Origin of the sequence: Streptomyces sp. GMY02 (assembly GCF_019056675.1) — a bacterium.
Classification (GTDB): domain Bacteria; phylum Actinomycetota; class Actinomycetes; order Streptomycetales; family Streptomycetaceae; genus Streptomyces; species Streptomyces odonnellii.
Window position 1 is genome coordinate 3,053,658 of sequence record NZ_CP077658.1, and the last position, 112,975, is coordinate 3,166,632.

At 71.7% G+C, this 112,975-nt stretch carries 107 protein-coding genes and 1 pseudogene (2 of these 108 only partly in view); 56 read left to right on the forward strand and 52 right to left on the reverse strand.

All coding sequences use genetic code 11. From position 1 onward, the window contains the following. The 3 genes from KQY30_RS12695 to ilvA all read right to left on the reverse strand — a co-directional run. Positions 1–68, reverse strand: partial view of an ABC transporter permease gene (locus KQY30_RS12695; RefSeq protein ID WP_217306917.1) — the start only. It extends 784 nt beyond the left edge of the window; the window shows 68 of its 852 coding nt (coding positions 1–68); its start codon is at positions 66–68; its stop codon lies beyond the left edge, outside the window. Continuing rightward, entirely contained in the window at positions 65–1,123 is a 1,059-nt protein-coding gene (locus KQY30_RS12700; protein ID WP_217306918.1) for an ATP-binding cassette domain-containing protein, read from the reverse strand. The genes KQY30_RS12695 and KQY30_RS12700 overlap by 4 nt, the downstream gene beginning before the upstream one ends. Positions 1,124–1,498: 375 nt before the next feature. After that, positions 1,499–2,728: a threonine ammonia-lyase gene (ilvA, locus tag KQY30_RS12705; RefSeq protein ID WP_217306919.1), complete on the reverse strand. Its 1,230-nt coding sequence runs from the start codon at positions 2,726–2,728 to the stop codon at positions 1,499–1,501. A 156-nt stretch (positions 2,729–2,884) separates the two neighbouring features. Between ilvA and KQY30_RS12710 the strand changes: the two genes are divergently transcribed. From KQY30_RS12710 to KQY30_RS12720, 3 genes are all read left to right on the forward strand, one after another. Then, entirely contained in the window at positions 2,885–3,463 is a 579-nt protein-coding gene (locus KQY30_RS12710) for a MarR family winged helix-turn-helix transcriptional regulator (RefSeq protein WP_217306920.1), read from the forward strand. 116 nt (positions 3,464–3,579) lie between these two features. Continuing rightward, positions 3,580–4,104 (forward strand): sigma factor-like helix-turn-helix DNA-binding protein, encoded by a 525-nt coding sequence (locus KQY30_RS12715; protein WP_217311014.1) that lies wholly within the window; start codon positions 3,580–3,582, stop codon positions 4,102–4,104. Further along, on the forward strand, positions 4,101–4,373 hold the full coding sequence (locus tag KQY30_RS12720) for a hypothetical protein (RefSeq protein ID WP_217306921.1): 273 nt from the start codon (positions 4,101–4,103) through the stop codon (positions 4,371–4,373). Before KQY30_RS12715 ends, KQY30_RS12720 begins: the two co-directional genes overlap by 4 nt. Positions 4,374–4,536: 163 nt before the next feature. On the opposite strand, the gene KQY30_RS12725 is transcribed toward KQY30_RS12720, so the two are convergent. Further along, positions 4,537–5,727 carry a cystathionine gamma-synthase gene (locus tag KQY30_RS12725; protein ID WP_217306922.1) on the reverse strand — a complete coding sequence of 397 codons (1,191 nt, stop codon included), beginning with the start codon at positions 5,725–5,727 and terminating at the stop codon, positions 4,537–4,539. Positions 5,728–5,987: 260 nt separating this feature from the next. Here KQY30_RS12725 and KQY30_RS12730 point away from each other — a divergent pair, with 260 nt between their 5' ends. From KQY30_RS12730 to KQY30_RS12750, 5 genes are all read left to right on the forward strand, one after another. Further along, a complete protein-coding gene (locus KQY30_RS12730; RefSeq protein ID WP_217306923.1) occupies positions 5,988–7,091 on the forward strand; it encodes a hypothetical protein in 1,104 nt (367 codons plus the stop codon). Positions 7,092–7,267: 176 nt separating this feature from the next. After that, positions 7,268–7,933, forward strand: coding sequence for a peptide-methionine (S)-S-oxide reductase MsrA (msrA, locus tag KQY30_RS12735; protein WP_217306924.1), 666 nt, complete (start codon positions 7,268–7,270; stop codon positions 7,931–7,933). 104 nt (positions 7,934–8,037) lie between these two features. Next, on the forward strand, positions 8,038–8,412 hold the full coding sequence (locus KQY30_RS12740) for a type II toxin-antitoxin system RelE/ParE family toxin (protein ID WP_217306925.1): 375 nt from the start codon (positions 8,038–8,040) through the stop codon (positions 8,410–8,412). Continuing rightward, entirely contained in the window at positions 8,409–8,729 is a 321-nt protein-coding gene (locus tag KQY30_RS12745; RefSeq protein ID WP_217306926.1) for a helix-turn-helix domain-containing protein, read from the forward strand. The genes KQY30_RS12740 and KQY30_RS12745 overlap by 4 nt, the downstream gene beginning before the upstream one ends. Before the next feature lie 215 nt (positions 8,730–8,944). Next, entirely contained in the window at positions 8,945–9,685 is a 741-nt protein-coding gene (locus KQY30_RS12750; protein ID WP_217306927.1) for an SDR family NAD(P)-dependent oxidoreductase, read from the forward strand. A 69-nt stretch (positions 9,686–9,754) separates the two neighbouring features. On the opposite strand, the gene KQY30_RS12755 is transcribed toward KQY30_RS12750, so the two are convergent. After that, the gene (locus KQY30_RS12755) at positions 9,755–10,087 is read right to left on the reverse strand and encodes a hypothetical protein (protein WP_217306928.1); all 333 of its coding nucleotides are present in this window, start codon (positions 10,085–10,087) and stop codon (positions 9,755–9,757) included. A gap of 6 nt (positions 10,088–10,093) precedes the next feature. Further along, positions 10,094–10,519, reverse strand: a complete 426-nt coding sequence (locus tag KQY30_RS12760; RefSeq protein ID WP_254407101.1) for a helix-turn-helix domain-containing protein — start codon at positions 10,517–10,519, stop codon at positions 10,094–10,096. A gap of 201 nt (positions 10,520–10,720) precedes the next feature. Between KQY30_RS12760 and KQY30_RS12765 the strand changes: the two genes are divergently transcribed. The 6 genes from KQY30_RS12765 to KQY30_RS12790 all read left to right on the forward strand — a co-directional run bounded on the left by KQY30_RS12765 (position 10,721) and on the right by KQY30_RS12790 (position 16,840). After that, the gene (locus KQY30_RS12765; protein ID WP_217306929.1) at positions 10,721–11,596 is read left to right on the forward strand and encodes an NAD(P)-dependent oxidoreductase; all 876 of its coding nucleotides are present in this window, start codon (positions 10,721–10,723) and stop codon (positions 11,594–11,596) included. 552 nt (positions 11,597–12,148) lie between these two features. Further along, positions 12,149–13,627, forward strand: coding sequence for a glycerophosphodiester phosphodiesterase family protein (locus KQY30_RS12770; RefSeq protein ID WP_217306930.1), 1,479 nt, complete (start codon positions 12,149–12,151; stop codon positions 13,625–13,627). A 108-nt stretch (positions 13,628–13,735) separates the two neighbouring features. After that, positions 13,736–14,068 (forward strand): helix-turn-helix domain-containing protein, encoded by a 333-nt coding sequence (locus KQY30_RS12775; RefSeq protein ID WP_217306931.1) that lies wholly within the window; start codon positions 13,736–13,738, stop codon positions 14,066–14,068. Positions 14,069–14,392: 324 nt separating this feature from the next. Beyond that, positions 14,393–15,214 carry an SDR family NAD(P)-dependent oxidoreductase gene (locus KQY30_RS12780; RefSeq protein WP_217306932.1) on the forward strand — a complete coding sequence of 274 codons (822 nt, stop codon included), beginning with the start codon at positions 14,393–14,395 and terminating at the stop codon, positions 15,212–15,214. Next, positions 15,211–16,098, forward strand: a complete 888-nt coding sequence (locus tag KQY30_RS12785) for an SDR family oxidoreductase (RefSeq protein WP_217306933.1) — start codon at positions 15,211–15,213, stop codon at positions 16,096–16,098. The genes KQY30_RS12780 and KQY30_RS12785 overlap by 4 nt, the downstream gene beginning before the upstream one ends. A gap of 211 nt (positions 16,099–16,309) precedes the next feature. Further along, positions 16,310–16,840 (forward strand): choice-of-anchor K domain-containing protein, encoded by a 531-nt coding sequence (locus KQY30_RS12790; protein WP_217306934.1) that lies wholly within the window; start codon positions 16,310–16,312, stop codon positions 16,838–16,840. Between the two features lie 94 nt (positions 16,841–16,934). Here KQY30_RS12790 and KQY30_RS12795 read toward each other — a convergent pair whose 3' ends face one another. From KQY30_RS12795 to tgmA, 6 genes are all read right to left on the reverse strand, one after another. Continuing rightward, the gene (locus KQY30_RS12795) at positions 16,935–17,666 is read right to left on the reverse strand and encodes a Clp protease N-terminal domain-containing protein (protein ID WP_217306935.1); all 732 of its coding nucleotides are present in this window, start codon (positions 17,664–17,666) and stop codon (positions 16,935–16,937) included. 134 nt (positions 17,667–17,800) lie between these two features. Next, positions 17,801–18,106, reverse strand: a complete 306-nt coding sequence (locus KQY30_RS12800; protein WP_217306936.1) for a DUF397 domain-containing protein — start codon at positions 18,104–18,106, stop codon at positions 17,801–17,803. Further along, complete coding sequence (locus tag KQY30_RS12805; RefSeq protein ID WP_217306937.1) at positions 18,096–18,935, reverse strand: helix-turn-helix transcriptional regulator; 840 nt, start codon at positions 18,933–18,935, stop codon at positions 18,096–18,098. The genes KQY30_RS12800 and KQY30_RS12805 overlap by 11 nt, the downstream gene beginning before the upstream one ends. 192 nt (positions 18,936–19,127) lie before the next feature. Next, entirely contained in the window at positions 19,128–20,255 is a 1,128-nt protein-coding gene (gene tgmC / locus KQY30_RS12810; RefSeq protein WP_217306938.1) for an ATP-grasp peptide maturase system methyltransferase, read from the reverse strand. Beyond that, positions 20,252–21,202: an ATP-grasp ribosomal peptide maturase gene (gene tgmB / locus KQY30_RS12815; protein ID WP_217306939.1), complete on the reverse strand. Its 951-nt coding sequence runs from the start codon at positions 21,200–21,202 to the stop codon at positions 20,252–20,254. Before tgmB ends, tgmC begins: the two co-directional genes overlap by 4 nt. After that, on the reverse strand, positions 21,199–21,510 hold the full coding sequence (gene tgmA / locus KQY30_RS12820; RefSeq protein WP_217311015.1) for a putative ATP-grasp-modified RiPP: 312 nt from the start codon (positions 21,508–21,510) through the stop codon (positions 21,199–21,201). The genes tgmB and tgmA overlap by 4 nt, the downstream gene beginning before the upstream one ends. A 278-nt stretch (positions 21,511–21,788) precedes the next feature. Here tgmA and KQY30_RS12825 point away from each other — a divergent pair, with 278 nt between their 5' ends. Continuing rightward, complete coding sequence (locus KQY30_RS12825) at positions 21,789–22,505, forward strand: N-acyl homoserine lactonase family protein (RefSeq protein ID WP_217306940.1); 717 nt, start codon at positions 21,789–21,791, stop codon at positions 22,503–22,505. Positions 22,506–22,630: 125 nt separating this feature from the next. On the opposite strand, the gene KQY30_RS12830 is transcribed toward KQY30_RS12825, so the two are convergent. Beyond that, positions 22,631–22,969: a YciI family protein gene (locus KQY30_RS12830; protein ID WP_217306941.1), complete on the reverse strand. Its 339-nt coding sequence runs from the start codon at positions 22,967–22,969 to the stop codon at positions 22,631–22,633. 155 nt (positions 22,970–23,124) lie between these two features. Next, positions 23,125–23,589 carry a pyridoxamine 5'-phosphate oxidase family protein gene (locus tag KQY30_RS12835; RefSeq protein WP_217306942.1) on the reverse strand — a complete coding sequence of 155 codons (465 nt, stop codon included), beginning with the start codon at positions 23,587–23,589 and terminating at the stop codon, positions 23,125–23,127. A gap of 525 nt (positions 23,590–24,114) precedes the next feature. Here KQY30_RS12835 and KQY30_RS12840 point away from each other — a divergent pair. The 10 genes from KQY30_RS12840 (at position 24,115) to KQY30_RS12885 (ending at position 35,846) form a co-directional block, all read left to right on the forward strand. Beyond that, positions 24,115–24,321 (forward strand): hypothetical protein, encoded by a 207-nt coding sequence (locus KQY30_RS12840; RefSeq protein ID WP_217311537.1) that lies wholly within the window; start codon positions 24,115–24,117, stop codon positions 24,319–24,321. Then, positions 24,311–25,249, forward strand: a complete 939-nt coding sequence (locus KQY30_RS12845) for a tetratricopeptide repeat protein (RefSeq protein WP_217306943.1) — start codon at positions 24,311–24,313, stop codon at positions 25,247–25,249. The genes KQY30_RS12840 and KQY30_RS12845 overlap by 11 nt, the downstream gene beginning before the upstream one ends. A 77-nt stretch (positions 25,250–25,326) precedes the next feature. Further along, positions 25,327–25,878, forward strand: a complete 552-nt coding sequence (locus KQY30_RS12850) for an RNA polymerase sigma factor (RefSeq protein WP_254407102.1) — start codon at positions 25,327–25,329, stop codon at positions 25,876–25,878. Between the two features lie 13 nt (positions 25,879–25,891). Then, positions 25,892–26,746, forward strand: coding sequence for a zf-HC2 domain-containing protein (locus KQY30_RS12855; protein ID WP_217306944.1), 855 nt, complete (start codon positions 25,892–25,894; stop codon positions 26,744–26,746). 231 nt (positions 26,747–26,977) lie between these two features. Further along, entirely contained in the window at positions 26,978–27,790 is an 813-nt protein-coding gene (locus KQY30_RS12860; RefSeq protein WP_217306945.1) for an ABC transporter ATP-binding protein, read from the forward strand. Then, positions 27,787–29,253, forward strand: a complete 1,467-nt coding sequence (locus KQY30_RS12865; RefSeq protein WP_217306946.1) for a hypothetical protein — start codon at positions 27,787–27,789, stop codon at positions 29,251–29,253. The genes KQY30_RS12860 and KQY30_RS12865 overlap by 4 nt, the downstream gene beginning before the upstream one ends. Before the next feature lie 410 nt (positions 29,254–29,663). Beyond that, on the forward strand, positions 29,664–31,082 hold the full coding sequence (locus KQY30_RS12870; RefSeq protein ID WP_217306947.1) for a ParB/Srx family N-terminal domain-containing protein: 1,419 nt from the start codon (positions 29,664–29,666) through the stop codon (positions 31,080–31,082). A 279-nt stretch (positions 31,083–31,361) separates the two neighbouring features. After that, the gene (abc-f, locus tag KQY30_RS12875) at positions 31,362–33,035 is read left to right on the forward strand and encodes a ribosomal protection-like ABC-F family protein (RefSeq protein ID WP_217306948.1); all 1,674 of its coding nucleotides are present in this window, start codon (positions 31,362–31,364) and stop codon (positions 33,033–33,035) included. 103 nt (positions 33,036–33,138) lie between these two features. Beyond that, positions 33,139–34,746, forward strand: coding sequence for a hypothetical protein (locus KQY30_RS12880; protein WP_217311017.1), 1,608 nt, complete (start codon positions 33,139–33,141; stop codon positions 34,744–34,746). Between the two features lie 275 nt (positions 34,747–35,021). After that, positions 35,022–35,846: a universal stress protein gene (locus tag KQY30_RS12885; protein WP_217306949.1), complete on the forward strand. Its 825-nt coding sequence runs from the start codon at positions 35,022–35,024 to the stop codon at positions 35,844–35,846. Between the two features lie 48 nt (positions 35,847–35,894). On the opposite strand, the gene KQY30_RS12890 is transcribed toward KQY30_RS12885, so the two are convergent. Both KQY30_RS12890 and KQY30_RS12895 read right to left on the reverse strand, forming a co-directional pair. Further along, a complete protein-coding gene (locus KQY30_RS12890) occupies positions 35,895–36,611 on the reverse strand; it encodes a response regulator transcription factor (protein WP_217306950.1) in 717 nt (238 codons plus the stop codon). A gap of 254 nt (positions 36,612–36,865) precedes the next feature. Continuing rightward, entirely contained in the window at positions 36,866–37,486 is a 621-nt protein-coding gene (locus tag KQY30_RS12895; protein ID WP_217306951.1) for a DoxX family membrane protein, read from the reverse strand. Between the two features lie 381 nt (positions 37,487–37,867). Here KQY30_RS12895 and KQY30_RS12900 point away from each other — a divergent pair, with 381 nt between their 5' ends. The 3 genes from KQY30_RS12900 to KQY30_RS37415 all read left to right on the forward strand — a co-directional run bounded on the left by KQY30_RS12900 (position 37,868) and on the right by KQY30_RS37415 (position 39,721). Further along, positions 37,868–38,599 carry a CBS domain-containing protein gene (locus KQY30_RS12900; protein ID WP_217306952.1) on the forward strand — a complete coding sequence of 244 codons (732 nt, stop codon included), beginning with the start codon at positions 37,868–37,870 and terminating at the stop codon, positions 38,597–38,599. A gap of 481 nt (positions 38,600–39,080) precedes the next feature. Beyond that, positions 39,081–39,599: a response regulator transcription factor gene (locus KQY30_RS12905; protein WP_367997417.1), complete on the forward strand. Its 519-nt coding sequence runs from the start codon at positions 39,081–39,083 to the stop codon at positions 39,597–39,599. After that, positions 39,593–39,721, forward strand: coding sequence for a LuxR C-terminal-related transcriptional regulator (locus KQY30_RS37415; RefSeq protein WP_367997418.1), 129 nt, complete (start codon positions 39,593–39,595; stop codon positions 39,719–39,721). Before KQY30_RS12905 ends, KQY30_RS37415 begins: the two co-directional genes overlap by 7 nt. 78 nt (positions 39,722–39,799) lie before the next feature. Here KQY30_RS37415 and KQY30_RS12910 read toward each other — a convergent pair whose 3' ends face one another. The 6 genes from KQY30_RS12910 to KQY30_RS12935 form a co-directional block, all read right to left on the reverse strand. After that, positions 39,800–41,701, reverse strand: a complete 1,902-nt coding sequence (locus tag KQY30_RS12910) for a GAF domain-containing sensor histidine kinase (RefSeq protein ID WP_217306953.1) — start codon at positions 41,699–41,701, stop codon at positions 39,800–39,802. A gap of 145 nt (positions 41,702–41,846) precedes the next feature. Continuing rightward, the gene (locus tag KQY30_RS12915) at positions 41,847–42,848 is read right to left on the reverse strand and encodes a GNAT family N-acetyltransferase (protein WP_217306954.1); all 1,002 of its coding nucleotides are present in this window, start codon (positions 42,846–42,848) and stop codon (positions 41,847–41,849) included. Positions 42,849–42,986: 138 nt separating this feature from the next. Next, on the reverse strand, positions 42,987–43,670 hold the full coding sequence (locus tag KQY30_RS12920) for an ABC transporter ATP-binding protein (protein ID WP_046500707.1): 684 nt from the start codon (positions 43,668–43,670) through the stop codon (positions 42,987–42,989). A 116-nt stretch (positions 43,671–43,786) separates the two neighbouring features. Further along, entirely contained in the window at positions 43,787–45,250 is a 1,464-nt protein-coding gene (locus tag KQY30_RS12925; RefSeq protein ID WP_217306955.1) for an ABC transporter permease, read from the reverse strand. 169 nt (positions 45,251–45,419) lie between these two features. Next, entirely contained in the window at positions 45,420–46,688 is a 1,269-nt protein-coding gene (locus KQY30_RS12930) for an Ig-like domain-containing protein (protein WP_217311018.1), read from the reverse strand. Between the two features lie 199 nt (positions 46,689–46,887). Continuing rightward, positions 46,888–47,298: a hypothetical protein gene (locus KQY30_RS12935; RefSeq protein WP_217306956.1), complete on the reverse strand. Its 411-nt coding sequence runs from the start codon at positions 47,296–47,298 to the stop codon at positions 46,888–46,890. 109 nt (positions 47,299–47,407) lie between these two features. Here KQY30_RS12935 and KQY30_RS12940 point away from each other — a divergent pair, with 109 nt between their 5' ends. Then, entirely contained in the window at positions 47,408–47,722 is a 315-nt protein-coding gene (locus KQY30_RS12940) for a hypothetical protein (RefSeq protein ID WP_217306957.1), read from the forward strand. A 76-nt stretch (positions 47,723–47,798) separates the two neighbouring features. Here the strand turns inward: KQY30_RS12940 and hutH are convergent, their stop codons facing one another. Both hutH and KQY30_RS12950 read right to left on the reverse strand, forming a co-directional pair. Then, on the reverse strand, positions 47,799–49,346 hold the full coding sequence (gene hutH, locus KQY30_RS12945; RefSeq protein WP_217306958.1) for a histidine ammonia-lyase: 1,548 nt from the start codon (positions 49,344–49,346) through the stop codon (positions 47,799–47,801). A 93-nt stretch (positions 49,347–49,439) separates the two neighbouring features. Beyond that, positions 49,440–50,270, reverse strand: a complete 831-nt coding sequence (locus KQY30_RS12950) for a helix-turn-helix domain-containing protein (RefSeq protein ID WP_217306959.1) — start codon at positions 50,268–50,270, stop codon at positions 49,440–49,442. 103 nt (positions 50,271–50,373) lie between these two features. Between KQY30_RS12950 and KQY30_RS12955 the strand changes: the two genes are divergently transcribed. Further along, positions 50,374–51,081, forward strand: a complete 708-nt coding sequence (locus tag KQY30_RS12955) for an alpha/beta fold hydrolase (RefSeq protein ID WP_217306960.1) — start codon at positions 50,374–50,376, stop codon at positions 51,079–51,081. A 669-nt stretch (positions 51,082–51,750) separates the two neighbouring features. Here KQY30_RS12955 and KQY30_RS12960 read toward each other — a convergent pair. The 4 genes from KQY30_RS12960 to KQY30_RS12975 form a co-directional block, all read right to left on the reverse strand. Then, on the reverse strand, positions 51,751–52,905 hold the full coding sequence (locus KQY30_RS12960; RefSeq protein ID WP_217306961.1) for a diguanylate cyclase: 1,155 nt from the start codon (positions 52,903–52,905) through the stop codon (positions 51,751–51,753). Between the two features lie 94 nt (positions 52,906–52,999). Continuing rightward, positions 53,000–53,854, reverse strand: coding sequence for an enoyl-CoA hydratase/isomerase family protein (locus KQY30_RS12965; protein WP_217306962.1), 855 nt, complete (start codon positions 53,852–53,854; stop codon positions 53,000–53,002). A 113-nt stretch (positions 53,855–53,967) separates the two neighbouring features. After that, a complete protein-coding gene (locus tag KQY30_RS12970) occupies positions 53,968–55,119 on the reverse strand; it encodes an adenylate/guanylate cyclase domain-containing protein (protein WP_217306963.1) in 1,152 nt (383 codons plus the stop codon). A gap of 260 nt (positions 55,120–55,379) precedes the next feature. Next, complete coding sequence (locus tag KQY30_RS12975; RefSeq protein WP_217306964.1) at positions 55,380–56,243, reverse strand: biotin--[acetyl-CoA-carboxylase] ligase; 864 nt, start codon at positions 56,241–56,243, stop codon at positions 55,380–55,382. Positions 56,244–56,463: 220 nt separating this feature from the next. Between KQY30_RS12975 and KQY30_RS12980 the strand changes: the two genes are divergently transcribed. Next, the gene (locus KQY30_RS12980; RefSeq protein WP_217311019.1) at positions 56,464–58,053 is read left to right on the forward strand and encodes an acyl-CoA carboxylase subunit beta; all 1,590 of its coding nucleotides are present in this window, start codon (positions 56,464–56,466) and stop codon (positions 58,051–58,053) included. 15 nt (positions 58,054–58,068) lie between these two features. Beyond that, entirely contained in the window at positions 58,069–58,278 is a 210-nt protein-coding gene (locus KQY30_RS12985; protein WP_217306965.1) for an acyl-CoA carboxylase epsilon subunit, read from the forward strand. Between the two features lie 49 nt (positions 58,279–58,327). Here the strand turns inward: KQY30_RS12985 and KQY30_RS12990 are convergent, their stop codons facing one another. Next, the gene (locus KQY30_RS12990) at positions 58,328–59,737 is read right to left on the reverse strand and encodes an MFS transporter (protein WP_217306966.1); all 1,410 of its coding nucleotides are present in this window, start codon (positions 59,735–59,737) and stop codon (positions 58,328–58,330) included. Between the two features lie 99 nt (positions 59,738–59,836). Here KQY30_RS12990 and KQY30_RS12995 point away from each other — a divergent pair, with 99 nt between their 5' ends. From KQY30_RS12995 to KQY30_RS13000, 3 genes are all read left to right on the forward strand, one after another. After that, on the forward strand, positions 59,837–60,469 hold the full coding sequence (locus KQY30_RS12995; protein ID WP_254407104.1) for a TetR/AcrR family transcriptional regulator: 633 nt from the start codon (positions 59,837–59,839) through the stop codon (positions 60,467–60,469). A gap of 83 nt (positions 60,470–60,552) precedes the next feature. Continuing rightward, the gene (gene mmpB, locus KQY30_RS37120; protein WP_302185314.1) at positions 60,553–60,681 is read left to right on the forward strand and encodes a morphogenic membrane protein MmpB; all 129 of its coding nucleotides are present in this window, start codon (positions 60,553–60,555) and stop codon (positions 60,679–60,681) included. Positions 60,682–60,838: 157 nt separating this feature from the next. Beyond that, a complete protein-coding gene (locus tag KQY30_RS13000) occupies positions 60,839–61,444 on the forward strand; it encodes a nucleoside triphosphate pyrophosphatase (RefSeq protein ID WP_217306968.1) in 606 nt (201 codons plus the stop codon). A gap of 62 nt (positions 61,445–61,506) precedes the next feature. Here KQY30_RS13000 and KQY30_RS13005 read toward each other — a convergent pair whose 3' ends face one another. Then, complete coding sequence (locus KQY30_RS13005; RefSeq protein ID WP_217306969.1) at positions 61,507–61,929, reverse strand: hypothetical protein; 423 nt, start codon at positions 61,927–61,929, stop codon at positions 61,507–61,509. Between the two features lie 341 nt (positions 61,930–62,270). On the opposite strand from KQY30_RS13005, the gene KQY30_RS13010 reads away from it, so the two are divergent. Next, positions 62,271–64,025, forward strand: coding sequence for a biotin carboxylase N-terminal domain-containing protein (locus KQY30_RS13010; protein ID WP_217306970.1), 1,755 nt, complete (start codon positions 62,271–62,273; stop codon positions 64,023–64,025). Positions 64,026–64,160: 135 nt separating this feature from the next. Continuing rightward, on the forward strand, positions 64,161–64,757 hold the full coding sequence (locus KQY30_RS13015) for a TetR/AcrR family transcriptional regulator (RefSeq protein WP_217306971.1): 597 nt from the start codon (positions 64,161–64,163) through the stop codon (positions 64,755–64,757). Between the two features lie 126 nt (positions 64,758–64,883). Here KQY30_RS13015 and KQY30_RS13020 read toward each other — a convergent pair whose 3' ends face one another. Both KQY30_RS13020 and KQY30_RS13025 read right to left on the reverse strand, forming a co-directional pair. Further along, positions 64,884–65,912, reverse strand: a complete 1,029-nt coding sequence (locus KQY30_RS13020) for a DeoR/GlpR family DNA-binding transcription regulator (RefSeq protein WP_217306972.1) — start codon at positions 65,910–65,912, stop codon at positions 64,884–64,886. Positions 65,913–66,100: 188 nt separating this feature from the next. Further along, the gene (locus KQY30_RS13025; RefSeq protein WP_217306973.1) at positions 66,101–67,540 is read right to left on the reverse strand and encodes an NAD(P)H-quinone dehydrogenase; all 1,440 of its coding nucleotides are present in this window, start codon (positions 67,538–67,540) and stop codon (positions 66,101–66,103) included. Positions 67,541–67,756: 216 nt separating this feature from the next. On the opposite strand from KQY30_RS13025, the gene KQY30_RS13030 reads away from it, so the two are divergent. From KQY30_RS13030 to KQY30_RS13040, 3 genes and pseudogenes are all read left to right on the forward strand, one after another. Then, positions 67,757–68,194, forward strand: a complete 438-nt coding sequence (locus KQY30_RS13030) for a gamma-glutamylcyclotransferase (protein WP_046503703.1) — start codon at positions 67,757–67,759, stop codon at positions 68,192–68,194. 200 nt (positions 68,195–68,394) lie between these two features. Beyond that, a pseudogene (locus KQY30_RS13035) lies at positions 68,395–69,206 on the forward strand (purine-nucleoside phosphorylase). 163 nt (positions 69,207–69,369) lie between these two features. Next, a complete protein-coding gene (locus KQY30_RS13040; protein ID WP_217311020.1) occupies positions 69,370–71,025 on the forward strand; it encodes a phospho-sugar mutase in 1,656 nt (551 codons plus the stop codon). A gap of 694 nt (positions 71,026–71,719) precedes the next feature. On the opposite strand, the gene KQY30_RS13045 is transcribed toward KQY30_RS13040, so the two are convergent. After that, positions 71,720–72,412 (reverse strand): PH domain-containing protein, encoded by a 693-nt coding sequence (locus KQY30_RS13045; RefSeq protein ID WP_217306974.1) that lies wholly within the window; start codon positions 72,410–72,412, stop codon positions 71,720–71,722. 126 nt (positions 72,413–72,538) lie between these two features. On the opposite strand from KQY30_RS13045, the gene deoC reads away from it, so the two are divergent. From deoC to KQY30_RS13060, 3 genes are read left to right on the forward strand one after another with little or no spacing between them, the layout of a single operon-like run. After that, positions 72,539–73,486 carry a deoxyribose-phosphate aldolase gene (gene deoC / locus KQY30_RS13050; RefSeq protein ID WP_217311021.1) on the forward strand — a complete coding sequence of 316 codons (948 nt, stop codon included), beginning with the start codon at positions 72,539–72,541 and terminating at the stop codon, positions 73,484–73,486. Between the two features lie 5 nt (positions 73,487–73,491). After that, positions 73,492–74,949, forward strand: coding sequence for an aldehyde dehydrogenase family protein (locus KQY30_RS13055; protein ID WP_217306975.1), 1,458 nt, complete (start codon positions 73,492–73,494; stop codon positions 74,947–74,949). Further along, positions 74,942–75,835 carry an aldehyde dehydrogenase family protein gene (locus KQY30_RS13060; RefSeq protein ID WP_217306976.1) on the forward strand — a complete coding sequence of 298 codons (894 nt, stop codon included), beginning with the start codon at positions 74,942–74,944 and terminating at the stop codon, positions 75,833–75,835. The genes KQY30_RS13055 and KQY30_RS13060 overlap by 8 nt, the downstream gene beginning before the upstream one ends. Positions 75,836–75,939: 104 nt before the next feature. Here the strand turns inward: KQY30_RS13060 and KQY30_RS13065 are convergent, their stop codons facing one another. Beyond that, complete coding sequence (locus KQY30_RS13065; RefSeq protein ID WP_217306977.1) at positions 75,940–76,353, reverse strand: hypothetical protein; 414 nt, start codon at positions 76,351–76,353, stop codon at positions 75,940–75,942. A 142-nt stretch (positions 76,354–76,495) separates the two neighbouring features. On the opposite strand from KQY30_RS13065, the gene KQY30_RS13070 reads away from it, so the two are divergent. After that, complete coding sequence (locus KQY30_RS13070; protein WP_254407105.1) at positions 76,496–77,140, forward strand: uridine kinase; 645 nt, start codon at positions 76,496–76,498, stop codon at positions 77,138–77,140. Positions 77,141–77,351: 211 nt separating this feature from the next. Here the strand turns inward: KQY30_RS13070 and KQY30_RS13075 are convergent, their stop codons facing one another. Beyond that, positions 77,352–78,125 carry a SigE family RNA polymerase sigma factor gene (locus KQY30_RS13075; RefSeq protein ID WP_217306979.1) on the reverse strand — a complete coding sequence of 258 codons (774 nt, stop codon included), beginning with the start codon at positions 78,123–78,125 and terminating at the stop codon, positions 77,352–77,354. A gap of 242 nt (positions 78,126–78,367) precedes the next feature. Between KQY30_RS13075 and afsQ1 the strand changes: the two genes are divergently transcribed. The 5 genes from afsQ1 (at position 78,368) to KQY30_RS13100 (ending at position 82,494) form a co-directional block, all read left to right on the forward strand. After that, positions 78,368–79,045, forward strand: coding sequence for a two-component system response regulator AfsQ1 (afsQ1, locus tag KQY30_RS13080; protein ID WP_079124961.1), 678 nt, complete (start codon positions 78,368–78,370; stop codon positions 79,043–79,045). A gap of 98 nt (positions 79,046–79,143) precedes the next feature. Continuing rightward, the gene (locus KQY30_RS13085) at positions 79,144–80,673 is read left to right on the forward strand and encodes a HAMP domain-containing sensor histidine kinase (RefSeq protein ID WP_254407583.1); all 1,530 of its coding nucleotides are present in this window, start codon (positions 79,144–79,146) and stop codon (positions 80,671–80,673) included. Between the two features lie 14 nt (positions 80,674–80,687). After that, complete coding sequence (locus KQY30_RS13090; protein WP_217306980.1) at positions 80,688–81,488, forward strand: hypothetical protein; 801 nt, start codon at positions 80,688–80,690, stop codon at positions 81,486–81,488. Positions 81,489–81,622: 134 nt separating this feature from the next. Beyond that, positions 81,623–82,198 (forward strand): VanZ family protein, encoded by a 576-nt coding sequence (locus KQY30_RS13095; RefSeq protein ID WP_217306981.1) that lies wholly within the window; start codon positions 81,623–81,625, stop codon positions 82,196–82,198. Positions 82,199–82,293: 95 nt separating this feature from the next. Then, positions 82,294–82,494: a PspC domain-containing protein gene (locus KQY30_RS13100; protein ID WP_217306982.1), complete on the forward strand. Its 201-nt coding sequence runs from the start codon at positions 82,294–82,296 to the stop codon at positions 82,492–82,494. 144 nt (positions 82,495–82,638) lie between these two features. Here KQY30_RS13100 and KQY30_RS13105 read toward each other — a convergent pair whose 3' ends face one another. Both KQY30_RS13105 and KQY30_RS13110 read right to left on the reverse strand, forming a co-directional pair. Next, positions 82,639–83,028 carry an ATP-binding protein gene (locus KQY30_RS13105; protein WP_217306983.1) on the reverse strand — a complete coding sequence of 130 codons (390 nt, stop codon included), beginning with the start codon at positions 83,026–83,028 and terminating at the stop codon, positions 82,639–82,641. A gap of 196 nt (positions 83,029–83,224) precedes the next feature. Beyond that, positions 83,225–84,340, reverse strand: a complete 1,116-nt coding sequence (locus KQY30_RS13110) for an adenosine deaminase (protein WP_046505695.1) — start codon at positions 84,338–84,340, stop codon at positions 83,225–83,227. A gap of 193 nt (positions 84,341–84,533) precedes the next feature. Here KQY30_RS13110 and KQY30_RS13115 point away from each other — a divergent pair, with 193 nt between their 5' ends. Then, complete coding sequence (locus tag KQY30_RS13115; RefSeq protein WP_217311023.1) at positions 84,534–85,262, forward strand: alpha/beta hydrolase; 729 nt, start codon at positions 84,534–84,536, stop codon at positions 85,260–85,262. Positions 85,263–85,338: 76 nt separating this feature from the next. Here KQY30_RS13115 and KQY30_RS13120 read toward each other — a convergent pair whose 3' ends face one another. After that, complete coding sequence (locus tag KQY30_RS13120) at positions 85,339–86,343, reverse strand: LysR family transcriptional regulator (protein ID WP_217306984.1); 1,005 nt, start codon at positions 86,341–86,343, stop codon at positions 85,339–85,341. A gap of 62 nt (positions 86,344–86,405) precedes the next feature. On the opposite strand from KQY30_RS13120, the gene KQY30_RS13125 reads away from it, so the two are divergent. The 3 genes from KQY30_RS13125 to KQY30_RS13135 all read left to right on the forward strand — a co-directional run bounded on the left by KQY30_RS13125 (position 86,406) and on the right by KQY30_RS13135 (position 89,900). Then, entirely contained in the window at positions 86,406–87,776 is a 1,371-nt protein-coding gene (locus KQY30_RS13125) for an MFS transporter (RefSeq protein WP_217306985.1), read from the forward strand. Between the two features lie 159 nt (positions 87,777–87,935). After that, positions 87,936–88,631 (forward strand): L,D-transpeptidase, encoded by a 696-nt coding sequence (locus KQY30_RS13130; protein ID WP_217306986.1) that lies wholly within the window; start codon positions 87,936–87,938, stop codon positions 88,629–88,631. 174 nt (positions 88,632–88,805) lie between these two features. After that, positions 88,806–89,900: a sigma-70 family RNA polymerase sigma factor gene (locus tag KQY30_RS13135; RefSeq protein WP_217306987.1), complete on the forward strand. Its 1,095-nt coding sequence runs from the start codon at positions 88,806–88,808 to the stop codon at positions 89,898–89,900. 1 nt (position 89,901) lies between these two features. On the opposite strand, the gene KQY30_RS13140 is transcribed toward KQY30_RS13135, so the two are convergent. The 8 genes from KQY30_RS13140 to KQY30_RS13175 form a co-directional block, all read right to left on the reverse strand. Then, positions 89,902–90,219, reverse strand: coding sequence for an STAS domain-containing protein (locus KQY30_RS13140; RefSeq protein ID WP_217306988.1), 318 nt, complete (start codon positions 90,217–90,219; stop codon positions 89,902–89,904). A 61-nt stretch (positions 90,220–90,280) separates the two neighbouring features. Next, on the reverse strand, positions 90,281–91,570 hold the full coding sequence (locus KQY30_RS13145; protein ID WP_217306989.1) for a thymidine phosphorylase: 1,290 nt from the start codon (positions 91,568–91,570) through the stop codon (positions 90,281–90,283). 141 nt (positions 91,571–91,711) lie between these two features. Next, entirely contained in the window at positions 91,712–92,140 is a 429-nt protein-coding gene (locus KQY30_RS13150) for a cytidine deaminase (protein ID WP_217306990.1), read from the reverse strand. After that, the gene (locus KQY30_RS13155) at positions 92,137–93,432 is read right to left on the reverse strand and encodes an ABC transporter permease (protein WP_217306991.1); all 1,296 of its coding nucleotides are present in this window, start codon (positions 93,430–93,432) and stop codon (positions 92,137–92,139) included. The genes KQY30_RS13150 and KQY30_RS13155 overlap by 4 nt, the downstream gene beginning before the upstream one ends. Further along, a complete protein-coding gene (locus tag KQY30_RS13160; protein ID WP_217306992.1) occupies positions 93,429–94,565 on the reverse strand; it encodes an ABC transporter permease in 1,137 nt (378 codons plus the stop codon). Before KQY30_RS13160 ends, KQY30_RS13155 begins: the two co-directional genes overlap by 4 nt. Further along, on the reverse strand, positions 94,562–96,133 hold the full coding sequence (locus tag KQY30_RS13165) for an ABC transporter ATP-binding protein (protein WP_217306993.1): 1,572 nt from the start codon (positions 96,131–96,133) through the stop codon (positions 94,562–94,564). Before KQY30_RS13165 ends, KQY30_RS13160 begins: the two co-directional genes overlap by 4 nt. A gap of 244 nt (positions 96,134–96,377) precedes the next feature. Beyond that, positions 96,378–97,439, reverse strand: a complete 1,062-nt coding sequence (locus KQY30_RS13170; protein ID WP_217306994.1) for a BMP family protein — start codon at positions 97,437–97,439, stop codon at positions 96,378–96,380. A gap of 149 nt (positions 97,440–97,588) precedes the next feature. Continuing rightward, positions 97,589–98,851 (reverse strand): amidohydrolase, encoded by a 1,263-nt coding sequence (locus KQY30_RS13175; RefSeq protein WP_217311024.1) that lies wholly within the window; start codon positions 98,849–98,851, stop codon positions 97,589–97,591. Between the two features lie 404 nt (positions 98,852–99,255). On the opposite strand from KQY30_RS13175, the gene KQY30_RS13180 reads away from it, so the two are divergent. The 3 genes from KQY30_RS13180 to KQY30_RS13190 all read left to right on the forward strand — a co-directional run bounded on the left by KQY30_RS13180 (position 99,256) and on the right by KQY30_RS13190 (position 105,172). Continuing rightward, positions 99,256–101,223, forward strand: a complete 1,968-nt coding sequence (locus KQY30_RS13180; RefSeq protein WP_217306995.1) for an HSP90 family protein — start codon at positions 99,256–99,258, stop codon at positions 101,221–101,223. Beyond that, entirely contained in the window at positions 101,220–104,450 is a 3,231-nt protein-coding gene (locus tag KQY30_RS13185) for a tetratricopeptide repeat protein (RefSeq protein ID WP_217306996.1), read from the forward strand. The genes KQY30_RS13180 and KQY30_RS13185 overlap by 4 nt, the downstream gene beginning before the upstream one ends. 65 nt (positions 104,451–104,515) lie before the next feature. After that, complete coding sequence (locus tag KQY30_RS13190; RefSeq protein ID WP_217306997.1) at positions 104,516–105,172, forward strand: bifunctional 2-polyprenyl-6-hydroxyphenol methylase/3-demethylubiquinol 3-O-methyltransferase UbiG; 657 nt, start codon at positions 104,516–104,518, stop codon at positions 105,170–105,172. A gap of 12 nt (positions 105,173–105,184) precedes the next feature. Here the strand turns inward: KQY30_RS13190 and KQY30_RS13195 are convergent, their stop codons facing one another. The 6 genes from KQY30_RS13195 to KQY30_RS13220 form a co-directional block, all read right to left on the reverse strand. Further along, positions 105,185–108,397 (reverse strand): tetratricopeptide repeat-containing serine protease family protein, encoded by a 3,213-nt coding sequence (locus tag KQY30_RS13195; RefSeq protein WP_217306998.1) that lies wholly within the window; start codon positions 108,395–108,397, stop codon positions 105,185–105,187. Positions 108,398–108,453: 56 nt separating this feature from the next. Further along, entirely contained in the window at positions 108,454–108,807 is a 354-nt protein-coding gene (locus KQY30_RS13200) for a trypco2 family protein (RefSeq protein WP_217306999.1), read from the reverse strand. A gap of 191 nt (positions 108,808–108,998) precedes the next feature. Further along, positions 108,999–109,895 (reverse strand): RNA polymerase sigma-70 factor, encoded by an 897-nt coding sequence (locus tag KQY30_RS13205; protein WP_217307000.1) that lies wholly within the window; start codon positions 109,893–109,895, stop codon positions 108,999–109,001. A 55-nt stretch (positions 109,896–109,950) separates the two neighbouring features. Then, positions 109,951–111,144 (reverse strand): NAD(P)/FAD-dependent oxidoreductase, encoded by a 1,194-nt coding sequence (locus KQY30_RS13210; RefSeq protein WP_217307001.1) that lies wholly within the window; start codon positions 111,142–111,144, stop codon positions 109,951–109,953. Between the two features lie 99 nt (positions 111,145–111,243). Then, positions 111,244–112,284, reverse strand: a complete 1,041-nt coding sequence (locus KQY30_RS13215; RefSeq protein ID WP_217311025.1) for a hypothetical protein — start codon at positions 112,282–112,284, stop codon at positions 111,244–111,246. A 46-nt stretch (positions 112,285–112,330) separates the two neighbouring features. Next, positions 112,331–112,975 carry the 3' portion of an N-acetylneuraminate synthase family protein gene (locus KQY30_RS13220; RefSeq protein WP_217307002.1) on the reverse strand. 285 nt of this gene lie beyond the right edge of the window, so only the last 645 of its 930 coding nucleotides appear in the window; its start codon lies beyond the right edge, outside the window — the gene reads right to left on this strand; the stop codon is at positions 112,331–112,333.

The window sequence follows — 112,975 nt, forward strand, 5'->3', positions numbered from 1 at the left end:
GTCGACTGGACGATTCCGCCGCGCGGCCGGGGGGCGGCGGTCTGTGGCGCCTGGGTGGTGGCGGTCACTTCCGGGCCTCCTTCGTGGACTTGGCGGACTTGGCCGCGCTCTTGCTCTTGCCGGGGTCGTCGGACTCGGCCGCGCTGTCCTCGGCGGCGTGCCCGGTCAGGGAGATGAAGACATCGTCGAGGGTGGGGCGGCGCAGACCGATGTCGTCGATCTCGACGCCTCGGGTGTCCAGTTCCCTGATGACCTCGGCGAGCAGCTTGGCGCCGCCGGTGACCGGGACGGTGAGCTTGCGGGTGTGCTCCTCGACGGTCACCGCGCCGGACGGCGCCCCGGCGCCCGCCTGTGACTCACCGGACTTCGCGAAGCCCGCGAGAACGGCGCGCGCCGGGTCGATCTGCTCGCGCTCGTGCACGACGACCTCGACACGCTCGCCGCCCGTACGGGCCTTGAGCTGGTCGGAGGTGCCGCGGGCGATGACCCGGCCGTGGTCCACGACGCAGATGTCATGGGCGAGATGGTCGGCCTCCTCCAGATACTGCGTGGTCAGGAGGAGTGTCGTACCCCCGGCCACCAGTTCCTGGATGATGCTCCAGAGCTGCTGGCGGTTGCGCGGGTCGAGGCCCGTCGTCGGCTCGTCCATGAACATCACGGGCGGCGAGACGACCAGCGCGGCGGCGAGGTCGAGCCGGCGGCGCATGCCCCCGGAGTACGTCTTGGCCGTACGGTCCGCCGCGTCGGAGAGGTTGAAGCGCTCCAGCAGCTCGTCCGCGCGGGCCTTCGCCTCGCGGGCGTTCATCTGGTAGAGCCTGCCGACCATCCGCAGGTTCTCGCGGCCGGTCAGATACTCGTCGACTGCGGCGAACTGGCCGGAGAGGCCGATCGAGCGGCGGACTTCGTTCGGGTGCTTGAGGACATCGATCCCGGCGACGACGGCCTTGCCGCTGTCGGGCCGGAGCAGGGTGGTCAGGACGCGTACGGCGGTCGTCTTGCCGGCGCCATTGGGGCCGAGAAGCCCCAGGACCGTGCCTTCCGGGACATCGAGATCGACGCCGTCCAGAGCCCTTACATCGCCGAAGGTCTTGACCAGGCCTTCGGCGTAGATGGCGCCTGGCATGAAGTGTCTCCAGTGGGTGCTGACGGTGCTTGCTGACGCAGCACGGTAACGCGATACATCGCGACCGAACAAGGGGTGTTTGTAAGCCCGAAGTAAAGAAAACCGTACGAGCACCCAACAGGCACACGATTTACCGGCCGCCGCGCGCCTGCCGGGACGACCACACGCAGGCCGAGGCGACCGGCGCGCGACAGAGCGACCGGCGGGCATACGGCAGAGGACGTACGGCACGGCAGCCGACGGGCGTACGGCGACACGGTGGACGGGCGTACGGCGACACGGCAGGCGGACACGCCACAGCGGAAAGCGGCGGGGCACGCCACAGTGAGGAGCAGCGGGGCACGGCACAGCAGGAAACGGCGGGGAGCGGGTGCCTCAGGTGAGGACGGTGTAACCCGCCTTCCGCAGTGCCGCCTCGACGTCCGCACAGTGCCCCGGCCCCTTCGTCTCCAGATGCAGTTCCACGTCCGCCTCCGTCAGCCCCAGCCGCGGATCGGTCCGTACATGGCTCACATCGAGAACATTGGCATCCGCCACTGACAACACGGTGAGCATCGTCGCGAGCGCGCCCGGCCGGTCCGTCACCCGGACCCGCAGGCTCAGATAGCGTCCGGCCGCCGCCATGCCGTGCCGGAGGATGCGCTGCATCAGCACCGGATCCACATTGCCGCCCGACAGCACCGCGACCACGGGACCGCGGAACGCGCCCGGATCGCTCAGCAGCGCGGCCACCGGGCTCGCGCCCGCGGGCTCCACCACCAGCTTGGCGCGCTCCAGACAGAGCAGCAGCGCGCTGGACAGCTCGTCCTCGCTGACCGTACGCACCTCGTCGATCAGTTCCTGGAGAAGCTGGAACGGTACGTCGCCGGGGCGGCCCACCTTGATGCCGTCCGCCATGGTCTGCGGGGCCTCGACCGACACCGGCCGGCCCGCGCGCAGCGAGGGCGGATACGCGGCGGCGCCCTCCGCCTGCACGCCTATCACCCGGACCTCCGGGCGTACGGCCTTCACGGCGAGGGCGACACCCGCGGCCAGACCGCCGCCGCCGACCCCGACGACGACCGTCCGCACCTCCGGGCACTGCTCCAGGATCTCCAGCCCGACCGTGCCCTGACCTGCGATGATGTCCGGGTGGTCGAAGGGGTGGATAAAGACCGCGCCGGTGTCGCGCGCGTACTCCTGGGCGGCGGCCAGGGTCTCGTCCACGACCTGGCCGTGCAGCCGCACCTCGGCGCCGTAGTCCCGGGTGGCGGCGACCTTGGGCAGGGGCGCGGCGACCGGCATGAACACCGTGGAGCGGACCCCGAGCAGGGTGGAGGCGAGTGCGACGCCCTGCGCGTGATTGCCCGCGCTGGCGGCGACGACGCCCGCCGCGCGCTCCTCGGGGCTCAGGCCCGCGATCCGTACGTAGGCGCCGCGCAGCTTGAACGAGCCGGTCCGCTGGAGGTTCTCGCACTTGAGCAGGACGGGGGCGCCGACCAGGCCGGTCAGATATCTGCTGCCCTCCATCGCGGTCATCCTCGCCACGCCGGAGAGCATCTTCTGCGCCCCTCGGATGTCATCGAGGATGAGGGGACGCACGGGGCGGGACGTACCGAAGCTCATGTCTGCCAGTCTCGCAGCTCACCGGCCGCCCGGCGGCCCTGCGAGGGCTGAGTGTGAATCCCTGCCCATGGGTTTACGCAGGGCCGGTACGGGCGGGGTCATCCCCGCGTACTCTGTCCCCCACCAACCGACCCCCGCACAAGAGAGCCCCCAGCCATGCCCCCCATTCAGGACATGACTTCCGCTGCGTCGGCCTCCCGGGAGACGGCCTCCGAACCCTTGGGGGCCGGCTCAGAACCCTCGGGTGAAGCCGTCCTCCTCGATGCACTCCAGCACCAGGTGGCGGTCTTCGCCCGGCGGGCCGAACAGACCCGGCTCGGCGGTGTCGGCCAGGTCCGCAACTCGATGGACCGCGCCGCGTATCTGCTGCTCAACCGGCTCGACCAGGAAGGCCCGATGGGCGTCAAGGCGCTGGCCGCCGGCATGGGCATCGACTCCTCGACCGTCACGCGGCAGGTGGCGCCGCTCGTCGACACCGGCCTGGTCAAACGGACTTCGCACCCGGAGGACGGCCGGGCCGTGGTGCTCCAGCTCTCGGCGCGCGGGCTGGCCCGGCTGGACGAGGTCCGCTCGTCGCGGCGCGAGCTGATGGCGCAGGTGACGGGCGGCTGGACGACTGAGGAGCGCACCTCCTTCACCACACTGCTCACCCGTTTCAACGGCGCGCTGTCGGCGCGGGCGGCGGGGCTGCCGCAGGGCGAGGGCGGTACGGGCGAAGGCGGTACGGACGCGTAGGACCGCGTGGCGCGTAGGACCGCGTAGGCGCGTGCCCGGAAAGCCCCTGTTCGAATCAGGTCCTGTGCGAAAAGGCCCTCTTGACCTGGACCCGCCGACTCGCGTCAATGGAGGACGTGCGAGAGCGGCGGACGGCCACGGATCGCCGCCGCGCCCGTGAGCGTGAGTTCGAGACGTTCGCCGCGGGTGCGGCCGGCCGGCTGCTGCATGCGGCGGCGCTGCTCACGGGCGAGCCCCCGGAGGCCGCGCCGCGCGCGGAGCGCCTGCTGATCGCCGCGCTGGCCCGTACGTACGCGGACTGGGACCGGCTGCGCGACGACGACCCGTACGACCACACCCGCCAGGAACTCACCCTGCGGTACGCCGGCACCGCCTGGCACTCCCGGCTGCGCCGCCGCGCCCCGGCGGGGGTGCTGGCCGGGCTGGGTCCGCAGGAGCGGATGGTGCTGGTGCTGCGGCTGTACGAAGGGGTCGCCGAGGAACAGACCGCGGCCCTGATCGGGCTGCCGGTGGAGCGCGTCCACACGCTCTGCGCCCGCGCGATCAGAACGATGCGCGGGAAGGGGAACGGGAACAGGAAGACAGCTCCGCGCCCGGCCCCCCGTATCAGCGACAGCCGGGTGGGCGGGGCACGGACATGAGCGGGGGCGACGGCGGCGGCGAGCACCGCGACCACAAGGCCGCCGAGGTACGGCGGATGCTGGACGCGGGGCGCCCCGCCGTCCCCGGCGATCTCGTACCGCGCGCCACCGCCCTCGGCGCCCGGCTGCTGCACCGCCGCCGCGCGGTCCAACGGGTGTGCTGGGCACTGCTGTTGGTCGGGGTGATCGTGTTCGCGGTCTGGGCGTCAGCGGCGCACCCGTGGACCGTACCGCCGTCGGAGACCACGCCGCCGCTGGAGGACTGGTGACCCACCCGGCCGCGCCTGAGCCCACCCGGCGCTTGAGGACAGCGCCGGAGGGCAGGGCTTGACGGCAGCGCTTGAGGGCGTGCCTTGAGGGCGGCGCTTGATGGCGGACCGGCGGCCCTGGCGTGGGGGCCCCGGCGTGGGACAACGCCCCGCTGGACAGGGCCTAGGACAGCGCCTGGTGGAGGTCCGCGAGCAGGTCGTCGACCGACTCGATGCCCACCGACAGCCTGACCAGGTCCGACGGCACCTCCAGCGCCGAGCCCGCCGCCGAGGCGTGTGTCATCCGGCCCGGGTGCTCGATCAGCGACTCGACCCCGCCCAGGGACTCGCCGAGCGTGAACAGCTTCGCGCGGTCGCAGACCGCCACCGCCGCCTCCTCGCCGTCCGCGACCTGGAAGGAGACCATGCCGCCGAACGCCTTCATCTGCTTCGCGGCGACCTCGTGACCGGGGTGGTCCGGCAGGCCCGGGTAGAGGACCTTCGAGACCCGGGGGTGCTGGGTGAGCATCTCCGCGATCCGCGTGGCGTTCCGGCTGTGACGGTCCATACGTACCGCCAGCGTCTTGATGCCGCGCAGCACCAGCCACGCGTCGAAGGGCCCGGCGACGGCCCCCATCGCGTTCTGGTGGTAGGCGAGTTCGTCCGCGAGTTCCGCGTCGTCGACGATCAGCGCGCCGCCGACCACGTCCGAGTGCCCGCCCATGTACTTCGTGGTCGAGTGGACGACGACGTCCGCGCCCAGCGCCAGCGGCTGCTGGAGGTACGGGCTGGCGAAGGTGTTGTCGACGACCAGCCGCGCCCCGGCGGAGCGCGCGATCCCGGCGAGGGCGGCGATGTCGGTGATGTTGAGCAGCGGGTTCGAGGGGGTCTCGACCCAGATCGCCTTGGTACGGGGGGTCAGCGCGGCCCGTACCGCCGCCGGGTCGGAGGTGTGCGCGACCGAGAAGTCCACGCCCCAGCGGGAGACGACCTTCGCGAACAGCCGGAAGGTGCCGCCGTACGCGTCGTCCGGGATCACGACATGGTCGCCGGGCTCCAGCAGCGTACGGAGCAGGCAGTCCTCCGCCGCCAGGCCCGAGGCGAAGGCGAGCCCGCGCCGGCCGCCCTCCAGGGCCGCGAGGTTCTCCTCCAGGGCGGTACGGGTGGGATTGGCGCTGCGGCTGTACTCGTAACCGCCGCGCAGTCCGCCCACTCCGTCCTGCTTGTAGGTGGACACCTGGTAGATCGGCGGGACGACCGCGCCGGTCAGGGGGTCCGCGGTGTTGCCCGCGTGGATGGCGAGCGTCTCGAAGTGCTGCGGCTCGCCGGGATGATGCCCGTCGGCCGGGCGCTGGGTGGGGTGCTCGTGGCTCATGAGGCCCGAGCGTAACGCCGTACGAGCACCCGCCCGCACAACGGAGCGGCAAGGCGGGCACGAGCCGGACGGCGGGCGGCCCGGCCCGTACGGTGGTCGGCCCGCGCCGGACGGCGAGCGGCCCACGCCGGACGGCGAGCAGCCCAGGCCGGACGGCGGGCGGCGGGCGGCCCGGCCCGGAAGCCTTCTGCTCGTAGACCGCTCGTACACCGCGCCGCACCGCCGGATACGTCGCGCGCCGCGTCCGGGACAATGGGGCCATGGAGATTCTCTGGTTCCTGATCGCGATGGGCCTGCTGGCCGGGGCCCTGGGCCCGTACGCGCTGCGCCGCCGCGGCGGTGTCCGCCAGGTCGCGCCCGGTTCGCCCGACGCCGCCGACCCGGCCGCGTACGGCTTCCTGCTCCAGGAGGAGCTGGACATCCGGCTGCCGGGCCCCGACCAGGATCTCCTCGACGTACTCGATGTCGTACAGGGGACCCAGGACTGGCGGGCCGCCGCGCAGTTGCTCGCGGGCACGCCCAAGGAGGGCGAGGTGCGCTGGCAGCGCGTGCAGGCGTTCGCCGGCGCGGCGTCGCTGGAGCTTCAGCAGCGGCCCGGCGTGGGCGGCGCGTGGCTGCGGGCGTGGCGTGCCGAGTCGCCGAAGGACGCGGGCGGCGCGGCGGTGCACGCGGAATTCCTGGTGCAGCAGGCCTGGCGGTCGTCGGCCGCGGGGACGGACGACTTCCGGATCATCCTGGAGGAGGCCCGTACGGTCTGCGGCGAGGCGGCCCTGCTGGCGCCGGGCGACCCCGTGCCGTACCTCACCGAGCTGGCCGTGGCGCGCGGACTCGGTTATACGCACGAGCAGTTCGACCAGGTGTGGGCGAAGGTGATCGACCGCGCGCCGGAGCACATGGGCGCGCATCTCGCGGCACTGCACTACTGGTGCGAGAAGTGGCACGGTTCGCGCGAGGAAGCGGACCACTTCGCGACGACGGCCGCGGCGCGCGCCCCGCGAGGCTCGCTGCTGGCGGCGCTGCCGCTGTTCGCGGTGTACGAGCACCTCCCCGAGGTCAATCTCGTGCAGGGCTTCTACCAGAGCGCGGTGGTGACCAAGGCGGTGGAGGGCGCGCTGTTCGCGGTGCACGCGGCACGCCCGGACGACCCGCTGCTCGCGCACGTACGGCACATGCTGATCCTCTTCCTCGTACGGCAGGAGCGCTGGGCGGAGGCGATGCACCAGCTCGTACGGGTGGACGGCCACGTGGGCGCACTGCCATGGACACTGGAGGGCGACCCGGCGGCGGTGTACGCGGTGTACCGGGCACTGGCGGTGGCAGGCTACGAGGCAAACGGCGGAAACCCGGCGACGCTACGGCAGTGAGGGGGGCCGGGGGCGGGCGGGGCTCGGCCGGGTGGGGGGTGGGTTTTCCACAGGGGGTTCCACAGGTTTATCCACAGCCTTTCGCACTACCCACAGGCCTGTCCACAGGCTTCACGGAATGTCCAGGGCCCCCGGTACGTTGATTCAGCAGGACCCCACAGCCGAGGAGACCTGAAATGTTCATCACCCGCCGCACCCCCGAGCTTCCCACCCCGGAGCAGAGCCTGCCCGGCCGCCCCGAGCGCGATTTCGCCGTGCCCTCCCGCCACACCGTCCTCGGCAACCCCCTGCTCGGCCCGTACCCGGAGGGCCTGGAGATCGCGGACTTCGGCCTGGGCTGTTTCTGGGGCGCCGAGCGCACCTTCTGGCAGCAGGACGGCGTCTGGACCACGCTGGTCGGCTACCAGGGCGGCACCACCCCGAACCCAACCTACGAAGAGGTCTGCTCCGGCCTCACGGGCCACACCGAAGCGGTCCGCGTCGTCTACGACCCCAAGGTCATCTCGTACGCCGAGCTGGTCAAGCTCTTCTGGGAGTCGCACAACCCCACCCAGGGCTTCCGCCAGGGCAATGACGTGGGCACCCAGTACCGCTCCGCCATCTACACCCACTCCCCCGCCCAGTCCGAAACCGCCACCGCCTCCCGCGAGGCCTACCAGAAGGTCCTCACCGCCTCGGGCTACGGCGAAATCACCACAGAAATCCTCCCCGCCACCCCCCGCCCCTTCTACCCGGCCGAGGCCTACCACCAGCAGTACCTGGACAAGAACCCCAACGGCTACTGCGGCCTGGGCGGCACGGGCGTGAGCTGCCCCATAGGCGTGGCCAAGGCGGAGAGCTGAGGGGCGGACGGATCCCGGCCCGCTCGGAGGGGCCTGGCTACACGATCGGGTGATCAGCAACCGAATCGACGGGCCGGTCTCGACCACTTTCTAGGCTTCCAACGGTGAAGCATCGCTACGACATCGAGATCGAACCTGAGGTGAGGGTCTGGCTGGACGGTCTGCCGCGCGAGCACTATCGCGCGGTGGAGCGGCACGCTGACCGTTTGGCCGAGGCACCCACAACGCTCGGCGAGCCGTACTCCCGCCATCTGAGCGGACCCGTCCGAGAGCTGCGCTTCCATCTCGGCTCGGCACCCATCCGCCTCACCTACTGGCTGGCGCCGGAACGCCGTATCGTGTTTCTGACCGTCTTCCGAAAATCCCGGATGCGCGAAGACCGGCAGGTCCAGCGGTCCCTGTGGGCACAGAAGGAATGTGAAGCGTCGCATCCCACCGCGGCGACGGCCTACCACCGGACGTTCGAGGAGCAAGCGTGAGTACGGGATACCACACCTCGTGGACGATTCCCGAGGAGAACCGGACTGACCCGGCGTATGTCGAGGCCGGGGCCGCCATCGCTTTGGGACAGGCCGTGTACGACCGTCGTACGGCCCTGGGCCTCGGACTGGCGACGGTCGCCGAGCGGGCGGGGCTTGCGGTCGAAGACATCGAGCGCATCGAAGGCGGCGGAACCACCCCCACACTCCCGCTGCTGCGCGCGCTGGCCAGGGCCCTCGACTCGCAGTTGGACGCCTCGATCGACGCCGAAGAGACCCAGCTCTCCTTCGTCCCCCACACCCCACACGCCGCCTGACCCGATCAGCAGGCCGGGGTTGGTACCTCTCGCGTGCGACTGCGGCTGCCCATGACCGACCGCGCGGTGCTCGGCCCGCACCGCCCCGGCCCGGCGTGACCTGCACGGGCGGATAATCTGGGCGCGTGGCGGGGTGCGCGTACTAGGCGGGTTGAGCGGGTCGCGTGGGACCGCGGGTACGACGTGTGTGCGTCAGCGGTCTCAGGAGGTAGTTCGTGTCACGTCTCGTCACCGTCGTTACCGGCGGCAGCCGTGGTATCGGCGCCGCGACCTGCGTCCGGCTGGCCGGCGAGGGGCATGACCTGGCGCTGGGGTACGTACGGGACAGCGCGGCCGCCGAGCAGGTCGCGGAGGCGGTGCGGGCGGCCGGGGGGCGGTGTGTGACCGTACAGGCGGACACGGCCGACGAGGCCGACGTGGAGCGGCTGTTCGACATCGCCGCGGACCAGCTCGGGCCGGTGACGGGCCTGGTCAACAACGCCGGGGTGACCGGCCCCCTCACCCGGCTCGCCGACGCCCGGACCGAGGACCTGCGCCGCGTTCTCGACGTCAACCTCCTCGGCTATCTGCTCTGCTGCCGCCGCGCCGCCCGTGACATGGCGCCGCGCGGAACCGGCGCCATCGTCAACGTCTCCTCCGCGGCGGCCACGCTCGGCAGCCCCGGCGAGTACGTCCACTACGCCGCCACCAAGGCCGCCACCGACGCGCTCACCATCGGCCTCGCCAAGGAACTCGGCCCGGACGGCATCCGTGTCAACGCGGTCGCCCCCGGCATCATCGACACCGACATGCACGCGACGATGGGCGACCCCGGCCGCCCGGCCCGGGTGGCCCCCGGAATCCCCCTCCGCCGCCCCGGCCAACCGGCCGAGATCGCCGCGGCGGTCGCCTGGCTGCTGTCGTCGGACGCCTCGTACACCACCGGTGCGGTGCTACGGGTCGCCGGCGGGCGTTGAGTCGACCAGGCGAGCAGACGGGCACGCGGGCAGACGAGCGGACAGGCAGGCACGCGAGCACGCGTTCAATCAGGCCTGGCCCTGCGGGAGTTGGCCCGACGGTTCACCGGGTTCCAGCCAGAAGCGTACGGAGCACTCGTCCTCCGGCTCGACCCTCACGGGCAGCCCCCACCACTCGCTGAGGGCGCGGCCGACCTTGTACAGCCGGATACGTTCCGCCGGGCTGTGCGCCGGGAACCGGGCCCAGCCGTTGTCGGAGACACGGTGGCCGATCTCGTTGAACAGGGCGATGTGGGCGCGCTGTTCCTCCTCCGGCGTCAGCGGTGTGATGCCGCCCTCGGAGCCGCCCGCGGGATCGCCCGGCCGGGGCACCTCGCGTACGTTGTAGAGATCCCGGATCATTCGCTTCTACCGCCCAACTGTCGTGGGGACATCGGTGGGGACATCGGCGGCAACGTCGGTGGCGACCTCCGCCGACATGGAGACGGAGACCTTTTCGGCCCCGATCCGCCGCATGCGTTCGGTGCCCCATTCTCCCAGGAGAGCCAGGGCGGCGTTGAGCGAGATGCCGTGCTCCGTCAGGGAGTACTCGACCTTCGGCGGCACCTGGCGGTACACCTCGCGATGCACGAGCCCGTCTTCTTCCATCTCCCGCAGATGCTGGATCAGCATCTTCTCGCTGACCCCCGGCAGACCGCGTCGAAGCTCGGCGAAGCGGCGCGTCCCGTGGTGTTGCAGCTCCCAGAGGATCAACGACTTCCACTTGCCGGCCACCACGTCCATCGCCGCGTCGATGCCGCAGAAGTAAGGACCACGTCGTGCTGATGTCGCCATCCGCCCCTCCAACCGTGCTTGCCGAGTACCAACCGTACTGACCGAACACCTGCCGTACTGACCGAGTAACTGCCGTACTTACCTAGTACCCGCGGTACTTACCAATGAGTGAGTACCTGACTAATTAGTCCGTACTGGTCAACGCCACCGGCAGCCGAGAGGATCCAATCGAGCGACGAACACAAGGGGGGAGCCACAAAAATGACAGCCAACGACAGTGTCCACGTGAGCGTTCTCGGGCTGGGCGCGATGGGCAGCGCTCTCGCAGCCGCCCTGCTGAAGGCCGGATGCGCGACAACGGTCTGGAACCGCACGCCGGGGAAGGCGGACGGCCTTGTCGAACAGGGGGCGGAGGCCGCCGCGACGGCCGGTGACGCGGTCCGGGCCGACCGGTTGGTGATCGTATGCCTGCTGGACCACGCGTCGGTCCATGAGGTGCTCGACCCGCTCGCCGAGGAGCTGGCCGGACGGACCCTGATCAACCTGACCACGACAACACCGGCCCAGGCACGGGAGTTGGCCGACTGGGCCGCGGGTATCGGGGCCGCGTATCTGGACGGCGGCATCATGGCCGTACCGCCCATGATCGGCCGGCCCGGGTCGTCGATCCTGTACAGCGGGTCGATCGATGTCTTCCAGCAGTACAAGCCACTGCTCGATCTGTGGGGCACCAGCACCTACTTCGGCAAGGATGCCGGGCTGGCGTCGCTGTACGACCTCGCTCTGCTCGCGAGCATGTACGTCATGTTCGCCGGATTCATGCACGGCGCCGCGATGGTCGCGCCGGCCGGTATGACGGCGGGCGAGTTCGCCGGCATGGCCGCGCCGTGGCTGACGGCGATGACCGGCGCGTTCCAGGGGTTCGCGGAGGTCATCGACGGCGGGGACTACACGGTCGAGGGACAGCAGAGTCTGGTCTTCTCCGACCTCGGTGATCTCCTGGCCGCCAGTTCCGACCAGGGCATCAGCACCGAGGTGGTCGCCGTGGTGCAGCGGCTGATCCAGCGCCAGATCGACGCGGGCCACGGAGAGGAGGGCTTCGCCCGGATCTTCGAGAGCATCAGGCAACTGGGCTGAGGCGACCGGTCGAGGCAACTGGGCTGAAGGGGGCCGCCGTTGGGCGGCGGCTGCGGCGCGGGCGGGCGCTCCGATGCGGGCACTGGCGGCAGGCGGGCGCGCCCCGATGCAGGCGCTACGGCAGGCGGGCGTGCGTGCGTGCCCGAGTCAGGCACCGCGCCGACGAGCACCGCTCCGACGAGCACCGCTCCGGCGGATACCGCGCCGACGGACACGCTCCGACAGACGCCGTCCCCGGCAGGCGCCGCCCCCGGCAGGTATCGCCCCCGGCAGGTATCGCCCCCGGCGGCACCGCGCCAACAGGCACCGCCCCCTGGCCCGGTGTCGCCCCGGCAGCGCCCCTCCGGCAGGCGCCGCCCCCGGTCCGGCATCACCCCGGCGGCGCCCCTACGACAGGCGCCGCCCCCGGTCGCAGGATTCCTTGAACGTTAATGATTGCCTCATGCGGTAGTTGGCATATTCACCGGTCTCCCGCACAACGTGGACATCCTTGCTCGGTACTGACCTCGAATGATCGCAACTGATCTCACGACTTCAGGAGTTGTCCGCACCATGCGCACCGGATGGAAGTCCCTGACCAGCGCGGCAGCCGCCGCCGTACTGACCGTCACCGCAGTCTGGGGCGCCCCTCGTCTCGTCGAGGCCGCGGCCGACGCCTCTCCGGCGGCCCCGGCCACCCCCGCGGCACCGGCCGCCCCCGCGAAACCGCGGCCGGCCATCGACCGGATACATGACGAGTACCTCGATCACACACCGGACGCCGACGTCATGGTCGTAGCACACCGCGGCTACTGGCGCGGCGCGCCGGAGAACTCGCTCCGGGCCATCGACCTCGCCGTGAACAAGGGCGCCGAGGTCGTGGAGATCGATGTGCAGCGCACCAAGGACGGGCAGTTGGTCCTCATGCACGACACATCGGTCGACCGCACCACCAACGGCACAGGAAACGTCTCGGACCTGACACTCGCCCAGATCAAGGACCTGCGCCTGCGGGCCGGCCTCGGCGGGGGCCAGGCGGCGCTGACCGACGACCGGGTGCCCACGCTCGCCGAGGCGCTGGCGACCGTGAAGAACCGGGCGATGGTCAATCTCGACAAGGGCTGGGCCTTCCGTGACCAGGAGTACGACCTGCTGGTCGCCACCGGCACCCTGGACCACGCCATCTTCAAGAGTTCCGCTCCGGTCGCGGAGGTGGAGGCGTTCCTGAGCAAGGACCCCGGCATCCTCTACAGCCACGTGGTCGACGATGCGAACGCCGCCAGCATCGGCGCGTTCACCGGCCGCCGCCCGCAGTCGTACGAGCTGATCTTCGACCGGCTCACCGACCCGCAGATCCAGCCCGCCGCGGTACGCCGGGCGCAGGCGGAGGGCCGTGTCTGGGTCAACACCATGTGGTACGGGCTGGCCGCCGGCTACACCGATGAGGCGTCCCTGATCGACCCCGCCCGGGGCTGGAAGACGGTGGTCGACCGGCACGGCGCGTCCATGATCCAGACGGACAACCAGGAGCAGCTCCGTAGCTGGCTGTCGTCACGGCACCCGCACGGCAAGGACGCGGAGTGGCCCGCCCTTCCCGCGGGAACGGTCCGGGTCCAGGCCGAGGACTACTCCACCGAGGGGAAGGACGCGGGCTACCACGACCTGGAGGACGACAACCGAGGCGGAGCCGCACGGAAGTACGAGGGCGTCGACCTCTGCGACCAGGCCGGAGCCCTGGTGATGTGCTGGATCCGTGGCGGGGAGTGGGTCAAGTACTCGGTGTACGTGCCCAAGTCGGGCACCTACGCGGTGTCGGCGCGGGTCTCGTCCCCGTACCGTCCGGCCGGGAAGTTCACCCTGGCCTTCGACGACGCGGCGCCCGGCGAAGCGGTGGACGTCATGAGCACCACCTCCCACGACGCCTTCGAGACGCAGCCGGTCCCCGGGACGCAGCGTCTGTCGAAGGGCACGCATGAGTTCACGGTGCGGATGGACCCGGCCGCCTACCAGAACTTCAACATCGACTACTTCCAGCTCGACCGGCTCCGCTGAGCCGCCTGCCCGGCGGACCGCCCTGGTCCGCCGGGCACAGCCGGTCCTCCCGTCACGCACTGAGCACGAACGAGAGTCGGACTCAGGCGGTCGGTTACGCTGGAGGACGTGAGTCTGAAAAGCAAATCCATCGAGGCCGGCGGCGGTCGCGGCTGCCCGATAGCCGCCGCGCTGGACATCGTCGGCGACCGGTGGTCCCTGCTCGTGCTCCGCGATCTGTCCCGCGGCGTCCATCGCTTCAACGACATCCAGGCCAAGACCGGCGCGCCCCGGGACAGGCTCACGAGCCGGCTGCGCGAGCTGGAGGAGGCCGGGGTGATCGCCCGCCGCCGTTACTGCGAGCACCCGCCGCGCGACGAGTACGTCCTCACCGACGCCGGGAAGGCCATCGCGCCGGTGCTCCGCGAGCTGGAGGTCTGGGGCGAGAATTACGCCCTTTAGGCCACGCCTCGGGCCGCGCCTCGGGCCGCGCCTCAAACCGCGCCTCAAACCGCGCCTCAAGCCGAGCCTCGGGCCGAGCCTCGGGCCGAGCCTCGGGCCGCGCCTGAGGCTGTGCGCGAAGTCGCACCCGAGGCCGCATGTGATGCCGCGCCCGAGGCCGTGCCTTGTGCGGCGAGTCCGCGACAGCAGGTCGGCCGGGCGACCTCAGTAGCAGGTCAGCCGGGCTGCCGGGTCTGCCGCGCGATACTGAGTCTGACTTTCGAACTTGGTGCTACGGTATCCATGGACAGCGAGTTCGAAAGTCAAACCTGCACAGGAGAAGTCATGGCATCAGTACTGATCACCGGGGCGTCAAAGGGCATCGGCCGTGCGACCGCCGCCGAATTCGCGCGCCGGGGGCACCGAGTCGTAGCCACCGCACGTGATCCCCGGTCGCTGGCCGACCTCGATGTCGATCAGCGGCTGCCGCTCGACGTCACCGACGCCGAGAGCATTGCCGCGGCGGTCCGGAACGCCGGCGACGTCGACATCCTCATCTCGAACGCGGGAGTGATCTTCTACGCCGCGGTGGAAGCCACGCCCCCGGAGAAACTGGCGGAGCTGTTCGACCTGAACACGGTGGGCTCGCTTCGGGTGGCCCAGGCCGTCCTTCCCGGCATGCGGGCGCGCGGGAGTGGCCGTCTGCTGTTCATGTCCAGCGTCGTCGGGCGCATCGTCTCGCCCCCGGGTGCCGCCTATCAGACGACCAAGTGGGCGCTCGAAGCGCTGGTCGAGGCCCTCGCCATCGAGGTCGCCCCGTTCGGACTCGAAGCCGCCCTGCTGGAGCCGGGCATGGTCAGCTCGGGAGCACTGGACCATGTGACCAGCTATGCGCTTCCGGACGACCCGTACCGCGTGATCGCCGCGCCGGACACCGACGGCGGCGCCAGGGCGGGGATGATCACGCCGGAGCAGGCCGCCGCCGAGGTCGCGGATGCCGCCGAGTCACCGCGGCTCCCGCTGCGCATCCCCGTCGGCGATGCCGCCCGCGCGATTCTCGCGGCGCGCCGTGAGGCACCCGACACCCTTCCCTTCGTACCGGGCGGGCCGGCCACCACTCCCCTCGCACCCGGGCGGCCGGCAGCGGCAGCAGGGGCAGAGGCATGAGCGGGCTCATCATGGTCACCGGCGCCACCGGCGCGCTCGGAAACCAGGTCGTCGAGTTCCTGTTGGAGCGGGTTCCCGCCGACCGGGTCGCGGCTCTGGCCCGCCGGCCGGAGGCGCTCGCCGGTCTCGTCGAACGCGGGGTCACCGTACGGCGCGGCGACTACGAGGACCCGGCCGGCCTCGCAGCGGCCTTTGACGGCGTGGCGAAGCTCCTTCTGATCTCGGCGAGGTCGTTCACCGACGCCAAGACGGCACACCGGAACGTGATCCGCGCCGCCAAAGGGGCCGGGGTGCGCCACATCCACTACACGGCCGTCCAGCGCCGTGCCGGGTCGGCTTTTGTGATCCCCCAGGCCACGGAGTGGGACGAGTACACCGAGAAGGAACTGGCGGCTTCCGGGCTCGACGTCACCGTACTGCGCAACTCGCAGTACCTGGAGTCGCTCGGCAAGCTGATCGGCGAGCTTCCTCCGGACCACTCCATCCGGGTGCCCGCCGGCCACACCCCGACCGCCCTGGCCGGCTGCGGCGACATGGCCGAAGCGACCGCCGCCGTCCTCGCCACCGACGGCCACGCGGGACACAGCTATACGCTCGCCGGTTCCCGCGCTTTCACGCTCGATGACGTCGCCACCGTCCTCGGCGAGATCACCGGCACGCCCGTGACCTACCAGGACACCCCGATCGAGGACTACGTCGCCGCGCGCACGCGAGCCGGGATGCCGGAGCCGTGGGCGCGCTTCACCGGCGCATGGTTCCAGGCCATCGCCGCAGGCGAGTTCACCCCCACCGACGACATCGAGCGCCTGATCGGCCGCCCCACCACGTCACTCCGAGCGTTCCTCACAGACACCGCCGCGGATCACCTGCCGCGCGCTGTGTGACATCGCCTGGTTCCGCCCCGGCCCGGCCTGCCCCGGCCCGGCTCGGCTCGGCCCGGCTCAGCCCCGCGATCACGCCATGCCCCGATCTGTCTCAAATTCACATTCAGGTCCCCGGCCCTCTCTGCTTACGGTGCGTCAGGGCAGCATCACGGACTGCCCCGGTTCAGTGGAAAGTGCACCGGGGCAGACCCGGGGAAGGAGCACTCCTGGCATGGTCAACGTCCTCAGCAGCGGTGTCTGGACGGGTGTCGACGTGGACGCGTCGCAGTTCAGCGGACTGCAAACCAAGCGCCTCGCCTGGGGCGAAGTCGCGGACGACGTGAAGAGCGCCTACGTCTTCGAGGGGGCCTCCACGCAGGTCGCACTCGACGGCACTCCGAGCGTGATCGGCTACTTCAAGCATTACAACCACGTGATCCCCATGCCGCCGAACCCGATGTTCACCGCGCAGCTCACCATCACCGTGGCCTTCGGGAACAAGGACAGGCGCACGGTCGGCCCGGTGAAGTTCCAGCACTACGAGACACCGAACGTGGGCGTGGCGCAGGAGGACACGGTCGAACTGGAAGAGGTCAAGTTCAAGCAGGTCGTACAAGTCGAAAACCGCTGGTACGACATGCACGTCCAGGGTTTCCTCCAGTTCGGCGAGATCTCCAGGCACTTCGTCAGCGTCGAGGACTCCGCGGAGCCCAACGTCGCGGAACTCAGGGCCTGTTTCATCCCCTACCAGGGTCCGGCGTAGCCACGACGGCATCACCGCCTGCGCAACGGCCCACCCGACGGGCGCGGGCGGGCCGTTGCGGCAGTCGCGGCAATTGCGGCAGTCGCGGGCACCGCTATTTCTTGAGCTGCTCCTGAAGCACGCTCAGGACGGTCGACACATGCTCCTCGGTACCCGCCTTGTCGAGGCCGAGCCCGCTGAGCACGCCCGTACCGTCCTCCTGCTCCAGCAGCGCCAGCAGCACATGCTCCGTGCCGACGTAGTTGTGACCCAGCCGCAGCGCCTCGCGGAAGGTCAGTTCAAGGGCCTTCTTCGCCCTGGCGTCGAACGGTACGAGGTCGGGCACGGGCTCACCGGACGGCTCCGGCAACGCCTCGGCCACGGCCTCCGCGATGGCCTCCAGCCGTACGCCCTGGGCGACGATCACCCGTGCGGCCAGCCCTTCCGGGTCGTCGAGCAGCCCGAGTACGAGATGCCCTGTGCCGATCTGCGTATGGCCGCCTTCGCGGGCCTTGTTCTGGGACGCGACAACAACGCTCCTGGCCCGCGGCGTGAACCTGCTGAAGTCCTGGTTCATGTCGGGCGCCGGCTCGTCCTTCGTCACGAACCGCTTCTGGGCGGCCTGCCGCGTCACGCCCATGGACTTGCCGATCTCGGTCCATGACGCGCCGGAACGGCGGGCCTGGTCGACGAAGTGACCGATGAGGTGGTCGGCCACTTCGCCGAGATGGTCGGCGGCGACGACTGCGCTCTGGAGCTGGTCGAGAGCGTCGCCGTGCACCTTCTTGATCGCCTCGATGAGGTCGTCGAGACGGACGGGATTGGTCATCTGAGTCGGTTCCACCATGAGGCAACCCTAGGTTGACACCCCCTCCAGCGTCAACCCGTGGTTGACACCCTTCAGGTGTTCGGGCCACGCACTGAGCCCCGCCGTCCGGTACGACGGCGGGGCTCGGCGGGGAGTGCGGTTGGTGGTACGGGTCAGGCGTTGAGGTCGTCCCCGGTGAGGGCGCTGATGAAGGACGTCCAGGCGGGCGCGGGGATGGTGATGGCGGGGCCGTCGGGGTTCTTGCTGTCCCGTACGGGAACGAGACCGGGGACGCCGTCCGCGACCTCGACGCAACTGCCGCCATCCGGATTGCTGTAACTGGACTTGCGCCAGCCGGCGAGGGCGGATGCCGGAATGGTGTCTGCCACCTCAACGCAACTGCCGTTGTCCGGACCGCTGTAGCTGGACTTGCGCCAGTCGGTGAGGGCAGACGCCTTGGGAATTGAGCTAACAGTCATCTTCGTAATCCTCAGCCACCGATTCGATGAGGGCCAGGGATGCCGCTGGCGGCAACGCGGCGGCCCTCGTCAAATCGTATGCCTGTCGGACCTGTTGCACGAGGTGTGGATCGTCAACGAGCACTCCGGTGACAACGCCCTCGAAGTACGCCATGTCGGGGGCATCGTCAAAGCTCATCAAGGTGGCCATGCTGCTCATGGTCGCGTGGGCTCCCGACGAGAACGGGACGACCTGCAAGAAGATCCGGTCTTCTCGCATCCGCCTTGCGAGATCTCGGAGCTGCCCGGCCATGACGGCCGGACCGCCGACCACAGTCCGCAGGACCGCCTCACTGACGACCACCCACACCACGGGAGTCTCGGGGTTGTCCAGCAACCCTCGGCGCAAGGTTCGGCCAACGACCAACTCGTCCACCCTCTTCGGATTCGGGTTGGGCTCTCGTGACCGGTACACCGCTCGCGCGTAGTCCGCCGTCTGAAGGATCCCCGGGACCAGCGAGACCGCGTACTCACAGATCGCGGTCGCCAGTCGCTCCGCCTCCGCCGCTTCCCTGAAGTACTCGGCATACTTGGCCTCTTCGAGGATGTTGAGCATCCGGTAGAACCGGCCCCCCGTACCCAGCACCTTGTCGATACGCCGCGCGTCGTCCGGGCGCGGCATACGCCTGCCCGCCTCGAAGTGGGCGATCAGTGTGTCGTGGCACACCACACCCTCACCGAGCTGGACCTGCGTCAGTCCGGCGGCTTCGCGGGCGATGCGCAACTCCTGACCGAAGTGCTTACGCGGGGGCAGGTACTCACGGCTCTGCTGCTTGTCCTCGTGCGGCATTTCAACGCTCCTTCTTGACAGGCGACTTGTCGGTCCATGCCCCCAACTGGAGCGTACGCGCGCACCCTTCACTCCGTAACTCATCCATCACAGAAAGCGACATGACACAAGAAGCGTCAGCCCCGTCCCGGGACGCCATACGGTGCGCACGGGACCGCCCGTACCACCACCGCTCACCGCTCACCGCGATGCTCAGGCGGCCCAGGTGATCGTCTGACCGCCGGGACGCGCGGTGATCAGGAACCGGTCCAGGCCAGGCGCCCCGTCCTCGCGCCACCGGGTCAGATGCTCCTCGATCCGGTCCCACAGCCGGTCGGGACCGCCTTGCCGCACGAGCCACCGTCGTCCGCCGCCGTTGCGCAGGGCCGCCCAGGACTGGCGCTCCACATCCAACAGCACATCTACCGGCCCCTCTTCGTCCGTCAGCCCGAAGCGCTGAGCGCCGGGGGCGGCGAGTTGTGCGACGAACCGCGCCGTCCAGTCCTCCAGCGCATCACCCGCCACGACGGCTTCCCGCTCCTCGCCCTCGGTCATGTCGGGCAGGATTCCGAGCGGGGGCGGGGACTGCGGACGAGCGAGCATGAAGGAGATGGCGCCCCCGAGGAGTCGCCCTGCCGCCGTACCGTCCTCCCGTACGGTGAGACGCGCCAGCTCCGAGGCGTAGAGCCAGCCGCCCACTGTGGCGAGGATCTGTCCGCCCGGCTTGACCTGCTCGATCCACTCACCGGGGATGTGCAGCACTCCGCAGGTGGCGATGAGCCGGTCGTAGGGAGCGTTCTCGGGGTGACCCTTCAGCCCGTCGCCCACAACGAGATCGGGGAGACGGCCCACACGCCCCAGGGACACCCGGGCACGGCCGGACACAGCCGGGTCCACCTCGACGGAGGTCACCAGTCGGTCGCCGAGGCGGTGGCAGAGCAATGCGGTCGAGTAGCCCGTACCTGTGCCGATCTCCAGCACCTTCATGCTGTCGCTGATGTTCAGCTCCTCCAGCATCCGGACGACGAGGCCGGGCAGAGTGCTCGAACTGGTCGGCTGCCGGTAGATCCGGCCGTCCATGTCGGCCGGCATCACGGTCCCGGCGATCTGGGTCACCAACGACTCGTCGGAATAGCAGGCTTGCAGCCATGCCGGATCCTCCGGCCGTACCGGTTCCCAGCCCGTACGCCCGCCCTCGTCCGTCCGCCGGAAGAATCCGTCACGCAGGAACTCATGGCGGGGAATGTCGAGGACCGCTTGACGCCACACCGGGGAGCGCAGGTCGCCGCCGGCCGTGATCCGGTCGGCGAGCGCTTCGCGGAGGCCCTTGTCGGTGGTCATTGCGGACGACGCTCCAGTAGATCGGCCATGGCCGCCACCATGGGCAGCCCGGTGGGCGGCTCCAGCCAGGCCCACTGGCCGGAAGGATTGCATTCGAGAAACCACCATGCACCGTCGCGGTCAATGGCGAAGTCGAATGCGCCGAAGACCAGGCCGAAGTGCGCGAGATAGCGCTTCAGCGCGGCCTGGATCCCGTCCGGCGGCCTGACGACGCCGTAGGAGAGTTTCGCGTAGTCGGTCCGCCAGTCCAGAAGACCGGAATCGATACGGACGGGGAAGACCCGGTCCCCGATGACGGTGACTCGCGCGTCGGCGGCCTTGTCAACGAGTCGCTGGAAGAGATGAGCAGTACCGGCCACTCGCTCATCGAGCTGGTCTGCGGTGACCTCGCCAACCTCCACGGTGCAGGACACCCCGTCCACTCGGTACAGCGGGGTGGAGAGGGGCTTGTAGATCGCGGGGCCGTGATCCTTGACGAACTTTCTCGCCGCCGTGGGGTCGGAGGTGACCATCGTGTCGGGGACCTTGAAACCGCACCGCACCGCGGCGGCGAGCCCGGAGGGTTTGAACTCGGCGTCCCCGATGCGGTGGGGGTGGTTGACGTACAGGCAGCCGGGCAGAGACGCGAGGACTCCACCGAGCCCGTAACGGGCTTGTGTCACCGCGAACCGCGCGTCCTGTTCGCTGAGGTGCGGGAAGGCGAATCCGGAAGGGCGACGGTAGTAAAGAGAGCGGACTCGCGAGAGGTCCGCGGTCCGGGTGGGCGTGGCCAGGGTTCCGCCGATGCCCGCTTCGGTGATCGTGGCCGCGACCGAGAGGGTGGCGGGGAAGTCCCCGGAGTCGAGCCGCACGACCGGGACGCACCGGTCGTGCAGCTCGTTGATCACCAGGTCGGCCGTGGGGTCGTCCACCATGGTGACGACCATCACCGGGCCGTCGTTGCTCACTGGTCGCTGTCGTTCCCGGTGTCCTGGTCACCGCCACCGGAACCGCCGGGCCCGGCACCGTCCGACGGATTGCCAGTGTTGGTGGACGGGTTGGTACCGGTGCTGGTGCCGTGGGCGGGCATCTCCATGGCCCGGCCGCCATCGGTGAAGTAGCGCGCGGTCTGTGACGTCGGGTCGATCTCGGCGCGCGCGTAGCCGGGCGCCACGGCTGGGTACGGAGCCATCCTCTGGAGTCCCCATGGCACAGGCGTCGCGTACCCCTGGGGCAGTGGGGAACCGGCCGGAAGTCGATCCGAGTGGTTGAACATCTTGTCCTCCGTGGGGGGTTCGACGTGCTTGAGCAGACCCGCCCGCGCCGACATGGAACTTCTGAGCGAACCGCGGGACTGAGCGTGCCCTCCTTCTGCGGCACGCACCCCAACGCTCTTTCCTGTCAGGCGCTTTGTCAGGCCATACCTACTGATGAACCTTATGCACGCATGCTTCCTTCCATAATCCACCCATCACAGAAAGCGACATGACACAAGAGACGTCAGCCTCGTCCGATGCGTCCGCGGCACGTTCTCCTGCCTGCCAACATGGGCGCATGGAGAAGAACATGGCGGTGCGGCGGCTCGACCTGGGGTACTTCGTCCGGCCCGCGTCGGAGACGGGCGGCTCGCAGCCGCGGGTCGAGCCCGTCCTTGCCTATCTGGTGCGACACGGCAAGGGGCTGATCCTCTTCGATACCGGCATCGGCAGCGCGGACCCCGAAACCGAAGCGCATTACCGGCCCCGACGGCGAGCGTTGCAGGACGCCCTGTCAGCGTCCGGAGTCGCCCTCGACGACATCTCCATGGTCGTGAACTGCCATCTGCACTTCGACCACTGCGGCGGGAACCCTCTTCTGGGCGGCACGCCCATCCTGGTTCAGGACGTCGAGCTGGCCACGGCCCGTGCGGGCGACTACACCTTCGACGAACTGATCGACTTCCCCGGCGCGACCTACGAGGAGGTCGCCGGTGAAACCGAGGTCTGGCCGGGGGTCTGGATCGTTCCCACGCCCGGGCACACCGAAGGACACCAGTCTCTGGTCGTACGACAAGGCGACGGCACAGTGGTCCTCGCCGGCCAGGCACACGACTTTGCTTCCCACTTCGCGTCCGAACAACTGGCCCGCGACGCGGCACTTGACGGCGCGGACCAGCCGCTTCCGCCCTATCAGCGCTGGCTGGACCGGCTCGCCGACTTCGACCCGCGACGTGTGCTCTTCGCGCACGACTGCTCGGTGTGGGAACCGCCGGGGACGGCCGAAGGCCGCTGACCCGGCTCCCGGGCACCTGCCCTGAGCGGCCGGCCGTAGCGGGTCGTCTCCGGTCAGTCGGGGCCGTCGGTCAGTCCGTCTCCGGTCAGTCCGGGGCGTCTCCGGTCAGTCGGGGCCGTCTCCGGTCAGTCGGTCGGGTCGGCCATGATCTCCCGGACCTCCTGCGCGCAGCGGCATGCGGCAGCGAGCTTGGCAGCCCACTCCAGCGCGTCGTCGCGGGAGGGCACATCGAGGACCGCGAACCCGCCGAGCACCGCCTTGGTCTCCGGGTACGGGCCGTCGGCGACGGTTCCGTCGACGGCCACGATGCTCGCCCGCTGCGTTTGCAGTCCACCGCCGAAGACCCACACACCGGCGTCCCGGGCCTCACCCACCACCTTGAGCGAGGCCTCGGCCACCTCGGGCAACTCCTCCTCGGGGAAGGTCATCGCGCCGTCGTCGAACGAGATCAGGTACCGCGTCATCCATGGCTCCCTAGGCCGTCGGCCGCCTTCGGCCGCCCCTCACCCTACGACGAACGCCCGGGGAGGGGTGCCGGCCGGGGACGGGCGTCGGCCGGGGACGGACGTCGACCAGGGTGGGGCGTCGACCAGGGTGGGGCGTCGGCCGGGGACGGCCGCTATTCCAGCCACGTCCCGTCGCGCATGATGACTCTGCCGCGTTGTTCCGGCTCGCCGCGCCAAGCGCGCACAGTCTTCGGCACCACGCGCACATACAGAAAGGAATCCTCCTCCGCACGCGGGTCCCACCCGAACTTGGCGGTGAAGGCCTCCGCCGCGTCTCCGGGCACATCCTGATCCAGGAAGCACTCCGCCTCACCCTCAAGAAGCACCACGTCGACGGTGTCCGGCAGCGCCAGGCGCACGCGCGGCTCCTCGCGGACGTTGCGGGCGGTCGCGGAAGCGGCACTGGTGCACATCCACACCGCCCGCCCGTCCCACAAGAACCACAGCGGCACCTGGTGCGGCCCGCGATCAGGATGCGCTGTCGACACCCATACGTCCCGCTCGGCAACGAGCCGTTCCAGAGTGTCGTGCCTACGCTCCGCTGCCCGGCGGCGAACAATCCCCGTGGTCTGTCCCATGAGTGCCGACCATAGCCAGCGGACTCACAGCGCACATGAGGCGACGGACCTACTCCCGGCGACCGATGAACCCCTCGGCCTCCGACTGACCCGCCTCCGGGCGACCCGTAGGACAGGGCCCAGGCCGTGTCCGGTCAACGGTGTGCCGTCGACCGCATCAATTGCCCGCCGGTACTAGCCTGTTGGTTGTAATCGACCGACAGCATCTGCATGGGGGAAGCGGACAGGTGGACGGTGCCGCGGAAGGGAACGGGCGGGACGCGGGGCGTCCTGTGCCCGAGGCGGCGCCGGCGGCGCCCTCCCCGGCTCCGCCGTCGGCCGCCGCGCCCGCACCTCCCGGGGCCCCCTCCCCCTCCCCCTCCCCCTCCCCCTCCCCCTCCCCCTCCCCCTCCCCCTCCCCCTCCCCCTCCCCCTCCCCCCTCCCCCTCCCCCTCCCCGCCCCGGACTCCCAGGCATTCCAACGCCATTGACGGGCATGCCCGTATCGGCGGGCCCAGCATTCAGGCCGGTGCCATCAACGGCGACGTGCATGTCCACCCGCCGCCCGCGGCACCCGCTCCCAGCCCCGCCGTCGCGCCCGTACCACCGCCGCGGAGTGCTCCGCAGCCCGGAGAGGCGCGTGTGGTGATCCGGGTGCAGAGCGGAACGGAGACGATCGAGTTCTTCGACGAGGGTCTGGCGATGTACTGGATCAGCGCGCGCTTGCAGATGGGCCTTGGCTATGAACAATGAGCATGACTTCCACGACGTCCACGCCAACCGTGCCATCGATGCGGAAACGGCGTCGAGGGCTGTGGATATCCTCCGGTCCCCGCAGGCCGGCTACTCCAGCGTCGACGAGACCGACAGCGCCATCGCTCCGCTGGAGCATGTCCTCGCCGCCACCCCGGACGGGCCCCTCCGTACCACCATCCTGTCCAACCTCGGCCTGATCCGGATGGCACGCTTCCAGCTCACCGCCGCCCGCGCCGACCTGGACTCCGCCATCGCCTGTCTGCGCGAGGCCCTGGCGAGCCGTGAACCGTACGGGAGCCACCCCGCGCTCAGCGCCACCATCCCCAATCTGATCAGCGCGCTGCACACCCGCGCCGAGTTCACCGGTGAATGGGACGACCTGGACGAGGCGATCGCGTGGGGGCGCGAGGCGGTCGTACGGGTGCGTCCTGGCCTGCCGCAGCGGGCCGCCGCGCTGGCGAGCCTGAGCAGCGCGCTGCGCATCCGGTACGAACGGTCGCGGTACCCCGGCGATCTGACGGAAGCCATCGACCTGGGCCGGCAGGCCGCCGCCGATCTCCCGCCCGACCATCCCCGGCTGGGTCCTGCGCTGTCCAATCTGGGCAGCGCGCTGATGGCGTCGGGGCTGGTGCACGAGGCGGTGGGGGCGTACGAGCGGGCGCTCGACAGGTTCCGCGCGGCGGAGGACCGGGGGGGTACGGCGCGGACGCTGAACAACCTGGCGGGGGCGCTTGCCCAGGCGGGCCGGGTCGCGGAGGCCCTCGTCGCCTACGAAGCGGCGCTGGAGGCGTTCCGTGCGCTGGGTGACTCGCGGGGTGAGGACCGGGTGAGGCACAACCTGGAGGTGGCGCGGGTGCGGATGGAGCCCGAGGCCGCGCACCGGCTGGACGGGACCCCCGAGGCCCCCGCGCCGCCGCTCATGTGACGCAGCCCACACCCGCACGAAAACCTGGCCGGCCGGCCGCGCGTCTAGCCGGTGTGGGATCACGCAGGAGAACACTCGTGCTCGACGGGCTGGACGAGGAAGCACTCGTCCGGCTCGTCGCCAAGGGCGACCGCGCCGCGTTCGAGGAGCTGTACCGGCGTACCGCCCCCTGGCTGGCCGTACGGCTGCGGCGGCGGTGCGCGGACGAGCAGATCGTCGCCGAGGTCATGCAGGAGACGTACCTCGCGGTGTGGCGCGCGGCGAGCGCGTTCGCGGGGGCCGCGGTGGGCGGTACGGCCGTCGGATGGCTGTGGACGATCGCCGCGCGACGGCTCGTCGACGCGTTCCGGCGGCGGGCGCACCACGCGCGGCTGCCCGAGGCGGTGGCGGGCGGGAGCGTACGTACGACGACGCCCGCCGCCGAGGACGAGGTGCTGGCGGCGAGCGTGGACGGCGAGGTCGGGGACGCGTTGCGGCAGCTCGCGCCCGAACTGAGCGACGTACTGCGGGCGATGGTGCTCGACGGGCTCACCGTACGGGAGACCGCTGTGCTGCTCGGCCTGCCTGAAGGCACCGTCAAGACCCGCGCCCGCCGGGCACGGCAAGCCATGCGGGAGGCACTTTCATGAGCGAGGCACTTTCATGAGCGACGACTACGGGCGCGAGCACAGCGGTACGGGCCCGGCGCCCGCGCACCACGCCTCCGAGCGGCTCATCTCCCGCTACGCGCGCGGCGATTCGGCGATTCCCGGCAACGAGGTCTGGGCCCTCGAAGCCCATCTGGAGTCGTGCGCGGTGTGCCGTGCCCGGCTCGCCGGCCTCGCGCCGACCGTCGCCCCCGCCGTGACCACACTGGTCGACGGCGTCTGGTCGGAGCTGGCGCCGCTGCTGCCCGTGACGGCGTCGATGCCCGCGCGCCGGCGCTGGGCGCTGACGCTGTCGGCCTGGGCGTCGCCGGTGATGGTGCCGTGGGTGTGCATGACGGTCTTCGTCACACTGTTCGCCGTTTTCCTGGACTGGACGAGCGGGTCGCGGATCTCGTTCGTACTGCTCCTCGCTCCTGTTCTGCCCGTGCTGGGTGTCGCGGGTGCCTGGGCGCGGGGCCTCGACCCGGCGTACGAACTCACCATGGCGACACCGCGCGCCGGGCTCCCGCTGGTGCTCCGGCGCACGACCTCCGTGCTGGTCGTGGTGATCGCGCTGCTCACGGTGGCGGGGTGGATCACGGGTACGACGGCCGCCCAATGGCTGCTGCCCTGCCTGGCGTTCACGACGGGGACTCTCGCGTTCGGCGGGCTGTTCGGGGTGGTCCGGGCGGCGGCCGGGCTGGTGGGGGTGTGGGCGGCGGTGATCGTGGCGCCGACGGTGGCGGTGAGCCGTACGCCGGTCCTGCTTCAGTCGGAGGCGCTGCCGGTGTGGGGGGCGGTGCTGGTGGTGGGGGCGGTGGTGGTGTTCACACGGAGGGGGGCGTACGCGGTGGTGGGAGCGCGCCGCTGAGGCCCGCACTCCGTACCGCGGTGTCCGCCCCCACCGCCCGTGGCTGACATGTCCGTACACCCGTGAACCGGGCCGAACCGAACCGTACGCACACACGCACCCACGCACACGCACGTACACGCACACGCATGCACTCCCGCACCCGCGCATGCCCGCACGCACGAACGCACCCACGTACGCCTCACGCACTCACAACGAAAGGCCCTCAACGATGACCGAGGAAGTGACGACATGATGCGCGGTGTGACGGCGGCCGAAGTGGCCCCCACTCCCTACGCCTGGGAGATCCACGCCGAAGGACTGAAGGTACGGGCCGGGGCCCGCACCATGGCCGTCGACGGCCTGGACCTGGCCCTCGGCACCGGAGTGCACGGCCTGCTCGGCCCCAACGGTGCCGGGAAGACGACCCTGATCCGCTCGCTCGCCACCGTACTGCGGCCGGCCGCCGGTTCCCTGGAGCTGCTCGGCGCCCCGGCGGGGGCGCACGGCGGGCGGCGGGAGCTGCGGCGGCGGATCGGTTATCTGCCGCAGGAGTTCGGGTACTACCGGCGGTTCACCGTAAGGGAGTTCGTCGAGTACATGGCGTGGCTCAAGGAGGTTCCGGCGGCACGGATACCGGGCGCGGTGCAGCGGGCGGTCGAGCGCGTGGGGCTGGCCGACCGGGCCGACGCGCGGATGAAAACGCTGTCGGGCGGGATGGTGCGGCGGGCGGGGATCGCGCAGGCGATCGTCAACGACCCGCGGATCCTGCTGCTCGACGAGCCGACGGTGGGTCTCGATCCGGCGCAGCGGCTGCGCTTCCGTGAGCTGCTGCACCAACTCGGCGCGGACGCGTGTGTCGTGGTGTCCACGCATCTTGTCGAGGACGTCGCGGCGGCGTGTACGGATGTGACGCTCATGGCCGACGGGCGGACGGTGTTCAGCGGGACGCCGGGCCAACTGGCGGACGCGGGCGGGCCGGAGGATCCGGGGGACAGCCCGATCGAACGGGGTTACGCGGCGCTGCTGATGCGGCCGGAGCGGGGCAAGGGCGGTGCCTGGTGAAACCGCACCACGAGACGGACAGGACGCGGAACACGGACGCCCGGCGCGGGGGCCGGATCCTGCGGATCGAACTCCGGCGCTCCACCGGCCTGTGGACGGGGCTGCTGCTCCTGCTCGGCTCGGTCGCGCTGTTCCAGTTGTTCGGCGGCGGGCCGTGGACGGAGGGCGCCGAGGCGTGGACCGGGCAGTGGACGTCCGCCGCCTGGTGGGAGCGGTATCTCATGGTGTTCCTGTGGCCGCCGGCCTTGGCGGCAGGGGCCGTACAGGGGCTGCGGGACCACCGTTCGCGGATGACGGAACTCCTCGCCACCACCCCGCGTCCCGTCTGGCAGCGCGCGGCCAGTACCGCCGGCGCGCTGGGACTGGCCCTCGCCGTCGCCTATCTGCTGATCTTCCTCTACGGAGGGGTCCAGGTGATCGGCAACGACGGGTACGCGCATCTCCGCTGGCTACCGATCGTGCTGGTCGGGGCACTGGCGCTGGTTGCCGGGGCGTGGCTGGGGATGGGGATCGCCAGGACCGTACCGTCCGCGTTCATCCCGCCCACGCTGGCGATCGTGACGCTGATGTCGGTCGTACTCGTTCATGACGCGGTCACGAAGGACCTGTTCCCGAACCGGATCGTGCTGCTGTCGCCGTCGCTGGCCGAGGTGCACAGTACGTTCCTGACGGTGGCGTGGCGGGTCAACGCCGGGCAGGCGGTCTGGCTGCTGGGCCTGGCGGGGACGGGGTTCCTGCTGCTGGTCGCGGGACGGGCGCGGGCGCGACTGCTGGCGCTGGTGCCGCTGGTCGTGGGTGCGGTGGTGGGAGTGGCGCTGCTGCCGGCCTCGCACGACAGCAACTATGTGATCGACGAGGCGGCGACGGCGCCGGTGTGCGAGGGGCGGGTGTGTGTGACGCGCGTGCACGAGAAGGAACTGGCCGCGCTCGCCGGGCCGGAGGGTCCCGGCGAGGAGGCGCTGCGGCTGCTGGCCGGGCTGCCTGACCCGCCGTCCGAGGTGCGCGAGACGGTGCCCGCGTGGCCGCTCGGGGCGTGGCGGCCGCAGGCGCCGCCGCAGCCCGCCGGCTCTGTCCCCGTCGACTTCGAGGCGCAGGCGCTCAGCGGCGCCACGAGGGACGAGACGCTGCGCGCGCTGCTGGCGGGTGCCGGTACGGGGCCGTGCGTCGTCCCGCTCAGGACGTATCCGACCGACGAGGAGGAGCGGCGGTACGACGAGACGAAGGCCGTGCGTGAACTGGCGGCGCGCACGGTCGCCGCGGCCTGGTTCACGGGTGACCTCAAGCCCCTGCCCGGCGCGGGCGGCCAACGCTCGGCGGCGGACGCCCTGGCCGGGCCCGCCTGGACGGCGCTGCGCGCGCTGCCGGAGGACGAGCAGCGGGAGCGTGTGGCGGCGCTGCGGAAGGCGTCGCTGGCGTGCGAGGGCGATCTGCTGACGGTCCTGCGGGACGGCGCGCGCGGGTGAGCGAGGAGGCACCGGGGGCGGGGCCGGGCGGGGCCGGGGACGGACTGAAGCCGGTCCCGCCCGGCATGCCACCCGGGCCCCGGCTCGCGGCTCCCGTCAGGGCCCCGGCCGCGCCGCCGGGGCCCTGACGTAGCGACGTACTGTGCTGCCGTGCTGTGCTGACGTACCGTCAACTGCACTGCACTGGAACGGCAGCCGAACCGCACCGGACCGCTCCGGACCACACCGGGCCACACCATCACCGTTCACCTTCCCGACACCGCCGCGACGCCCGGAAGCCGCCCCGGCGGTGCGGAAAAGGTGAGTGGATATGCGGCGGCCCTGTGCGCCGACTGGGCGGCCCTGTGCGCCAACTGCCTGTGCGGCCAGGCCCGCAGAGACATATCCGTACGCCACCACCTGGAGACCGTATGACCGGCTCATCCCGTACGCAGTCCCCGTCCCGGGCCCGTGCCGCGCTGCGCGGGGCCGGCGCCGGGCTCGCCGTGGGCGCGCTCGCGCTCGGCGGGGTCGTCGCGGGCGGCGGCCCGGCCGGCGCGGCCGCGAAGCCGAACTGCGCCCTCCCCGCCAACGCCGCCAAGGGCGCAGCCACGAACGCCGCCCTCTGTGCCCAGCCCGGCGATCTGCTCGACGTGACGCTGGATCAGCTCATCCCCACCCAGCCCTCCGTCGGGTTCGACCAGATCTACTACAAACTCGGCCGCTACAGCAGCCCCAAGGACGAGCAGAACGGCGACTTCAACAAGCGCTTCGACGACTGGTGCGAGACCAACGGGCAGGAGGAGGCGGACACCGTCGAGCCCGGGGCCCGCCTGTCCGACCCGTCGAGTTTCACCTGCGCCGTCCCGCTTGGCGAGGAGACCGACGAGACGCGCGCCCAGATGAAGACCGTCGTCGTCGGCCCCGGCGGCAAGCTCTATCTGACCGACGGGCACCACACCCTGACGTCGTTCCTGGAGACCCCCGACGGCGGCCCCTCCATGCACATCCGGCTGCGCGTCACCGGCAATCTCAGCGACCTCTCCCCCGCCGCCTTCTGGCAGACCATGCAGGACCGGAAGTGGGTCTGGCTGCGCGACGAGAACAACCGGCCGATCACCGTCGACCAGCTCCCCAAGCGCCTCGGCCTCGCCAGCTTCCACGACGACCGCTACCGCAGCCTCGTCTACTTCACGCGCGACATCGGCTACCAGGCGCCCGACGACGCGGCCGAGTACCTGGAGTTCCTCTGGGGGACCTGGCTGCGGGACCGCGTGGACCTCGGTACGTACGACCTGAGCAGCCCCGCGTCCTATCTGGCCGCCGTCCGCAAGGCGTCCGAGGCCATGTCGGCGACCCCCGGCGACACCGTCATCGCCGACGGCCGCACCGCCGACGAGCTGGGCCGGATGGCCGAGTGGAACGACGGGAAGAAGCCGACGGGCGGCGAGTTCGGGAAGCTCAGCGCGCCGATCTCCGACGCGAAGCCCGGCAAACTGGCGTACGCGCTGGACTTCCGGAGCCGTGTCCCGGCCGCGCCCGTCTGTACGAACACGCTGACCGGCACCCACACCGGCCCGCTGGTCATCTCCGCCGGAGTCACCTGCCTCGACGGCACCCGGGTCACCGGGCCGATAGTGGTCCGCGCGGACGCCGGGCTGGTCGCGAAGGGCGCGGACATCACCGGGCCGGTGCAGGCGGTCGGCGCGCGGGTCGTCGAGCTGTGCGGGACATCGCTGACCGGGCCGCTGTCCGTCGTCAACACGAAGGAACGGCTGACGCTGTCGGGCCCCGGCTGCACGCCGAACACCCTGAACGGGCCGGTCCAGCTCGCGGGCAACGCCTCGTAGCACCGCACTCGCTCGCGGGCAGCGCTGCGCCTCGTAGTACCGCGCTTGCGGGCAAGGCCTCGTAACCGACACCCCGTAGCACCGTAGAAGAGCCGCCGGGAAATCGCCGGGCCGCCTCCGCGCGGCCCGGCTACACTCGGCCGCATGTTCCAGCACTACTACTTCCTGTGATTCCGGACCTGCTCCCCAGGTCCCCCGGAATCCAGCCCTGACCCGACGCGGCCCGCGCACAGACGGGTGCCCGCGCGGTCGGGGCATGTCACCCGACAGGAAGTAGCGATGCGCGAGCGCGCCCAATTGGCGATGAAGGATGTTTCCAAGGCGTACGGCGACCGGTCGGTCCTCGACCAGGTGTCGCTGACCGTACGCCCCGGCGAGAAGGCCGGAGTCATCGGGGAGAACGGCTCCGGCAAGTCGACCCTGCTGCGGCTGCTGGCCGGGGCCGAGCGCCCGGACGGCGGTGAGATCACCGTCCGCTTCCCCGGCGGTACCGGCCATCTCGCCCAGACCCTCGACGAAACCCTCGGCCTCGGTCCCGCCCACACCGTCCAGGACGCCGTCGACGCGGCCCTCGCCGAACTGCGCGAGCTGGAACGCCGGCTGCGCGCGGCCGAGGCGGCGCTCGGCGAGGCCGGGGACGCCGAACTGGCCGCGTACGGCGAGCTGTTGACGGTGTACGAGGAGCGCGGCGGCTATCAGGCCGATGCCCGGGTCGAGGCCGCGCTGCACGGGCTCGGGCTCGCCGGGATCGGCCGCGGCCGGCTCCTCCGCTCGCTCTCCGGCGGGGAGCAGTCCCGGCTCGCGCTGGCCTGCGTACTGGCGTCGGCGCCCGAACTGCTGCTGCTCGACGAGCCCACCAACCATCTCGACCTCCAGGCCACCACCTGGCTGGAGGACCAGCTCCGGGCGCACCGCGGAACGGTGGTCGCGGTCACCCACGACCGGGCGTTCCTGGAACGGATCGCGACGACGATCCTTGAGGTGGACCGGGATACGCGGGCGGTGACGCGGTACGGCGACGGCTGGCGCGGCTACCGTACGGCGAAAGCGGCGGCCCGCAACCGGTGGCGGCTGGACCACCTGGAGTGGGTGGCCGAGGTGGCCCGTACGGAGGAGCTCGTCGCGGCGGCGGGGCAGCGGCTGGCGAGCACGGGCAAGGACCCGCGCCAAGGCTTCGGCAAGCACCGCCGCGCGCACGAGGCGAAGCTGTCGGGCCGGGTGAGGGCGGCGCGGGAGAGACTGTGGCGGCTGCGGCAGGAGCCGGTCCCGGCGCCGCCGGAGCCGTTGAGGTTCCGGCCGACGCTGAGCGGGCCCGAGGCGGGCGCGGCGGACGGCCTCGCCGCCGGGCTCGACGACGTCGTCGTCGGGGACCGGCTGCACATCGCGCGTCTGCGGGTGCACACCGGTGAGCGGTTGCTGGTCACCGGGGCGAACGGCGCGGGCAAGAGCACCCTTCTCCGGGTGCTGGCCGGGGAGCTGCGGCCGGACAGCGGTTCCGTACTGCGTCCGGTGTCCAGCGGCTGTCTGGCGCAGGAACTCCCCGCCGTCGCCTCCCGGTTGCCCCTGCTCGCGGCCTTCGCGGCGGGGCGTCCCGGGATGCCGGAGGAGTACGCGGACGAACTGCTGGGCCTCGGTCTGTTCCGCGAGGACGACCTGACCGTGCCCGTCGCGGCGCTCTCGGTCGGCCAGCGGCGCAGGCTGGAACTGGCCCGGCTGGTGACCCGGCCCGCCGGCCTGCTGATCCTCGACGAGCCGACGAACCATCTCGCGCTCAGCCTGGTCGAGGAGCTGGAGGAGGCGCTGCGGACGTACGAGGGCGCGCTGGTGGTGGTCTCCCACGACCGCCGCTTCCGCGCCGGGTTCACGGGCAGGCGGCTGGAGTTGCGCGCGGGCCGCGTCGTACAGGACGTACAGGAGAGCGCCGAAAGCCCGGACGTGACCCGTACGGCCTAGTGTGGGGCGGATGTGGACCAGTGCGGAGACCGGCCGGGCGGAGACCTCGGCGCGGCCGGGCGGCGACGACGGCAGCCGGGCGTCCGGCCGGGGCCGGTGGCTGGTGCCGGTTGTCGTGACCGGTGCCGCCGTACCGTTCTACGTCCTGTGGGCCGCCCTGCTCGCCACCGGTGGTGGTGATCTGGCGGCCCAGTTCGCCTGGGCCGGGTTCGCGGCGCGGCATCCGGGCTCCGCGTACAACCTCGCCTGGTACGGCGGCACGCACACCGCCAACTACAGCGTGCTGGCGCCGCCGCTCATGGCGTTGCTCGGCGTCAGAACGGTGACCGTGGCAGCGGGGCTGGCCGGGACCTGGGTGCTGGGCGTGCTGTTCGTACGGGCGGGGGTACGGCGGGTGCGGCGGCCGCTGTGGCCCGCGCTGCTCGGGGCGGCGGCGCTCTGGTGCAATGTCGCGTCGGGGCGGACGACGTTCGCGCTGGGGGTGGCCATGGGCCTGCTGGCGCTCCTGTGCGTCCAGGGCCGGCAGCGGCGTACGCGCCTCATACGGGCCGCCGGCTGCGCCGCGCTCACCGCCCTGGCCAGCCCGGTCGCCGCGCTCTTCCTCGTCGTGGCGGGCGCGGCGTATCTGCTGGACCGGCGGTGGGCGAAGGGGGCGGCGCTGATCGTGCCGCCCTTCGTCGTCATAGCCGCGACAACCGTCCTCTTCCCTTTCCAGGGCGAACAGCCCATGAGCCCCGGCAAGCTGTGGATGCCGCTCGTCGCGAGTGCGGCGCTGTGCGCGGCGGCGCCGCGCGGCTGGCGGGTTGTGCGGTACGGCGCGGCCGTCTACGCCGTCGGGGTCGTCCTGACCTTTCTGGTCGCCTCGCCGATCGGTACGAATGTGGAGCGGCTGGTGGGGCTGGCGGGGCCGCCGGTGCTGCTCGCGGCCCTGCTGACACGCGCCCCGGACGTGCCACGTCCATCCGCCGCGCTCGACGCCCTGAAGGCCCGGCCCTGGCGGGCCCTCCCGCATCTCGTCCTCGCCGCCGCCCTCGTCGTGAACACCAACTGGCTGGCCGACAAGACCGAGGACGATCTCGTCGTGTCGAACACCGTGCCGTCGTGGGCCGCGCACACCGACGGGCTGGTCGCCGCCCTGGACCGGCTGGGGGCGGACCGTACGCGTGTCGAGGTCGTCCCCGCGCGCAACCACCGCGAGGCCGACATCCTCGCCCCGTACATCACCATGGCCCGCGGCTGGAACCGTCAGCTCGACGTCGAGCGCGGGCGCCTGTTCTACGAGGGCACGCTCACCGAGGCCCGCTACCGCGCCTGGCTGGACCGCTGGGCGGTGGGCTTCGTCGTACTGCACCACGGACAGCCCGACGGCCCGGCCGAGGCCGAAGCGGCGCTGGTCAGAAGCGGTCCGGAGTGGCTGGAGCGGGTGTACGAGGACGACGGCTGGACGGTCTACCGCGTACGGAACGCCGTCCCGCTGGTCTCCGCGCCCGCCTCGGTGGCCGGCGGCGACGCGGCGGACCTGGTGGTACGGATGCCGGAGCCGGGCTCGGTGACGGTACGGATCGCGTACTCCCCGTGGCTCAGGGCACGCGGCGCATGCGTGGAACAGGCAGGCGAGTGGGTGCGCCTGACGGTCCCGAAGGCGGGCGACTACCGCCTGGAGTCGCCATACCGCCTGCCTCGCGCGACGGCGGACTGCGCGCGGGGGTGACCGGCCGGCCGGACACGGCCGGGCACGCGCGAGGGCCGGGCGTGCACGAGGCCCGGGCGGCGGGGGCGGGGGCGGACGCGGGGGTGCCGGGCGCCAGGGCCGGGCGTACGCGAGGCCCGCGCACCGGACGTGGGGGGGGCCGGGCGGCGGATGTGAGGGCCGGTCGCCGGGCGTGGGGGCCGGGCGGCCCCTGCCGCTGGTTCGGTCGCGGGCCGGACGCTGATGCCCATGACCGTCCGCAGGCCGGCCGGCAACAGCAGGAGAGGGGAAGGCACATGCCAGAGCGCCATGTGGTCGTGGGGACCGACGGCTCGATCATCTCGACCCGCGCGCAGGACGCCGCCGCCGAGGAGGCGGCCCGCCGGTCGGTGCCGCTGGAGATCGTCTACGCCGTTCCGGATCTGGACGCGGCCGGGCCGGTGCTGGCCACGGCCGCGGCCCGGGTCCGTGCCCACCATCCCGGTCTGACCGTCCGGCTCGCCGCAGTCGACGCCGATCCCGCGGAGGCGCTGGCGAGGAAGGGCAGCCGGGCGGCGCTGACCGTGGTCGGCACGCGCGCCCTGGGCGGCCTCGCCGCGCTGGCCTCGCGCTCGGTGGCGCGCCGGCTGATGGAGCGTATCCACTGCCCGCTGCTGGTCGTCGGCGCGGGCCATCTCCCGTACCACACAGCGGCGGGCGACGTGCTGCTCGCCATCGAGACGGACGCGGACGCGGAGGCGACGGTCTACGCCGACGAGGAAGCCGTGCGCCGGGGCACGCGCGTACGGTTCGTCCACACGCCGCTCTACCGGCTGCCCGTACCGCCGGGACCGTGTCCGCCGGCCGCCCTGCGGGCACCGGGCGGCGCGGGCCTGCCGACGGGAACGGCGGCGCCCACGCGGGAAGCCGCCGGACAGCCGGACCGGACGGCTCCCCGGCTGTCCCTGGACGAGCTGATCGCCGCCACCGCGGAAGCGGGTGTCGTCGTCATCGCCCATCACCGGCACGGCGGCGGAGGTGTCCGGCACGAACAGACGGCGCACGCGCTGCTGCACCGCTCCCGCTGCCCGGTGCTGGTCGTTCCCTCGGACCTCGGCACGCGTCACGGCGGCGGTCTCTGAACGGACACATGGCGGCCGGCGCGTTCCCCGCGCCGGCCATGGCGCGGCTCAGCGCTGACCCTCGTCAACGGAAGGGTCCCGCTGGGCGTCCTGCGGGGCGGCGCGTGTCGCCAGGACCGCCGCCTGCACGCGGCGTTCCACGCCGAGCTTGGCCAGCAGCCGGGAAATGTTGTTCTTGACCGTCTTCTCCGAGAGATAGAGCCGCTTGCCGATCTGAGCGTTGGTCAGGCCCTTGCCGATCAGGGCGAGGATCTCGTGCTCGCGCGGCGAGAGGCCGTCCAGCGGTCCCGGTCCGGTCTCCGGCGCGGGCTCCTCCCCGCGCAGGCTGTTCATCAGGCGCGTTGTGGTGGCCGGGTCGAGCATCGACTGACCGGAGGCGACCGTACGGACCGCGGAGACGAGATCGGACCCCTTGATCTCCTTGAGCACATAGCCCGCGGCTCCGGCCATGATCGCGTCGAGGAGCGCGTCGTCGTCGTCGAACGAGGTGAGCATCAGACACGCCAGCCCGGGCATCGCCGACCGCAGCTCCCGACAGACCGTGATGCCGTCGCCGTCCGGCAGCCGTACATCGAGGACGGCGACGTCCGGGCGCAGCGCCGGGCCCCTGACCAGGGCCTGTTCAGCCGTTCCGGCCTCGCCGACGACCTCGATACCGGGCTCGGCGTCGAGCAGGTCGCGCACCCCGCGCCGTACCACCTCGTGATCGTCGAGCAGCAGTACCCGGATCGGCCGCTGCCGCGCGGATTCCCGGTCGTCGGTCATCTTCGTCCTCCAGGGGTTCGTGGGGCGCTGCCGCCGTTCGCTCCATCCTGCGCTCCATCCTGGCCGGTGCCTCGCCGCCCGTACCAGGGCCGGACGGCCCTGCCGCGCGTGCCTGACGGACGGTCACCCGCCGTGCCGTCGGCCTACGTTCACGGTGTACGTGCGTGGACTCCGCGGGGCGGCACTGCGGGAACGACGGGAACGACGGGGCGGCCGGGGTGCGGTGGGGCACCCCGGCCGGCTCCGCCGACGGTTCAGACGAGCCAGCGGTGGCGCTGTACGAAGGGCAGTTCCTGCCAGACCCGGCCGAGCCCCCAGGTGCGGCCCGCCCCGGCGACGGCGAGGACGATCATGATGACCGCGTACATGACGTGGTAGTCCACGACCGGGTTCGACGACATGCTGGGCGATCCGTCGGCGAGGTGCCGGGCCAATGGCCACTCCGCGGCCCACATGAGAGCCATCATCACGGTGCCCGCGGCGGCGGCGAGGCGCAGCGCGACGCCGGAGGTGAGCGCGAGACCGATACCGAGCATGCCCAGCATGAACAGCCAGTCGGTCCAGGCGTCCCCGGCCCAGGAGTTGAAGGCCGACTGGAACGGTCCGGCGGCGACGCCGCCGAGGAAGCCCTTGGTGGGTGAACCGCCGTCGATCCAGGCGCCGGAGGACTGAGTCGCGTAACCCCAGCCGAAGGCCTTGTCGAAGAACGCCCAGAGGAAGACGAATCCGATCAGGATGCGGGCCGTGGCGGCGACTTGGGCGAGCCGTCCCGTCACCGCCTCGGAACGGGCTGCGTCGGCCGGCACGACCGCCGTGGCCTGCCGCGACGCGGAGATGCGGAACCTGTTGTGGCGGGGCGTCTGGTGAACTGCCATGTCTGTCATCCCTTTCAGGGGGCGGGAGCGGTGTCGATGCCGTGTCGCGGTGTCAGTCGCTGTGTCGCGGCTTCAATCTCCCGCTGCCGGGGGCGGCGCCGCTGCGGCCCGACGGCCCTGCCCGGTGGGCCGAACGGCACTGGGACGAAGGCCTGTTGGGGTGGGCGGGCCCCGGGACGGCCGGCGGAACCGTGGCCGTACGCGAGGCCTCGCCGTGCGGACTGTGCGCGACGCGGGCCGATCAGGGCCGATCGGCCCGTCCCCGTGTCCGGGCGGTCCCTGGAACCGGACGGCCGAGGCGTCGGAGCCTGGAGCCGGACCCCGGACCCCCGGACCTGCGGGGCGCCGACAGCGCCGGACAGCGCAGAAGGAGAGAGCACGATGAAGCACACCAAGGTGGGCACCGTGATGACGAACGAGGTCGTCACCGCCGCGCCCGGCACCTCGTTCAAGGAGATCGCCCGGCTGCTCGCCGTCCATCGCGTCAGCGGGCTTCCGGTGCTCGATGACGACGACAAGGTCGTCGGTGTGGTCTCCGGTACCGATCTCCTTCGTACGGCCGGACGGACCGCGCCGGCCGGCCGTGCGAACCGTCTGCGCGCCCGGCTGAACCGGCTCGTCCAGGGCCGCCGCCGCACCCGGAAGGCCCCGGCCCGGCACGCCGGGACCCTGATGTCGAGCCCGGCGGTCACGGTGCGCGCCGAGAGCACCATCGCGGACGCGGCCCGGACCATGGCGCGGCGCGGAATCGAGCGGCTGCCGGTGGTGGACGAGGAGGACCGTCTCGTCGGCATCGTCACCCGGCGCGATCTGCTCCAGGTGTTCCTCCGCCCCGACGAGGAGATCAGGCGCACGGTTCTGGAGGAGGTGATCGACGGCACGCCATGGCTGGCGCCGCAGTCCGTCGCGGTGGAGGTGCGGGACGGCGTGGTCACACTCGCGGGCCAGGTGGAGCGGCTGAGCGAGAAGCCGGTCGCGCTGCGCATGGCGAGCCGGATCGACGGTGTGGTGGCGGTCGTCGACCGGCTCACCCACCGCGTGGACGACACACGCCTGCGCCCGGCGGGATGGGTCCCGCGCGAAGGCGGCGGCTCATGGCTCCGCGAGTTCTGAGGGAGCGGTCCGGCTCCATCGCCCGAGCCGGTCCGGCGCCGTCACCCGGACCGGTCCGCGCCATCGCCCGAGCCGGTTCGACACCATCGCCCGAGCCGGGCCGGTGCCGTCGCCCAGGCCGGTCCAGCGCCATCAGCCGGGCCGGTCCGACGCCATCACCCAGGCCAGTCCAGCGCCATCACCCGGGCCAGTCCAGCGCCATCGCCCAGGCCGGTCCGGCGCCGTCACCCAGGCCGGTTCGGCGCCGTCGCCCTCGGCGGTCCGGCTCCGTCACCCGGGCCGGTGCCCGTGTCCGGTCCCGGCGGGGGCCGGGCGGCAGGGCCTTCCGGGGTCCCGGCGGGGGGCCGGAGAGAAGAGCCGTCCGGCCCTCGCGCCGGACCGGCATGGGCCCGTACGGCCCTGGCGGCCCTCAGGGCGGGGACGGGAGGATCGCCGGACGACCGCTCACCCGGAACGGACCCCACCCGGAGCAAGGAATCCCATGAGCACAGCCCGTACCTTCTCGGCGCGGCATCCCATACGGGTGGTCCTCGTCGACGGCCAGGCGGAGGTCAGGCACGCGCTCGGCGAGGTCCTCCACGCCGAACCCGACATCCGCGTCGTCGGTCACGCCGGCTCCGCGGGCGAGGCACTGGCCACGGTCCCGTCACCGCCTCCCGATGTCGCGGTGCTGGATGTTCCGGCGCCCGACGCCGACGACATCACGGCCTGCCGCGAACTGCGGTCGGGAACGCCCGGTCTGGCCTGGCTCATGCTCACCTCGTTCGACGACGAGACGGCGCTGCTGAACGCCGTCCTGACAGGCGCCTCCGGTTATGTGCTCAAGCAGATCAAGGACTCCGCGCTCGTCTCCGCCGTCCGCGCCGTCGCCTCGGGCCGGTCGCTGCTCGACCCGGAGGCCGTCGCCCGGCTGCTGGGCGGTCCTCTCCACGGCCGGCCGCGGGCCGGCCCGGGGGCGCGGGCTCCGGCCGCGCTCTCCCCGGGGAGCGGCACATGCTGACGCTGCTCGGGGACGGGCTCACCGACCGCCAGTTGGGGCAGCGGCTCTTTCTCGCCGAGAAGACCGTCAGGCACCGGATCTCCGGTCTGCTGCCGAAACTCGGGGTACAGGAGTCGGGGTAGAGCGGGGTGTACGGACGCCTGTGACCGCCGTACGAACGGACCCACGGCTGCCCTGAGGAACGGGGCGCCGGCACCCGCTCAGCCCCGGCCCCTTTCACCGGGCTCCGCCGCGACCGCCGCCTCCGTCACAGCGACCGCCGCGACCGCCGCCTCCGTCACAGCAGCCGCCGCAGCCGCCGTCTCCACCGCGTCCGCCGTCCCGGCCGCGACCGCCACGTCCGCCGCCTCCGTCACAGCGACCACCGCGTCCGCCTTCTCCCTCCCGCCCGTCGGCAGCGGAACGCGCCAGACAAGACGGGAGCCGCCCCCGGGCGGGGTGTCGTGGACGAACGTGCCGCCCAGCGCGGCACTCCGCTCTTTGATGTTCCTCAGCCCGCTGCGCGGAGCGTCCGGCCCGAATCCCACACCGTCGTCCGTGACCGTCAGGGTCAGTTCCCCGGCCGCGACGACCAGGCGCACATCCACCGCCTTCGCCCGCGCGTGCCGCGCGGCATTGCTCAGCGCCTCCACCAGCACCGCGATCATGTGGTCGGCGATCGCGGCAGGCACGTCCGTGTCGACCAGCCCCTCCGTCCGGACGGCGGGGCTGAAGCCCAGCGAGGCCGCCGCCGCCTCGGCCGAGACCGCCAGCCGGGCCCGTACCCCGTGGCCCGTACGGCGGGTCTCCTGGGTGCGGAGTCCGAAGATCGTCGAGCGGATGATCTTGATCGTGTCGTCGAGGTCGTCGACCGCGCGTTCCAGGCGTTCCGCCGCCTGCGGGTGCTGGACGAACTTCTGGGTGCTCTGGAGGGTCATTCCCGTCGCGAACAGCCGCTGGATGGCGAGATCGTGAAGGTCACGGGCGATCCGGTCGCGGTCCTCCAGGAGAGCGATCTGCTCGGCGGCGCTGCGGCGTTCGGCCAGTTCCATGGCGAGCGCCGCCTGGCCGGCGAAACCGAGGAGCGGAACCGTCTGGCCCGCCCCGAAGGCGGGCCGCCCCGCCGCGCGGGCGAGCAGGAGCGTACCGCGCACACCGCCGGGGCCGCCCATCGGCACCGCCACCGCGGGGCCAAGACCCGCCCATCCGGAACCCCCGCCGACGGCCCTCGGATCACGGGCTATGTCGCCGCTGACGACGGGCTCCGCGGCGGAGAACGCCGCCCCGATGAAACCGTCGCCGACCGCCACCCGGAGCCCCTTGTACGCATCGGCGTCCGGGCCCACCGCGAGTACGGTACGGAGTTCGCCCGTGCCCTCGGCCGGCAGGGCCACCAGGCCGAGGTCCGCCGGCACGATCTGCCGGGCCCGCTCAATGATCAGTTCGAGCACCTCGGCACGCGGCCCCCCCGACAGCAGACTGCTCGTCACCTCGGCGCTGGCCGCGAGCCACTGCTCGCGGAGGCGCGCCTCCTCGTACAGCCGCGCGTTCTCAATGGCGACGCCCGCCGCCACCGCCAGCGTGGAGAGGACGGACTCGTCCTCCGCGTCGAACTCCTCGCCACCGCGCTTCTCGGTCAGATACAGATTCCCGAAGACCTCGTCGCGCACCCGGATGGGGACACCCAGGAAGGAGCTCATCGGCGGATGGCCGGCGGGAAATCCGTACGAGGAACGGTGGCCGGACAGCTCCGCCAGCCGCAGCGGCTGGGGATGGCGGATCAGCTCCCCGAGCAGCCCGTGCCCGCTGGGCAGCGGACCGATCCGGGACCTCAGCCCGTCGTCGATGCCCACGGTCAGGAACTCGGAGAGCTTGTCGTCGTCGCCGATCACGCCCAGCGCGCCGTACTCGGCGTCCACCAGCACGGTGGCGGCCTCGACGATGCCGCGCAGCACCTGAGCGAGATCCAGCTCGCGCCCCACCGAGAGCACCGCTTCCAGAAGGCCGTGCACCCGGTCCCGCGTATTGCGCACGGCGTCGATGCGGATCTGGAGTTCGTCGAGCAGTTCGTCCAGGCGCAGCCGTGGGAGATGCTCCGCCGCGTCCCTCTGTCCCGGTTCCACAGGTGCCCTCCACAGCCCTCGCGACAGCCCTCACGGCCGGCCGGCGGGCAGGCCCTGGGCCCACGATAGAGGCCGGTCGAACACCCAATATGCCCGAACCCCGGCCGATCCGTTGTCCGGCGGGGCCACCGCGCCCCCGCCCCGGCTACAGCTTCGCGCGGAAGATCCCCGCCGGGCGCTCGCGTCTGTACCCCAGCGCCTCGTTCACCGCCAGCATCGACACGTTGTCGTCGGCGACCGTCGTGCTGATCTCCCGTACGCCCGGGTGCAGTTCACGCAGTCTGGTCAGCAGATGGCGTTTGACGGCGCGGCCCAGGCCCAGGCCGCGGCGGGCCGGGACGACCACCGTGTCGTACTGCACCGCGCGGGTGTCGGCAGGGTCGCTCAGGACCACCTCGGTGTACGCGACGACGGCGTCGCCTTCCGTGCTGTCGAGGACAGCGGCGGTGAGGATGGTCCCGCCGCGCTCCTCGATCACCCGGGCGGCCGCCCGTACCCGTGCCACATCGGGGCCCGCCGTCTGGAGTCCGGCCCCGGACCCGGACCCCGGACCCGTCAGCGGCACGTCCCGTACCGTGGCGTGGGCCCGTGCGAACGACTCGGCCGGGCCGTCCGGGACCGCGCCCGACCAGTCGGTGAAGCGGAAGCCCGCGGGCAGGACCGGGCACGGGGTGCCGTCCACCGCCTGCCGGACGCGCAGCACGTACCAGCCGAGCGGCAGCACATTGGTGAAGCCGAGACTGTCGACGAACGCCTCGCCCGCGCCGCCGAGTTCGAGCACGGTCGAGACCGAGGTGCGGCCGTGCGCGAGGAGCCGGTCGCGCACGGCGGCCCAGAGCTCGGCGCCGACCCCGCGCCGCCGGGCGTCCGGCCGTACCACCAGCACTTCGAGGAAGGCCGCGTCCCGCTGCTCGCGGCCGGTGAGAAGGAGCAGCGAGGCGACACCTTCGTACGAGCCGTCCTCGGCCACCGCGGCGAGATGGATGTGGCGCCCGCCCAGCGGCGGGATCCGCAGCCTGCCCGCGGTCTCGGCCCTGCTGGGCTCGGGAGCCGAGGCCGGCAGATCGAGGACGTGGGCCACGCTGACCACCGCGTGCCAGGCGGCTGTCTCGGCGTCCGAGGGCGGGCTTCCCAGAGTGATCAGCATGGCTGGAACCTACGCGTGCGAGGAGGGCGACGCCCCGGCAGGGCGGGCGTCCGGGCGGGGCGGGGTGCCCGCGCCCCGACGACACGAGCACCCCGCCGGCGGCCCCGGCACCCCACGGCCTGCCCGGGACGGTGCGGCTCAGGCGGCCGCGTTCTCGGTGACCGTGACCCGTCCCTTGCGGATCGTGGCGAGCCGCGGGGCCCGGCGGGCGATCGAGCTGTCGTGAGTGACCATGATGAAGGTCAGGCCGTGCTCTTTCCAGAGTCCCTCCAGCAGTTCCATGATCTCGTCACGCATCGACTCGTCGAGATTTCCCGTGGGTTCATCGGCGAGCAGCACTTTCGGCCGCTTGACGAGCGCGCGGGCGATCGCGACGCGCTGCTGCTGGCCGCCGGAGAGTTCGCCGGGCACATGGCCGAGCCGCTCGCCGAGGCCGACGGAGTCCAGCGCCTCGGCGGCCCGCTCGCGCCGGGCGGCGCCCTTGAGGCCGAGGGGCACCAGGGCCGTCTCGACGTTCTCCTGCGCGGTGAGGGTGGGGATGAGGTTGAAGCTCTGGAAGACGAAGCCGATGTTCTCGGCGCGGACCTTGGTGAGCCGGGCCTCGGGCAGGGACGCGAGGTCGACCCCGTCGAACTCGACGGTCCCGCTGGTCGGGCGGTCGAGCCCGCCGAGCATCTGGAGGAGGGTGGACTTGCCGCCGCCGGTGGGGCCCTGGATGACGAGCCGGCCGCCGTCCTCGATGGTCAGATCGACGCCCGCGAGCGCGTCGACGGTCTTCTTGCCGCGCTGATAGCGCTTGGTGACGCCGCTGAGCTGGTACACGGTTCAACTCCTGCTGTACGGAACGGTGGTACGGGACTGCTGGTACGGGATTCCCGCCGCCGGGGCGGGACGGGGGCGGACCGGGGCGCGAAGGGGCCGGACGGGAGCGGCGGCGGTCACTCGACGCGGCGCAGCGCGTCGGCGGGCCGCAGCCGGGCCGCCCGCCAGCCGCCGAAGCCGCCCGCGATCAGCCCGCCCGCCACGGCGAGCCCGACGGCGACCGCGAGGGTGGCCAGGGAGACCGGCGCGGTCAGGGCGATGTCGAGCGCCTGGCCGGCGCCCTGCCGTGCGGGACCGCCGCCGCCGGCGATCGCCACCATGCCGCCACCGCCGCCGGGACCGCCCCGCCCGCCGCCGCCCGAGGAACCGAGCTGGGCGGTGAGGGTCGGGCTGATCGCGGTGACCAGATACGCGCCGCCGAGGCCCAGGGCGATCCCGAGCGCGCCGCCGAGCAGACCGTTGACCAGTGCCTCGCCGACCACCTGGCGGGTCACCCGGCCGCTCTTCCAGCCGAGCGCCTTGAGCGTGCCGAACTCCCGTACCCGGCGGCTGACCGCCGAGGACGTGAGCAGACCGGCCACCAGGAACGCCGCGATCAGCACGGCGATGGAGAGCCACTTGCCGACGGTGGTGGCCAGATCGGAGGCGGTGGACAGGGAGCCGGAGACGGTGTCCGCGAGATCGGCGGAGGTGGTGACGGTGGTGTCCGGGATGTTCTTCTGGATGGCTGCCTTGACGCTGTCGATCTGCTGGGAGTCGGCGGCCTTCACATAGACGGTGGTGACCTTGTCCTTGGAGTCGGACAGGGTCTGGGCCTTCTTCAGCGGGATGTAGAGGTTGGCGGCGGCATCACCGCTGTCGGCGGTGGCGACGCCGATGATGGTGAACTTGGTGCCGGATATGGTCACGGTCTTGCCGGTCGCGAGGCCCTTCTCCTTGGCGTACGCGCTGTCGACGACGGCGACCGCGGCATCGGTCTCGGAGCTGTTGAACGTACGGCCCGAGGTGATCCTGGAGGAGGTCAGCGGGCCGAGGGCGGGCGCGCTGACATCGGTCCCGTACACCGTGTAGGTGTCGACGTCGAACGCGGCGCCGCCGCCCTCGACCCGGCCGCCACCGCCGCCACCGCCGCCGGGACCGCCCATGCCGCCGCCGGGCGGCGCGGTGAACTCGCCGGGCTTGAACTCGCCGTTGACCTTGAGCACGGTCAGGCTCAGCCCGCCGACCGCGTCGGCGACGCCCTCCTGGTCGCCCACCTTCGCGACGGTCGACGCGGCCAGCGTCTCGAAGCCCTGGACCAGCACCCGGTCGCTGCTCTGCTCGTCGTCGCCCTTGGCGTCGAACTCGAAGCGGCGCCTGGGCTGGTTGTCGTCGCTGGGCGGCGGCGCGGCCTTGGTGACGGTCATGTCGGTGCCCAGGCCGTACAGCGACTGGAGGACCTTGTCCTGCGCTTGGCTCATTCCTGAGGAGACGGAGCTGACGACGATCACCAGCGCGATGCCCAGGGCGAGCCCCGAGGCGACGACGAGCGCCGCCTTTCTGCGACGGCGCAGCTCGCGCCGGAGATAGGTGAAGAACATGGGCCGAAGCTAGGCAGCGGGCGTGATGAAGTATTGAGGCCCCGGTGAGAGCTGGATGAGAACCGGGCCGGGAACGCGGACGGCGGCGGCACCAGGAAGGTGCCGCCGCCGTGCGGCGTACGGACGTACGAGGCGGGCCGGGATACGGGCCGGGCTCCGCCGGGCCGGATCAGACCGCGGAACCGGCCTGCCAGTCGGCCCAGTTGAGGTTCCAGCCGTTGAGACCGTTGTCGGGCTTGATGGTCTTGTCCGGGGAGTTCTTGACGACCACCACATCGCCGATCAGCGAGTTGTTGTAGAACCACGCCGCCGGCTGGTTGTCGTCGCCCGCGCCCTTCACATCCGCCAGACCGACACAGCCGTGGCTGGTGTTGACGGAGCCGAAGATCGACTTGGCGCCCCAGTAGTTGCCGTGGATGAAGGTGCCCGAGGTGGACAGGCGCATGGCGTGCGGGACGTCCTTGATGTCGTACTCGCCCTTGCCGTCGTCGTCCGTGAAGCCGACCGTCGCACCGTTCATCCGGGTCTCCTTGAACTTCTCGGAGATCACCATCTGCCCGTTGTACGTCGGGTTCTCGGGGGAGCCGGAGGAGATCGGGATGGTCTTGACCGTCTGGCCGTCCCGGGTGACCGTCATCGTCTTGCTCTGGGCGTCGACGGTGCTGACCTGGTTGCGGCCGATCGTGAAGGTGACCGTCTTCTGCTGCACCCCGAAGACGCCCGGGGCGCCCTCGACGCCGTCCAGGTCCAGCTTGAGGGTGACGGTCGAGTTGCCCTCCCAGTACTGCTCGGGGCGGAAGTCGAGCCGCTGCGAGTTGAACCAGTGGCCGACGACCTCCTGGCCGCTGCTGGAGGTGACCGTGATCCCCTCCTGGACGGCCTTCTGGTCGCTGATCGCCTTGTCGAAGTTGATCGAGACGGGCATGCCGACGCCGACCGTGGAGCCGTCCTCGGGGGTGAAGTTCCCGATGAAGCTGTTGGAGGGCGAGACGGTGGTGAAGGACGAGTTCTCATGGGCCGCACGGCCCTTGGCGTCCTTCGCCGACGCGGTGATCTTGTACGTGGTGGAGCGGTCGAGCTGCCCGTCCGGCTGCCAGCTCGTGGAGTCGTCGGACATCGTGCCGGGGACGTCGGTGCCGTCCGCGGTGGTCATGGTGACCTCGGACAGGGTGCCCTTGGTGACGGTGACCTTGGCGTCGTTGTTGATACCGACGTTCGTGGCGCCGTTCTTCGGCGAGATGGCTATCTGGGCCTCGGAGGTGTCCTTGGCCGCCGCCTCATCCACCTGGGCCTGCGACGACGGAGACTTCGTGCCCTCGGCGGACGCGTCGTCCGCACCCTCACTGCACGCCGAAAGGACGAGTACCCCGCCGAGCACCGCGGACGCGACCACGAGGCCCCTGCGCCGCTTGCTGTCCGTCATCACACGCTTCTCCATCATCGCCGCTAACCCTGCCGGTATCCATTAAGAACTGCTGTACCGGTTCGTCCGGTTCCACTTCAACCGAGATGTGGCGCACACCACTCGCCGTACCGCACGGAACCCGCCGTACCGCGTGACCGGTCGCACGGCATGGACGAGCCCCGGCCCGTCGGCTGACGCGGACCGGGGCTTACCAGGGTGACACGCTCCAGCGCTAGCCCCGACCAGCTCGGACTTCCTCCTCTTCTTCCTCACGAACGCCGTCGCTGTCCTCGGCGGCGAGGTCGTCGTCGGCGTCAGCGTCGGCGGCGGCATCGGCGGCGCTTTCGAGGTCCCACTCCACGGAGTCCGGGTCGTAGTCGATCTGCTCGCTGCTCCACGAGGCCTGGGCGAGCTGGACCCCGGGGACGCTTCTGACCAGGTCGAACGGTTCCACGAGATACGCGATGGCCTCGGCCTCGTCCTCCTGCACCGCCGACTCCGCGTGGGCGCGCTCGTCGTCCGGCATGAACTCGTCGGCGCCGATACGGCCGAGGGCGGTGGCGCTCAGTTTCTCGGGGTCGTCGACCTCAAGCACCAATTCCACCCGAAGCCGTACATACCGTGATGTTTCTGTAGTGGTCATACGACGGAGGGTAGAGCGCGGAACCCTCTCGACTTTCCCGCGACCCGCTGCTTTCACTAGCATCGGCGCACCCAGCCAATTCGGCGTTGTCACAAGGGGGATCGATTCCGTGTCCGTCGTACGCCGACCGCTGTTGACCGCCCTCGCCGCCGGGGCGCTGCTCTGTGCTCTGTGGTTCGTTCCTTCCGCGAACGCCACGGATGACCGGAGCGGCCCGGCGCAGGTGTCGGAGCGGACCGTGCACAGCCTCTCCTCCGGGGAGTCCGACGAGGACTCCGCGGCCGCGGAAAGCCCGCGGCAGCTCGCCCTCGCCGATCCGGGCGGTGTGGACGCCACGCCGTATCTGTTCGGGGGGTCCGCGATCCTCGGGATCGTCACCGGGCTCGTCGTGCACTCGGTGCGCAGAGGCAACAGGGCGCTGTAAGGCGCCGCCGTACGAGTACGAGGGGGCCGCCCGGCACAGTCCGGGCGGCCCCCTCCGTCGTACGTCCGCGCCCGGCTCAGGCCAGCGGGCCGGTCACCGTCTCGACGGCGTCGATCAGCGCGCCCTCGCGTACGAAGGCGTCGGCGGCGGCGAGGTCGGGCGCGAGGAAGCGGTCGGGGCCGGGGCCCTGGACCCCCGCGTCGCGCAGGGCGCCGATGGCGGCGAGGGAGGCGGGCGCGGGCGTCAGCCCGTCCCGCAGCTCGATGGCGCGCGTCGCCGCGTACAGCTCCACGGCGATGATCCTGGTCAGATGGCCGACGGCGGTACGGAGCTTGCGCGCGGCCGACCAGCCCATGGAGACATGGTCCTCCTGCATCGCGGAGGAGGGGATCGAGTCGACCGACGCGGGGACCGCGAGCCGCTTCATCTCGCTGACCAGGGCGGCCTGGGTGTACTGGGCGATCATCAGGCCCGAGTCGACACCGGGGTCCTCGGCGAGGAAGGGCGGCAGTCCGTGGGAGCGGTTCTTGTCGAGGAGCCGGTCCGTACGGCGCTCCGCGATGGAGCCGAGGTCGGCGGCGGCGATCGCCAGGAAGTCCAGGACGTACGCGACGGGGGCGCCGTGGAAGTTGCCGTTGGACTCGACGCGGCCGTCGGGCAGGACGACGGGGTTGTCGACCGCGGAGGCCAGTTCGCGTTCCGCGACCACGCCCGCGTACTCCAGGGTGTCCCGGCCCGCGCCCGCGACCTGGGGGGCGCAGCGCACGGAGTAGGCGTCCTGGACGCGCGGGGCCTCGTCCTGCTGGAAGTGCCCGGTGAGCCCGGACCCGGCGAGGACCCGCAGCATGTTGGCGGCGCTGACGCCCTGGCCGGGGTGCGGGCGGATGGCGTGCAGCTCGGGGGCGAGGACCTTGGCGGTGCCGAGCAGCGCCTCCAGGCTGAGGGCCGCGGTGATGTCGGCGGAGATGTAGAGGCGGCGCAGATCGTCGATGGCCATGACCAGCATGCCGAGCATGCCGTCGGTGCCGTTGAGCAGGGCGAGCCCTTCCTTCTCGCGCAGTTCGACGGGGGCGATGCCGTGGGCGGCGAGCAGTTCGGCGGCCGGGGCGACGGTGCCGTCGGGGCCCTCGGCGTCGCCCTCGCCCATGAGCGTCAGCGCGCAGTGCGAGAGCGGCGCGAGGTCGCCGGAGCAGCCGAGGGAGCCGAACTCGTGGACGACGGGGGTGATCCCGGCGTTCAGCACGGCGGCCATGGTGCGGGCGACGTCGGGGCGTACGCCGGTCCGCCCCGACGCGAGGGTCTTGAGCCGCAGGAACATCAGCGCGCGCACGACCTCCCGCTCGACGCGGGGGCCCATGCCGGCGGCGTGCGACCGCACGATGTTGCGCTGCAACCGCGCCCGCAGGTCCTGCCCGATGTGCCGGGTGGCGAGCGCGCCGAACCCGGTGGAGACGCCGTACACGGGCTCGGGCTTGGCGGCGAGCGCGTCCACGACGTCCCGCGCCTCGGCCATGGCCCGCAGGGCGTCCCCGGAAAGCTCGACGGGGGCGCGGTGGCGGGCGACGGCGATGACATCCGCGGCGGTGGCGCCGGCGGTCCCCACCACGACAGTGTGCATATCCATATTCAGAACCCTACGGACTGAATCCGTCCATGTCACGGGAGGGGTCGGAGGCGGGCTGTTGTCCGACCGGGTCCGCCCTGGTCCGCCTCGGGGCTATGTGACCGGCCGGGGGCGGATCGTGGTGGCCAGCAGCGTCAGCTTGTCGGCGTTCGTGCCCGGGTCCGGGTGGTAGACGACCAGCGTCTGGCCCGCCGTACCCGCGACGCCCAGCCTCTCGCGGTGCAGCCGCAGGGCACCGACCTGGGGGTGGTCGATGGTCTTGGGGGTGCCTTCGCACGCCACCACGTCGTGGCGGGCCCACAGCTCGCTGAAACGGGGGCTGGCGAGGGAGAGTTCACCGACGAGTCCGATGAACCGGGGGTCGTCCGTGTCGGTGCCCACGGACTCGCGGAAGCCGGCGACCAAGCCGGCGGCGGCGTCCTCCCAGTCCGGGTAGAGGGCCTGCTCGGCGGGGTCGAGGAACACGTCCCGCAGCCGGTTGCCCCCTGCCACGAACCGCGGTGACAGGGCGGTCGCCAGGGCGTTGGCGGCGAGGACGTCGAAGTAACGGCCCTCGACCAGCGCGGGCAGTGGGAGCGTGGCGACGAGCTGGGCGATGCCCGGCGGAACGGTCTCCTTACGGGGCCGGCGCCGACGCCGGCGGGGCTTGCCGGCGCCGAGGCGCAGCAGATACGCCGTCGCGTCGTCGTCGAGCCGCAGCACCCGGGCGAGGGACTCCAGGACCTGCGCGGACGGATTGCGGTCGCGGCCCTGTTCCAGGCGCAGGTAGTAGTCGGCGCTGATGCCGGCGAGCATCGCGACCTCTTCCCGGCGCAGGCCCGGCACGCGCCGTACCCCCAGGACGGGGATACCGGCCTGTTCGGGAGTGACGAGCTCACGGCGGGCGCGTACGTAGTCGCCCAGCGGATTCGGTTCGTCGCCCATCTCCGCACTGTAATCCGGGCGACCGCGCGCGTGCCTGGCCCTGTCACCCCCAGGATCGCGGGGGCCCTCGCCCGGCCGGTACGTCAGAGGCAGCCTGGTAGGCATGACAACGTATCTGCTGGTACATGGCGCCTGGCACGGCGGACAGTGCTGGGAGCGGGTGGTCCCGCTGCTGGCGTCGGCCGGACACCGGGTGCTCGCGCCGTCGCTGACCGGGCACGGCGACAAGGCGCATCTGCTCAGCCGCGAGGTGGGGCTCGACACACACACCGACGACATCGTCGGGCTGATCACCGAGGAAGACCTCACCGATGTGGTCCTCGTGGGGCACAGCTATGCCGGGCTGGTCATCTCGTCCGCGGCCAACCGGGTCCCGGACCGGATCGCGCGTCTGGTCTACCTTGACGCGATGGTCCCGGAGGACGGCGAGAGCGCGGCGGACGTCCAGCCGATGACCCGCGTGCTGATCGACCACGCCACGAAGTCCGAGCCCGGCTGGCGGGTTCCGCCACTCCCCGAGCTGCCGCCGCCCGCGGGGCTGTTCGGCGTCACGGACCCGGCGGACGTCGCCTGGCTGCGCACGATGCTGTCGGATCAGTCGGTGCGCTGCCTCCAGCAGCCGGTACGGCTGGACAACCCGGCGGCGCGCACGATCCCGCGCACGCACATCCACTGCGTGGTCGGCGAGCCGGAGGGGATTGTGCGGCGCCCTGTCCCCGCGGGGGAGCGCGTGTGGGAACTGCCCACGGGCCACGATTGCATGATCACCATGCCAACCGAACTGACGGCCCTGCTCCTCAAACTCCCCTGACCTGACCCCGGCACCGGGGCCGCCGGTTCCGTCCTCAAACGCCGGACAGGCTTGATTGCGCCGGCCGGCACCGACCAGGCCCCGGCACCAGGGACGCCGGTCCGTCCTCAATCGCCGGACGGGCTTGAATGTGCCGGGCGGCACCGAGTGTGCGGCGTGGTGGGTGCGGGTGCCGGGGCCTCCGGAGGTACATGTCCGGACTGCTATCCTCACCGCGCTTCGCGCGAGCTGCGACGCTTTACGTCCGGACACGCACCTCCTACGACCCCGACCCCCTCCCGCCGGCGGTCAACTACCGCCCGGGGGTGGGTGGGGGTGGGTGGGGGTGGAACCCACGGGCCGTGCTTCGCCTGCGCGCCGCGCATCAAGCCCGCGCAACGGGCGTCCGCTCCCGCCGGGCGGAATCCGACCCACCGGGCGGGAGGGGGGCGGGGTCGGAGGAGGTGCGTGGCCGGACACTAAAGCGTGATTTGTGGCGCCGGGACGCGTGATACTCCGTACGCCTCAGGGCGCCGTAAATCATGCCGTCCGGACATCCGCCTCCGGAGGCCCCGACACCCGCACCACCCACCACCCAAGCCCGTCCGGCGATTGAGGACGGAACCGGCAACCCCGACGCCGGGGACCAACAGACGCCGGGGACCAACACCGGCCCCGCACCACGACCCCCTAGCCGGGAGGCGGCTGCGCGTCGCGGAAAGTGCGGCGGTCCGCACCCCTCGGCGGCGCGTCCGCCAGCGCCACCACCCTCGCGTCCCGCCCCGCCACCACCGGCACCCGCGACCGCGCCCCCTTCGCCCGGTACTGCGCCGCGTCCGCCAGGCGGAAGAGGCGGCGGGCCGAGCGGACGTCGCCGATCGGGTCGCCCGTCGAGGCGATACCGCACGCCACCCCCTCGCCCAGATTCAGCTCGCCGGCGCGCACACACAGCTCGTCCGCCACCGCGATCACCTCGTCCGCCGAAGGCCCCACCGCCACCAGGCAGAACTCGTCGCCGCCCAGCCGCGCCGCCAGCGCGCCCGGGAGCTTCGCGCCGCAGACCGACAGCACCGTGCCGAACCGTTCCAGCAGACGGTCGCCGACCGCGTGCCCATGCGTGTCGTTGACCCGCTTCAGACCGTTGAGGTCGCAGACGACCAGACTGACGACCGCCCCCTCACGCCGGTGCCGGGCGACCGCCTCGTCGAGCCGTACATCCACCGCCCGCCGGTTCGCGAGCCCGGTCAGCGGGTCGGTGAAGGCGAGGCGGCGCACCTCTTCGAGCCGCTCGGTCTGCGCGAGCCCGGCCGCGACCACGGACGCGATGACGGTCGCGAAGTCCGCGTCGTCCCGGCCGAACACCGGCGCCCCCCGCGGCCGTGCCACATACAGCTCGCCCCACGCCCGCCCGTGCAGCACCACCGGCGCGACGACACAGCAGCCACGGCCGCGCCTGCGCAGAGCAGCGGCACGCGGGCCGCCGCCACCGGAGCCCGCCCCCACCGACGGCCCCGACGACGGCCCCGACGCCGTCTCGACCCACGCGCTCGGCCCCGCCCCCAACGCCCACCGCTCATGCGGAAACTCCGCGATCTCCGGGAACTCGTGCACGGGATACGTCTCGTCCTCGGGGAACTCCTCCTCCCCCTCGGCCCGCTCCCCCGCGTTCACCAGCACCTTGAGCCGCCCCTGGTCCCGCTCCCACACCGACAGCGCCCCGAAGCTGCCCCCGAGCGCCTCCATCGCGCCCCGCGCGGCGGCCCGCCAGGACGCACTCTCCGTCGGGGCCGCCGCCATTGCCTGAGAAAGTTCCACTATGGCGCGCAGTCGCCCGTCCACTCCCATTCACCCAGCTTAGGACGGTATGGGGGAATTTGATCATTGGAGCAAGTGTCGGCGATCACGCGTCTCGCACGAAGGAACCGGGCCGCCCGCCGGGTCACTCCCCCGGCCACTCCGGCTTCCGCTTCTCGTTGAAGGCGGCGACGCCCTCCGCGCGGTCCCCGGAGAACGCGACCGACCGCCACGCCGCGTCCTCCACCTCCAGTCCGGCCCGCAGATCGAGCCCGTGCCCGAGCCGCAGCGCGCGCTTCGCGGCCCGCAGGCCCACCGGCGAGTTCGCAGCGATACGGCCCGCCAGCGCGAGCGCCTCGTCCCGGTCGGCGCCCTCGTCCACCAGCAGATCGACCAGGCCGAGCCGTTCGGCCTCCTCGGCCGGCACCCGCCGTGCCGTATAGACGAGTTCGGCCGCCCGCGCGGCCCCGACCCGGCGTGGCAGGAGCTGCGTACCGCCGCCGCCGGGGATCACCCCGACCGACACCTCGGGCAGCGCGAGCACCGCCGTACGGTCCGCGACGATCAGATCGCAGGCGAGCGCCAGCTCGAACCCGCCGCCCAGCGCGTAACCGTGCACCGCCGCGATCACCGGCATCGGCAGTTCGAGCACCCCGGTGTACGCGGCCCGCGCGCCCGGCCGCTGGCGCACCAGCTCCGCGTCGGTGAGGGAGTTGCGCTCCTTGAGGTCCGCGCCGACGCAGAAGGCCCGCGCGTGGGTGGAGGTCACGACGGCCGCCCGTACGCCCCGGTCGGCGGCGAGCGCCGCGCACGCCGCGGCGATGGACGCGGCCATCGCGGTCGAGACGGCGTTCATCGCCTGCGGCCGGTCCAGGACCAGTTCCGCGACATGCCCGCCGGGGCCGTGCCGCCGTACGACGACGAACTCCCCGAACCGCTCCGCGCCGTCCTCCGCGACGGCCCCCACGCCTTCGCCCGCGATCTCTTCAGCCTCGCCCATGACCGTACCCTCCCGGTTAACGACGGTTCACCGGAAGCCGATCCTAGGGGGTGTCCGTCCGGGCAGCCCCAGGCCCTGCCCGAGACGCCCCAAGGCCTACGCGCCCCAGAGGCCTACGTACTCCGCCGTCCCAGCAGCCACGGCTCCACCACGCCCAGCCCGCGCACCGGCCGCTGCCACATCGGCTGGAGCGCGAAGCGGTACGAGGGCGGTGCCTGTCCCTGCTTCTCGGCCTCCGCCGCCGTCTCCGCCGCCTGCGCCTCGGACGCCGGGGCCTCGCGCGTACGGATCAGCTCCTCCGCGAACGCGCCGTCCACCAGCACCGTGTCCTTGGGCGCGATCGAGGTGAGCCTGCTGGCCAGGTTCACGGTCGTACCGAAGACATCGCCCATCCTCGTGGTGACCGTCCCGAACGCGATCCCCACCCGCAGCGCCGGCATCGAATCGTCGTGGGCCATCGTCTCTATGAGCCGCAGCGCGATCTCCGCCGCCGTCCCCGCGTCGTCCGCCGCGTACAGGACCTCGTCGCCCAGGGTCTTGATCAGCCGGCCGCCGTGCGCGGCGACGAGGTCGGCGCAGGTCGTCTCGAACGCCTCGACCAGCTCGCCCAGCTCCTCCTCCTCCAGCCGCCGGGTCAGCCGGGTGAACCCGACGAGGTCCGCGAAGCCGACCGCGAGCCGCCGGTCGACCATCTCCTCGTCGTCAGCGGCCTGCACGACCCGCCCGGTGGCGGCCGCGAGCTGGCGCCGCCAGACATAGACGATGAACTCCTCCAGCTCCGGCAGGAGCAGCTCCACCAGCGGATACGTGACTTCCGTACGGGTCATCCCCGGCTCGGGCGGCTCGGTGAGCCCTTCCAGGAACGAGTCGATCTGCCACTCCGCGAGCCGGGCCGTGGTCTGTCCCGTCGACCTGGCGACCTGGATCGCCATCGGCTCGCTGAGCAGTCCGGCCTCCACCAGGCCCGCGAGCCTCCGCAGCGCCAGGACGTCCGCCTCGGTGAGGGCCTTGGCCTGGCCGATGTCGGCGAAGCCCATGGCCCGCCAGAAGCGGGAGGCGAGGTCCATGGAGACCCCGGCGGTACGGGCCGCCTGGAACGGGGTGTAGCGGCGCTCGGCACCGAGGATGAGCTGTTCGAGGCGGATGGCGAGGGGGTCGTGTGTCGGCTCGGCCGTGTGGTCGACGACATGGTGGGGGGTCGGGTATCCGGACCGTTCCGACGGGCGCCGCGCGTCCTCGCCGGAAGTCGCGTCGTCGACGGTCACCAGCCGCCTCCTGCCCGTTCCCTGCGCACTGTCCTGCCGATCTGTCGTGGACCGCCTCAACGATACGGCAGGTGTGCCCTGGCTCACGTCCCACCCACCAGCCTATTTATACGTCCGGGAGGCCGCCGGTGTGCCCGGTTCGGGTGGGCCTTTGTCTCCTCCGTACGTGTCCTTGGTGCGGCTCGTACGTGTCCTTGGTACGTCTCCGGGGGCCGCGCCGTTCAGTCCGTGCCGTTCAGTCCGTGTCGGTCCGCCGCGTGTCAGTCCGTCGCGCGCAGGTGGACGATGTCGCCCGCGCCGACCGGGTGCCGCTCGCCGTCCGCGGTCCGTACGACCAGCCGGCCGTCGCCGTCCACCGCCACCGCCTCGCCGGCCAGTTCGCCGTCGCCGGGAAGCTGGGCCCGTACCGTACGCCCCAGCGTCGCGCAGCCCGCCGCGTACGTCTCCTGGATCCTGGACAGCACCGGATCGCCGCCCGCCGCGCGCCACTCCCCGTACCAGTGCTCCAGCGAACGCAGCACCGCGCGCAGCAGGATGTCCCGGTCCAGGGACGCGGCGCCCGCGAGGGCCAGGGAACCGGCCGTCGGTACGGGCAGTTCCGCCTGCCGCAGCGAGACATTGAGGCCGATGCCCACGACGATCGCGTCCTCGCCCACGCGCTCGGCGAGGATCCCGCCCGCCTTGCGCTCCTCGCCGGCGACGGTCACCAGCAGGTCGTTGGGCCATTTGAGGGCCGTGTCCACGCCCGCCGCCCGCGCCAGGCCGGTCGCGACGGCCACTCCGGTGAGCAGCGGCAGCCAGCCGTACCGCCCGACCGGCACGTCGGGACCCGGCTTGAGCAGTACGGAGAAGAAGAGCCCGGAGCGTGCGGGCGCCGTCCAGCGCCGGTCCAGCCGCCCCCGCCCGGCGGTCTGCTCCTCGGCGACCAGCACCGCGCCCTCCTCGGCGTGCCCGGCCCCGGCCCGCAGGGCGAGGTCCGAGTTGGTGGAGCCGGTCTCGGTGACCACGTCGACCGAGGTCCACAGGGTGCCGGGCCTGACCAGCGCCCGGCGCAGAGCGGTAGCGTCGAGAGGGGGACGGTCCAGGTCGGACCAGCGGCTCACGGGTGTGTGGGAGTCGTTCATGCAAGCCACCCTAGGTGTGGGGAACACCGCACTGCCGAACGGTATCGGCGCCGATACGCTACGGATCAGTAGCGCCGGAAGAGATCAGCAGCACAGAGATCAGCAGCACCGGAACAACCGCATCCGTGACCCCGCAGGGAGCCGCATCCCGATGTCCGAGCCGGAAAACGCCCCCGGAACCGCCGGAACCGCAGCAGGATCCATCGAAGGATCCGCGGCCCTGTCCGCCGCCGGGTCCGCCGCCCACACCACCGCGGACCGGATCGCGGATCTCCAGCGCCGCATCGAGGAGGCCACCCACGCCGGTTCGGCCCGCGCGGTGGAGAAGCAGCACGCCAAGGGCAAGCTGACCGCGCGCGAGCGGATCGGGCTGCTGATGGACGAGGGGTCGTTCGTCGAGCTGGACGAGTTCGCCCGGCACCGCTCCACGGCCTTCGGCATCGAGAAGAACCGGCCGTACGGCGACGGTGTGATCACCGGGTACGGCACGGTCGACGGGCGCCCGGTCTGTGTCTACTCGCAGGACTTCACCATCTTCGGCGGCTCGCTGGGCGAGGTGTACGGCGAGAAGATCGTCAAGGTCATGGACTTCGCCCTGAAGACCGGCTGCCCCATCGTGGGCATCAACGACGGCGGCGGCGCGCGGATCCAGGAGGGCGTGGCCGCGCTCGGGCTGTTCGCCGAGATCTTCCGCCGCAATGTGCACGCCTCGGGCGTGGTGCCGCAGATCAGCCTGATCGTCGGCCCGTGCGCGGGCGGCGCGGTCTACTCCCCGGCGATCACCGACTTCACGGTGATGGTCGACCAGACCTCGCACATGTTCATCACGGGTCCCGATGTGATCAAGACGGTGACCGGCGAGGACGTGGGCTTCGAGGAGCTGGGCGGCGCCCGTACGCACAACACCACGTCCGGGGTCGCGCACCATATGGCGGGCGACGAGAAGGACGCGATCGACTACGTCAAGTCCCTGCTCTCGTACCTCCCTTCGAACAATCTCTCCGAGCCGCCCGCGTTCCCCGAGCCGGCCGATCTCACGACGACCGCCGACGACCGCGATCTCGATGTGCTGATCCCGGACTCCGCGAACCAGCCGTACGACATGCACACGGCCATCGAGCGGGTGCTGGACGACGGTGAGTTCCTGGAGACGCAGACGCTGTTCGCGCCGAACATCATCACCGGGTTCGGCCGGGTCGAGGGCTTCCCGGTCGGCGTGGTCGCCAACCAGCCGCTCCAGTTTGCCGGCTGTCTGGACATCAACGCCTCGGAGAAGGCGGCACGTTTTGTCCGTACCTGCGACGCCTTCAATGTGCCGGTGCTGACCTTCGTGGACGTGCCGGGCTTCCTGCCGGGCGTGGACCAGGAGTACGGCGGGATCATCCGGCGCGGCGCCAAGCTGATCTACGCGTACGCCGAGGCCACGGTCCCGCTGATCACGGTGATCACCCGCAAGGCCTTCGGCGGCGCGTATGACGTGATGGGGTCGAAGCACCTGGGCGCCGATCTCAATGTGGCCTGGCCGACCGCGCAGATCGCGGTGATGGGCGCGCAGGGCGCGGTGAACATCCTGCACCGCCGTACGATCGCCGCGGCAGGTGACGAGGAGGCCCAGGAGGCGGCGCGTGCCGGGCTGATCCGGGAGTACGAGGACGCGCTGCTCAATCCGTATGTGGCGGCGGAGCGCGGCTATGTCGACGCGGTGATCATGCCGTCGGACACACGGGCGCATATCGTGAAGGGGCTGCGGCAGTTGCGTACGAAGCGGGAGAGCCTGCCTCCGAAGAAGCACGGGAACATCCCGCTGTAGGGAAGGGAGCCGCACATGATCAAGGTTGTGGTACGGGGGAATCCCACCCGGGAGGAGCTGGCGGCCGCGCTGGCGGTGGTCCGGGCCCGCGCCGCGGCGGCGAACGCGCCGGCGGAGGCCCCGCCGGAGCCCCCGGCCGAGTGGGCGTCCCCCACCCGCATCGCCCGCCACCGCACCCCGGCCCCGGGCCCGAGGGCCTGGGCACGGACGTACTGGCCGGGCTGAGAGCCCGGGCTGTCCGCCGCTTGACAGCACGGCACGCCCGGCGTCGGTGTCAGGGGCGCTTCAGGAACAGGCCCGCCAGGATCGCCCCGGCCAGCACGATCGCCGCGTTGACCAGGACCGCCACCCCGATCCCGGTGAGCAGCGTGCCCGAGGTGACGACCACGGCGGCCATCACCGGTGTCCCCACGGTGATCCCGATCTGCTGGGTCATCGTCGCGAGCCCGGTCGCCGTGCCCTGCTCCGCGTCCGGCAGCCCCGAGGTCGCCGTCACCATGAAGCCGACGATCGCCAGCATGTTCCCGACCCCGCCCGCGAACGTCCCCGCGAGCAGCAGCGCCAGCCAGCTCCGGTCGTCGCCGAGCGCGAACAGCGAGGCCGTCGCGCCCGCCTGGAGCAGTCCGCCCGCGATCAGGGTGGCGCGGGTGCCGTACCGGCTGATGACGCGCGAGGCCGCCACCCCGCCCAGGACCGTACCGGCGCCGAGCACCCCGAAGGACAAGCCGGCGGCCAGCGGTGAGAAGCCGAGGACCTGCTGGAGGTAGAGCGTCATCAGGAAGACCAGCGAGGTCTCGGTGGCGAAGGCGACCAGTCCGGCGAGATTCCCCCAGACGACGGTCTCGCGGCGCAGGATCCGTACGGGTACGAGCGGCGCGCCGGACCGTTTCTCCAGGGCCTTCTCCAGCGCCAGGAACCCGGTCAGGTGTACGGCGCCGAGGGCGAGCGGGACAAGTGCGTACGGGCTGCTCCAGCCGTGCTCACCGGCGGCGGTGAGTCCGTACACCAGGGCGAGCAGTCCGCCGGTGACGGTGAGGGCGCCCGGTATGTCCAGCCGGGACCGCTTCTCCGGGCGGCTCTCGTGCAGCACGGCGGGGGCGATCGCGACGACGGCCAGGGCCACCGGCACATTGATCAGGAAGGCCCAGCGCCAGGAGAGCAGATCGGTGAGTACGCCGCCGAGGACCGCGCCGGTGGTGAACCCCGCGGACATGAGCGCGCCGTTGAGCCCCAGAGCCCTGTCGCGCGCCGGGCCCTCGGGGAACGCGGTGGTCAGCAGCGAGAGTCCGGCCGGGGTGACGGCGGCGGTGGCGAGGCCCTGCGCGGCCCGTGCGATCAGCAGGGTCCCGGGGCTCGTCGCGAGTCCGCCCGCCAGGGAGGAGAGCCCGAGCAGGACCATGCCGCCGAGGAAGATCCTGCGCCGCCCGACGAGATCGGCGATCCGCCCGAACAGAAGGGTGAAACCCGCGGCGGCCAGGGCGAAGGCGGTGGCGATCCACTGGAGCCCGGCGAGGGAGAAGCCGAGCCCCTCGCCGATCGCGGGCAGCGCGACATTGAGGATCGAGAAGTCGACCGCGAGCATGAACTGAGCGACCAGGAGCACCACCAGGGTCAGGCGTGCCCGCCCGTCCATTCGGTGGTCTCCCGGCGCCCGGGCCGGCACCGCCGGGTCGGCTGTGGTCATGGCTCTGCCCCTCCCCGGAACCCCTAAATGGGCCCCTGGTTCCATTAAGATGCCATGACGGTAGCAGGGCGAGAGCAGCTAATGGAACAGGAGACCCGTTTGAGCACCGAGCAGCCGACAGCCCCGGACGGCGCCCCGGCCACTCCCGGGACCGTCCGCCCCGGCGGCCGTACCGCCAAGGTCCGGGCCGCGGTCCTGGAGGCCACCCAGGACGCCCTGGTCGAGCAGGGTTTCCACGCCCTGAACATGGACCGGGTCGCGGCGGCGGCGGGCGTCGGCAAGACCACCGTCTACCGGCGCTGGGGATCGCCGATCGGGCTCATCACCGACCTCCTGCACGACATGGCCGAGCAGTCGCTGCCCGCCGCCGACACCGGGGACCTCGAAGGCGATCTGCGGGCCAACGCCCTGCTCGTACTGAAGACGCTCACCGACCCCCGGATGGGACCCGTCTTCCAGGCGGTCATCGCGTCCGCCGCCTGCGACGAGGAGTGCGCCACCGCGCTGAACGGCTTCTACACGACCCGGCTGCGCGAATGGGCCCCGGCGGTGGAGCGGGCCGTCGCGCGGGGCGAGATCCCGGCCGGTACGGACGCGACCGAGGTCCTGCGCGCCGTCTCCGCGCCCCTCTACTACCGCTTCGCCATCAGCCGCGAGCCCCTGACCCCGGCCGACGCCGAGCGGGCCGTGGCGGTGGCCCTCGCCGGGGCGCACGCGGGCGCGTTCCGCTGACGGCCCGGGATGGCCCGCCGGGGCGTCGTGGATGAGTACCCGTACTCAGGCGCTCGGGGCCCGGCGGCCGGAGGATCGGCTCCATGCTGTGGTCCGACCCCGAGAACGAACCGCCCCAGGAACTGCGTGACGCCCAGTCGATGCTGCGCCGCGCGGGCGTACTGCTCGCGCTGGCGGTGGTGCTGGCGATGATCGTGCTGGGCCACGTCTGATCCCGCCCGGCCCGCGCCGCCCTGCCCGCACGCCCGCCGCGTTGCCGGACGCCGCAAGCCCCGGCCTGCGGGCGGACGGCGCCATGCGGCAGACAGGACGCAGGCGTGCGCCGACCGGCTTTCGCCGGGGTGTACGGGGGCACCTACCATGGCCCGCATGACTGATCAGCGCCGTCGGCTCGTACTCGCCTCCGCCTCCCCCGCCCGGCTCAATCTGCTCCGGCAGGCGGGGCTCGCGCCCGAGGTGATCGTCAGCGGGGTCGACGAGGACGCGCTCTCCGCACCGGACGCGGCCGCGCTCGTGCTCGTACTCGCCGAGGCCAAGGCCACCGCCGTGGCCGCGCGCCCCGAGGCGGCCGGTGCCCTGGTCATCGGCTGCGACTCGCTGCTGGAACTGGACGGCGAGGCGCTCGGCAAGCCCGCCGACGCGGAGGAGGCGACCTCGCGCTGGAAGTCGATGCGCGGGCGCGCCGGGATCCTCCGTACCGGCCACTGCGTGATCGACACCGAGACCGGCCGCAGCGTCTCCGCGACCGCCTCGACCACCGTCCGCTTCGGCAGCCCGACGGACGACGAGATCGCCGCGTACGTCGCCTCCGGCGAACCCCTCCTCGTCGCGGGCGCCTTCACCCTGGACGGCCGCTCCGCCCCCTTCGTGGACTCCGTCGACGGCGACCACGGCAATGTCATCGGCCTGTCGCTGCCCCTGCTCCGTCGGCTGCTCGCCGAGCACGGCATCACGATCACGGACCTGTGGGCCTGAACCGGCCCCATTCCGGAACCGGCCCAGGGTTCGAACTCCCGCCGCCACCCCGGCGGTTGGTCTCAGACCGCGGCCGCGTCCCGCTGCTCGTACGCCACCAGGATCAGAACGAGCATCCCCAGCACCACCATCAGGAACGCGAAGGCCGTCCACCCCACCAGCCCCACCGTCAGCGCGCCCAGCACCCCGTGTACCACCGCGCAGGCGATCAGCGTGTACCGCGCCCAGCGGCCGGGCGCCCGGTCACTGATGGCCGTACGCACCACAATCGCCGCGCACAGCACGAGATGCGCCCCGAGGATCCCGCCCAGCACCCAGCTTCCGGCGGACATCGCGTCAGGATCGAGCCCCGCCAGGGACATCCGCTGGTTGTGGACCACCGTGGCGAGCACCCCGTTGACGAACACGATGCCGAGCGCCTCCAGCAGCAGTACGACCGCGGCCACCCAGGCCACGGGTCTCCGCGCCACGGCTCCCCACCCCATTCCCTTGTTCTCTGTTACCGCCAGTACGTACGACATCGCGCACGCTACTAACGGGTAAACCTTCGGACAAGGGCCCGAACGAAGCCGGCGGACCATTCGGCCATTCGTAGGGACTCCACAAAGAATCGTGATCCGCCGAGGGGCACTCGGACAGAGAGCTGGACCACATCAGGACGCTACTGTGCGACGGTGGATCGCGGCGTACCGTGGTGTCACAAGGGATTTCGCGACTTGAGCCGGCCTCGAAACACGCTCCGTGTGGGGAAGCTCACGAATGGGGACTGTTCGATGGGGCGTGTCGGCAGTCCCTAAACTCAGCTTGTTTCAAGGAGGGAGCCATCGTGCGCAAGGTGCTCATCGCCAACCGAGGCGAAATCGCTGTCCGCGTCGCCCGTGCCTGCCGGGACGCCGGGATCCTGAGCGTAGCCGTCTACGCCGACCCGGACCGGGACGCCCTGCACGTCCGCGCGGCAGACGAGGCGTTCGCCCTGGGCGGTGACACCCCGGCGGCCAGCTATCTGGACATGGCCAAGGTGCTCCAGTCGGCAAAGGATTCGGGCGCGGACGCGATCCATCCGGGCTACGGATTCCTGTCCGAGAACGCGGAATTCGCACAGGCCGTGCTGGACGCCGGGCTGACCTGGATCGGCCCGCCGCCGCAGGCCATCCGCGACCTCGGTGACAAGGTCGCCGCCCGCCACATCGCACAGCGCGCCGGTGCCCCCCTGGTGGCGGGCACCCCCGACCCGGTCTCCGGCTCCGGCGAGGTCGTCGCGTTCGCCGAGGAGCACGGGCTGCCGATCGCCATCAAGGCGGCCTTCGGCGGCGGCGGGCGCGGCCTCAAGGTCGCCCGTACGCTCGAAGAGATCCCCGAGCTGTACGACTCGGCCGTCCGCGAGGCGGTCGCCGCCTTCGGCCGCGGCGAGTGCTTCGTCGAGCGCTATCTGGACAAGCCCCGGCATGTCGAGACCCAGTGCCTGGCCGACAAGCACGGGCACGTGGTGGTCGTCTCCACCCGTGACTGCTCGCTCCAGCGCCGCCACCAGAAGCTGGTCGAGGAGGCCCCGGCTCCGTTCCTCTCCGACGAGCAGAACGCCGAGCTGTACGCGGCGTCCAAGGCGATCCTCAAGGAGGCGGGGTACGTCGGCGCGGGCACGGTCGAGTTCCTCGTCGGCACGGACGGCACGATCTCCTTCCTGGAGGTCAACACCCGTCTCCAGGTGGAGCATCCGGTCACCGAGGAGGTCACCGGGATCGACCTGGTCCGCGAGATGTTCCGGATCGCGGACGGCGAGCCGCTGGGGTACGACGACCCGCCGGTGCGCGGGCACTCCTTCGAGTTCCGGATCAACGGCGAGGACCCGGGCCGCGGCTTCCTGCCCGCGCCCGGTACGGTCACCACCTTCGCCCCGCCCGCCGGCCCCGGCGTCCGGCTGGACGCGGGCGTCGAGTCGGGCTCGGTCATCGGCCCGGCCTGGGACTCCCTGCTGGCCAAGCTGATCATCACCGGCGCCACCCGCGAGCAGGCGCTCCAGCGGGCGTCGCGGGCGCTCGACGAGTTCACGGTCGAGGGGATGGCCACGGCGATCCCGTTCCACCGCAAGGTCGTCACCGACCCGGCGTTCACGTCCAACCCGTTCAGCGTCCACACGCGCTGGATGGAGACCGAGTTCGTCAACGACATCCCGGCGTTCGCCGCCCCGGCCGACGCCGAGACCGACGACGAGCCCGGCCGTGAGACGGTCGTGGTCGAGGTCGGCGGCAAGCGGCTGGAGGTCTCCCTGCCCACCAGCCTGGGCATGACCCTGGCCCGTACCGGCCTCGCCGCGGGCGCCAAGCCCAAGCGGCGCGCGGCCAAGAAGTCCGCCTCGGCGGCCTCGGGCGACACCCTGGCCTCCCCGATGCAGGGCACGATCGTGAAGGTCGCGGTCGAGGAGGGCCAGCAGGTCAAGGAGGGCGATCTGGTGGTCGTGCTGGAGGCGATGAAGATGGAACAGCCTCTGAACGCGCACCGCTCGGGCACGATCAAGGGTCTCTCGGCGGAGGTCGGCGCGTCGCTCACCTCGGGCGCGACGATCTGCGAGATCAAGGACTGACCTCTGGCTGACGGCCGCCGGATCCGATCCGGCGGCCCGGGTCCTGTCCGGCGGGTCCGGACAGGACCTCTTCGTACCCGGTACGGTCCGCGGGCCTGGCATCCTGGACGCCACCGGGTGGGAGGAGGACCGCGAATGGCGACGAGTACGGCGACCAGTACGGCACGGACACCGCGGCCCATGCGCGCGGACGCGCGCCGCAACTACGAACGGCTGCTGGCCGAGGCGCGCGCGTGCTTCGCGGAGCACGGCACGGACGCCTCGCTGGAGGACATCGCACGCCGCGCGGGCGTGGGCATCGGCACGCTGTACCGCCACTTCCCCAACCGGCACGCGCTGCTGAACGCGGTCTTCCAGGAGGCCCTGGCGGCGCTGCTGGAACGCTCCCGCGAACTCTCCAGGGCCGATCCGCCCTGCGCGTCCCTGGTCGAGTGGCTGCGCGCCCTGATCACGCACGCGGGCGAGTACCGGGGGCTCTCGCGCGCCCTGATGTCGGTCTCGTACGACCAGAGTTCGGCGCTGTCGGAGTGCAGCGTGCCGCTGCGGGCGGCGGGGGAACGGCTGCTGGTACGGGCGCAGCAGGCGGGGTATGTGCGGGCGGAGGTGTCGATCGACGATCTGATGCAGCTCACGAACGCGATCGCGCTGGCGGCGGAGCAGTCCCCGTCGGACCCGGAACTGGCGGACCGTCTCCTGGACCTCACCCTGACGGGCCTGAAGCCGCACGCGTAACCCCGGGCCCGGCGTCGTCCTCAATCGCCGGGCGCGCAATCGGTACCGCCCGGAAAATCAAGCCCGTCCGGCGATTGAGGACGAACCGGCATCCGGACGGACCCGTACAGACACACACCGCCCCGGCTATCTGCGGCGCAGATCCGCCACTCTCGCCGCCCGCTCCGTCGGGTCCGGCGTCAGCGAGGTCGGCGCGCTGCGCAACTGCGCGCCGGGGCCACCCGCCGTACCCCCCGGCGACCCGCCGTGCGTACGGCGCTGGCCCGGCACCGGGACCTCGCGGCGCGGCTGGCGGGCCGGGGGCTGCGTGTCGCCGCCCGCGCCGGGCGCCGGACCTGAACCCGGCGCCGGACCCGGGCCCGCGGAACCCGCGCCCGCGCCCGCCACCGCGACCTGCACACCCTGGTCCGCCAGCGCCTGGAGCTCCGTACCCGCGCGATCGTCGTGCGCCGGCGGCTCGTCCGTCACCAGCCGGCTGATCAGATCCGTGGGCACCGTCTGGAACATCGTGTCCGTACCGAGCTTCGTATGGTCGGCCAGCACCACGACCTCCGCCGCCGCCTGCACCAGCGCCCGGTCGACGCTCGCCGACAGCATGTTGGAGGTGGAGAGACCGCGCTCGGCCGTCAGCCCGCTCCCCGAGAGGAACGCGCGGGTGACTCTTAATCCCTGGAGCGACTGCTCCGCGCCGCTGCCGACCAGCGCGTAGTTGGAACCGCGCAGCGTGCCGCCGGTCATGACGACCTCGACCCGGTTGGCATGGGCCAGCGCCTGCGCGACCAGCAGGGAGTTGGTGACGACGGTCAGCCCGGGGATCCGCGCGAGCCGGCGCGCCAGCTCCTGCGTGGTCGTACCGGCACCGACCACCACGGCCTCGCCCTCTTCGACGAAGCTCGCGGCGAGATCGGCGATGGCCGTCTTCTCCGCCGTTGCGAGATGGGACTTTTGCGGAAAGCCGGATTCTCGCGTGAATCCGCCCGGCAATACCGCACCGCCGTGCCGGCGGTCGAGGAGTCCTTCCGCCTCCAGCGCCCGCACGTCCCGCCGTACGGTCACTTCGGAGGTCTGGACGACGCGGGCGAGCTCCCGGAGCGACACGGCTCCGTTGGCGCGCACCATTTCGAGGATCAATTGGCGACGTTCTGCAGCGAACACGAAACTGACAGTAACCCCAACGACCGTCTGCTTTCAGCAGTTTGCGCCGAATAACAGAAGTTGTACTCAGACGAGCGCACGAAGTGGTATACGCCGACACGAACGCTGTCCACACCGGACAGAACCGCCATCCGGGCCTGCGCGGGACGCCCGGCAGCACGCCGGACGGGCCGCCCGGCGCGGCGGACTCAGCCCTCCTCCGCCGTCTTTCGCGTGTGCAACTGCCGTGCCACCTCGGCGATCGAGCCCGACAGCGACGGGTACACGGTGAACGCGTTGGCGATCTGCTCGACGGTCAGACTGTTGTCGACGGCGAGCGAGATGGGGTGGATCAGCTCGCTCGCGCGCGGGGCGACGACCACACCGCCGACGACGATCCCCGTACCGGGCCGGGCGAATATCTTGACGAAGCCGTCCCTGACGCCCTGCATCTTGGCGCGCGCGTTCCGCAGCAGCGGCAGCTTGACGACCCGCGCGTCGATCCGGCCGCTGTCGACGTCCGCCTGGCTGTAGCCGACGGTCGCGATCTCCGGGTCGGTGAAGACGTTCGACGAGACGGTCTTGAGGTTGAGCGGTGCCACCGCGTCGCCGAGGAAGTGGTACATCGCGATCCGGCCCTGCATGGCCGCGACGGAGGCGAGCGCGAAGATCCCGGTGACATCGCCGGCGGCGTACACGCCCGGGGCGGAGGTGCGGGAGACCCGGTCGGTCCTGATGTGGCCGGACTCCTTGAGGACGACCCCGGCCTCCTCCAGGCCCATGCCCGCGGTGTTCGGTATCGCGCCGACCGCCATCAGACAGTGCGTACCGGAGATGATCCGGCCGTCGGACAGGGTGACCTCGACCCGGTCGCCGACCCGCTTGGCGGCCTCGGCGCGGGAGCGGGACATCACGTTCATGCCGCGGCGCCGGAAGACGTCCTCCAGTACGGCGGCGGCGTCCGGGTCCTCGCCGGGCAGCACCCGGTCGCGGGAGGAGACGAGGGTGACACGCGAGCCCAGGGCCTGGTAGGCGCCCGCGAACTCGGCACCCGTCACACCGGAGCCGACCACGATCAGTTCCGCGGGCAGCTCGTCCAGGTCGTACACCTGCGTCCAGTTGAGGATGCGCTCGCCGTCCGGCCGCGCGTCCGGGATCTCCCGGGGGTGCGCGCCCGTGGCGATCAGCACGGCGTCGGCGGTGAGCGACTCCTCGCTGCCGTCGGCCGCGGTCACGATCACCTGGCGCGAGCCGTCCACGGCCTGCCGCCCGTCGAGCCGGCCACGGCCGCGCATGACCCGTGCGCCCGCCCGGGTCACGGAGGCGGTGATGTCGTGGGACTGGGCGAGCGCGAGGCGCTTCACCCGCCGGTTGACCTTGCCGAGGTCGACGCCGACGACCCGGGCCGACCGCTCCAGCGGAGGCGTGTCGTCCGCGACGATGATGCCCAGCTCCTCGTACGAGGAGTCGAAGGTGGTCATCACCTCGGCCGTGGCGATGAGGGTCTTCGACGGCACACAGTCGGTGAGCACCGACGCCCCGCCGAGGCCGTCGCAGTCCACGACGGTCACCTCCGCGCCGAGCTGGGCTCCGACCAGGGCCGCCTCATAGCCGCCGGGTCCGCCACCGATGATCACGATCCGGGTCACGAAAAAATCCGCCTCGCGTTGTCAACCCGGCCCGTCTGCCACCCCGGCCGGGGTTCCGGGGGAGTCCCCCGGGGGATGCAGTACGTACTCCAGTGTCCCGTACGCTCACCCCAGCTTCGCCCCGGGGCCCTCCATCGGGAAACCCCCGGGCGCCATCCGGCACCCCCGGGCCGGTGGACCGTCGGCCACGCCCGTACCTCCCGTACCCTCAACCTCATGTCGCTCTACGCCGCGTACGCCGGCAACCTCGACGCGCGGCTGATGTCCCGCCGCGCCCCGCATTCCCCGCTGCGCGGCACCGGCTGGCTCAACGGCTGGCGGCTCACCTTCGGCGGCGAGCAGATGGGCTGGGAGGGCGCGCTGGTCACGGTGGTGGAGGCGCCGCGCTCGCAGGTCTTCGTCGCGCTGTACGACATCGCCCCGATGGACGAGGACTCCATGGACCGCTGGGAGGGTGTGGGGCTCGACATATACCGCCGGATGCGGATCCGCGTGCACACCCTGGACGGCGAGGAGCCGGCCTGGATGTACGTACTGAACGCGTACGAGGGCGGGCTGCCCTCCGCCCGCTATCTGGGCGAGCTGGCGGACGCGGCGGAATCGGCGGGAGCCCCGCACGACTATGTGATGGAACTGCGCAAACGCCCCTGCTGAGCCGGCGTCCGGAAGCAGTATGTATCCGGCCGGAAAGCGACGGACATACCGGCATGGAACGGGCACCCGGTCACTCGTACGGCCCCACCCGGTCACTTCATTTGTCGGAAACGACAGCACAACGATGTCAAGAGCATGTGGACATCATCTACGCGCGTAGGGAATGACCGGCTACCCTCATCCGCGTGAACGCATTTGTTATCCCGGCCAACGCCGACGGACCCGACCCCCTGGCCGCCGCAGACGCCGCCGCCGCGCGCCTGCGCGAGCTGACCGGCGCCGAGACCCATGACGTCGTCCTTGTGATGGGCTCCGGCTGGGCACCGGCCGTCGAAGCGCTCGGCGAGCCCGAGGCGGAGTTTCCCGTGACCGAGCTGCCGGGGTTCCCCCGCCCGCCGTGGCGGGCCACGGCGGGCTGATCCGCTCGTACAAGATCGCCGACAAGCGCGCCCTGGTCTTCCTCGGCCGCACGCACTTTTACGAGCGCCGCGATGTGGCGGCGGTGGCGCACGGGGTCCGTACCGCCGTCGCCGCCGGCTGCAAGACCGTCGTCCTGACCAACGGCTGCGGCGGGCTGCGCGAGGGCATGCGCCCGGGCCAGCCCGTACTGATCAGCGACCACATCAATCTGACGGCCGTCTCCCCGATCGTCGGGGCGAACTTCGTGGATCTGACGGACCTGTACTCGCCGCGGCTGCGCGCGCTGTGCAAGGAGATCGACCCGGAGCTGGAGGAGGGGGTGTACGTACAGTTCCCCGGGCCGCACTACGAGACGCCCGCCGAGATCAACATGGTCCGGGTGATGGGCGGCGATCTCGTCGGCATGTCCACGGTCCTGGAGGCCATCGCGGCGCGCGAGGCGGGCGCCGAGGTGCTGGGGATCTCACTGGTCACCAATCTGGCCGCGGGCCTGTCGGGCGAGCCCCTCAACCACGAGGAGGTCCTCCAGGCGGGCCGTGACTCGGCGACGCAGATGGGCGCGCTGCTGGCCCGGGTGCTCGAACGCGTCTGAGCGCCGCCCGGGCGGGGAAGGACACCAGGCCGGGACCGCCGACCGGTCCCCGGACCGCGTCAACCAGGCATTGAGCAACCGAAGCGGAGGGCAACCGCCTCCGCGAGAGCGGCGCCGGTTCAGGCGCAAGGAGGTTCCCCCTACCGTGCAGCAGCAGGACCCCATGGAGCAGGACGTCATCACCCGGGCCAGGGCCTGGCTGGCCGAGGACCCGGACAGCGAGACCCGCGAGGAACTCGCCCGGATCATCGAGGCCGGGGATCTGGACTCGCTCACCGAACGGTTCTCCGGCACCCTGCGCTTCGGCACGGCCGGGCTGCGCGGGGAGCTGGGCGCCGGGCCCATGCGGATGAACCGGGCCGTGGTCATCCGGGCGGCGGCCGGCCTGGCCGCGTATCTGACGGACCGCGGCGACGGCGGCGGGCTGGTCGTCATCGGCTACGACGCCCGCTACAAGTCGGAGGAGTTCGCGCGGGACACCGCCGCCGTGATGACCGGCGCGGGGCTGCGCGCGGCCGTCCTGCCCCGGGCACTGCCCACCCCCGTACTGGCCTTCGCCGTACGGCACCTGGGGGCCGTGGCCGGGGTGGAGGTCACCGCGAGCCACAACCCGCCCCGGGACAACGGCTACAAGGTCTATCTGGGCGGCGGCTCCCAGATCGTGCCGCCCGCGGACGGCGAGATCGCGGCCCGGATCGACGCGGTCGGTCCGCTCGCGTCCGTACCGCGTCCGGACGGCGGCTGGGAGATCCTCGGGGAAGAGGTCCTGACGGCGTATCTGGAACGTACGGACACGGTCCTGACGCCCGGCACGCCCCGTACCGCCCGGACCGTCCACACGGCGCTGCACGGCGTCGGTACGGAGACCCTGCTGGCCGCCTTCGCGCGCGCCGGCTTCCCCGCGCCGGTCCCGGTGCCGGAGCAGGCCGAGCCCGATCCGGCGTTCCCGACCGTCGCGTTCCCCAACCCCGAGGAGCCCGGCGCGATGGATCTGGCCTTCGCGACGGCCCGCCGCGTCCAGCCCGACCTGGTCATCGCCAACGACCCGGACGCGGACCGGTGCGCGGTGGCCGTGCCGGACGAGTCCGCCGACGGCGGCGCGGGCTGGCGGATGCTCAGCGGGGACGAGACCGGCGCGCTGCTCGCCGCGCATCTCGTCCACAAGGGCGCACGCGGCACCTTCGCCGAGTCGATCGTCTCGTCGTCGCTGCTCGGCCGGATCGCCGAGGCGGCGGAGCTGGGGTACGAGGAGACGCTGACCGGCTTCAAGTGGATCGCCCGGGTCGAGGGGCTGCGGTACGGGTACGAGGAGGCGCTCGGGTACTGCGTCGACCCCGAGGGCGTGAAGGACAAGGACGGGATCACGGCGGCACTGCTGGTGGCGGAGCTGGCGTCCGAACTGAAGGCGCAGGGCCGTACGCTGGCCGACCTCCTCGACGACCTGGCCGTGACGCACGGCCTGCACGCGACCGGCCAGCTCTCGGTCCGCGTCAAGGACCTGTCACTGATCGCGGACGCGATGCGGCGGCTGCGGGAGCGTCCGCCGGTGGAGCTGGCGGGCCTGTCCGTCGTCTCCACGGAGGATCTGGCGGAGGGCTCGGCGACCCTCCCGCCGACGGACGGCCTCCGCTACCGCCTGGCGGGCGCGTACCGAGCCCGCGTCATCGTCCGCCCGAGCGGCACGGAACCGAAGCTCAAGTGCTACTTGGAGGTGGTGATCCCGGTGGCGGACGCGACGGGGCTGGCGGGGGCGAAGGGGGAGGCGAGGGGGGTACTGGAGGCGCTGAAGAGGGACATGTCGGCGGCGGCGGGGATTTAGGGGGTTGCGGTGGCGTTGGGCGCCGGGTCCGTGCGGGGCGGGGTGACATTGGGCGCCGGGTCCGTGCGCGACCGGTCCGTCCTCAATCGCCGGACGGGCTTGAATGTGCCGGGCGGCACCGGGGTGTGCTGCGTGGTGGGTGCGGGTGCCGGGGCCTCCGGAGGTACATGTCCGGACTGCTATCCTCACCGCGCTTCGCGCGAGCTGCGACGCTTTACGTCCGGACACGCACCTCCTACGACCCCGACCCCCTCCCGCCGGCGGTCAGCTACCGCCCGGCGGTGGGTGAGGATGGATCCCCCGGGCCGTGCTTCGCCTGCGGGCCGCGCGACGGGCGTCCCGCCCCTGCCGGAGCGGAGATGGCACCCCGCCGGGCGGAACCCGACCCACCGGCGGGAGGGGGCGGGGTCGGAGGAGGTGCGTGGCCGGACACTAAAGCGTGATTTGTGGCGCCAGGACGCGTGATACTCCGTACGCCTCAGGGCGCCGTAAATCATGCCGTCCGGACATCCGCCTCCGGAGGCCCCGACACCCGCACCACCCACCACCCAAGCCCGTCCGGCGATTGAGGACGGAACCGGCACCCCCGACGCCGGGGGACCTGGCGGTGCCGCCCGGCACAACCAAGCCCGTCCGGCGATTGAGGACGAACCGGCATCCGGGCGGGCCCGGACAAGAACATGCGTACCGCCGTCTACGTCAGCAGCAGTACCACCAGCAGCACCAGCCCCGCCGCCGTCGGTGCCAGGACCTCGTACGCCCACCGCACCACCGGCTCGCCCTGCGCCCCAGCGCGGCCCGCCGCCTTGGCCGACAAGGCCCGCAGGTCCGCCATTGCCCTGTCCGCCACCGCCAGGTGGGCCGGGTCCACAACGCCCACCGAACCACGCGCCGCCGAGCCACGCGCCGCCGAGCCACCGCCCCGCCGCTCCGCCCGCTTGCGTGCCCGCAGTGACACCGGTACCGCCCAGAGCTGGAACTTGCCCGCCCCCTCCGTGAACACCTCGCACGAATACGTCGCGCGTATCTCCGTCACCGCCCGCCACGGCAGCACGATCGTCCGGAACGGGTTCCTGATCCGCAGCCGGTCCTCGCCCGCGAAAACCGCCGGCCGCAGGCTGAAGGCGGTGATGAGCGGTACGGAGAAGAGGAGCGCGGCGAGGGCCAGCCACGGGGTGCGGCCCGTACCCCGTACCAGCGCGTCGATGCCGAGCCAGGCGGCGACCGCCAGCAGCAGGACGCCCCCGAGGATCCCGCCGGCCGACCGGTAGACACGGTCACGGTAGGCCGGCGCGGGCGCACCCGAGGCCGGCGCGGAGGCAGGCTCGGGCGCCGCCGCGGGCACACGCGGCTCCGGCCGGGAGGACTTGTGCTCGGGACTCGTCATATGCCCGATTCTGCCGCACACGCCCCGCGGCCCTCGAAGCCGGTCGCACCCGGTCACAGCTCGGCCTCACAACGACCCGCCCCCTGTACAGGTCGCTACGCGCGTAGATATGCTCCTCTGGTGACCATGCCCACCATCACCCCCGCATTCGCCGACGTGGCCGCGTCCGACAGCGCGCTGCGCCGTTTCCTGCACGGGCTGCCCGGCGTCGACGCCGTCGGTCTGGAGGCGCGAGCCGCGTCGCTCGGGACGCGTTCGATCAAGACCACGGCCAAGGCGTACGCCATCGACCTGGCCATCTCCATGATCGACCTGACCACGCTCGAAGGCGCGGACACCCCCGGCAAGGTCCGCGCGCTCGCCGCCAAGGCGCAGCACCCCGACCCGACCGACCGTACGACCCCCGCCACCGCGGCCGTCTGTGTGTATCCGGACATGGCCCGGACCGCGGTCGCCGCGCTCGCCGGGTCCACGGTGAAGGTCGCCTCCGTCGCGACCGCCTTCCCGGCGGGCCGCGCCTCCCTCGCGGTGAAGCTCGCGGACACCCGGGACGCCGTCGCCGCGGGCGCGGACGAGATCGACATGGTCATCGACCGCGGCGCGTTCCTCGCGGGGCACTACCTCAAGGTGTACGAGGAGATCCGCGCGGTGAAGGAGGCCGCCGGGGCCGCCCGGCTCAAGGTCATCTTCGAGACCGGGGAGCTGTCCACGTACGACAACATCCGCCGCGCCTCCTGGCTCGGCATGCTCGCCGGCGCCGACTTCATCAAGACGTCGACGGGCAAGGTGGGGGTCAACGCCACCCCCGCCAACACCCTGCTGATGCTGGAGGCCGTACGGGACTTCCGCGCGCAGACCGGCGTCCAGGTCGGGGTGAAGCCCGCGGGCGGTATCCGTACCAGCAAGGACGCGGTGAAGTTCCTGGTGCTGGTCAACGAGACCGCGGGCGCGGACTGGCTGGACAGCCACTGGTTCCGCTTCGGCGCCTCCAGCCTGCTGAACGATCTGCTGATGCAGCGTCAGAAGCTCAGCACCGGCCGCTACTCCGGCCCCGACTATGTGACGGTGGACTGATCACCATGGCATCCCCATTCGAATACGCGCCCGCGCCCGAGTCGCGCGCCATCGTGGACATCGCCCCGGCGTACGGGCTGTTCATCGACGGCGAGTTCACCGAGGCGGCCGGCGGGAAGGTCTTCAAGACGGTCTCCCCGGCCACGGAGGAGGTGCTCTCCGAGGTCGCCCACGGCAGCGCCGAGGACATCGACCGGGCCGTCGGGGCCGCGCGCAAGGCGTTCGAGAAGTGGTCGGCGCTGCCGGGTGCCGAGCGGGCCAAGTACCTGTTCCGTATCGCCCGGATCATCCAGGAGCGCTCGCGTGAGCTGGCCGTCCTGGAGACCCTCGACAACGGCAAGCCGATCAGGGAGACCCGGGACACCGATCTCCCGCTGGTCGCCGCGCACTTCTTCTACTACGCGGGCTGGGCCGACAAGCTCGGCCATGCGGGGTTCGGGACGGCAGAAGGACAGAGCGGCGCGGTCCCCCGGCCGCTCGGCGTCGCGGGCCAGGTGATTCCCTGGAACTTCCCGCTGCTCATGCTGGCGTGGAAGATCGCCCCCGCGCTGGCCACCGGCAACACCGTGGTGCTGAAGCCCGCGGAGACGACCCCGCTCTCCGCGCTCTTCTTCGCGGACATCTGCCGTCAGGCCGGACTCCCCAGGGGAGTCGTCAACATCGTGACGGGCGACGGGAGCACGGGCGCGGCGCTGGTCTCGCACCCGGGCATCGACAAGGTGGCGTTCACCGGTTCCACCGCCGTCGGCAAGGCCATCGCGCGCCAGATCGCCGGTACGGACAAGAGGGTCACCCTCGAACTCGGCGGCAAGGGCGCGAATATCGTCTTCGACGACGCGCCGGTCGACCAGGCCGTCGAGGGCATCGTCACCGGCATCTTCTTCAACCAGGGCCAGGTGTGCTGCGCGGGCTCCCGGCTGCTCGTACAGGAGTCGGTGCACGACGAGGTGCTGGACTCGCTCAAGCGGCGGCTGTCCACGCTGCGGGTCGGCGATCCGCTGGACAAGAACACCGACCTGGGCGCGATCAACTCGGCCGAGCAGCTCGCCCGTATCACCGCGCTGGCGGAGACGGGCGAGGCGGAAGGGGCGGAGCGGTGGTCGCCGGAGTGCGAACTGCCGTCGTCCGGCTACTGGTTCGCGCCGACGCTCTTCACGAACGTCTCGCAGGCGCACACCATCGCGCGGGACGAGATCTTCGGTCCTGTGCTGTCGGTGCTGACGTTCCGTACGCCCGAGGAGGCCGTGGCCAAGGCGAACAACACGCAGTACGGCCTGTCGGCGGGGATCTGGACGGAGAAGGGCTCCCGGATCCTGGCGGTGGCGAGCCGACTCCGGGCGGGTGTCGTCTGGGCCAATACGTTCAACAAGTTCGACCCGACCTCGCCGTTCGGCGGCTACAAGGAGTCGGGGTACGGCCGCGAGGGCGGCCGCCACGGTCTGGAGGCGTACCTAGATGTCTGACGCGACGACACGGCTGAGCGTCTTCAAGACCTACAAGCTGTACGTCGGGGGCAAGTTCCCCCGCAGTGAGAGCGGCCGGGTGTACGAAGTGACCGACTCCAAGGGCGAATGGCTGGCCAACGCCCCGCTGTCCTCCCGCAAGGACGCCCGGGACGCGGTCGTCGCGGCGCGCAAGGCGTTCGGCGGCTGGTCGGGGGCGACGGCGTACAACAGGGGCCAGGTGCTGTACCGCGTCGCCGAGATGCTGGAGGGGCGCAGGGGCCAGTTCGTACGGGAAGTCGCGGACGCCGAGGGGCTGTCGAAGCAGAAGGCAGCGGCGGCGGTGGACGCGGCGGTGGACCGCTGGGTCTGGTACGCCGGGTGGACGGACAAGATCGCTCAGGTCGTGGGCGGGGCGAATCCGGTGGCGGGGCCGTTCTTCAACCTCTCCACGCCGGAGCCGACGGGTGTCGTGACGGTGCTGGCGCCGCGGGACTCGTCGTTCCTGGGCCTGGTCTCGGTGATCGCCCCGGTGATCGCCACGGGCAATACGGCGGTGGTCGTCGCGAGCGAGCGGTCCCCGCTTCCGGCGCTGTCGCTGGGCGAGGTGCTGGCGACGTCGGACCTGCCGGGCGGTGTGGTCAACGTCCTCTCGGGCCGTACGGCGGAGATCGCGGCCCCGCTCGCCGCGCACCAGGACGTGAACGGCATCGACCTGACGGGCGCGGACGAGGCCCTGGCGAAGGAACTGGAGATCGCGGCGGCGGACAACCTCAAACGAGTCCTCCGCCCCCGCCCCACCGACTGGACCGCGGACCCCGGCACCCACCGCCTCACGGCGTTCCTGGAGACCAAGACGGTCTGGCACCCCACCGGCGCCCTGGGCGCCTCGGGCTCGTCGTACTGAATCCTCGGACGTGCTGGACCCTTCCGGCGTACCGAACTTTCGGCGTACGGAACCGGCGTGCTGAACCTTCCGGCAGCGGGGCGCTCCGCCCCGCTGCCGGACCGTCAGCCCTGCGAGGGCAGCAGCGCGCCCAGAAGGGGGCCCACCACGGGGAAGCCCTGGAGGGAGCCCGTGCCCTTGGTCAGGGGAGCCGTCAGGGGTGCGGTGGAGACCGGTTTGAAGTCGGCCACCTGCGTGCCCACCGCGTTGTCCAGGGGGTCCACTCCCGTGCCGGACAGCGGGTTGAGGCGGAGCTTGGTGATCGGGGCCAGGGCGCCGGTCGTGGAGTGGGTGAGCGCGCCGGTGAGGGCCTGCGTCGAGGCCGTGCCCGCCGCCGCCAACTGGCTGTCGTTGTCCGGTGCCGACGACGCCTGCGCCGCCGCGCCGCCCAGACCGAGCGCCGCGCCCGCCGCGGTGACGGTCAGACCGGCGCGCAGCAGAGCGCGGCGCGTGGAGGGGGAAGCTGTGTGACGTGCCATGAGGTTTCCTGCCTGGCCGGGTGATCGGTCGACTGTTCCGTCACCGTAACGACACGCGGTGTCGTCGAGTTGCGGTACGCCACACCAACGGGCCGTACCCAGGGGGTTACGGGGAACCGTCCATGCCTCACACTGGTGTCCCGTGAGTTCCCCATCCCATCCCGCCCGGGTCGTGCTGCTCGCGGGTCCCTCCGGTTCCGGCAAGTCCTCCCTCGCCGCGCGTACCGGTCTGCCCGTGCTGCGCCTCGACGACTTCTACAAGGAGGGCGACGACCCGACGCTGCCACTGGTCCCGGACAGTGCGGACATCGACTGGGACTCCGCCCTCTCCTGGGACGCGGACGCCGCGGTCGCGGCGATCGAGGAGCTGTGCCGTACGGGCCGTACGCACGTGCCCGTCTACTCCATCGCCACCAGCGCCAGGACCGGCAGCGAGGCGCTCGACCTCGCGGACACCCCGCTGTTCCTCGCGGAGGGCATCTTCGCCGCTGACATCGTCGCGCGCTGCCGGGAGTTGGGCGTCCTGGCGGACGCGCTCTGTCTGCGCGGGCGGCCCTCGACGACCTTCCGGCGGCGGCTGCTGCGCGATCTGCGCGAGGGGCGGAAGTCGGTGCCGTTCCTGCTCCGGCGCGGCTGGCGGCTGATGCGCGCCGAACGCTCGATCGTCGGCCGTCAGACGGGACTGGGAGCGTACCCCTGCGGCCGTACGGAGGCGCTGACCCGTATCGCGGCGGCGGCAGCGGCGGATCCCGCCGGTTCACCCGCTCGTACGGCAAGCGGTAATTGAGCAACCACCACGGCGAGCGACCACGTCCGCGAGAGCGGGCGCGGTTCAGCGCGGCAAGGGCGGGACCGCACAGGGCCCCCCAGCCCCGTACGGTCCCGCCCCTTTCCGTGCTCCCCCGTGATCCCCCGTTGTCTCCGTACTCCCGCCGTCTCCCCCGAGACCGCGGGCCCCCACTTTCCCCCGTGCTCCCCCGTGTTTCCCCCTACCGCCCTCAGGCGACCAGTTCGCCGAAGGACTCCTCCTCGTCACGGCCGAAGCTGAGGACCTCGTCCTCGCGCAGCCGGCGGAGCGACCGCCAGATGCTCGACTTCACCGTGCCGACACTGATACCGAGAATGTCCGCGATCTCCGGGTCGGTGCGGCCCTCGTAGTAGCGCAGCACCAGCATCGTGCGCTGGAGTTCCGGCAGCCGGGCGAGCGCCTGCCAGAGCACCGCGCGCAGTTCCGTGCCGCGCATCGCGTCGGTGTCGCCCGCCGTCTCCGGCAGCTCCTCCGTCGGGTACTCGTTGAGCTTGCGCCTGCGCCAGGCGCTGATGTGCAGATTGGTCATGGTCCGGCGCAGATAGCCGCCGACCGCGGCCTTGTCGCTGATCCTGTCCCAGGCCCGGTACGTCGAGAAGAGGGCGCTCTGGAGCAGGTCCTCCGCCTCGAACCGGTCCCCGGTGAGGTGGTACGCGGTGGCGTACAGGGAGGCGCGGCGCTCCTGGACGTAGGCGGTGAACGCCGCTTCGGCGTCCGCCGTCCGCGCCGGGAGCGTCCGCTCCCCCGATGCCTCCCCGTACGTGGCGGCCGCCCCGGTCGCCCCCGCTCCCCCGTCGGCCGCCCGGTCCGCGTCGACCACCGTCATGTACGACGGCTTGTGCTGGCGCCCGGCGCCGCGAACGCACCCCCGCCCGTTCACGGCGCCGGACTTCTCAGCGCTCCATGTGACGTCATGAAGACGCGTGACCACCGCGTTCGAGGCCGTGCCGTGCAGTGCGTTCATCCCGCGCCCCCCGTCATGTGGAGTTGCTTGTTCGGCTGTCTTGTTTTCCCCTGTGCCGAAAAGCTTGCCGGGGCAGTTTCATGGCCCTGTCCGCCGACTGTCACAGGCCTGTCACAGGGGGCACCGGTGCTTGCGCGCACAGTGCGGAAGGGCAGTGGAAGGACGGCTGGTGGGCGGTGTTGGAACGCATGGGAGCGCTCCAACGGTCGAACTGCGGTCCCCCATGGGACACAATGAGCCCCGTGCCTTTCCTGTTGCTGATCGAGGACGACGACGCCATCCGCACGGCCCTCGAACTCTCGCTGTCGCGCCAGGGCCACCGGGTGGCCACCGCGGCGACGGGAGAGGACGGCCTGAAACTGCTGCGCGAGCAGCGGCCGGATCTGATCGTGCTGGATGTGATGCTGCCCGGGATCGACGGCTTCGAGGTGTGCCGGCGCATCAGGCGCACCGACCAGTTGCCGATCATCCTGCTGACCGCGCGCAGCGACGACATCGACGTGGTGGTCGGCCTGGAGTCCGGTGCCGACGACTATGTGGTGAAGCCGGTGCAGGGCCGGGTGCTGGACGCGCGGATCCGCGCGGTGCTGCGGCGCGGCGAGCGCGAGTCCACGGATTCGGCGACCTTCGGCGGTCTGGTGATCGACCGGTCCGCGATGACGGTCACCAAGAACGGCGAGGACCTCCAGCTCACCCCGACCGAGCTGCGGCTGCTGCTGGAGCTGAGCCGCCGCCCCGGCCAGGCGCTGTCCCGGCAGCAGCTTCTGCGGCTGGTGTGGGAGCACGACTATCTGGGCGACTCGCGTCTGGTGGACGCCTGTGTGCAGCGGCTGCGGGCGAAGGTGGAGGACGTACCGTCCTCGCCGACCCTGATCCGTACGGTACGGGGCGTGGGATACCGGCTGGACGCGCCTTCGTGAGTGCGGCACCCACGGTGGACGGGCCGGCCACCGGCCCGCGGCACGACGGAACGGCGGAGCCCGGCCCGGCGGCACGGGGCAGTGCCGCGAAGAAGGCGATCCTCGCGGGACTGCGCTGGACCAGTCTGCGGCTGCGGCTCGTGGTCGTCTTCGGCGCGGTGGCGCTGACCGCCGCGGTCTCCGCGTCCGGGATCGCGTACTGGCTCAACCGCGAGGCCGTGCTGACCCGTACGCAGGACTCGGCCCTCAACGACTTCCAGCAGAAGATGCAGAACCGCGCGGCCGAGCTGCCGCTGTGGCCGAGCCAGAGCGAGCTTCAGGGCACGGCGGAGCAGATGGCGGGCGGCAGCGCCGGGTACAGCGTGCTGCTGATAGGCGAGCGCGCCGAGGGCAAGCCGATAGCCGGCGCGTCCGACCCGGACACCTTCACCCTGGACGACGTGCCGGAGTCGCTCCAGCAGGCGGTCAACGGCGAGCAGAAGATCACTTCAGGCAACGCCTACCCGTACCACGTGTTCTGGCTGCGCACCGAGCGCGACGGCACGCCGTACCTGGTGGGCGGTACGCGGATCATCGGGGGCGGTCCGACCGGCTATCTCTTCAAGTCCCTGGACCAGGAGCGGGCGGATCTGAACTCGCTGGCCTGGTCGCTGGGCATCGCCACCGCCCTCGCGCTGGTCGGCTCGGCGCTGCTGGCGCAGGCCGCGGCCACGACCGTACTGAAGCCCGTGCAGCGCCTCGGCGAGGCGGCGCGGCAGCTCGGGGAGGGCAAGCTCGACACCCGGCTGCGCGTGTCGGGGACGGACGAACTGGCGGATCTGTCGCGCACGTTCAACAAGGCCGCCGAGTCGCTCCAGAAGAAGGTCGCTGACATGAGCGCGCGGGAGGAGTCGAGCCGCCGCTTCGTCGCGGACATGTCGCACGAGCTGCGGACGCCGCTGACCGCGCTGACCGCCGTGACCGAGGTCCTGGAGGACGAGGCGGACAGCCTCGACCCGATGATCGCGCCCGCCGTGACGCTGGTGGTGAGCGAGACCCGGCGGCTCAATGTCCTGGTGGAGAATCTGATGGAGGTCACCCGCTTTGACGCGGGTACGGCCCGGCTCGTACTGGACGATGTCGATGTCGCCGACCAGGTCACGGCCTGTGTCGACGCGCGGGCCTGGCTGGACGCGGTGGAGCTGGACGCCGAGCGCGGCATCCTGGCGCGGCTCGACCCCCGCCGGCTCGATGTGATCATGGCGAATCTGATCGGCAACGCCCTCAAGCACGGCGGTTCGCCGGTGCGGGTCTCGGTGCGTACGGAAAGCGGCTCCCTGGTGATCGAGGTACGCGACCACGGCCCGGGCATCCCCGAGGACGTCCTGCCGCATGTCTTCGACCGGTTCTACAAGGCGAGCGCCTCCCGGCCGCGATCGGACGGCAGCGGTCTGGGGCTGTCGATCGCGATGGAGAACGCGCACATCCACGGCGGTGACATCAGCGCGGCCAATGTGCCGGGCGGCGGCGCGGTGTTCGTGCTGCGGCTGCCGAAGGACGGCGCGAAGCCCGGTACGGAGACGGCGGCGCGGGACCACGACCGGGACGCCGGGGACGGGGCGGCGGAAGAGGAAGGCGGCGCGCGGTGACGCCCAGGAGCACCGTGACGTCGGGAAACACCGTCACGTCCGGAAGCACCGGCACCTCGGGAAGCACCGTGACGGCCGGGACGCGGGCGGCGCGGGGCGGTCCGGGCGGCGGCCGGGCGGCCGTCGCGCTGCGGCGCCTCACAGTGGTGGCCGCGCTGGCGGTCCTCGCCGCCGGGTGCGGGATCAGGACCACTTCGGTGCCGGTGGACGCCGGACCGGCACCCTCGCGGATGCCCTGCCAGGTCGCCGGTGAGAGCGTGATCACCCAGGCGCGCCCGGGCGTTCCGGTACGGATCTATCTGGCCTGCGCCTCCGGCCTCTCGTCGGTGGAGCGCGCCGCGCGGATCCCGCAGGGGAAGGCGGCCGACAACCGGGTGGAGATCGCTCAGGTCCTGCTCGACGAGCTTCAGGCGCAGCCCTCGAAGAGCGAGCGCGAGGCGGGCTTCACCACCTATGTACGGGGTCCGCTGATCCTCTCCGCCCCGCGCAAGGGCGATTCCGCGGACACACTGCGGCTGAGCCGCCAGCCCGAGGACCTGCCGGCGACGGCGCTGGCCCAGATCGTCTGCACCTTCGCGGAGAGCGAGGTCACGGACGGGACGGTGGTGCTGGGCGGGCCCGGCAACTATCCGGCGCGCGCCTACGGATGCGGCCAGGAGACGAAGAGCGACCCGGACACAGCGGTGCCGACGCTCGCGCCGGCGCCCTCGGAGTCCGGGGCGGGCACGGCGTCCGCCTCCGGTACGGCGACCGCTTCCGGGACCGCTTCCGCTTCCGGGCTGCGATCCGGCTCGGGGCCGGGCTCCGCTCCGTAACCGTACGTACGATTCGTACCGCCGCGCCCGGTGACCGTACGGTTCGTACGGCCGCCGGGGTGACTCCGGTCTCATGACGGGCGTCACGTGTGAGGGGCGGAACCGACTCCGCCGGTCGCCGCGTCCTTGGGGACGTGCGTCAAGGTCCGGGCGGCAGCGCCGTCATCCGCTTCCGTACGGCGGGGCTCGTACTCCTCCTCCTGCATCTGCTGCTGGTGGGGTGGCTGACGCTCCGCCCACTGGATGTCCCCTGGGTGCACGCGGCCAATCTGACGCCCCTGGCGGGCATCAAGGCGGATCTGGCGCTGGGCCCGGTGGCGGGCGCGCGGCGGATCGCCGAAGGACTGCTCCTGCTGGCGCCGCTCGGGGTGCTGCTGCCGATGGCGGGCGGCCGGATCGCGGTCTCCGGCTGGGCCTCGATGGCCCGTACGGTCACGGCGGGCGGGATGATCTCGCTGGGCATCGAACTGTTGCAGACGGGCGTCCCCGGCCGGGTGGTCGATGTGGACTCGCTGCTGCTCAACACGGCCGGGGTGGCGCTGGCGCATCTGCTGCTGGTGCCCGCGGGCCGGGCGCGGCTGCGGCGGCGGAGGCGTACCCGTACGGTACGGGGGACCGTCCGCCGCGGGGACGACACCGGGCCCCTCCACCGGGACGAGGGCCCTCAGGGCGCGACCCCGACGATTCCCAGGGTCGGCATCGCTCCGTAGAGCGACGCCCGGGGCGGGCCGCCCGCCGCACCATGGAGACAACGGGAGCACCACAAGGAGTCGCTCCCAATCAAGGTCTTCAAGGAGAGCCCACCATGGCCGCATTGATCCGCCCTCGTGACGGACGCATGATCGGCGGAGTGTGCGCGGCGCTGGCCCGGCGCTTCAACACCTCCGCGAACACGGTTCGTGCGATCTTCCTGATCTCGTGCCTGCTGCCCGGCCCGCAGTTCCTGCTCTATCTGGCGCTGTGGGCGCTGCTGCCGGGCGAGAAGACGGTGACGACCGCCTGGTAGGCGGTGCGCGGGGCTCGTACGCGGAGCTTCCGTACGCAGTCCACACGCACAAAGTCCGTACGCACACGTGGGGCGGGTACCCGGATCCGGGTACCCGCCCCACTGCTGTGGCCTGCGCCAGGGCCTCTCGTACGGCCCTGGGGCTCAGCCGCCGATCGGGATGCCGTTGACGGGAAGTCCGCCCTTGGCGAGGCCGTTGACCGGCAGTCCGCCGAGCAGGCCGTTGAGCGGGCTGGCGGTGCCGGCGGTGCTCGCCGAGCCGAAGACGATCGGCGCGACCTGCCGCAGGGTGCCGAGCGCCAGCTTGCTGCCCTGGACGACCTCGGGCGCGGGCGCGGGAAGCTGCTCGGCGGTCTGCTCCAGCGGCAGTTGCTCGGCGGCGGAGCCCACGGTGTCCAGCGCGGTGACCGTGCTCTTGGCGACGAGCGCGGCGGGCCCGGTGGGCGCGGCGGCCGAGGCGGTGCCCGCGGCGGCGGAGGCGAAGGCGGCGCCGAGGGCGGCGACACCGAGAGTCTTGACGGCGGACTGCTTCATCTGCGGTTTCGTCCTTGGGGAGGGGAGCGGGGGGTGACGGGGCGGGGAATGACGCGCAATGCGAGCGGCTCTGCAAATTAGCCAGTCACCCGTATCCCCCGCAAACACCGGCGGGCGCCCGGGATTCCGTGTTCCGGACCGCCCGCCGGAGTTCCCTTCACCACTCCCGCAGCAGATAACCGCTGGTCAGAGCCGCCTACTTGAACAGCCATTCGGACTTCAGCTCGGCATACCCGGGCTTGATCACGTCATTGATCATCGCGAGTCGTTCATCGAAAGGAATGAATGCTGATTTCATCGCATTGACGGTGAACCACTGCATGTCGTCGAGTGTGTAGCCGAAGGTGTCGACCAGCAGCTCGAATTCGCGGCTCATGCTCGTACTGCTCATCAGCCTGTTGTCGGTGTTGACCGTGGCGCGGAAATGCAGTCTGCGGAGCAGCCCGATGGGGTGCTCGCCGTACGAAGCGGCGGCGCCCGTCTGAAGGTTGGAGCTGGGGCACAGCTCCAGCGGGATGCGCTTGTCCCGTACGTACGCGGCGAGCCGGCCCAGCGTCACCGAGCCGTCCTCGGCGACCTCGATGTCGTCGATGATGCGCACACCGTGGCCGAGCCGGTCGGCGCCGCACCACTGGAGCGCCTGCCAGATCGAGGGCAGTCCGAAGGCCTCGCCGGCGTGAATGGTGAAGTGGTTGTTCTCGCGCTTCAGATACTCGAAGGCGTCGAGGTGGCGGGTGGGCGGATAGCCGGCCTCCGCGCCCGCGATGTCGAAGCCGACGACTCCCGAGTCCCGGTAGCGGTTGGCGAGTTCGGCGATCTCCAGGGCGCGGGCGGCGTGCCGCATCGCGGTGAGCAGGGCGCCGACCCTGATCCGGTGACCATGGGCGTGCGCGCGCCGCTCGCCTTCGCGGAAGCCCTCGTTGACGGCCTCGACGACCTCTTCGAGGGTGAGCCCGCCCTCCAGGTGCTGCTCGGGCGCGTACCGCACCTCCGCGTAGACGACCCCGTCCTCGGCGAGGTCCTCGGCGCACTCGGCGGCGACCCGGAACAGCGCGTCACGGGTCTGCATGACCGCGCAGGTGTGGGCGAAGGTCTCCAGATAGCGCTCCAGCGAGCCGGAGTCGGCGGCCTCGCGGAACCAGGTGCCGAGTTTGTCGGACTCATGCTCGGGCAGGCTGTCGTAGCCGGTCTCGCGGGCGAGATCGATGATCGTGCCGGGGCGCAGGCCGCCGTCCAGATGGTCGTGGAGGAGGACCTTGGGGGCGCGGCGGATCTGGTCGGCTGTTGGCGGACGGTAGGTCTGGCTCGTCATCTGCGCACTCTAACGCCTACGCGCGTAGATCATGGCCCGTCGATATGTAACAGTGATCCGGCGTACGGGTGGAGTACATCCGGACTTCTGAGACTGTTCTGCTATGGGACAGAAAGCGGTTCCCGGGCCGGGGGGACGTACGGCAGGCCGGGACGGTTCGGCACGCGCGCGTCGCGCGGAGCCCGGGGCGCGGCTGGGACGGGCGTTCACCGCACCTCCCACGGGGTCGGCGACGGGAGGCGTGGTCCTGATCCTTCCCTCCGGCGAGCCGGTCTCCCACCGCCGCCCGTCGCCCGTCGCGTTCGCCCGAGTGCTGCCGCTGGCACGGGCGTTGGCGCGGTCGGGCGCCGCGGAGGGAGTGGTGGTGCACGCGGTGCACTACGGAAGGCGCGGGTGGAACGGTACGGACGCGCAGCTCGCGGCGGACGCCGAGTGGGCGGCGGAGGAGATCGTACGGCGGTACGGCGACGTGCCGATATGCCTGGCCGGGCACGGCATGGGCGGCCGGGCCGCGCTGCACGCCGCCGGGCATTCGGCGGTCAACTCGGTGCTGGCGATGGCTCCTTGGCTGCCGGAGCGGGACCGGGCGGTCGAGCCGGAGCCGGTACGGCAGTTGGCGGGGCGGCATGTGCTGATCATGCACGGCACCAATGACCGGCGCAGCGACCCGGAGCTGTCCTACCGGCTGGCCGCGCGGGCCAAGAAGATCAACCGCGATGTCTGCCGTTTCGAGGTGCACTCCGACGGACACGCGCTGCGCCAGCACCACACCGAAGTCCTGGCGCTGGCACGGGACTTCGTCTTAGGCGCGCTGCTCTCGCGCGCGTACTCCCGCCCGGTCGCGGACGCGCTGGCGGCGCCGCCGCCGCTGGGTCTGCGGATGCCGCTGGCGGCGGGGTTCGCCCGGTCGATACGGAGGTGAACAACAGCCCGTCCGGACAGCCCGTCCGGCGGTCGAGGACGAACCCGCTGCCGGCCGGACCCGGCGTACCGCGAACTCAGTCCGGCAGCAACTGCCCCCGCCTCGACAGCAAGAAGCGTTTGAACGCCGCCACCGGAGGCGTGTCCGGGTGCCCGTCGAGCCACGCGACGCCGATCTCCCGTACCGCCCGCGGCGCCGTCACCGTCAGCTCGACCACCCCGGGCCGTGCCACCGCGGGCGGTGGCAGCAGCGCCACACCCAGCCCCGCCGCCACCAGGCCGCGCAGCGTCTCCGCCTCCTCGCCCTCGAAGGCCACCCGCGGCCGGAAGCCCGCCTCGGCGCAGAGCGCGTCGGTGATACGGCGCAGCCCGTAACCCGGTTCCAGGGTGACGAACGTCTCGTCCGCGGCCTCGGCCAGCCGGACGCGCCGCCGCCCGGCGAGCCGGTGGTCGTCGGGGACGACCAGCCGCAGCCGCTGTTCGTCGAGTCTGCGGGCGACCAGATCGGGGGCGTCGGGCACCGGCGAGGTCAGACAGAGGTCCAGCTCGCCGGCGCGCATCCGCTCCAGCATCGCCTCGCCGTAGTTCTGGACGAGCTGGAACCGTACGCGCGGATGGTCCGCCCGGAAGGCCCTGATCAGGCCCGGTACGGTCTCCGACCCCATGGTGTGCAGAAAGCCGAAGGCGACCTTGCCGGACGCCGGGTCGGCGTCGGCGCGTACGGACTCGGCCGCGCGCTCCACCTCCGCGAGGGCCCGTTCGACCGAGGCGAGGAAGGCGCGGCCGGCCGGGGTGAGGGAGACCGTACGGCCCTTGCGGGCGAACAGCGCGACATCCAGGTCCTGTTCGAGCCGGACCATCGCCCGGGAGAGCGTGGACTGCGGTACGGCCATGTCCTGGGCGGCCCGGGTCACATGCTCGTGCCGGGCCACTCCGGCGAAGTACGCGAGGCGCGGCGCGAGGACCGCCGACCAGGACTCGGGGTCCAGCCCGGCCGCGCCCCGCCCGTTCGGTGTCGCCGTGGTGTCTTCTGCGTCACTGCTCCATGACATGCGCCTGCTCGACCTCGGTTCATGCGCCATGGGAACGATTATCGCCAATCCATGCATTGGACGCATGAAGCCGCGGTGCTTACGTTCGAGACATGCCTTCCGTCAGTACCGGGGCGCCCACCACCGTGGGTGCCGCCACCGTCCCGTCCACGGCCACCGCCGCCTCTGATCCCGACTCCGGCGCCGCTGCTTCTTCTGCTTCTTCTTCTGCCTCGACTGGTTCTGCTGCCTCTTTCGACTCCTTCGCTTCGTCCTCCGCCCTGCGCCGGATGCGCCTCGCGCTCTTCGCCGCCGGGGTGGCGACCTTCGCCCTCCTCTACTCCACCCAGGCCCTGCTGCCCGCGCTCTCCGCCGGATTCGGCGTGACCGAGAGCCGGGCAAGCTGGACGGTGTCGGCGGCCACCGGCGCCCTCGCGCTGTTCGTACTGCCGCTGAGCGCGCTCTCCGAGCGGTTCGGGCGGCGGGCGCTGATGACCGGCTCGCTGGCGGTCGCCGTGGTGGTCGGGCTGCTGGTGCCGTTCGCGCCCGATCTGGGGTGGCTGGTGGCGCTGCGTGCCGTACAGGGCGCGGCGCTCGCCGGACTGCCCGCGTCGGCGATGGCGTATCTCGCCGAGGAGGTACGGCCGAAGGCGCTGGTCGCCGCGATCGGCCTGTTCGTGGCGGGCAACAGCGTCGGCGGGATGAGCGGCCGTATCGTCACCGGCTGGGTCGCCCAGCTCTGGGGCTGGCGGGCGGCGCTCGGCGCGGTCGGGCTGCTGGCGGTGGTGTGCGCGGTGATCTTCCGCGTCCTGCTGCCCAAGGCGCGGAACTTCACACCGCGTTCCGTGAGCCCGCGCTCGCTGGCACGGACCGTCGGCGGGCATCTCGCCGATCCGCTGCTGCGGCGGCTGTACGCGATCGGCGCGCTCTTCATGACGGTGTTCGGCGCGGTCTACACCGTGATCGGCTACCGGCTGGTGGAGGCCCCGTTCAGCCTTCCGCAGGGCATCGTCGGCTCGATCTTCCTGGTCTATCTGGTCGGTACGGCCTCCTCCGCGGCGGCCGGGCACCTGGTCGCGCGGCTGGGGCGGCGCGGCGCGCTCTATCTGGCCGTGGGGACGACGACGGCGGGTCTGCTGCTCTCGCTCGCGGACACCCTGGCCGCGGTGCTGCCCGGTCTGGTGCTGATCACGGCGGGCTTCTTCGCGGGCCACGCGGTCGCCTCGTCCGCGGTGAGCCGTACGGCCAAGACGGGCCGCGCGCAGGCCTCGGCGCTCTATCAGTCGGCGTACTACCTGGGCAGCAGCGCGGGCGGGACGCTGGGCGCGGTCGCGTTCCACGCGGGCGGCTGGGCGGCGACCGTGCTGCTGGGGCTGGCGGCGGTGCTCGGGGTCGTCTCCATCACGCTGTACGGGACGCGGTGCGCACGCCTGGAGCGGCGGCGCTTGTCGGCAGCCACAGCCACAGCCACTGCTGGTAGTTGACGCGGCTGACGCCGACGGACGCGCTGCTCGGTGCGATTGGCGCGAAACTCCTGTGCGCGTCATCCGATCCGCCGATCCGTGCAACTTCGCGTGCACTTCACCCGTCTACCACCCCGAACACGCCATACGAGTGACGTGTACCGAAGGGGGACGGGACGGATGGGACACATACGCCGGACCGGGGCCGTGGCGGCGGGCATCACCGCGCTGGTGGTCCCGCTGGCCGTGGCGCTGGGCGCCGCGCCCGCGCAGGCGGCTTCCTGTACGACGAGCAAGGGCCCGTACCAGAAGCAGGTCGAGAAGTTCCTCGGCCGGCCGGTGGACGGCAAGCAGTCCGCCGCCGACTGCAAGGCCACCCGCGCCTTCCAGTCGAAGCACGGCATCACGCCGACCATCGGCTACGCCGGACCGGTCACCTGGGGCGTGATGGATCTGATGAACAAGCAGAAGGCGGCGGGCAAGACCCCGAACAAGGCCGGCAAGTGCCCCGTCAACAAGGGCCGGATCGCCTGTGTCGATCTGACGCGCCAGCTCAGTTGGATCCAGGACGGCAAGAAGCTGGTGTACGGGCCGGTGCCGGTCCGTACCGGACGCAACGGCTACGAGACGCGCACCGGGCTGAAGAAGATCTACTGGCGGAACAAGAACCATGTGTCGTCGATCTACAACGTGCCGATGCCGTACAGCCAGTTCTTCGACGGCGGCCAGGCCTTCCACTCGGTCGCTGTGAGCGTGTGGAACCCGCCGGGCTCGCACGGCTGCGTGAACATGACGAAGACCGCCGCGACGAAGTACTGGTCGCTGCTGAGGAACGGCGACGACGTGTACGTGTACGGGCGCAAGCCGGGCACCTGATCGGGGCGCGGGGGCAGGGCGGAGCGGGCGCCCCGGCGGTTCCCGCGCGACGATGGCGCGTGCCGATGGGCCCGGGTTTGGGGTTTCCCCAGGTCCGGGCCCATTGTCAGTGGCGTGCGATAGCTTCCCAGAGACCGGTGCCAAGGGGGCACAAGGGGGCAACTGGGGTGACCTATGACTGATCGCACGACGGCCCGCACAACGGCCCGCACAACCGATCGCACGACTGATCACACAACGGATCGCACGGCGGACGGCACGAAGGGTGACACGGCGGACCGCACGACCGCCGACGACCTGGACGCACGGCTCGAAGAGCACCGCACCGAGCTGACCGGCTACTGCTACCGGATGCTGGGCTCGGCGTTCGAGGCCGAGGACGCGGTGCAGGACACCCTCGTGCGCGCCTGGCGGAGCTTCGGCACCTTCGAGGGCCGGGCGTCGCTGCGGTCCTGGCTCTACCGCATCGCGACCAATGTCTGTCTGGACATGCTCAGCGCGGGCAGCCGCAGGGCACGGCCCATGGATCTCTCCGACCCGACCCCGGTGGCGGAGGCGCGGCTCACCGCCCGCCCGGAGGCCACCTGGCTGGAGCCGGTGCCGGACGGGCGGGTGCTGCCCTCGGTGGCCGATCCGGCGGACACCGCGGTGTCGCGGGAGACGATCCGGCTCGCGTTCGTGGCCGCGCTCCAGCACCTGCCGCCGAAGCAGCGGGCGGTGCTGATCCTGCGGGAGGTGCTGGCCTGGAAGGCGAGCGAGGTCGCCGAGCTGCTCGGTACGACGGTCGCCTCGGTGAACAGCGCGCTCCAGCGGGCCCGGGCCACGCTCGCCGCCGCCGAGCCCGCCGAGACCGCCACGGCCGACCCCCTGGACGCCGAGCAGAAGGCGCTGCTGGAGCGCTATGTCACGGCCTTCGAGGGGTACGACATGGAGGCGCTGACCGCGCTGCTGCACGACGACGCGAAGTTCTCCATGCCCCCGTACGACCTGTGGCTCCAGGGCCACGAGGACATCGTCGGCTGGATGCTCGGGGTCGGCTCGGTCTGCCGCGGATCACGGCTCGTCCCGACGGCCGCCAACGGCACTCCGGCGTTCGCGCACTACCACCCGGCGGAGGACGCCGAGGGGCATACGCCCTGGGCGCTCCAGGTCATCGAGATAGAGGAAGGCCGGATCTCGGGGATCAACAACTTCCTGGAGACGGAGCGCTGGTTCCCGCTGTTCGATCTGCCGACGAGGCTGGAGCCGCCGAAGCCGGAGGAGCCGTGAGTCACAGGTGCTTGTCCACGGTGCTCCCCGGTGGCTGCTGGGTCAGGCTCCGCAGGCCCACCAGGTCCAGCAGCAGCCGCAGTTCGCGGCCGGCGCCGCGCAGCCGGACGCGGCAGCCGTGGCGGCGGGCGGTGAGATGGAGTCTGGCCAGGGCGTCGACGGCCGTCAGGTCCGGCGGGCCGAGCCCGCCGACGTCACAGATCACCTCGGCCGCGCCCGTACCGTGCAGACGAGCCGTCAGCTCCTCGCACAGGCGCGGCACATCGGCCGGGGTGAGGCGGCCCGTGATGACGAGAACGATCGGTTCTGTGGCGTCCACACTCCAACAGACCGCCGCCGTGACCGGAACTCATCGAAGACGGCCGCCCCCTGCCCCGGACTCAGTCCACCGGGTAGGCGATCCGTTCCAGGACCACCGGGCCTGCCTTGTACGAGGTGCCGGGCGCCGCGATGTCGTACGCGCCGTCCAGTGCCTCCAGCGCGTAGTCGAACTTCTCGGGCGTGTCCGTATGCAGTGTCAGCAGCGGTTCGCCCGCGGTGACCTGGTCGCCCGGCTTGGCGTGCAGTTCCACGCCCGCGCCGGCCTGGACGGGGTCCTCCTTGCGGGCGCGGCCCGCGCCGAGACGCCAGGCGGCGACTCCGACCCCGTACGCGTCGAGGCGGGTGAGGACGCCCGACGAGGGCGCGGTGACGACGTGCCGCTCGCGGGCGACGGGCAGCGCCGCGTTCGGGTCGCCGCCCTGGGCCGCGATCATCCGGCGCCAGACGTCCATCGCCGAGCCGTCGGCCAGCGCCTTCGCCGGGTCGGCGTCCTTGAGACCGGCCGCGTCGAGCATCTCGCGGGCGAGCGCGAGGGTCAGCTCGACGACATCGGCCGGGCCGCCGCCCGCGAGCACCTCGACGGACTCCCGTACCTCCAGGGCGTTGCCCGCGGTGAGGCCGAGCGGGGTGGACATGTCGGTGAGCAGCGCGACGGTCCGTACGCCGTGGTCGGTGCCGAGGCCCACCATCGTGGCGGCGAGTTCCCGGGCGTCCTCGGCGGTCTTCATGAAGGCGCCGGTGCCGACCTTGACGTCCAGGACCAGCGATCCCGTGCCCTCGGCGATCTTCTTGGACATGATCGAGGAGGCGATCAGCGGGATGGCCTCGACGGTGCCGGTGACATCGCGCAGCGCGTACAGCTTCTTGTCGGCGGGGGCCAGTCCGTCGCCGGCCGCGCAGATGACCGCGCCGGCGCTCTCCAGGACCTCCAGCATCTCGGCGTTGGAGAGCAGCGCCCGCCAGCCGGGGATGGACTCCAGCTTGTCGAGGGTGCCGCCGGTGTGGCCGAGGCCGCGGCCGCTGAGCTGCGGTACGGCGGCGCCGCAGGCGGCCACCAGCGGGGCGAGCGGCAGCGTGATCTTGTCGCCGACGCCGCCGGTGGAGTGCTTGTCGGCGGTGGGGCGGGACAGCGCGGAGAAGTCCATGCGCTCGCCGGAGGCGATCATGGCGGCGGTCCAGCGGGCGATCTCCGTACGGTTCATGCCGTTGAGCAGGATCGCCATGGCCAGCGCCGACATCTGCTCGTCGGCGACCTCGCCCCGCGTATAGGCGTCGATCACCCAGTCGATCTGCTCGGGGCTCAGCTCGCCCCGGTCCCGCTTGGTGCGGATGACGGAGATGACGTCCATGGCGTTCCTTTCGTACACGGGTGGTACACGTCGTATGGGGTGATACCCGGCCGGTGCGGCGGCCTGCCAGGGCAGTACGGCCCCGGCCCGCCGGGTCGCGACGGTGCCGGGGCCGGGTTCATGGGTTCCTCGCCCGCTGTGCTACCGCATGAGGTGGCCGGGGCCGAAGGCCTGCGGGAGCATCTGGTCGAGGGTGCGGATTCCGTCCGGGGTCTCCAGGACCAGCTCGGGGCCGCCGAACTCGTACAGGAGCTGCCGGCACCGTCCGCACGGCACCAGCACCTCGCCCGCGCCGTCGACGCAGGTGAAGTGGGTGAGCCGGCCGCCGCCACCGAGCTGGAGGGCGGAGACCAGACCGCATTCGGCGCACAGTCCGAGACCGTACGACGCGTTCTCGACATTGCAGCCGGTGACCGTGCGCCCGTCGTCGGCCAGGGCGGCGGCGCCGACCGGATAGTGCGAATACGGCACGTACGCATGGGCCATGGCGGCCCGGGCCGCGGCCCGCAGGGCCTCCCAGTCGACGCCCTCGCCCGGCTCACTCCCGCCGGGCTGTCCGGCGGCGGTCACGTGCCCTGTCCTCTGCGGTAGCGCATGCCATCAGCTTTCGGCATGCGCAGCCGCTGTGCCGACAGGGAGAGCACCAGAAGGGTCACGACATAGGGGGTGGCGCCGACGAAGTCCTCGGGCACGGTGTCCGTGAGGAGGTACCAGACCAGGATGAGGAGGGCGACGACCGCACTGGCGGCGGCCTGGACGACCGCCTTGCGGTAGGCCTTCCAGACGGCGAGCAGCACCAGCAGGACGACGAGCAGGAGCAGCAGCGCGTGCACGGTCTCACCGCCGTTGCGGAGCTGGAGCGCGTCGGAGAAGCCGAACAGTCCGGCGCCCATTGCGAGTCCGCCGGGCCGCCAGTTGCCGAAGATCATCGCGGCGAGGCCGATATAGCCGCGCCCGCCGGTCTGCCCCTCCAGATAGATGTGGGAGGGGACGGTGGCGAGGAAGGCGCCGCCGAGCCCGGCCAGACCGCCGGAGACGGCGACGGCCGCGTACTTGTGGGCGTACACGTTGACGCCGAGTGACTCGGCCGCGACCGGGTTCTCGCCGCAGGAGCGCAGCCGCAGCCCGAACGCCGTCCGCCACAGCAGCCACCAGCTCCCGACGAAGAGGAGGACGGCGAAAACGGTCAGCACCGAGACATTGGTGACGAGACCGCCGAGGATGCCCGCGAGGTCCGAGACCAGGAACCAGTGACGGTCGGCCAGCGAGGTCAGCCCGTCCGAGAGCCCGGGAACGGTGACATCGGGGATGGAGTCGACCGGTGGCGACTGCTTGGGGTTGCCGCCCTTGGTCAGCGCCTCGCCGGAGTTGAAGAAGACCTTGGCGAGATACTGGGTGACCCCGAGGGCCAGCAGGTTGATGGCCACACCGGAGACGATGTGGTCGACGCCGAAGGTGACGGTCACGACCGCGTGCAGCAGTCCGCCGAGGACCCCGAAGGCGACACCGGCGAGCAGCCCGAGCCAGGGGCTGGTCTGCCAGCCGATCCAGCCGGCTCCGAAGGTGCCGAGGATCATCATGCCTTCGAGGCCGATGTTGACCACGCCGGCCCGCTCGGACCAGAGCCCGGCGAGCCCGGCCAGCCCGATGGGCACGGCGAGGCCGAGGGAGGCGCTGATCTGGCCGGTCGAGGTGAGCTGGTCGGCGCCGGTGAGTATCCGTACGGCGGAGAGCAGGATCAGCGCGCCCGCGACGATCAGCAGGATCCGTGCCAGGCTCAGCTTGCGGCGTACGGGCCTGGCGCCCGGGGCCTTCGGCGCGGCCGGAGGCGGCGTGGCGGTCGTCCTCGACGGGGTGGTCATCGCGCCACCTCCAGCTTCTCGGTCGTGGCGGCTCCGGCGGCCTGGGCGGCGAGTTCGGCGCCGACCCGCTGCTGCTGGCGCCGGAGGCCGTAGCGGCGTACGAGTTCGTAGGCGATGACGACGCACAGGACGATGACGCCCTGGACCACGCCGAGGATCTCCTTGTCGTAGCCGATCACTTCAAGGTGGTTGGTGGTGCGCTCCAGGAAGCCCCAGAGGAGGGCGGCGAGGGCGATGCCGACCGGGTTGTTGCGGCCGAGGAGCGCGATCGCGATCCCGGTGAAGCCGATGCCCAGCGGGAAGTCGTTGCTGTACATGTGGCTCTCGTTGAGCAGCGTCGGCATCCCGATCAGTCCGGCCATGCCGCCCGACAGGATCATGCTGGTGACGACCATCTTCTTGACGCTGACCCCGCTCGCGGCGGCGGCCGACTCGGACTGGCCGACGGCGCGCAGGTCGAAGCCGAAACGGGTGCGGCCGAGGACGAACCAGTAGGCGAGACCGGCCAGTACGGCGACGAGGAGGAAGCCCCACAGCAGTCCGGCCGGGCCCATGTCGATGGTGAAGAACCACGACGACTCGGGCAGCGGCTTGGTGGAGACCAGGGTGCCCGCCTCGTCGAGCTGCCCGAGCCGCTCGGGCTGGATCAGATAGCCGATGATCGCGGTGGCGATGGAGTTCAGCATGATCGTCGAGATGACCTCGCTGACCCCCCGGGAGGTCTTGAGGACACCGGCGATCCCGGCCCACATCGCGCCGACCAGCATCGCGACAACGATGACCAGCGGGATCTGGACGATGCCCGGCAGATCGAGCGTGCCGCCGACGACCGCGGCGAAGAAGGCCGCGATGCGGTACTGGCCGTCGACCCCGATGTTGAAGAGGTTCATCCGGAAGCCGATGGCGACCGCGACGCCCGCGAGGTAGTACGTGGTCGCCTTGTTGAGGATGTAGACCTGGCTGTCGCTGGCGGAGCCGTACGACAGCATGTCGCTGAACGCCTCGAAGGGGTTCTTGCCGGTGGCGGCGATGACCAGCGCGGTGACGACCAGCGCGGCGACCACGGCCAGGACGGGCGCGGCGACCGCGAGGAGCAGCCGCTCCTTGTCGATCCGGGAAGTGAGCTTGTTCATCGGTCCTCTCCCCCGGCTCCGGTGCCTGAGGTGCTTGAGGCGGGGGCGTCCGGGGCGTCCGGGGCCTCCAGATGGCCGGTGGCGGCGCCCGTCATCGCGGAGCCCAGTTCCTCGGGGGTGATGGTGGCGGGGTCGGCGTCGGCGACCAGCCGGCCCCGGTACATCACCCGCAGGGTGTCGGACAGGCCGATCAGCTCGTCCAGGTCGGCGGAGATCAGCAGGACCGCGAGGCCGCCGCGGCGCGCCTCCCTGATCTGGTCCCAGATCTGCGCCTGCGCGCCGACGTCCACGCCCCGGGTGGGGTGCGCGGCGATCAGCAGCTTGGGGCTGTGGCTCATCTCGCGGCCGACGATCAGCTTCTGCTGGTTGCCGCCGGAGAGCGAGGCCGCGGTGACCTCGATCCCGGGGGTGCGTACGTCGTACTCGCGCACGATCCGCTCGGTGTCGAGCCGGGCCGCCGCCGCGTCGATCAGTCCGCGCCGGGAGTTGGGGCGCTCGGTGACATGGCCGAGGATGCGGTTCTCCCAGAGGGGCGCCTCCAGCAGCAGTCCGTGCCGGTGGCGGTCCTCGGGGATGTAGCCGATGCCGCTCTCGCGCCGCCGGCGGGTGGGCGCGTGCGAGATGTCGGTGGTGTCGAGGGTGATGACCCCGCCGTCGGGGTCGCGCATGCCCATGATCGCCTCGACGAGTTCGGCCTGCCCGTTGCCCTCGACGCCCGCGATGCCCAGGACCTCGCCCCGGTGGATGGTGAAGTCGATGCCGGCGAGGACCTCCCGTACGACACCGTCGGTGTCGGTGGCGGTCAGCCGCAGATCCCGGACCGTCAGGGCGGGGGTGCCGGTGACCGTCGACTCGCGGGTCTCCGGGGAGGGCAGCTCGCTGCCGACCATCAGCTCGGCGAGCTGGCGGGAGGTGGTGGTGCGCGGGTCCGCGGTGCCCACGGTCGTACCGCGGCGTATGACGGTGATCTCGTCCGCGACCGACAGCACCTCGCCCAGCTTGTGGGAGATGAAGATGACGGTCAGGCCCTCGGACTTCAGCTCGCGCAGATTGTCGAAGAGCGCCTCGACCTCCTGCGGCACGAGGACCGCGGTGGGCTCGTCGAGGATCAGGGTGCGCGCGCCCCGGTAGAGGACCTTGAGGATCTCCACCCGCTGCCGGTCGGCGACGCCGAGTTCCTCGACGAGGACATCGGGCCGTACGCCGAGGCCGTACGCGTCCGAGATCTCCTGGATCTTCGCGCGGGCGCGGGAGCCGATGCCGTGGAGCTTCTCGCCGCCGAGGACGACGTTCTCCAGGACGGTGAGGTTGTCGGCGAGCATGAAGTGCTGGTGCACCATGCCGATGCCGCGCGCGATGGCGTCCGCGGGGCTGCCGAAGGTGACCTGGTCACCGTCGACGGTGATGGTTCCCTCGTCGGGCTTCTGCATCCCGTAGAGGATCTTCATCAGGGTCGACTTGCCGGCGCCGTTCTCGCCGCAGAGGGCGTGCACCGTACCTCTGCGCACGGTGATGTCGATATCGCTGTTGGCGACGACGCCTGGGAAGCGTTTGGTGATGCCGCGCAATTCGACGGCGGGAGGGCTGGACGCGTTGATGGCGCACTCTCCTCGGAGGAAGGAGCGATAGGGCGGGGCGGGGGGCTTGGCTTGCGTGACGCTAGCGCGCCAACTCCTGCCTACGCGCGTAGAGTTGACACATTGTTATGGCCCGGGGAGAGGAAGCGGATGCCTCCCCCCGGGCCCTGCGCTCAGTCGGCGGCGGGAACCGGAACGGCCCGGGACCGGGGGCCGCGGCAGGTCATGGACCGGGTCACGGGGTGGTCTTGACCGTGATCGCGCCGTCGACGATCTTCTGCCTGGCGGCATCGATCTTCGGCTGGATGTCGGTGATGAAACCACCGCTCGTGGCGAGCGAGACACCGTTCTTGGCGAGCGAGTAGCTGTTGGTGCCGAGCAGCGGCTTCTTGTCGTCGACCGACTTGATCAGCTCGTAGACGCCGACATCGACGTTCTTGACGACCGAGGTCAGGATCGAGTCCTTGTACTTGGCGAGCGACGCCTGGTTGTACTGGTCGGAGTCGACGCCGATCGCCCAGGCGCCCTTGGTGCCGCTGACGGCCTCGATGGCGCCGGAGCCGGAGGAGCCGGCGGCCGTGTAGATCACATCGGCGCCCTTGTCGAGCATGCCCTGAGCCGCGGCCTTGCCCTTGTCGGGGCTGGCGAAACCGGAGGTGTCCGAGCCGTGCGAGAGGTACTGGACATCGACCTTCAGGCTCTTGTCGGTGTCCTTGACGCCCTGGACGAAGCCCGCCTCGAACTTCTTGATCAGCGGGACGTCCACACCGCCTATGAAGCCGACGTGCTTCTTCTGGGTCTTCAGCGCGGCGGCGACACCGGCGAGGTACGAGCCCTGCTCCTCGGTGAAGACGATGTTGTCGACGTTCTTCGCGTCCACGACGGAGTCGACGATGCCGAAGGTGGTGTCGGGGAACTTGACCGCCACCTGCTTCATCGAGTTGGAGTACGCGTAGCCGATGCCGACGACCGGGTTGTAGCCGGCCTGGGCGAGCTGGGTGAGGCGCTCGACGCGGTCGGCCTCGGTGTCGGTGGTCTTGGCGGTCAGTTCCTTGAGTTCGCCGCCGAACTCCGCCTTGGCCTTGTCCGCACCGCGCGCGGCGGAGTCGTTGAAGGAGTGATCACCACGGCCGCCCACGTCGTAGGCGATACCGACCTTGACGCCGGTGGCGGCGGAAGCGGAGCTCTTGTCGTTCTCCTTGGCCTTGTCGGCCGAAGTGCTGCCACACGCGGTGGCAGTCAGAGCGAGCGCGGCGGAGGCGAGGCTCGCCGCAGCAATCTTGGTTACCCGGCGCAAGAGGATGGTCCCTTCGACCTGACCGAAGCGCCTCTTCCGGCGCTGGTTTCGCGGCGATCGTAACGCGCGTAGATGTCAGATAAAGACCTGTACGGAAGCCGTTATCGGATCGTCGCGAACGGGAGGTGAAGAGAGGTCTTCATGGCCGGTTACAAACGGTTTCCGTCGGGGTTTCCATCGATCAGAGCGGCCGCCGTGAACAGCTCCACCCCGACCTCGATCGCCTGCTCGTCGACATCGAAATCGCCACGATGCAGGTCGTACCGGGCCTGGCTGCCGGGCGTACGGACACCGAGCCGGGCCATCGCGCCCGGCACATGCTCCAGGTACCAGGAGAAGTCCTCGCCGCCGAGGCTCTGCTCGGTGTCCTCGATCGCATACGATCCGCGGCGCGCGGTCTGGGCGGCGCGCAGCAGCTCCGTGATCACCGGGTCGTTGACGACCGGCGGCACCCCGCGGACGTAGTTGATCTGGGTCTTGGCGTGGTGGAGTGTCGCGATCTCGTCGATCGCGGCATGGACCAGGTCCGGGGCCTCGCGCCAGGCGGGCAGGTCCAGGCAGCGGACGGTGCCGGAGAGTTCGGCGTGCTGCGGGATCACATTGCAGGCGTGGCCGGCCTCGATACGGCCCCAGGTGACGGCGAGGCCCGAGCGGGCGTCGACGCGGCGGGCCAGCAGGGCGGGGACCTCGGTGGCGACCTTGGCGACGGCGGTGACCATGTCGGTGGTCAGATGCGGGCGCGCGGTGTGGCCGCCGGGGCCGTCGAGGGTGATTTCGAGCCGGTCGCAGGCCGAGGTGATGGGCCCGTGGCGCAGCCCGATCAGCCCGGCGTCGACCCGGGGGTCGCAGTGGACCGCGATGATCCGGCCGACTCCGTCGAGCACCCCGTCCGCGATGGCGTCGGCGGCGCCGCCTGGCAGCACCTCTTCCGCGGGCTGGAAGATCAGGCGTACGGCGTTGGGGAGCAGCCCCTGCCGGTCCAGCCCGGCCAGGACGAGACCGGCGCCGAGGACGGCGGCGGTGTGGACGTCATGGCCGCAGGCGTGCGCGCGGTCGGGCACGGTGGAGCGGTACGGGACACCGGTCTTGGTGTCCGGGATCGGCAGGGCGTCGATATCGGCGCGGAGCGCCAGCATGGGCCTCGTACCGTCCCAGGTGCCGATGTCGCAGACCAGCCCGGTCCCGGTGCCGAGCACCCGGGGCGCGAGCCCGGCCGCCTCCAGCCGGTGCTTCAGCGCGGCGGTGGTACGGAACTCCTGATTGCCCAGCTCGGGATGCATGTGCATGTCCCGCCGGAACGCGACCAGCTCCGCACGCAGCCCCTCGGGCAGCGCCCCCGGCAGCGCCGCCGCGCCGGGCTCCCCGGGCAGGTCGGCGTCTGCGGGCTGATCGGTCTGGGTCTCGCGGGACATCAACTGGCTCACCTGTTGAAGACTAGGCCCCTTCAGGGATCAACGAAGCCACGATCCGCAAAATTTCAGCCACCGGAGCGAAGAAACCCGGCGTGGGAGTGCATGGCTGAGCGAGACAGCGGGTATACCCGCCCGATTTGTTCGGCCGGATTGTTCGGGCCGGACCCGGGAGACGGCCCCGCCACCGCCGTCGCACCGCTCTCGGGGAGAAACGCGGTGGGCGTTGTCAGTGGTCGTCCCTACGATGATCCGTACCTTCCCAGTCCAGCCCGGCGGCGGGCACCACAGGTGTGCCGTCGGGGTCAGGGCCGGGGCCATCGCGATTCGTGAGGGGGGGACCCCGCGATCGCCCGACCCGCGCCAGCGGCCGCCCGTCCGGAGCCGTGAGGCCGCCTTCGAGACCCATGAACCTTCACTCGCCCGTGCCGTCCGTACCGTCCGCGCCCTCGGTCAACACCTTCCAGGTGGATCTGCGGGGCCTTGTCGACCTGCTCTCGCACCACCTCTACTCCAGCCCGCGCGTCTATGTGCGCGAGCTCCTCCAGAACGCGGTGGACGCCGTCACCGCGCGTCTCGCCCATGATCCGGCCGCACCCACCCGTATCCGTCTCACCGCCACCGGCGACGCCGTCGTCATGGAGGACACCGGGATCGGACTGACCTCCGACGAGGTGCACACGCTGCTCGCCACCATCGGCCGCAGCTCGAAACGCGACAGCCTGGAGAACGCCCGGCAGGAGTTTCTCGGCCAGTTCGGCATCGGACTGCTCGCCTGCTTCGTCGTCGCCCGGCAGATCCGGGTCGTGTCGCGGTCCGCGCGTACGCCCGACGCACCGCCCGTCGAGTGGCTGGCGAGCGACGACGGCTCGTACACCGTACGGACGCTCCCGCACGACGCGCGCCCCGAGCCCGGTACGACCGTCCGGCTGGAGCCCAGGCCCGGCGCCGAGGAGTGGGCCGAGCCGCGGCGCGTCGCCGAACTGGCCGCGGACTTCGGCTCGCTGCTCACCCACGAGGTCACCTTCACCGGCCCCGATGTCACCGACCGGCCGCTGACCGAGCGGCCCGCCGTCTGGGACCGCTCGTATCCGACGCCCACCGCGCGCCGGGTCGCGCTCGCCGGGCACTGCTCGCGTGTCTTCGGGTTCAGCCCGCTGGACTCGATCGACCTGGACCTGCCGGTAGCGGGGGTGCGGGGCGTCGCGTACGTACTGCCCGACGCCACCAGCCCCGCCCAGCGCGCCGCCCACCGGGTCTATCTCAAGGGCATGCTGCTCACCAGCCGGGCCGACAATCTGCTGCCGGACTGGGCGTTCTTCGTCCGGGTCGTCCTCGACACGGACACGCTGCGCCCGACCGCGTCGCGGGAGAATCTGTACGACGACGAGACGCTCGCGGCCGTACGGGAAGCGCTGGGCGCCCGTATCCGTGAGTGGCTGGCCGAACTGGCGGCGGGCGATCCCGACCGGCTGGCGGCGTTCCTCGGCGTGCACCATCTGGGTGTGAAGTCCATGGCCCGGCACGACGCGGAGCTGTTCTCGCTGATGCTGCCGTGGCTGCCCTTCGAGACCAGCGACGGCCGCGTCACCCTCGACGAGTTCATCCGCGCGCACCCCGAGGTGCATTTCACCCGTACGGTGGAGGAGTTCCGCCAGGTCTCGCCCATCGCCGCAGCTCACGGCCTTGGCATCGTCAACGGCGGATACACCTACGACGCCGATCTGATCGCGCTGCTCCCGGGGATCAGGGACGGCGTCACCATCAGCGAGCTGGACGCGGGAGCCGTCACCGCGCATCTCGATCCGGTCGAGCCCCGGCAGGAGCTGGCGCTGGCCTCGTTCCTGGCCACCGCGCGGACCCGGCTCGACGCGCTCGGCTGCGATGTGGCGCTGCGTGCCTTCCAGCCCGTGACCGTACCCGCGCTGTTCCTCGACGACCGCGCGGCCCGTCACGAGCGGGACCGCGCCGCGGCGGAGGAGAGCGCCGACACGCTGTGGAGCGACATCCTCGGGGCGCTGCGCGGCTCCGCCCCGCGAGCCAGGCTGGTGCTCAATCACAACAACCCGCTGGTGCGGCGGATCGCGGCGATCAGCGATGCCGAACTGGCCGGGACGGCGGTCGAGTCGCTGTACGGACAGGCGCTGCTGATGGCGCAGCGCCCGCTGCGCCCGGCGGACACGTCGCTGCTCAACCGGGCGTTCCTGGGGCTTCTGGAATGGGCAACGCATCCGCTGGCCGGGGATCCGGTGACGGGTGCCTCGGTGGCCGGGCAGTCAGCGGCCGGGCGGCCGACCGGCACCGAGAACGGAACAGCGGGCGGCGCAGCGGACACCAACGACGCCGGCAACGACGCCGAGGAGGACGACAAGTGACCACCGACTACTCGCCCGAGGACATCCGCCGGGCCCTGTGGGAGAACCAGTCGGCGCCCAACGGCCCCCTGCGCAACGCACGCGGCGAGGAACTCGTCGCGGCGGCGGAGTCCACGGGGGACCGCGATCTGCTCCGTACGGCACTGTTCGGCCTGATCAAGGCGTACGAGTACAGCACCGAGCGCGGCAAGATGCTGGTGCCGTTCGCCCGGCTGCTCCAGGAGTGGGACCAGGACCCGTCCGTCTTCGACGGCGGTGACACGCACACGTTCCACTGGATGTTCAAGTGGGTCAGCTCGGGGATGCTGACGCTGCCCGAGATCCCGCTCGCGACGATCGAGCGGTGGCTCGCCGAGATGGAGCGCCGGTACCGGACGGCGGGCTTCACCGAACGGGCCGTACGGCAGGCCGAGTTCGAGCTCGCCGAGGTCACGGGCGACACCGGGCGCAGCGAGCGCGCGTTCGAGGCGTGGACCGCCGCGGAGCGCGACCGGATGGCCAACTGCCATGCCTGCGAGCTGAACGACCAGGGCACGTACTGGATGGACCGGGGGCAGGACGACAAGGCGCTGGCCATCTGGGAGCCGGTCCTCGCGGACCGCTCGCAGTGCGCCGAGGAGCCGCACCGGGTGCTCGCCCTGTCGCTGCTGCCGCTGGTGCGTACGGGCAGGCTGGAGGAGGCGCGCGCCAACCACCTCCGGGGCTACCGCATGGCGCGCGGGAACGAGAGCCTGCTGTCGTCCATCGGACGGCACATCGAGTTCTGCGCGCTGACCGGCAACGAGGGCCGCGGCCTCGAACTGCTCGCCGAGCACTCCCCGCATCTGTCGTCCGAGGGCAACGCGTACTCGCGGCTGGCGCTGTTCACCGGCGCGCTCACGCTGCTGCGGCGGCTGCTGGCGCTGGGCCTGGACGAGCAGCCGGCGGTGCCGATGGCGGGGCAGGGGCGTACGGTGCGCGAACTGCACGACCTGCTGGACGCCGAGGCCGCGTCGATCGCGGCGCGGTTCGACGCACGCAACGGCAGTGAAGTCGTGTCGGGGAGACTGAGGCGCAGGCTGGAGTGCCCGCCGCTGGTGGACAGGCTGCCGCTGGGGGTACGGGCGGCATCGCTGTCCGGGGCGTCGGTCCCGGGGGCGTCGGCTTCGGCGGCTTCGCTTTCCGCGGCTGCCGGGGCTGTTGCCCGGCGGGCGGCCGAGGCTGGGGCGGGTGCTGGGACGGGCGCTGCGGCAGATGCCGTACGGACGGTGTCCGAGCTGGCCGCCGAGGCGCGCGAACTGCGCGGCCAGGGGCACCCGGGCGCGCCGGCCGCATGGGACCGGATCGAGTCCCGGCTCGCGCGTGACGGCGCGGAGCCCGACCCGCTGCTCGCCGCCGACCTGCTGGAGCGCCGGGCGATGCGGGCGGTACGGGGGGACGGTGCGGGCGGTGCGGGCGGCGCAGGCGGTACGGGTGGTACGGGCATTTCGGCCGGCGCGGGCGAGAAGGCGGTCCGTGAGCTGTTCGAAGAGGTCGTCGCCGCGTACCGGGCCGTCGGCGAGCCCAGCCGCGCCGCGCTCAACGAACTGCGCGTCGCCTACGCGGCGACGCAGGCGGGCGCGCCGCCCGAGGAGATCCGGGCGCTGCTGGCGACGGCCGACGCGTCGGCGCGGGGCCTGGCGCCCACGGATCCGACGAGGCGACGGCGGATCGCGACGGTCGCGCTGAGCACGGTGCGGCTCGGCCCGACGCTGCGCCACCCGCACGAAGGGCACGAGGAGCACGGCGAGAACCACGACGGGAGCGGGGGCGAGGAACACGCAGACGCCCATGACTTCGCGCGGGTGGACGCCGAACTGGCGGCTTTCGTCGAGGAGTTCGGCGCCGCGTGTGCGGACGAGGCCGGTGGCGGGCCGGGCGGCCCGGAGAGTCCGACCCCTGAGCCGGGCGGCCCGGAGAGTCCGACCCCTGAGCCGGGCGGCCCGGGAGGTCCGGGTGACCTGGCCGATCTCGGCGATCTGGGCGATCTGGTCGCCGAGGCCGAGGTCCTGCGTGCCGATTGCGCGTGGCAGAGGGGCGACGCCGATCAGGCGGACGCGATGTTCGTATCGGCCGTGCGGCACAGCGTCGGCGCGGGCCGCCCGTGGGACGCGGCCGAACCGCTCGCCCGGCGGGCCCGGCTGCTGCTCGCGCTGGGCCGCCCGCAGGAGGCCGAGGCCGCAGCACGCGAAGCGCTGGAGCACGGCGCGGAGCTGGTGGCGGCGGACGAACTGGGCCGTCTGCGGCTGACGTTGGCGGATGTCCTGTACGGCCGGCACGGCAAGGAGGCCGAGGCCGCCGAGTACGCGCTCGAAGCGGCGCACTGGTTCGACGCGGCCGGCGAGTCGGCGGGCGCGGGGGCGTACGCACGGCTGCTCCTGGCCCAGGCGTACGGCGAGTCCGGACGCCATGCCGAGGCGGCGGAAGTGCTGGAGTCCGCGCTCCCCGACCTGCTGGAACACGGCGAGGAGCAGGCGGCGCGGGCCCGTGAGGTGCTCGGCCGGAATCTGCGCGCGCTCGGCGACCGGCGGGCCGCGGCGGAGCAGTATCTGCTCGCCGCCGAGGTGGCCCGCGGCTGGGACGACATACATCCGCAGGCACACCTGGCGACACTCGCGGCCGAGTGCCTGTCGGAAGCTGGCCTGGGCGACGAGGCGGCAGCCGCGTATCAGCGGGCCATCGAGCTGTGGCGGAACCTGGGCGCCCCGGGCGCCACCGCGCGCGCCGTGCGCTCCCTGGCCTGGCTGAAGGAGGACGCGGGTGACCACGACACGGCGAAGGAGCTGATGGCGGAGGCGCTGGCGGCCGTCGAGGGCGAGGGCGACGAACTCCTGCTGGAGCGGGCGCGTACGTGGTCGCAGACGGGCGAGCTGCTGCTGAACGGCTTGTACGACAACGACTACGGCAACGAGGCCGAGGACGAGGAGGCCGACGAGCCCTCGGAAGCCGATGCCGTCCGCGTGCGCGAAGAGGCACTGCGACTGCTGGAGCAGGCGGGCTCGGCGTTCGCCGCACTCGGCACCGCCGTCCTGGACGAACGGGTCCGCTGCACCGTACGCATGGCCTGGACGGAACAGGAGATGGACCGCAACCCCAGCGCCACCGCCCGCGTGCGGGCCCTGATCGACGAGCTGTCCGTACTGGACACGGACGAGGCGCGCACGCTGGTGCCGCGTCTGGAGCAGACGCTCAAGCAACTCACCGCGTAGGACCAACCCCTGGCACACCCCCGCGTCGGACCACGGCCACGCGGGGGTGTGCCATAGGAGCCGCCTTGCCCGCGCATCATGACATCGCCGCCGAGACCGAGCTGTGGGACGCCTTTGCCGGTTCCGCCTTCAAGGACGACGCCGAGCCGGGCTTTCACTGGACCCAGTACGCCGGGCACGGTCCTGGTCCTGAGTTGCTCGGTGAGCCGCGGTCCGTGCTGGAGATCGGTTGCGGTACCGGGCGGGCCCTCGCGTATCTCGCTCAGCGCGGCATCGACGCTCATGGGGTCGACCTGTCCCCCGTCATGGTCAAGAAGACCACCGAGAAGTGGGCCGGAACCGGCGCGACGTTCGTGTGCGCCGAGGTCCTGGAGTACCTCGGCGCACACGACGCGCTGTACGACGCCGTCTACTCCGTCTTCGGAGCCGCCTGGTTCGCCGATCCGGGGCGGCTCTTTCCGCTTGTGCGGCGGAGGCTGCGGCCCGGTGGGGTGTTCGTGTTCTCGCAGCCGCCGGCCATCCCCGGCGCGTACGGGCCGCAGGGGATGTACAAGGGTGGCTTCGCTGGCAAGGCGATGTTCACCTACCGCTACAGCTACCGGCCTGCCGTGTGGGAGCGGCTGCTCATTCGGGCCGGGTTCGCCACGGCCGACGCACGTGTCCTTGACGCGCCTCAGCCAGGGCACATCGGGACGCTCCTGGTCCGCGCGGTCGCCCCGTAAGGGTCAAGAGGATCATGTGCGAGGAGAGTCGTTGTCCGCGGTGTTCTCGGCAGGGCGGTCGCGTACTCCAGGGGCCTCGGGCCGGCGGCCGAGGCCGGTGAGGAGGTCGGCCCGGAGTTGAAGGACGGCGTGGAGCTGGGCGCCGAACAGCGCGGGCTCCGTGGTGACGAGCTTGCGGTAGATCGCTTCTGCTTCTTGTGTCGCGGTGAGGGCTTCGGCCTGCCGCCCGGCCTCCGTCAACTGGTTGCCGAGGCTGGACAGCGACGCGGCCAGAGCAGGTTCGAAAGCGGCCGCGTCGCCCGCGGCCAGGCGCCGCCGGATGCCCACCGCTTCCTCTTGCGCGGATAGGGCGTCGGCCGGCCGCCCCGCGTCGGAGAGCTGATTACCGAGGTTGGTCAATGAGCGTGCGAGATCGGGTTCGAAGGCAGCCGGGTCGCCCGCGGCCAGACGCCGCCGGATGCCCACCGCTTCCTGTGTGGCGGCGAGAGCCTCGGCCGACCGCCCTGTCTCGAAGAACCGGTTGCCGAGGTTGGACACCGATGCGGCGAGGGCGGGTTCGAAAGCGGCCGGGTTACCCGTGGCCAGACGCCGCCAGAGCTCGACCGCCTCCCCCTGTACGGCGACGGCCTCGGCCGACCGCTCCGCCGCCGCGAGATCGGAACCGAGGTTGCTCAGGGCGCGGGCGAGGTCAGGTTCGTGGGCGGCCGGGTCGACGGCGGCCAGACGCCGGTATGTCGTCGTCGCCTCTTCTGTCGCGACGAGGGCTTCGGCCTGCCGCCCGGCCTCGGTCAGCTGGTTGCCGAGGTTGGACAGCGAGGCGGCGAGTGTGGGTTCGAAAGCGGCCGGGTCACTCGCGGTCAGACGCCGCCAGAGCTCGACCGCCTCCTCCTGGACGGCGACGGCCTCGGCGCGCTGCCCCGCCGCCGCCAGGTCCACGCCGAAGTTCGTCAGCGAGGCGGCGAGGTCGCGTTCATGAGCGGCCGGATCGGCGACTGCCAGACGCCGCCGGATCTCCACCGCTTCCTGTGTGGCGGCGAGCGCCTCGGACCGCCGTCCCGCGTCCGACAACAGATTGCCGAGGTTCGACAGCGACGCGGCGAGGACCGGTTCGAAAGCGGCCGGGTCGCCCGAGGCCGACCGGCGTTCGGCGCGGATGAGGAAGGTCGTGAGGTGGAGGGCGAGAGAGGTGACGATGTGTGAGGGGTAGGGAAGTGCGGCGACCGCGGATCGCACGGCGTCGTAATCGGGATCGCCGGCGTTCAGGGCGGTTTGCAGTGCTCGGAGGACGCGGGCGCTGTCGTCGGACCGGTGAGCGTTGTAGTGACCGATGCCGGCACGGGAGAGAACGGTGATGATCTGGGCCTGTTGCCGGGGAGCGGCCGCTGTGATCAGGGCGGGCAGGGGAACATGGCCCTGGCCGACGGCGCGGGAGGCGTGGTACTCAGCGATGCGGTCGGGCTGGAGGGAGCCCCAGTAGCCGTCGGGTTCGGACGGGTAGAGCCCCTTCACCCATGCTCCGGTGAAGGCCACCTTGCCGGCGGGCAGGTCCGGGAGTGCGCCCAGGACAGCGGCGGCTTCGTCCTGGGTGGCCGCACCGCACAGTGCGGCGATCGCGACGGCCGCGCCCAGGGTCGGGGTGGGCAGGTCCTGGAGTCTGAAGGCGGGTGCTTTGGCGGACTCCTCCCAGAAGTGCCTCTCATGGATCAGCAGGATGTCCTCGGGCAGGGCGCCGGGGCTGATGGCCGCGGGTGCGGGGCCGTGCTGGAGGAGAGCGACCAGGGCGGTCATCTGCAGGGTGAGCGCGTTGTCGTAGCGGGGGTGGCCCAGGTCGTCGGGAGGCCGCAGTTCCGCGGCCGGCCCTGTCCAGTCGTGGACGGGCACGGTCGGCACCTGAGGCAGCAGGTGCGCCAGATCGGCGGCGGCGCGGGTGAACGCCTCGGCGCGCTCCCCGGCCGGGCGGGTGACGGGAATGAGCGGGGTCAGTTCGGTGACCGGCGCGGTGGCGAGCAGGACGCTGACGGCATGGGCGGCGCCGACCGCGTCGGTGCGCCACTCGCCGTCGGAGCGGGCGAGCAGCAGCAGCCTGACGCGGTGGCGGACCCGGTGCAGAGCCCCGATCACAGCGCGCAGCAGCCGGGGGCGGGTTTCGGCGTAGTCGACAACGATCAGCAGAGGCATTCCGGCGGTGGCCAGAACCGAGAAGTCGGTCTGCGCCGCCTTGTCGTCGTTGAGGTCGGAGCGCAGATGCCCCGTGGCCCACCCTTCGCGTCCGAGCAGGTGGGCCAGGCGCCGGCTGAGGCGGGTCTTGCCCTGTCCTCCGGGCCCTGTCACCACGCGCACGGCAAAGGAGGGCGGGCCCGTCCCGCACCAGGCGCGCAGGTCGGTGAGTTCGCTGTCGCGGCCGTGGAAGGCGACGGCTTCGGTGTCGGCACGCAGGAGAGCGGCCGGTGAGTGGAGGCCGCGTTCGGGCGCGGCCGGGGAGAGCAGGTGGGCCGGTTCCGCGGGTTCCAGGACGGGTTCCCAGCCGGTGTGCAGGTTGATGAGCGCGCGGAAGGTGTCGTCGGCGAGAAGGCCGGCGGTGCGGGTGGCGGTCAGGCGGGCCCCGCTGGTGGCATGTTCGTCGTAACGGACCACCCCCAGCAGCAGGTCCTCGCCGATGCCGTCGCCGGTCAGGACCGCCGCTCCCGATATGCCCGACCAGCCGCTGGCGCCGCTCGCGGCCTGCGAACCGGGGACGGGGTCGGTGCTGGAGATCTCGTAGCGTTCCGCGAGGTCCCCGGTGCCCGGGACGATGTGGCCGATGAGCTGTTCGTCCACGCGTCTGCCGCCGCGGGGCTCCTTCCGCATGCGGGGGAAACCGATGAGGGTCACCGAGTGGGGACGGGTGCCGATGAGGTGTCCGAACCGCTGCGGCGGCCGGGCCATGAGGTCACTGAAGGATTCCGGGACCGGCCAGCGGCGGTCGCCGTCGTCGTCCGCGACCTCGATGAGCGCGGCATCGATCACCGGGTCCTCACGCCGCCAGACGACGGCCGCGGGGAACTCCTGCCCGCCGGCATCAGGGCGGGAGACGGTGATCGCGTCCCGCCCCGATCCGGCCATGCCGTCCAGTACGTGCGCGGCGGTCAGTACCAGACGAGGAGCGATCAGGTAACCGGAGCCGAATCCCCGCTTGTCCGTTCCTTCCAGGCGTACCCGGATCTGCACCCGCCGGTCGAACTCCACGCCGGTCTCCCCCCGCTTCCTCGTTCACATCCCGCGGCGTATCGCACGGCCCGGTGCTACTCGACGTCGCGGACCTCGCTCCGGCGGCCGTCGGGCCCGTGCGGGGTCAGCCTCATGGTGATGGTGTGGGTCGACTTGCCGCTGTTCTCCTTCTTGCCGCCCAGGCTGATCACGCTCCACCGGAGGCCGCCGTCGACGGCTTTCGTGCTCGTGAGTTCCAGGCCGAGCTGGAGCGTGACCTCCTCCACCGTGAACAGCACTCCCTTGTGCGCGGCGTCACCTCCGGTCGCGCCGTCGGTACCGGGGGGCCTGTTGATCCGGTCCTGGGCCTCGGCGATCTGCTCCCGCAGCAGCGTGACCGCGTCCGCCAGGTCCATCCACCGCCCGTCAGGACCGTTCGCGTCGGGCATGCCCCTCCCCCTTCCTCCCGGCCCTGCGTCCGGGACGCACACGGTTCCTTCTCCTCAACCGGGCAGGACAAACCGGGCCGGGCCGGCCGGACTTCGTGCCCGGTTCGGGCCGGCACGGTCCCGGGCGGTCCTTTCCCGGGTGGAGCGCGAGGCCGTGCCGGCGCTGAACAGCCTGGACGCGTGAGCCGTGCTCATCGCAAGGTGAGCGTCGTCTCGGATTCGACTCGGGACAGCTTCTCCGGGTTGCGGACGTAGTAGAGGCCGGTGATACGGGCGGCCTCGACGCGGATCGCCATGACGCCGTCGATCTCGCCGTCCAGGCGTACGACGAGTGCCGGGTTGCCGTTGACCACGGTGAGGTCGCTGCTGAGCCGGCCCGCGAACTTGCCGCTGCCGCCGAGGATGAAGCGGCCCGCCTTCTGGGCGCCGATGACCGGCCGCAGCGCGGCCTGCTTGACGCCGCCGCCGTCGCCCACCAGAACCACCTCCGGAGCGAGCACGTCGAGGAGGCCCTGAAGGTCCCCGGTTTCGAACGCGCGCCGGAACGACTCCAGCACCGCCCTGGTCTCGCTGGAGGAGACCACCTCGCGCGGGCGGCGGGCGTCGACATGCCGGCGGGCGCGATGCGCGATCTGGCGTACGGCCGCCGGGCTCTTGTCGACGGCGGCCGCGATCTCGTCGTAACCGACATCGAAGACCTCGCGCAGCACGAAGACGGCACGCTCCGTCGGCGACAGCGTCTCAAGGACGAGCATCAGCGCCATCGACACGCTCTCGGCGAGCTCGACGTCCTCGGCCACGTCCGGCGCGGTGAGCAGCGGTTCGGGCAGCCAGGGGCCGACATACGCCTCCTTGCGGCGCTTCATCGCGCGCAGCCGGTTGAGCGACTGCCGGGTCGTGATCCGGACCAGATAGGCACGCTGGTCCCGGACCTGCGACAGGTCGACCTCGGCCCACCGCAGCCAGGTCTCCTGGAGGACGTCCTCGGCGTCGGCCGCCGATCCGAGCATCTCGTACGCGACGGTGAAGAGCAGGTTGCGGTGGGCGATGAATGTCTCGGTCGCCGGGTCGGTGGCGTGGGCGCTCATGTCTCGGTCCCTCTCCTTCGCGGCGGGCGGTCCTGGCTGCCGGATGCCGATGCCGTCAGGCGGTGGCCGGCGCCTCGTCGCGCCTGGTCTCCAGCGACTGCCGGCGCTTGGGACCTCCCGATACGCGGTGCAGGCTGTACGAACCGGGCTTGCGCGCCTCGTCGGCCAGATACTTGACGGTGCCCTTGCACACGAACTCCTTGAGCTTCGCTGCGGGGCGGCCGTCGATGTGGAAGCGCGTCGCGATGTCGTCCCTGCGGGCGAGCTGGACGATACCGGCGCGCCGGCCCAGGCTGAGGCACTGGCCGACGAGCAGTTCGTTGAGCGGCGAGGGCCGCTCACCCGCGATCCGGCTGAGCACCGTGTCCGCGGCCCGCGCGCCCAGCGGTATCGCGGCCTGGCAGCTCATCCGCAGCGGCAGGCCCGACGGTGCCGCCGAGTCGCCCGCCGCGACGATGCGCGTGTCGTCCACGCTGGTCAGCGTCTCGTCCGTGAGCAGCCGGCCCAGGGCGTCGGTGCTGAGCCCGCTGCGGGCGGCCAGGTCCGGTACGCCGAACCCGGCGGTCCAGATGGTCACCGCGCTCGGCAGCTCGCGCCCGCCGCCGAGCCGCACGGCATCACGCGTCACCGCCGTGACCTTTGTGCCTGGGCCGTCGAGCACGGTCACTCCGAGCCTGGCCAGCCGCCTGGCCACCGAGCGCCGTCCCCGCGGGTGCAGATACGGGCCGAGCGCTCCGCCGCAGACGAGGGTCACGCTACGGCCCAGCTCCGCCAGTTCGGCGGCGGTCTCGATACCGGTCGGACCGGCTCCGACAACCGTCACCGGGGCCGTGGCGGGCGCGGCTTCGACGAGCGGCCGCAGCCGCTGCGCCTCCTCCAGACCGGCGATCGGGTGGGCGAACTCGGCCGCTCCGGGCACCCGCGGGTCGGCGCTGCCGCTGCCCACCGCGTAGAGCAGATGGTCGTAGCCGACCGTGCCGCCCGACGCCAGCGCCACACCGCGCCCGGCCGCGTCGATCCGGGTCACGGTGTCGACCAGCAGCCGGACGCGCTCGCCCAGGATTTCCCGGTAGTCGACGACAGCGTCGTCGGACCCGCCCACCAGTTGGTGCAGACGGATCCGCTGGACGAAGCTCCGGCGCGGGTTGATCAGGGTCACGGTCACGTCGTCGCGCCGCGTCAGCCGATTGGCCGCCATGACGCCGGCGTATCCGCCGCCGATCACGACCACCTCGGTGTTCTCGGTCATGGTCTCTCCTCCGTTTCCAGGGGTTCGACCTCTAGACACCGCGTGACCGGCCGCTGTGACAGCGTGTGAGTCAGATCACTCCATGGGGGCCAGTCAGCCCTACGCCGGTGAAGCCGTCGTCGGCAGTCTGTGCACGTCCTTCGCGGTCGTCGTCACTCCCGACAGGAAGCCCTGCGCCCGCGGTGACGCCGAGGACTTGAGCCACTCCGGGGCGATGTCGCAGACCGCGACGCGTACGCCCGTACCCGCGAGGGCCAGGGGGAGGGTGTGGACGACCGTGGAGGGGAAGCTCAGGATCGTGCTGCCGACCGGGCCCCGGCGGGCGATCAGCTCCAGGGGAAGGTCGGGGCGGACGATCTCCAGGCCGGTGGCCAGGTGGAGGCGGTGGAGTTTGTCCGCGGACTCACGGCGGTGGGCGAAGTAGCGGGCCGCCTTGTGGGTACGGGCGAGGGCGGTGACCGCCTCGATGTACTGGTCCGCGTCGACCACGCCCGTCTCGACCAGCGAGGTGCCGACCATGTCCGCGCCCTCGTGCACCCGGGGCGGACCGAAGGTGGCCCTGGTCCACTCGAAGGTGTTGCGGGTGACGGTGATCCCGGCCGGTATGTCCTCGACGGGCATCGAGGTGAAGACCTCCACCGGCCGGGCCTCGGACGGCGTCAGCCGGCGCCGCGCGGCGGCGGTGACCGGCGCGAGGACCAGCTCGCGCGGCCCGCGGGAGCCGCCGCGCCGGTGCCAGCGCACCAGCCGCTCGCCGCGGGCGATCTGCCCGATGAACTCCATGGTCGCGGTGCCGTCGTCCACGACCGTCAGTTCCTTGGTGCCGACCAGGGTCAGCAGGAGCTGTACGTAGCGGGAGAACGGATCGCCTATGACGATCCGGCCCGCCCGGCGCAGCAGCGGCGCCAGCTCCCGTACGGTCCGCAGGGGCGCCCCCGCACCACCGCGCGCGTCCTGCCAGCGCACGGTGAAGCCCTCGTCCCGGGCCAGCTCCGCCATCCGCCGGAGCTGGCCGCGCGACATGGGATCGGTGGGCGAGAGCACGACGACGGTGAGCGCGTCGACCGCGTCACCCGCCGCACTCGCGCGGGCCCACTCCAGCACATTGAGCAACTGGACCGGGCTCTCCACGAAAGCGATCGCACGAGGGTGCGGGGGCGGCCCCCGCTGGGACCGGTCATGGGTGTCAGACCGCCGGGGACTCGGCTGCGGCCTCGGCGACGACGCCCGCCACGCGACGGAGCTTCTTCATGGGGCCGAGCTCCGACTCGTACACCTTCTTGACACCGTCACCGAGGGACGCCTCGATGGTGCGGATGTCGCGGACCAGGCGCTGGAGGCCCTGCGGCTCGACCGAGGCGGCCTGGTCCGAGCCCCACATGGCGCGGTCGAGGGTGATGTGGCGCTCGACGAAGGTGGCGCCGAGGGCGACGGCGGCGAGGGTGGTCTGGAGACCGGTCTCGTGGCCGCTGTAGCCGATCGGCACGTTCGGGTACTCGGCCTGGAGCGTGTTGATCACGCGCAGGTTGAGCTCCTCGGCCTTGGCCGGGTACGTCGAGGTTGCGTGGCAGAGCAGGATGTTGTCGCTGCCCAGGACCTCGACCGCGTGCCGGATCTGCTTCGGCGTCGACATGCCGGTGGAGAGGATGACCGTACGGCCCGTGGCGCGCAGCGCGCGGAGCAGCTCGTCGTCGGTCAGGGAGGCGGAGGCCACCTTGTGGGCCGGCAGGTCGAACTTCTCCAGGAAGGCGACGGCCTCGGTGTCCCACGGGGAGGCGAACCAGTCGATACCGCGCTTCTTGCAGTGCTCGTCGATGGCGCGGTACTCGTC

Bases quoted from the DNA above. Each gene is read 5' to 3' on its own strand.
- KQY30_RS12700 (WP_217306918.1), bottom strand. From the start codon at position 1,123: ATGCCAGGCGCCATCTACGCCGAAGGCCTGGTCAAGACCTTCGGCGAT.
- ilvA (WP_217306919.1), bottom strand. From the start codon at position 2,728: ATGAGCTTCGGTACGTCCCGCCCCGTGCGTCCCCTCATCCTCGATGAC.
- KQY30_RS12710 (WP_217306920.1), top strand. From the start codon at position 2,885: ATGCCCCCCATTCAGGACATGACTTCCGCTGCGTCGGCCTCCCGGGAG.
- KQY30_RS12720 (WP_217306921.1), top strand. From the start codon at position 4,101: ATGAGCGGGGGCGACGGCGGCGGCGAGCACCGCGACCACAAGGCCGCC.
- KQY30_RS12725 (WP_217306922.1), bottom strand. From the start codon at position 5,727: ATGAGCCACGAGCACCCCACCCAGCGCCCGGCCGACGGGCATCATCCC.
- KQY30_RS12730 (WP_217306923.1), top strand. From the start codon at position 5,988: ATGGAGATTCTCTGGTTCCTGATCGCGATGGGCCTGCTGGCCGGGGCC.
- msrA (WP_217306924.1), top strand. From the start codon at position 7,268: ATGTTCATCACCCGCCGCACCCCCGAGCTTCCCACCCCGGAGCAGAGC.
- KQY30_RS12755 (WP_217306928.1), bottom strand. From the start codon at position 10,087: ATGATCCGGGATCTCTACAACGTACGCGAGGTGCCCCGGCCGGGCGAT.
- KQY30_RS12760 (WP_254407101.1), bottom strand. From the start codon at position 10,519: ATGGCGACATCAGCACGACGTGGTCCTTACTTCTGCGGCATCGACGCG.
- KQY30_RS12765 (WP_217306929.1), top strand. From the start codon at position 10,721: ATGACAGCCAACGACAGTGTCCACGTGAGCGTTCTCGGGCTGGGCGCG.
- KQY30_RS12770 (WP_217306930.1), top strand. From the start codon at position 12,149: ATGCGCACCGGATGGAAGTCCCTGACCAGCGCGGCAGCCGCCGCCGTA.
- KQY30_RS12780 (WP_217306932.1), top strand. From the start codon at position 14,393: ATGGCATCAGTACTGATCACCGGGGCGTCAAAGGGCATCGGCCGTGCG.
- KQY30_RS12785 (WP_217306933.1), top strand. From the start codon at position 15,211: ATGAGCGGGCTCATCATGGTCACCGGCGCCACCGGCGCGCTCGGAAAC.
- KQY30_RS12790 (WP_217306934.1), top strand. From the start codon at position 16,310: ATGGTCAACGTCCTCAGCAGCGGTGTCTGGACGGGTGTCGACGTGGAC.
- KQY30_RS12795 (WP_217306935.1), bottom strand. From the start codon at position 17,666: ATGGTGGAACCGACTCAGATGACCAATCCCGTCCGTCTCGACGACCTC.
- KQY30_RS12800 (WP_217306936.1), bottom strand. From the start codon at position 18,106: ATGACTGTTAGCTCAATTCCCAAGGCGTCTGCCCTCACCGACTGGCGC.
- KQY30_RS12805 (WP_217306937.1), bottom strand. From the start codon at position 18,935: ATGCCGCACGAGGACAAGCAGCAGAGCCGTGAGTACCTGCCCCCGCGT.
- tgmC (WP_217306938.1), bottom strand. From the start codon at position 20,255: ATGACCACCGACAAGGGCCTCCGCGAAGCGCTCGCCGACCGGATCACG.
- tgmA (WP_217311015.1), bottom strand. From the start codon at position 21,510: ATGTTCAACCACTCGGATCGACTTCCGGCCGGTTCCCCACTGCCCCAG.
- KQY30_RS12825 (WP_217306940.1), top strand. From the start codon at position 21,789: ATGGAGAAGAACATGGCGGTGCGGCGGCTCGACCTGGGGTACTTCGTC.
- KQY30_RS12830 (WP_217306941.1), bottom strand. From the start codon at position 22,969: ATGACGCGGTACCTGATCTCGTTCGACGACGGCGCGATGACCTTCCCC.
- KQY30_RS12835 (WP_217306942.1), bottom strand. From the start codon at position 23,589: ATGGGACAGACCACGGGGATTGTTCGCCGCCGGGCAGCGGAGCGTAGG.
- KQY30_RS12845 (WP_217306943.1), top strand. From the start codon at position 24,311: ATGAACAATGAGCATGACTTCCACGACGTCCACGCCAACCGTGCCATC.
- KQY30_RS12855 (WP_217306944.1), top strand. From the start codon at position 25,892: ATGAGCGACGACTACGGGCGCGAGCACAGCGGTACGGGCCCGGCGCCC.
- KQY30_RS12860 (WP_217306945.1), top strand. From the start codon at position 26,978: ATGATGCGCGGTGTGACGGCGGCCGAAGTGGCCCCCACTCCCTACGCC.
- KQY30_RS12870 (WP_217306947.1), top strand. From the start codon at position 29,664: ATGACCGGCTCATCCCGTACGCAGTCCCCGTCCCGGGCCCGTGCCGCG.
- abc-f (WP_217306948.1), top strand. From the start codon at position 31,362: ATGCGCGAGCGCGCCCAATTGGCGATGAAGGATGTTTCCAAGGCGTAC.
- KQY30_RS12885 (WP_217306949.1), top strand. From the start codon at position 35,022: ATGCCAGAGCGCCATGTGGTCGTGGGGACCGACGGCTCGATCATCTCG.
- KQY30_RS12890 (WP_217306950.1), bottom strand. From the start codon at position 36,611: ATGACCGACGACCGGGAATCCGCGCGGCAGCGGCCGATCCGGGTACTG.
- KQY30_RS12895 (WP_217306951.1), bottom strand. From the start codon at position 37,486: ATGGCAGTTCACCAGACGCCCCGCCACAACAGGTTCCGCATCTCCGCG.
- KQY30_RS12900 (WP_217306952.1), top strand. From the start codon at position 37,868: ATGAAGCACACCAAGGTGGGCACCGTGATGACGAACGAGGTCGTCACC.
- KQY30_RS12905 (WP_367997417.1), top strand. From the start codon at position 39,081: ATGAGCACAGCCCGTACCTTCTCGGCGCGGCATCCCATACGGGTGGTC.
- KQY30_RS37415 (WP_367997418.1), top strand. From the start codon at position 39,593: ATGCTGACGCTGCTCGGGGACGGGCTCACCGACCGCCAGTTGGGGCAG.
- KQY30_RS12915 (WP_217306954.1), bottom strand. From the start codon at position 42,848: ATGCTGATCACTCTGGGAAGCCCGCCCTCGGACGCCGAGACAGCCGCC.
- KQY30_RS12925 (WP_217306955.1), bottom strand. From the start codon at position 45,250: ATGTTCTTCACCTATCTCCGGCGCGAGCTGCGCCGTCGCAGAAAGGCG.
- KQY30_RS12930 (WP_217311018.1), bottom strand. From the start codon at position 46,688: ATGGAGAAGCGTGTGATGACGGACAGCAAGCGGCGCAGGGGCCTCGTG.
- KQY30_RS12935 (WP_217306956.1), bottom strand. From the start codon at position 47,298: ATGACCACTACAGAAACATCACGGTATGTACGGCTTCGGGTGGAATTG.
- hutH (WP_217306958.1), bottom strand. From the start codon at position 49,346: ATGGATATGCACACTGTCGTGGTGGGGACCGCCGGCGCCACCGCCGCG.
- KQY30_RS12950 (WP_217306959.1), bottom strand. From the start codon at position 50,270: ATGGGCGACGAACCGAATCCGCTGGGCGACTACGTACGCGCCCGCCGT.
- KQY30_RS12955 (WP_217306960.1), top strand. From the start codon at position 50,374: ATGACAACGTATCTGCTGGTACATGGCGCCTGGCACGGCGGACAGTGC.
- KQY30_RS12960 (WP_217306961.1), bottom strand. From the start codon at position 52,905: ATGGGAGTGGACGGGCGACTGCGCGCCATAGTGGAACTTTCTCAGGCA.
- KQY30_RS12965 (WP_217306962.1), bottom strand. From the start codon at position 53,854: ATGGGCGAGGCTGAAGAGATCGCGGGCGAAGGCGTGGGGGCCGTCGCG.
- KQY30_RS12975 (WP_217306964.1), bottom strand. From the start codon at position 56,243: ATGAACGACTCCCACACACCCGTGAGCCGCTGGTCCGACCTGGACCGT.
- KQY30_RS12985 (WP_217306965.1), top strand. From the start codon at position 58,069: ATGATCAAGGTTGTGGTACGGGGGAATCCCACCCGGGAGGAGCTGGCG.
- KQY30_RS12990 (WP_217306966.1), bottom strand. From the start codon at position 59,737: ATGACCACAGCCGACCCGGCGGTGCCGGCCCGGGCGCCGGGAGACCAC.
- mmpB (WP_302185314.1), top strand. From the start codon at position 60,553: ATGCTGTGGTCCGACCCCGAGAACGAACCGCCCCAGGAACTGCGTGAC.
- KQY30_RS13000 (WP_217306968.1), top strand. From the start codon at position 60,839: ATGACTGATCAGCGCCGTCGGCTCGTACTCGCCTCCGCCTCCCCCGCC.
- KQY30_RS13005 (WP_217306969.1), bottom strand. From the start codon at position 61,929: ATGGGGTGGGGAGCCGTGGCGCGGAGACCCGTGGCCTGGGTGGCCGCG.
- KQY30_RS13015 (WP_217306971.1), top strand. From the start codon at position 64,161: ATGGCGACGAGTACGGCGACCAGTACGGCACGGACACCGCGGCCCATG.
- KQY30_RS13030 (WP_046503703.1), top strand. From the start codon at position 67,757: ATGTCGCTCTACGCCGCGTACGCCGGCAACCTCGACGCGCGGCTGATG.
- KQY30_RS13040 (WP_217311020.1), top strand. From the start codon at position 69,370: ATGGAGCAGGACGTCATCACCCGGGCCAGGGCCTGGCTGGCCGAGGAC.
- KQY30_RS13045 (WP_217306974.1), bottom strand. From the start codon at position 72,412: ATGACGAGTCCCGAGCACAAGTCCTCCCGGCCGGAGCCGCGTGTGCCC.
- deoC (WP_217311021.1), top strand. From the start codon at position 72,539: ATGCCCACCATCACCCCCGCATTCGCCGACGTGGCCGCGTCCGACAGC.
- KQY30_RS13055 (WP_217306975.1), top strand. From the start codon at position 73,492: ATGGCATCCCCATTCGAATACGCGCCCGCGCCCGAGTCGCGCGCCATC.
- KQY30_RS13060 (WP_217306976.1), top strand. From the start codon at position 74,942: ATGTCTGACGCGACGACACGGCTGAGCGTCTTCAAGACCTACAAGCTG.
- KQY30_RS13065 (WP_217306977.1), bottom strand. From the start codon at position 76,353: ATGGCACGTCACACAGCTTCCCCCTCCACGCGCCGCGCTCTGCTGCGC.
- KQY30_RS13075 (WP_217306979.1), bottom strand. From the start codon at position 78,125: ATGAACGCACTGCACGGCACGGCCTCGAACGCGGTGGTCACGCGTCTT.
- KQY30_RS13100 (WP_217306982.1), top strand. From the start codon at position 82,294: ATGGCCGCATTGATCCGCCCTCGTGACGGACGCATGATCGGCGGAGTG.
- KQY30_RS13105 (WP_217306983.1), bottom strand. From the start codon at position 83,028: ATGAAGCAGTCCGCCGTCAAGACTCTCGGTGTCGCCGCCCTCGGCGCC.
- KQY30_RS13110 (WP_046505695.1), bottom strand. From the start codon at position 84,340: ATGACGAGCCAGACCTACCGTCCGCCAACAGCCGACCAGATCCGCCGC.
- KQY30_RS13120 (WP_217306984.1), bottom strand. From the start codon at position 86,343: ATGGCGCATGAACCGAGGTCGAGCAGGCGCATGTCATGGAGCAGTGAC.
- KQY30_RS13125 (WP_217306985.1), top strand. From the start codon at position 86,406: ATGCCTTCCGTCAGTACCGGGGCGCCCACCACCGTGGGTGCCGCCACC.
- KQY30_RS13130 (WP_217306986.1), top strand. From the start codon at position 87,936: ATGGGACACATACGCCGGACCGGGGCCGTGGCGGCGGGCATCACCGCG.
- KQY30_RS13135 (WP_217306987.1), top strand. From the start codon at position 88,806: ATGACTGATCGCACGACGGCCCGCACAACGGCCCGCACAACCGATCGC.
- KQY30_RS13145 (WP_217306989.1), bottom strand. From the start codon at position 91,570: ATGGACGTCATCTCCGTCATCCGCACCAAGCGGGACCGGGGCGAGCTG.
- KQY30_RS13155 (WP_217306991.1), bottom strand. From the start codon at position 93,432: ATGACCACCCCGTCGAGGACGACCGCCACGCCGCCTCCGGCCGCGCCG.
- KQY30_RS13160 (WP_217306992.1), bottom strand. From the start codon at position 94,565: ATGAACAAGCTCACTTCCCGGATCGACAAGGAGCGGCTGCTCCTCGCG.
- KQY30_RS13175 (WP_217311024.1), bottom strand. From the start codon at position 98,851: ATGTCCCGCGAGACCCAGACCGATCAGCCCGCAGACGCCGACCTGCCC.
- KQY30_RS13180 (WP_217306995.1), top strand. From the start codon at position 99,256: ATGAACCTTCACTCGCCCGTGCCGTCCGTACCGTCCGCGCCCTCGGTC.
- KQY30_RS13200 (WP_217306999.1), bottom strand. From the start codon at position 108,807: ATGCCCGACGCGAACGGTCCTGACGGGCGGTGGATGGACCTGGCGGAC.
- KQY30_RS13205 (WP_217307000.1), bottom strand. From the start codon at position 109,895: ATGAGCGCCCACGCCACCGACCCGGCGACCGAGACATTCATCGCCCAC.
- KQY30_RS13210 (WP_217307001.1), bottom strand. From the start codon at position 111,144: ATGACCGAGAACACCGAGGTGGTCGTGATCGGCGGCGGATACGCCGGC.